Origin of the sequence: Flavobacterium sp. TR2 (assembly GCF_025252405.1) — a bacterium.
In the GTDB taxonomy this organism is placed as follows: domain Bacteria; phylum Bacteroidota; class Bacteroidia; order Flavobacteriales; family Flavobacteriaceae; genus Flavobacterium.
This window is the reverse complement of sequence record NZ_CP104307.1, coordinates 921815-1037157: the sequence shown is the minus strand read 5'-3', so window position 1 is coordinate 1037157 and position 115343 is coordinate 921815. Positions and strand designations below refer to the sequence as shown.

88 protein-coding genes and 1 tRNA gene (2 of these 89 running past the window's edge) are annotated in these 115343 nt (G+C 34.9%); 49 read left to right on the top strand and 40 right to left on the bottom strand.

Annotated elements, in window-relative coordinates:
• Positions 1-75, bottom strand: the beginning of a protein-coding gene (locus N4T20_RS04845) for a peptidase (protein WP_260671969.1). The gene continues 432 nt to the left of window position 1, outside the view; the window shows 75 of its 507 coding nt (coding positions 1-75); the start codon lies at positions 73-75; the stop codon falls past the left edge of the window.
• Between the two features lie 213 nt (positions 76-288).
• On the opposite strand from N4T20_RS04845, the gene N4T20_RS04840 reads away from it, so the two are divergent.
• The gene (locus tag N4T20_RS04840; RefSeq protein WP_008465789.1) at positions 289-468 is read left to right on the top strand and encodes a twin-arginine translocase TatA/TatE family subunit; all 180 of its coding nucleotides are present in this window, start codon (positions 289-291) and stop codon (positions 466-468) included.
• Positions 469-535: 67 nt separating this feature from the next.
• Here N4T20_RS04840 and N4T20_RS04835 read toward each other — a convergent pair whose 3' ends face one another.
• From N4T20_RS04835 to N4T20_RS04825, 3 genes are read right to left on the bottom strand one after another with little or no spacing between them, the layout of a single operon-like run.
• The gene (locus N4T20_RS04835; RefSeq protein ID WP_260671968.1) at positions 536-1369 is read right to left on the bottom strand and encodes a hypothetical protein; all 834 of its coding nucleotides are present in this window, start codon (positions 1367-1369) and stop codon (positions 536-538) included.
• A gap of 6 nt (positions 1370-1375) precedes the next feature.
• Positions 1376-2686: an AAA family ATPase gene (locus N4T20_RS04830; protein WP_260671967.1), complete on the bottom strand. Its 1311-nt coding sequence runs from the start codon at positions 2684-2686 to the stop codon at positions 1376-1378.
• A gap of 40 nt (positions 2687-2726) precedes the next feature.
• A complete protein-coding gene (locus N4T20_RS04825; protein ID WP_260671966.1) occupies positions 2727-4850 on the bottom strand; it encodes a Tex family protein in 2124 nt (707 codons plus the stop codon).
• 116 nt (positions 4851-4966) lie between these two features.
• Here N4T20_RS04825 and N4T20_RS04820 point away from each other — a divergent pair, with 116 nt between their 5' ends.
• Positions 4967-5236: a DUF1294 domain-containing protein gene (locus tag N4T20_RS04820; RefSeq protein ID WP_260671965.1), complete on the top strand. Its 270-nt coding sequence runs from the start codon at positions 4967-4969 to the stop codon at positions 5234-5236.
• A 139-nt stretch (positions 5237-5375) separates the two neighbouring features.
• On the opposite strand, the gene rpiB is transcribed toward N4T20_RS04820, so the two are convergent.
• Together rpiB and N4T20_RS04810 are read right to left on the bottom strand one after the other, a co-directional pair.
• Positions 5376-5807 (bottom strand): ribose 5-phosphate isomerase B, encoded by a 432-nt coding sequence (gene rpiB, locus N4T20_RS04815; protein ID WP_073415144.1) that lies wholly within the window; start codon positions 5805-5807, stop codon positions 5376-5378.
• 804 nt (positions 5808-6611) lie between these two features.
• A complete protein-coding gene (locus tag N4T20_RS04810) occupies positions 6612-6845 on the bottom strand; it encodes a DUF2007 domain-containing protein (RefSeq protein WP_260671964.1) in 234 nt (77 codons plus the stop codon).
• A gap of 110 nt (positions 6846-6955) precedes the next feature.
• Between N4T20_RS04810 and rnr the strand changes: the two genes are divergently transcribed.
• The 3 genes from rnr to N4T20_RS04795 are packed head-to-tail and all read left to right on the top strand — an operon-like array spanning position 6956 to position 10522.
• Entirely contained in the window at positions 6956-9136 is a 2181-nt protein-coding gene (gene rnr / locus N4T20_RS04805) for a ribonuclease R (RefSeq protein ID WP_260671963.1), read from the top strand.
• Between the two features lie 22 nt (positions 9137-9158).
• Complete coding sequence (locus N4T20_RS04800) at positions 9159-9827, top strand: head GIN domain-containing protein (RefSeq protein ID WP_260671962.1); 669 nt, start codon at positions 9159-9161, stop codon at positions 9825-9827.
• Between the two features lie 14 nt (positions 9828-9841).
• Complete coding sequence (locus N4T20_RS04795) at positions 9842-10522, top strand: LysE family translocator (protein ID WP_260671961.1); 681 nt, start codon at positions 9842-9844, stop codon at positions 10520-10522.
• A gap of 555 nt (positions 10523-11077) precedes the next feature.
• Here the strand turns inward: N4T20_RS04795 and N4T20_RS04790 are convergent.
• Together N4T20_RS04790 and folB are read right to left on the bottom strand one after the other, a co-directional pair.
• Positions 11078-11148: transfer RNA gene (locus N4T20_RS04790), tRNA-Cys, on the bottom strand.
• A gap of 94 nt (positions 11149-11242) precedes the next feature.
• Positions 11243-11602 (bottom strand): dihydroneopterin aldolase, encoded by a 360-nt coding sequence (gene folB, locus N4T20_RS04785; protein ID WP_260671960.1) that lies wholly within the window; start codon positions 11600-11602, stop codon positions 11243-11245.
• Between the two features lie 107 nt (positions 11603-11709).
• Here folB and N4T20_RS04780 point away from each other — a divergent pair, with 107 nt between their 5' ends.
• From N4T20_RS04780 to N4T20_RS04760, 5 genes are all read left to right on the top strand, one after another.
• Positions 11710-13827 (top strand): glutamine--tRNA ligase/YqeY domain fusion protein, encoded by a 2118-nt coding sequence (locus tag N4T20_RS04780; protein ID WP_260671959.1) that lies wholly within the window; start codon positions 11710-11712, stop codon positions 13825-13827.
• A 1092-nt stretch (positions 13828-14919) separates the two neighbouring features.
• Complete coding sequence (locus N4T20_RS04775; RefSeq protein WP_260671958.1) at positions 14920-15399, top strand: hypothetical protein; 480 nt, start codon at positions 14920-14922, stop codon at positions 15397-15399.
• Positions 15400-15492: 93 nt separating this feature from the next.
• Positions 15493-15819, top strand: a complete 327-nt coding sequence (locus N4T20_RS04770; protein WP_260671957.1) for a YtxH domain-containing protein — start codon at positions 15493-15495, stop codon at positions 15817-15819.
• Positions 15820-15894: 75 nt separating this feature from the next.
• The gene (locus tag N4T20_RS04765) at positions 15895-16245 is read left to right on the top strand and encodes a competence protein (RefSeq protein WP_260671956.1); all 351 of its coding nucleotides are present in this window, start codon (positions 15895-15897) and stop codon (positions 16243-16245) included.
• Between the two features lie 2 nt (positions 16246-16247).
• Positions 16248-16502 (top strand): DUF6327 family protein, encoded by a 255-nt coding sequence (locus tag N4T20_RS04760; RefSeq protein WP_260671955.1) that lies wholly within the window; start codon positions 16248-16250, stop codon positions 16500-16502.
• A gap of 20 nt (positions 16503-16522) precedes the next feature.
• On the opposite strand, the gene N4T20_RS04755 is transcribed toward N4T20_RS04760, so the two are convergent.
• Positions 16523-17506 (bottom strand): SPFH domain-containing protein, encoded by a 984-nt coding sequence (locus tag N4T20_RS04755; protein ID WP_260671954.1) that lies wholly within the window; start codon positions 17504-17506, stop codon positions 16523-16525.
• A gap of 133 nt (positions 17507-17639) precedes the next feature.
• Positions 17640-19145 carry a glutamate--tRNA ligase gene (gene gltX, locus N4T20_RS04750; protein WP_260671953.1) on the bottom strand — a complete coding sequence of 502 codons (1506 nt, stop codon included), beginning with the start codon at positions 19143-19145 and terminating at the stop codon, positions 17640-17642.
• Positions 19146-19309: 164 nt separating this feature from the next.
• Between gltX and N4T20_RS04745 the strand changes: the two genes are divergently transcribed.
• From N4T20_RS04745 to N4T20_RS04715, 7 genes are all read left to right on the top strand, one after another.
• Entirely contained in the window at positions 19310-22711 is a 3402-nt protein-coding gene (locus N4T20_RS04745; RefSeq protein ID WP_260671952.1) for a DUF4175 family protein, read from the top strand.
• On the top strand, positions 22708-23127 hold the full coding sequence (gene ybeY, locus N4T20_RS04740; RefSeq protein ID WP_260671951.1) for an rRNA maturation RNase YbeY: 420 nt from the start codon (positions 22708-22710) through the stop codon (positions 23125-23127). The genes N4T20_RS04745 and ybeY overlap by 4 nt, the downstream gene beginning before the upstream one ends.
• A 562-nt stretch (positions 23128-23689) precedes the next feature.
• Positions 23690-25561, top strand: coding sequence for a tRNA uridine-5-carboxymethylaminomethyl(34) synthesis enzyme MnmG (gene mnmG / locus N4T20_RS04735; protein WP_260671950.1), 1872 nt, complete (start codon positions 23690-23692; stop codon positions 25559-25561).
• A 366-nt stretch (positions 25562-25927) separates the two neighbouring features.
• A complete protein-coding gene (locus N4T20_RS04730; RefSeq protein WP_260671949.1) occupies positions 25928-26776 on the top strand; it encodes a class I SAM-dependent methyltransferase in 849 nt (282 codons plus the stop codon).
• Positions 26777-27011: 235 nt separating this feature from the next.
• Positions 27012-27596: an OmpH family outer membrane protein gene (locus N4T20_RS04725; protein ID WP_066033199.1), complete on the top strand. Its 585-nt coding sequence runs from the start codon at positions 27012-27014 to the stop codon at positions 27594-27596.
• A gap of 101 nt (positions 27597-27697) precedes the next feature.
• Entirely contained in the window at positions 27698-29977 is a 2280-nt protein-coding gene (locus N4T20_RS04720) for a helix-turn-helix domain-containing protein (RefSeq protein ID WP_260671948.1), read from the top strand.
• A gap of 73 nt (positions 29978-30050) precedes the next feature.
• Positions 30051-30812 (top strand): hypothetical protein, encoded by a 762-nt coding sequence (locus tag N4T20_RS04715; RefSeq protein ID WP_260671947.1) that lies wholly within the window; start codon positions 30051-30053, stop codon positions 30810-30812.
• Positions 30813-30867: 55 nt separating this feature from the next.
• Here the strand turns inward: N4T20_RS04715 and N4T20_RS04710 are convergent, their stop codons facing one another.
• Positions 30868-31839, bottom strand: coding sequence for an SPOR domain-containing protein (locus tag N4T20_RS04710; RefSeq protein WP_260671946.1), 972 nt, complete (start codon positions 31837-31839; stop codon positions 30868-30870).
• Between the two features lie 238 nt (positions 31840-32077).
• Between N4T20_RS04710 and dprA the strand changes: the two genes are divergently transcribed.
• On the top strand, positions 32078-33178 hold the full coding sequence (gene dprA / locus N4T20_RS04705; RefSeq protein WP_260671945.1) for a DNA-processing protein DprA: 1101 nt from the start codon (positions 32078-32080) through the stop codon (positions 33176-33178).
• Positions 33179-33196: 18 nt separating this feature from the next.
• Here the strand turns inward: dprA and N4T20_RS04700 are convergent, their stop codons facing one another.
• Together N4T20_RS04700 and trpS are read right to left on the bottom strand one after the other, a co-directional pair.
• A complete protein-coding gene (locus N4T20_RS04700; protein WP_260671944.1) occupies positions 33197-33319 on the bottom strand; it encodes an MFS transporter in 123 nt (40 codons plus the stop codon).
• Between the two features lie 121 nt (positions 33320-33440).
• Positions 33441-34415, bottom strand: coding sequence for a tryptophan--tRNA ligase (trpS, locus tag N4T20_RS04695; RefSeq protein WP_260671943.1), 975 nt, complete (start codon positions 34413-34415; stop codon positions 33441-33443).
• A gap of 232 nt (positions 34416-34647) precedes the next feature.
• Here trpS and N4T20_RS04690 point away from each other — a divergent pair, with 232 nt between their 5' ends.
• Together N4T20_RS04690 and N4T20_RS04685 are read left to right on the top strand one after the other, a co-directional pair.
• Positions 34648-35025 (top strand): GxxExxY protein, encoded by a 378-nt coding sequence (locus N4T20_RS04690; RefSeq protein ID WP_260671942.1) that lies wholly within the window; start codon positions 34648-34650, stop codon positions 35023-35025.
• A gap of 155 nt (positions 35026-35180) precedes the next feature.
• A complete protein-coding gene (locus N4T20_RS04685) occupies positions 35181-35918 on the top strand; it encodes a lysophospholipid acyltransferase family protein (protein WP_260671941.1) in 738 nt (245 codons plus the stop codon).
• 558 nt (positions 35919-36476) lie between these two features.
• Here N4T20_RS04685 and recA read toward each other — a convergent pair.
• The 4 genes from recA to N4T20_RS04665 form a co-directional block, all read right to left on the bottom strand.
• The gene (recA, locus tag N4T20_RS04680; RefSeq protein ID WP_111368298.1) at positions 36477-37484 is read right to left on the bottom strand and encodes a recombinase RecA; all 1008 of its coding nucleotides are present in this window, start codon (positions 37482-37484) and stop codon (positions 36477-36479) included.
• 167 nt (positions 37485-37651) lie between these two features.
• Complete coding sequence (locus N4T20_RS04675) at positions 37652-38161, bottom strand: acyl-CoA thioesterase (RefSeq protein ID WP_260671940.1); 510 nt, start codon at positions 38159-38161, stop codon at positions 37652-37654.
• Between the two features lie 32 nt (positions 38162-38193).
• Positions 38194-38577 carry a DoxX family protein gene (locus tag N4T20_RS04670; protein ID WP_260671939.1) on the bottom strand — a complete coding sequence of 128 codons (384 nt, stop codon included), beginning with the start codon at positions 38575-38577 and terminating at the stop codon, positions 38194-38196.
• Positions 38578-38583: 6 nt separating this feature from the next.
• Positions 38584-39732 carry an ATP-binding protein gene (locus tag N4T20_RS04665; protein ID WP_260671938.1) on the bottom strand — a complete coding sequence of 383 codons (1149 nt, stop codon included), beginning with the start codon at positions 39730-39732 and terminating at the stop codon, positions 38584-38586.
• A gap of 446 nt (positions 39733-40178) precedes the next feature.
• On the opposite strand from N4T20_RS04665, the gene N4T20_RS04660 reads away from it, so the two are divergent.
• The 12 genes from N4T20_RS04660 (at position 40179) to N4T20_RS04605 (ending at position 74091) form a co-directional block, all read left to right on the top strand.
• The gene (locus tag N4T20_RS04660; protein ID WP_008465732.1) at positions 40179-40631 is read left to right on the top strand and encodes a hypothetical protein; all 453 of its coding nucleotides are present in this window, start codon (positions 40179-40181) and stop codon (positions 40629-40631) included.
• Between the two features lie 176 nt (positions 40632-40807).
• The gene (locus N4T20_RS04655) at positions 40808-42100 is read left to right on the top strand and encodes a hypothetical protein (protein ID WP_260671937.1); all 1293 of its coding nucleotides are present in this window, start codon (positions 40808-40810) and stop codon (positions 42098-42100) included.
• Positions 42101-42200: 100 nt separating this feature from the next.
• Entirely contained in the window at positions 42201-42611 is a 411-nt protein-coding gene (locus tag N4T20_RS04650; RefSeq protein ID WP_260671936.1) for a hypothetical protein, read from the top strand.
• On the top strand, positions 42608-44059 hold the full coding sequence (sprC, locus tag N4T20_RS04645) for a gliding motility protein SprC (protein WP_260671935.1): 1452 nt from the start codon (positions 42608-42610) through the stop codon (positions 44057-44059). The genes N4T20_RS04650 and sprC overlap by 4 nt, the downstream gene beginning before the upstream one ends.
• Position 44060: 1 nt before the next feature.
• Entirely contained in the window at positions 44061-48641 is a 4581-nt protein-coding gene (locus tag N4T20_RS04640) for a type IX secretion system membrane protein PorP/SprF (protein ID WP_260671934.1), read from the top strand.
• A gap of 133 nt (positions 48642-48774) precedes the next feature.
• Positions 48775-66816, top strand: a complete 18042-nt coding sequence (locus N4T20_RS04635) for a T9SS type B sorting domain-containing protein (RefSeq protein ID WP_260671933.1) — start codon at positions 48775-48777, stop codon at positions 66814-66816.
• Positions 66817-66859: 43 nt separating this feature from the next.
• Complete coding sequence (locus tag N4T20_RS04630; RefSeq protein ID WP_260671932.1) at positions 66860-67840, top strand: type IX secretion system membrane protein PorP/SprF; 981 nt, start codon at positions 66860-66862, stop codon at positions 67838-67840.
• 159 nt (positions 67841-67999) lie between these two features.
• On the top strand, positions 68000-69187 hold the full coding sequence (locus N4T20_RS04625; RefSeq protein ID WP_260671931.1) for a phosphoglycerate kinase: 1188 nt from the start codon (positions 68000-68002) through the stop codon (positions 69185-69187).
• A gap of 111 nt (positions 69188-69298) precedes the next feature.
• Positions 69299-71104 carry a LysM peptidoglycan-binding domain-containing protein gene (locus N4T20_RS04620; protein WP_260671930.1) on the top strand — a complete coding sequence of 602 codons (1806 nt, stop codon included), beginning with the start codon at positions 69299-69301 and terminating at the stop codon, positions 71102-71104.
• 46 nt (positions 71105-71150) lie between these two features.
• Positions 71151-72119 carry a DUF4837 family protein gene (locus N4T20_RS04615; protein WP_260671929.1) on the top strand — a complete coding sequence of 323 codons (969 nt, stop codon included), beginning with the start codon at positions 71151-71153 and terminating at the stop codon, positions 72117-72119.
• 733 nt (positions 72120-72852) lie between these two features.
• Entirely contained in the window at positions 72853-73494 is a 642-nt protein-coding gene (locus N4T20_RS04610) for a DUF1579 domain-containing protein (protein WP_260671928.1), read from the top strand.
• 150 nt (positions 73495-73644) lie between these two features.
• Positions 73645-74091: a GNAT family N-acetyltransferase gene (locus tag N4T20_RS04605; protein WP_260671927.1), complete on the top strand. Its 447-nt coding sequence runs from the start codon at positions 73645-73647 to the stop codon at positions 74089-74091.
• A gap of 69 nt (positions 74092-74160) precedes the next feature.
• Here the strand turns inward: N4T20_RS04605 and N4T20_RS04600 are convergent, their stop codons facing one another.
• The 4 genes from N4T20_RS04600 to rnpA form a co-directional block, all read right to left on the bottom strand.
• Positions 74161-74964: an OmpA family protein gene (locus tag N4T20_RS04600; protein ID WP_260671926.1), complete on the bottom strand. Its 804-nt coding sequence runs from the start codon at positions 74962-74964 to the stop codon at positions 74161-74163.
• A 3-nt stretch (positions 74965-74967) separates the two neighbouring features.
• The gene (locus N4T20_RS04595) at positions 74968-76605 is read right to left on the bottom strand and encodes a S41 family peptidase (protein WP_260671925.1); all 1638 of its coding nucleotides are present in this window, start codon (positions 76603-76605) and stop codon (positions 74968-74970) included.
• A gap of 2 nt (positions 76606-76607) precedes the next feature.
• Positions 76608-77441: a DUF4349 domain-containing protein gene (locus tag N4T20_RS04590; RefSeq protein ID WP_260671924.1), complete on the bottom strand. Its 834-nt coding sequence runs from the start codon at positions 77439-77441 to the stop codon at positions 76608-76610.
• A gap of 70 nt (positions 77442-77511) precedes the next feature.
• Complete coding sequence (gene rnpA / locus N4T20_RS04585; RefSeq protein WP_260671923.1) at positions 77512-77916, bottom strand: ribonuclease P protein component; 405 nt, start codon at positions 77914-77916, stop codon at positions 77512-77514.
• Positions 77917-78041: 125 nt separating this feature from the next.
• On the opposite strand from rnpA, the gene N4T20_RS04580 reads away from it, so the two are divergent.
• From N4T20_RS04580 to N4T20_RS04570, 3 genes are all read left to right on the top strand, one after another.
• Positions 78042-78788 carry a lysophospholipid acyltransferase family protein gene (locus tag N4T20_RS04580; RefSeq protein WP_260671922.1) on the top strand — a complete coding sequence of 249 codons (747 nt, stop codon included), beginning with the start codon at positions 78042-78044 and terminating at the stop codon, positions 78786-78788.
• 45 nt (positions 78789-78833) lie between these two features.
• The gene (locus N4T20_RS04575; RefSeq protein ID WP_260671921.1) at positions 78834-79829 is read left to right on the top strand and encodes an acyl-ACP desaturase; all 996 of its coding nucleotides are present in this window, start codon (positions 78834-78836) and stop codon (positions 79827-79829) included.
• A 137-nt stretch (positions 79830-79966) separates the two neighbouring features.
• Positions 79967-80620: an HD domain-containing protein gene (locus N4T20_RS04570; protein ID WP_260671920.1), complete on the top strand. Its 654-nt coding sequence runs from the start codon at positions 79967-79969 to the stop codon at positions 80618-80620.
• A gap of 511 nt (positions 80621-81131) precedes the next feature.
• Here N4T20_RS04570 and N4T20_RS04565 read toward each other — a convergent pair.
• The 5 genes from N4T20_RS04565 to N4T20_RS04545 form a co-directional block, all read right to left on the bottom strand.
• Positions 81132-82073, bottom strand: a complete 942-nt coding sequence (locus N4T20_RS04565) for an alpha/beta fold hydrolase (protein ID WP_260671919.1) — start codon at positions 82071-82073, stop codon at positions 81132-81134.
• A 343-nt stretch (positions 82074-82416) separates the two neighbouring features.
• The gene (locus N4T20_RS04560; protein WP_085949274.1) at positions 82417-82542 is read right to left on the bottom strand and encodes a FeoB-associated Cys-rich membrane protein; all 126 of its coding nucleotides are present in this window, start codon (positions 82540-82542) and stop codon (positions 82417-82419) included.
• 6 nt (positions 82543-82548) lie between these two features.
• Positions 82549-84648, bottom strand: coding sequence for a ferrous iron transport protein B (feoB, locus tag N4T20_RS04555; RefSeq protein ID WP_260671918.1), 2100 nt, complete (start codon positions 84646-84648; stop codon positions 82549-82551).
• Complete coding sequence (locus N4T20_RS04550) at positions 84648-84887, bottom strand: ferrous iron transport protein A (protein ID WP_008465698.1); 240 nt, start codon at positions 84885-84887, stop codon at positions 84648-84650. The genes feoB and N4T20_RS04550 overlap by 1 nt, the downstream gene beginning before the upstream one ends.
• 103 nt (positions 84888-84990) lie before the next feature.
• Positions 84991-85656, bottom strand: a complete 666-nt coding sequence (locus N4T20_RS04545) for an SCO family protein (protein ID WP_260671917.1) — start codon at positions 85654-85656, stop codon at positions 84991-84993.
• A 227-nt stretch (positions 85657-85883) separates the two neighbouring features.
• Here N4T20_RS04545 and N4T20_RS04540 point away from each other — a divergent pair, with 227 nt between their 5' ends.
• Positions 85884-87938, top strand: a complete 2055-nt coding sequence (locus tag N4T20_RS04540) for a M13 family metallopeptidase (RefSeq protein WP_260671916.1) — start codon at positions 85884-85886, stop codon at positions 87936-87938.
• Between the two features lie 265 nt (positions 87939-88203).
• On the opposite strand, the gene N4T20_RS04535 is transcribed toward N4T20_RS04540, so the two are convergent.
• Positions 88204-88602 carry a c-type cytochrome gene (locus N4T20_RS04535; protein ID WP_260671915.1) on the bottom strand — a complete coding sequence of 133 codons (399 nt, stop codon included), beginning with the start codon at positions 88600-88602 and terminating at the stop codon, positions 88204-88206.
• A 1-nt stretch (position 88603) separates the two neighbouring features.
• Positions 88604-89599: a porphobilinogen synthase gene (gene hemB, locus N4T20_RS04530; RefSeq protein WP_260671914.1), complete on the bottom strand. Its 996-nt coding sequence runs from the start codon at positions 89597-89599 to the stop codon at positions 88604-88606.
• Between the two features lie 267 nt (positions 89600-89866).
• Between hemB and N4T20_RS04525 the strand changes: the two genes are divergently transcribed.
• Together N4T20_RS04525 and N4T20_RS04520 are read left to right on the top strand one after the other, a co-directional pair.
• Positions 89867-90499, top strand: coding sequence for a hypothetical protein (locus N4T20_RS04525; RefSeq protein ID WP_260671913.1), 633 nt, complete (start codon positions 89867-89869; stop codon positions 90497-90499).
• A gap of 4 nt (positions 90500-90503) precedes the next feature.
• A complete protein-coding gene (locus N4T20_RS04520) occupies positions 90504-92372 on the top strand; it encodes a hypothetical protein (protein ID WP_260671912.1) in 1869 nt (622 codons plus the stop codon).
• A gap of 96 nt (positions 92373-92468) precedes the next feature.
• Here the strand turns inward: N4T20_RS04520 and N4T20_RS04515 are convergent, their stop codons facing one another.
• From N4T20_RS04515 to hemA, 9 genes are all read right to left on the bottom strand, one after another.
• Positions 92469-93356: a fructose bisphosphate aldolase gene (locus N4T20_RS04515; RefSeq protein WP_409559634.1), complete on the bottom strand. Its 888-nt coding sequence runs from the start codon at positions 93354-93356 to the stop codon at positions 92469-92471.
• 91 nt (positions 93357-93447) lie between these two features.
• Positions 93448-94383 (bottom strand): DUF4421 domain-containing protein, encoded by a 936-nt coding sequence (locus tag N4T20_RS04510; protein ID WP_260671910.1) that lies wholly within the window; start codon positions 94381-94383, stop codon positions 93448-93450.
• 58 nt (positions 94384-94441) lie between these two features.
• Positions 94442-94855, bottom strand: coding sequence for an IS200/IS605 family transposase (gene tnpA, locus N4T20_RS04505; protein ID WP_260671909.1), 414 nt, complete (start codon positions 94853-94855; stop codon positions 94442-94444).
• 526 nt (positions 94856-95381) lie between these two features.
• Positions 95382-96308 carry an oxygen-dependent coproporphyrinogen oxidase gene (gene hemF, locus N4T20_RS04500; RefSeq protein WP_260671908.1) on the bottom strand — a complete coding sequence of 309 codons (927 nt, stop codon included), beginning with the start codon at positions 96306-96308 and terminating at the stop codon, positions 95382-95384.
• Positions 96309-96313: 5 nt separating this feature from the next.
• Complete coding sequence (locus N4T20_RS04495) at positions 96314-96694, bottom strand: hypothetical protein (protein WP_260671907.1); 381 nt, start codon at positions 96692-96694, stop codon at positions 96314-96316.
• Between the two features lie 61 nt (positions 96695-96755).
• Complete coding sequence (hemE, locus tag N4T20_RS04490; RefSeq protein ID WP_260671906.1) at positions 96756-97781, bottom strand: uroporphyrinogen decarboxylase; 1026 nt, start codon at positions 97779-97781, stop codon at positions 96756-96758.
• Between the two features lie 106 nt (positions 97782-97887).
• A complete protein-coding gene (locus tag N4T20_RS04485; protein ID WP_260671905.1) occupies positions 97888-98553 on the bottom strand; it encodes a uroporphyrinogen-III synthase in 666 nt (221 codons plus the stop codon).
• Positions 98553-99476, bottom strand: coding sequence for a hydroxymethylbilane synthase (hemC, locus tag N4T20_RS04480; RefSeq protein ID WP_260671904.1), 924 nt, complete (start codon positions 99474-99476; stop codon positions 98553-98555). The genes N4T20_RS04485 and hemC overlap by 1 nt, the downstream gene beginning before the upstream one ends.
• 495 nt (positions 99477-99971) lie before the next feature.
• Positions 99972-101222 (bottom strand): glutamyl-tRNA reductase, encoded by a 1251-nt coding sequence (hemA, locus tag N4T20_RS04475; RefSeq protein ID WP_260671903.1) that lies wholly within the window; start codon positions 101220-101222, stop codon positions 99972-99974.
• A gap of 227 nt (positions 101223-101449) precedes the next feature.
• Between hemA and N4T20_RS04470 the strand changes: the two genes are divergently transcribed.
• From N4T20_RS04470 to N4T20_RS04440, 7 genes are all read left to right on the top strand, one after another.
• Positions 101450-102325 (top strand): AraC family transcriptional regulator, encoded by an 876-nt coding sequence (locus N4T20_RS04470; protein WP_260671902.1) that lies wholly within the window; start codon positions 101450-101452, stop codon positions 102323-102325.
• Positions 102326-102537: 212 nt separating this feature from the next.
• Positions 102538-103551 (top strand): ferrochelatase, encoded by a 1014-nt coding sequence (gene hemH / locus N4T20_RS04465; RefSeq protein ID WP_260671901.1) that lies wholly within the window; start codon positions 102538-102540, stop codon positions 103549-103551.
• A gap of 16 nt (positions 103552-103567) precedes the next feature.
• A complete protein-coding gene (locus N4T20_RS04460) occupies positions 103568-104140 on the top strand; it encodes a hypothetical protein (protein ID WP_260671900.1) in 573 nt (190 codons plus the stop codon).
• Positions 104140-104688 (top strand): CopD family protein, encoded by a 549-nt coding sequence (locus tag N4T20_RS04455; protein WP_260671899.1) that lies wholly within the window; start codon positions 104140-104142, stop codon positions 104686-104688. The genes N4T20_RS04460 and N4T20_RS04455 overlap by 1 nt, the downstream gene beginning before the upstream one ends.
• A gap of 322 nt (positions 104689-105010) precedes the next feature.
• On the top strand, positions 105011-106426 hold the full coding sequence (locus N4T20_RS04450) for an ATP-binding protein (protein ID WP_260673094.1): 1416 nt from the start codon (positions 105011-105013) through the stop codon (positions 106424-106426).
• Positions 106427-106437: 11 nt separating this feature from the next.
• A complete protein-coding gene (locus N4T20_RS04445; RefSeq protein WP_260671898.1) occupies positions 106438-107220 on the top strand; it encodes an enoyl-CoA hydratase/isomerase family protein in 783 nt (260 codons plus the stop codon).
• A gap of 135 nt (positions 107221-107355) precedes the next feature.
• Positions 107356-107754 (top strand): hypothetical protein, encoded by a 399-nt coding sequence (locus N4T20_RS04440; RefSeq protein ID WP_260671897.1) that lies wholly within the window; start codon positions 107356-107358, stop codon positions 107752-107754.
• A gap of 187 nt (positions 107755-107941) precedes the next feature.
• Here the strand turns inward: N4T20_RS04440 and N4T20_RS04435 are convergent, their stop codons facing one another.
• The 3 genes from N4T20_RS04435 to N4T20_RS04425 all read right to left on the bottom strand — a co-directional run bounded on the left by N4T20_RS04435 (position 107942) and on the right by N4T20_RS04425 (position 111027).
• Complete coding sequence (locus tag N4T20_RS04435; protein WP_260671896.1) at positions 107942-108595, bottom strand: metal-dependent transcriptional regulator; 654 nt, start codon at positions 108593-108595, stop codon at positions 107942-107944.
• Between the two features lie 96 nt (positions 108596-108691).
• The gene (locus tag N4T20_RS04430; protein ID WP_260671895.1) at positions 108692-110560 is read right to left on the bottom strand and encodes an Nramp family divalent metal transporter; all 1869 of its coding nucleotides are present in this window, start codon (positions 110558-110560) and stop codon (positions 108692-108694) included.
• Positions 110561-110634: 74 nt separating this feature from the next.
• Complete coding sequence (locus tag N4T20_RS04425; RefSeq protein WP_260671894.1) at positions 110635-111027, bottom strand: Fur family transcriptional regulator; 393 nt, start codon at positions 111025-111027, stop codon at positions 110635-110637.
• A 93-nt stretch (positions 111028-111120) separates the two neighbouring features.
• Between N4T20_RS04425 and N4T20_RS04420 the strand changes: the two genes are divergently transcribed.
• From N4T20_RS04420 to N4T20_RS04405, 4 genes are all read left to right on the top strand, one after another.
• Positions 111121-111474, top strand: coding sequence for a MerC domain-containing protein (locus N4T20_RS04420; RefSeq protein WP_260671893.1), 354 nt, complete (start codon positions 111121-111123; stop codon positions 111472-111474).
• Between the two features lie 119 nt (positions 111475-111593).
• Positions 111594-112508, top strand: a complete 915-nt coding sequence (locus N4T20_RS04415) for an NAD(P)/FAD-dependent oxidoreductase (RefSeq protein ID WP_260671892.1) — start codon at positions 111594-111596, stop codon at positions 112506-112508.
• 182 nt (positions 112509-112690) lie between these two features.
• Entirely contained in the window at positions 112691-114943 is a 2253-nt protein-coding gene (locus tag N4T20_RS04410; protein ID WP_260671891.1) for a TonB-dependent receptor, read from the top strand.
• A gap of 167 nt (positions 114944-115110) precedes the next feature.
• Positions 115111-115343: the 5' portion of a thioredoxin family protein gene (locus N4T20_RS04405; RefSeq protein WP_260671890.1), read on the top strand. 232 nt of this gene lie beyond the right edge of the window; the window shows 233 of its 465 coding nt (coding positions 1-233); its start codon is at positions 115111-115113; its stop codon lies off the right edge, out of view.

Here is a 115343-nt window from a genome sequence, read left to right as displayed (position 1 = left end):
GTCTTCATTTAAAATTACTAATCGGTTTTTAATGAACAGTTTTTTTCTAAAATTCTTTTTCTTTTTTTGAGTCATTATCCTTCTTTATGCTAGCAAATATAATAATTAATCATCATGATATTTAGTCGAAAAATTTCATGAAGAGCTATAATTTACGATTTTATAAAATATTTAACGCGGTCTAATACGAATATTTTAAACTAAAAATACTTCTATTTCGTATATTTCTATATACCTTTGCGGAATAATTAAGAAAAACAATTTGCTTCGGCATTAAATATATTAGTCATGGGAAGATTAGGTCTTACAGAAATCCTTGTTATCGTAGGTATTGTGATATTACTTTTTGGAGGTAAAAAAATTCCAGAATTAATGAAAGGTTTAGGAAGTGGAATTAAGGAATTTAAAAACGCTGCTAAAGACGATCAACCTGCTGCTTCTAAAAAACAAGAGGAAGAAACAAAATAAGAAATTCGAAAAATTAAAATCCCAAACTGCAATGTAGTTTGGGATTTTTTTTGCCTTTTACTAAAAACTAATATTCCTTGAATTCATTCTTAACGGCACATTTTATCATGGATGACCATTCTGAATGTTCTTGTTGAGCATTATTAATTATATTTTTAAGTCCATTTAAAACTTCAATCCCTTCAAAATCTAACTCTCCTTTTTTTTCTAATAATTTTATTGTTTGATAAATTTTTGCTTTCTCCTGATAGTAAATTTCTCTTTCTTCAAAAAGTCTATTAATTCTAATTTTATGTTTTTTAGAATAATCTATTCCAAATTCTTTTCCATGTTCAAGTGAACCGAAACCTAAATAAGCAATTGTTTTTTTTCCTTTTTCAGTTTTTCCAAATGGTATACTTTCTCTATATTCTATTTCATTTTCGGGATCATCATTTGAAGGATGAATAAATAAAGAACTTTCATTCCTAATATTAAAATCATTCACTTGAGCCCTTGTATTCTCGTCTACTATTGGAAAAAAATCATTCTTAAAAATCTGATTACAAACCTGGCAAGCCAAAAATAAATTATCCCAATCATACGCTAGCCAAAAATAGCCAGGATACATACTTTTACCTTTAAAAACGGATGAATAAGCAGCTTTTGGCCTAAAATGTTCTACGTCACTATTACTTCTGGTACTCTTAGTTTCACAGTAGCAACATTTATTTTTTTGAATACAATCTAAGGTTTCTCTAACAATGTCTGAATTATAAATCGTACTTAAAGCTTCAAATTTTAATTCCCCTGAATCATATTTTAATTTATTTTTCAAATATTCATCTCTATCTATTTTAGTTTGAACTGAGCCATTTTTCATTAATTTTTCAGGAGCCTCAGACTTAATAATTTTTATCATATAAAACTATTTTTTTAATAAGTCCGCTGCTTTTTTAATTAATTCTTCAGCATTGATTGCTTCTTTAGATGAAAAAACCGGACTATTACTAAGTTTTTGATTTATAAAATCTAATCTTTGCTTATCAGAATCAGTCAATTCACCTTTTAAAAGAATACTCGTTTTTTCATTTCTTATTTCTTCAAATAAAATGGATTGAGAACTGCTTAATTCAAATAAATCAGAAGTTAAAATTTGATCTATTCTCCATCCTTTTACTTCATCTGGATTATTATCAATAATTACTTTATCACCCTCTTTTCTACAAACTACAATATTTGCTTTTTTATCTAATGCCGCTTGTACAATCAATGGGCTATGAGATGTTGCAATAAATTGTGCTTTAGGAAAATGTTGAGATAGTTTATCAATTACTGTTCGTTGCCATTTCGGATGCAAATGCAAATCTATCTCATCAATTAAAATAATTACAGGTTCTTCTAATGGATTATTACTTTTTGGATATTGTTCCATCATTTTGGAGGCTATATCAACAATTAAGGCAGTAAGAGTTTGATAACCAAAACTTAGGTTTCTTAAACTTACCCAACCATAAGAAGTTTGTACTTCTAAAATAGGCTTGGAATTATTTTCATCAATAGGCTTGGATTGAATATCCGAAACATCTGGTAAAATATCAATCAAAATTGATTTTACCTTATTAAAATCAGTTTCGAATTTTTCTTTTGCTAATCCTTCAGATTTGATTGATGCCCATTCTTTTTGCAAAAACCATTCTTCAGCATTTATTAATTCTATAGAATCATTAAAAAGAGAAGTGATTTTATTTTCATTTATCTCTTTAGAAGATATGTTTTGGTTTTTACTCATTCTTCTAGATGCACCATATGACAGAAGAAAAACATTTGATATTAATAAACTATATGCCTTAATTGCATCATCAGTTATAGATACTGTATTTGGAATTATTCCTTCAGCATTATTAAAAATTGAAAGTTTTACTTTAGCTGTTTCTGGTAAAAGTCCTTTTTTAACATAATTGTCGTATGTAGCAATAGGTATCTTTAATAGTTTTTGATTATCACTGCCTTTAATTAAAAAATCATGATATGGCTGTATTCTGTCTAAAACTCTTAATAAAGTAGTTTTTCCTGTACCATTGTCTCCTAAAATAATTGTCCACTGAGAATAAGTGCCCTTTCCATCTGATAAATCTAAAGTTTGCTTGTCCTTAAAGCAGTTAAACATTTCTAATTCTAAAGAATAGAAATAAGAATGCTCATTATTTTCCTGTTCTACTACTTTTTTCTTTTTCATTTGATTTTTCAATTATTCACAAAAATACGAAGATTTTCAATTACAAAATCATCGTCAGCTGAATTCTCTTTCTATCCTCATCAACCTCAGTCACTTTCACATCAACGTGCTGGTGCAGTTTTACCACTTCGTTTACATCGCTCACATAACCCGATTTTAGCTGCGAAATGTGAACTAAACCGCTTTCTTTAATTCCGATATCAACAAAACAGCCAAAATTGGTGATGTTATTCACAATTCCTGGTAAAATCATTCCGGTTTTCAAATCTTTGATTGATTTTACGTTGGCATCAAATTCAAAAACCTTGGCCGACTTTCTTGGATCCAATCCTGGCTTTTCAAGCTCTTTTATGATATCTTTTAGCGTAAGTAAACCAATTTCAGGCGTAACATACTTTTCGGGCTTAATAAGCGCTGTTTTTTCTTTATTGGCAATTAATTCGTTTAGAGAAATATTCAAATCTTTAGCCATCTTCTCAACAACAGGATAAGCTTCTGGGTGCACCGCCGAATTATCCAGCGGGTTTTTAGCATTTGTAATTCTAATAAACGCTGCTCCTTGCTGATAGGCTTTGTCTCCTAAACGAGGCACTTTTTTCAGCTGTTTCCTATCTTCAAAAGGCCCGTTTTCAGAACGATATTGTACGATGTTTTCAGCCAGCTTCTCCCCGATTCCACTCACATAACTTAGCAAATGTTTACTTGCCGTGTTAATATTGATTCCAACCGAGTTTACGCAACGAATAACCGTGCTGTCCAATTCTTCTTTTAATTTTGTTTGGTCAACATCATGCTGATACTGCCCTACTCCAATTGCTTTCGGGTCGATTTTTACCAATTCTGCCAAAGGATCTGAAAGTCGTCGCCCGATAGAAACCGAACCGCGAACCGTTACATCATAATTAGGAAATTCTTCTCTTGCAATTTTTGAAGCCGAATACACTGAAGCTCCTGCCTCAGAAACCACAAAAACCTGAACTGGTTTATCGAACGCGATTTTTTTGATAAAAAATTCAGTTTCTCTTGAAGCAGTTCCGTTCCCGATAGAAATGGCATCAATTTGATACGCATTTACCATCGAACGGATTTTTTTTATTGCCATTGTTTCCTCGTTTTGAGGCGCGTGCGGATAAATAGTTTCGTTGTATAATAAATCTCCTTTTTCGTCCAGACAAACTACTTTGCAACCGCTTCTAAATCCCGGATCGATTGCCAAAATACGTTTTTCTCCCAATGGAGGAGCCAGTAATAACTGACCTAAATTGTTAGCAAAAACCTGAATAGAGTTCGCATCTGCTTTTGCTTTTGCTTCCTGCAAGGTTTCGTTTCCAATTGCAGGGTTCAATAAACGTTTGTAGCTATCTTCAATTGCTAATTGCAAATGTGCCGTTGTATTATTTTGTTTTTTAATGATGATTTCGTCAATAACATCGTAAGCATCGTCGATATCAACATCTATCTTCATTTTAATAAAACCTTCATTTTCTGCACGGAGCATTGCTAACAAACGGTGAGCAGGTGCTTTTGTTAACGGCTCTTCCCAATCAAAATATTGGTTGAATTTTTGTGCTCCTTCTTCTTCAGCCTTCTTTTTAACCACTTTTGTAGCAATGGTTGCCTTACGCTGAAACAATCTTCTTAATTGTTTACGAACATAAATATTTTCGTTAATCCATTCGGCTACAATATCTCTCGCACCTTGAATAGCAGCTTCTTCGTTTACAACATTTTCATTGATGTATTGTGTCGAAATAAAGTCAATATCAGCATCACTTTCAGAGATAATCAATTTAGCCAAGGGCTCAAGACCAAATTCTCGTGCCACATCGGCTTTTGTTTTTTTCTTCTTTTTGTATGGAAGGTAAAAATCTTCTATTTCCTGTAAATCAAAACTGTCTTCAATTTTTTTCTTCAAATCTGGCGTAAGCGCTTTTTGCTCTTCAATAGATTTTAAAACGGCTTCTTTACGTTTTATAAGTGTATCATAATCTTTTTGAAGCTTTGCAATCTGCTCAATTACAGTTTCATCAAGATTTCCTGTGGCGTCTTTTCTATATCGCGAAATAAACGGAATGGTACAGTCTTCCTCTAATAATTTTACTGTGTTTTGAATACTTACTGCAGGCGCCTGAACAGACTTGGCAATGAATTGAATATTAGTCATACTTTTTAATGAAATGATTTTCTTACTTAAAAATGATATAATTTACTTGTTAAAGCATTTCTGCAAAACGTAAATCATTCGGCTAAAATAATATCTTTGTTTTTAATTTTAAGCCTATGGAAATTTTATTGCTATATTTTTTATTGATAAATGTTCTCGTTTTTATTTTTGCAGGATATGACAAATCTCAAGCCCGAAAAAATAACCGACGTGTTCCTGAAAAAACCTTGTTTCTCATGGCTTTAACTGGAGGATCTCCAGGGTTATTAACAGCAATGCTCTTATTTAAACATAAAACGAGTAAAACTTCTTTTATTGTAAAGTTTGCTCTGATTTTAGCTATTCAAACTGCACTTATAATAGCTTACTTAAACTATAAAAAGTAGATATTAACATTGTTAATAACTCAAAAAGTACATTTTAAAACACTGAATAATAAATATTTACAATAAAAAAAACCGGACAAATTAAAAATCGGCCCGGTGTGTTTATAACAGGTGCGAAGCACCGAATTTTTTTGACTTTTTACGAACAAGCTATTTTATTCACTCTGTTTTGATGTCTACCTCCTTCAAAAGCTGTATTCAAGAACGTTTCAACAATTTCTACCGCCTGTGGAATAGAAGTAAACCTTGCCGGAATACTCACAATATTAGCATCATTGTGCAAACGGGTTAAATATGCTATTTCTTTGGTCCAGCATAAGCCTGCTCTCACTTTAGGATGTTTATTAACAGTCATTGCAATTCCGTTCCCGCTTCCGCAGATTACGATTCCAAAATCAGCTTTTCCCTCAGATACATCATTGGCAACCGGGTGTCCAAAATCAGGATAATCTACAGAAGCATCCGTATCTGTTCCGTAATTGGTTACTTCATAGCCTTTTGCCTCAAGCATAGCAACAATTGCTTTTTTATATTCTGGTCCTGCGTGATCGTTTCCTATCGAAATTTTCATTTTTTTATACTATTAAGTTGTGTACTGCAAATTTACTTAATAAATAGATGTTTGCCACGAATTACACTAATTTTCACAAATTTTTTTCCTTTTAAATACTATATAAACATTCCTATATAAATTAGTGTACATTCGTGCAATTCGTGGCAAAACACTTTATTTTACAACTATCTTACTGTCAAAACCTTATCAGTTATTAACAATTTTAATAAGTGTATAACTAGCTCACAATCAATGAAGAATAAGCAGAATATTTGTTAAAATTTTAAGGTGTTAATAGGAGTTTGTAATTGCTTGATATTCAATTAACTTTAAGTTAACAGAAAATGTTAATAAGTTCGAAAAGAAAATTAGAAGTTTTTTTTGGTTATTTCCGAAAAATACTTAATCCAAAACTGGAATTAAATATCCAAGAAAAGTTTCGTGAATTTTTGGAAAAGTTATCAATATCAAAAATACCATTTTCAACAACTATGAACATATCAACTTATCTACAAAATGAATTCAATTTTGGTTGTCAACCGTTGTTAATTAAAATACAAAAAGTCTTATAAATAAGCAATTTAACTAAAAATAACTATGTTGATAACTCAGAATAAATAAGTAAAACGAGATTTCAATGACTTCAAAAAAAAAATTATTCGACATATTAACAAGCTATAATAACAACCAAATTTTTTTAAATTTTTAAAAATCTTTTTTGTTGTATTTAATATATGTTGAAAACTAAAAAAGTTGAAATTGAAAAAATTTTATTTGAATTTGAGTTTTACTCTTTTTTGAGTTTGTTTTTGAAGTTTCGTTTCAGACGATTTTAAGCGGATTGTTGAGATTGTCCAAGATTTCCTGAACTTGCTCGAAGTCGTTTGGATGGACTTTGAGTTTGATTCCGCCCAGCGCATTGGAGTAAAAAGGCATAACGGAAAGCGTCATTTCGTTTTCGAAAAAATAAGGAATTCCTTCTTGTTCCAGTAAGTGTTTGAGAACCACTGTTTCGTGTTGATAATTGAATATGGCGATGGTTTGAAAGCTTTCCATAAAGGGTGTTTTTGTAAATGTACGAAAAGTTATAATTTTAATAATTCTATTTGTTAAAATCTGTAATCTGATTTCTTATTCGTAATTTTAAACCTTATAAGAGAAGATATATGAGTAAGAAAATTAGAAAGCCGATAAAAAAAGAGAAAGATTTCTCTGGGAAAATCCTGAAGATTTTATCGCAAAATGCTAATAAGCCATTCAATTACAAACAGATAGGAGCAAAGCTAGAACTTGACGATACAAAAAGCAGAAATCAGATTATAAAAGATCTGAAGATTCTGGCAGCTCAAAAAAAAATTATAGAAACAGAACCTGGAAAATATTTAGTAAAAGCAATTAGCCAGGATTACTACGAGGGAACAATAGATATGACGAGCAGAAAGACGGCATATTTTATTTGTGACGAATTTGAAGAAGATGTTTTTATTCCGACCAATAATTTGAATCGTGCATTAGACAAAGACAAAGTAAAAGTTTACGTTTATAACAGAAGAAAAGGAAAAAGACCTGAAGGTGAAGTAATTGAAGTTATAGAAAGAGATAAAACAGAGTTTGTAGGTGTAATTGATATGCAGCCAAATTTTGCTTTTGTTTCTACTGCAAACCCTAAAATGTATACCGATATTTTTATTCCAAAGGATAAAATTGGTGAAGCTGAAAACGGTGATGTAGTTTTAGTGAAGATTGAAGATTGGCCAAAAAGAGCTGATAGTCCTTTCGGAACCGTAATTCGAGTGCTTGGAAAACCTGGAGAACATAACACTGAGATTCATGCTATTTTGGCTGAATATGGTTTGCCAGCCGATTTTCCGGTAGAAGTGGAGGTCTTTGCACAAAAACTGGATACTTCAATTCAGGAATCTGAGATTGCAAAACGTCGTGATATGCGTGATACGCTTACGTTTACCATCGATCCAAAAGATGCAAAAGATTTTGATGATGCCTTGTCTTTCAAAAAGTTAGAAAATGGAAACTTCGAAATTGGAATTCATATTGCCGATGTTTCGTATTACTTGGAAGAAGGAACAATCCTAGATGATGAAGCATATCAAAGAGCCACTTCGGTTTATTTGGTAGATAGAGTAGTGCCAATGCTTCCAGAAGTGTTGTCTAACTTTGCCTGTTCGCTTCGTCCGAATGAAGAGAAATATACTTTCTCTGCCATATTTGAAGTTTCTCCAACAGCTCAGGTTATCAACCAATGGTTTGGTAGAACAGTAATTTATTCAGACCAGCGTTTTGCTTACGAAGAAGCGCAATATATCATTGAAACAAAAGATAATACAATTCCAGTTGATGTTTCTATTACTGGAGAATCTTATGTTGTTTCTGATGAAATTAGAGAAGCTACTTTGAAACTTGATGAATTGGCGAAGATTTTAAGAAAGAAAAGAATGCAGCAAGGTGCCATTTCTTTTGATAAAGTTGAAGTGAAATTTAATCTTAATGAAGAAGGAGAACCTGAAGGTGTATATTTTAAAATTTCAAAAGATGCCAATCATTTGATTGAAGAATTTATGCTTTTGGCTAACAGAAAAGTTGCAGAATATATTGGAAAACAGAAGAAAACCTTTGTTTACCGTATTCACGACGAACCAAACGAAGACAAGTTAATTGCAATGCAAACCGTAATTGCTAAGTTTGGTTATAAAATTGATTTTAGATCAAAAGGCGATATAGCCAAATCGATAAACGCTTTGATGGAGGAGGTAAGCGGTAAGAAAGAACAAAATCTTATTGATACTCTTGCCATTAGAAGTATGAGTAAAGCCAAATATTCGACAGATAATATTGGGCATTACGGTTTAGCTTTTGATTATTACAGCCATTTTACATCGCCAATTCGTCGTTATCCTGACGTAATGGTACACCGTTTGTTGCAATATTATCTGGATGGAGGAGCTTCAGTAGACGAAGAAACTTACGAAACCAAATGTCTGCACTGTTCAAACATGGAGAACTTAGCAACAAATGCTGAGCGCGACAGCATCAAATATATGCAGGTTAAATATATGCAGGATCATCAGGACGAAGAATTCCTTGGCGTTATTTCTGGTGTTACCGAATGGGGAATTTATGTTGAAATCGTTTCTAACAAATGCGAAGGAATGGTAAGAATCAGAGAAATAAAAGAGGATTACTATACCTTTGACGAAAGACAGTACGCTTTGGTTGGAGCTACTTCAAACCGCTTACTGCAATTAGGAGACGAAATTTATGTGAAAGTAAAAAATGCCGACTTAGTGAAAAAACAACTTGATTTTCATTTTTTAAGACGAGCACAATAAATATTAATTTAAAAATAAAAGTATGAAAAAGCTAATTATAGGAGCAGCAATTTTATTTGTACAAATGTCTTTTGGTCAGGTTACCAAAGAATTAGGTGATTTTGATACCGTAAAAGTGTTTGATAAATTAAGTGTAAAATTAGTTCAGTCATCTGAAAATAAAATTGTTATAAAAGGTACCAGAGAAGCAGAATTGGAAGCTGTGAATAAAAACGGTATTCTGAAACTAAGAATGCCTTTTCCAAAATTGCTGTCAGGAAATGATCTTGAAGTAACTTTGTATTACAAACATATTGAATTGATTGATGTTAATGAAGGAGCAGAAGTAAAAAGCAGCGAAGCCATCAAAGCAACTTCTTTTAAAGTGAGTGCTCAAGAAGGAGGTCTAATTAATGTTGATTTGGATGTTGATAAACTAAAAGTAAGTTCAGTTTCTGGAGGAAAAATTACATTGACAGGAAAAGCAGCAAATCAAGATGCAAGTTTAGGAGCTGGAGGATATTTACTAGCAAGCAAATTAGAAACGTCTCAGACTACTGTAAGCGTTTCTGCGGGCGGAAAAGCAGATGTTAATGCTTCAACCCTTGTCGATGCAAAAGTGAGCGCAGGAGGCTCTATTTATATTTATGGAAAACCAAAGCAAATAAACCAAAAAACAGTTTTTGGTGGTAAAATAGAAGAAGTAAAATAACAAGCCGTATTTTGATGATAAATGATATTCTGGCTGGACTTCCGTGGGGACTTGTTCTTAGCTTTATGGTAGGTCCAGTATTTTTTGTTTTATTAGAAACCAGCATTACAAAAGGATTTAGAGCTGCAATCGCTTTTGATTTTGGAGTAGTATTAGGTGACGTTTTTTTTATTGCTATTGCCTATCTAGGAAGTTATAGGCTGATTTCCAGTTTGAAAGACGATCCAGCACTTTTTATTTTTGGTGGAATAGTTATGCTTTCTTACGGTATTATTTCGTTTGTAAAGCTGAAGAAAGAAGAAAAAATAAACGATGAAGAAATTGATCGGGATATTCTGAAAAGAAACTATGGCAGTCTGTTTGTAAAAGGCTTTTTGCTGAACGTTATCAATATTGGCGTACTTGGCTTTTGGCTTGCTGTCATTATCTCTGTCGGACCAAAATTAGAAATGCAGACGCCTAGAATGATGACATTTTTTACTTCAGTAATTATCACTTACTTGTTAATTGATTGCGCTAAAATTTTATTAGCAAAACAATTGAAATCAAAAATGACGCCTACCAATATCCTTAAAATTAAAAAAGGAATTAGCGTAGTTTTAATGGTTTTCGGGTTTGCTTTAGTAATTCAAGGCTGGTTTCCAAAAGAGAAGGAAATGGTTAAAAATGCCTTTGAAAGAATAGAAACAAAGTAATTGTTAATAACACAAAAAGATAAAATTAAACCTCTGAATTTCAGAGGTTTTTTTGTGTTTATAAGTCATTTCGAGGAACGAAGCTGTCTTATTAGAACTTTGTCAAAGTTTCAAACTTTGACAAAGTTGGTTATTAACAAACCCGATAGGTTTTCTAAACCTGTTGGGTTTAGTTAAAGGTTTTGAAACATCATCCGGATTCGAACCAATATCTTTATTTAATTTTCGTAAAAATTAGACATAAAAAAAACCTTCAAATTGCTTTGAAGGTTTTTGAGGCATCATTCGGATTCGAAGCAATACATTTAATTAATTTTTCCTAAAAATTAAACATAAAAAAAAAAAGAGACACATTTCTGTATCTCTTTTTGAGGCATCGTCCGGATTCGAACCAATATCTTTAATTAATTTTTCCTAAAAATTAAACATAAAAAAAAGAGACACATTTCTGTATCTCTTTTTGAGGCATCGTCCGGATTCGAACCAATATCTTTAATTAATTTTTCCTAAAAATTAGACATAAAAAAAAGAGACACATTTCTGTATCTCTTTTTGAGGCATCGTCCGGATTCGAACCGGAGTAGGAGCTTTTGCAGAGCCCAGCCTAGCCGCTCGGCCACGACGCCATTACTTGAACGGTTGGCAAAAGTAACTAAAATCTTTAAATTTCAAAAGTTTCCAATAAACTATTTTAAAAAAATACAGATTTAATTGTGATCACTACTTTCTAATTTCCGTCATTTTTATAGTAACTGACTCAACATCACCACCAATAGGCGGATTTATTTTAGAAACCCAAACTGTCGTTTTTTCTACCGTTTCTATCTCTGCCAGTACTCTAAGATTGATTCTTTTGGCTACGTGTTCCAATAAATGTGAACGAATTGCCATTTCTTCCGCCACAATTTTGTTCAAATGAACATAGTCAACCGTGTCTAATAGATGATCTGTTTCTGCTGATTTCTGTAAATTGGTTTTGATTTTTAAATCCACAGTGTAATCCGATCCAATTTTTCCTTCTTCAATTAAACATCCGTGGTAAGAAAAAGTACGGATATTTTTCAGTTTTATAACTCCCATTTTTGTATTGTTTCTTGTTTCAAATTTCAGGTTTTACGCCAGTTAGATAACTTTAAATCTGAAAGCTGAAACCTTTTTTTTATCTTTGCTAAAATTACTATAAAATAATGGCATCAGAAGAGAAATCACTCAATTTTATTGAACAAATCATAGAGGAAGACGTAAAATCAGGTCTTTCAAATACTAAACTTCGCTTTCGTTTTCCACCAGAACCTAATGGCTATTTACACATTGGGCACGCGAGTTCTATTGCGTTAAATTTTGGTTTGGGAATTGATTATCAATCTCCTGTGAATTTACGTTTTGATGATACAAATCCTGAAAAAGAAGAGCAGGAATTTGTTGATGCTATTAAAAAAGATGTAGAATGGCTGGGTTACAAATGGGCTGAAGAATGTTATGCATCAGATTATTTCCAGCAATTATACGATTGGGCAGTTTTATTGATTAAAAAAGATAAAGCTTATGTTGACAGTCAGACTTCTGAGGAAATGGCAATCCAGAAAGGAACTCCAACAACTCCTGGAACCGATAGTCCATACAGAAATCGTTCTGTTGAAGAAAACTTAGATTTATTCGAAAGAATGAAAAACGGTGAATTTGAGGCTGGCACACATATTCTTCGTGCAAAAATTGACATGAAATCGACAAATATGTTGATGCGTGACCCTATCATGTACAGAATTTTACACAAACATCACCACAGAACAGGAGATGCTTGGAAAATCTATCCAATGTACGATTGGGCACACGGGCAAAGTGATTATTTGGAACAGATTTCTCACTCATTCTGTACACTGGAATTCTTGCCTCACCGTGAATTATACGACTGGTTTTTAGATCAGATTTTTGATGAAAATAAGCTGCGTCCAAAACAAAGAGAATTTGCCAGACGTAACTTATCACATACTGTTGTTAGTAAAAGAAAATTACAGCAACTAGTTAAAGAAAAGCACGTTAACGGTTGGGATGATCCAAGAATGTCAACTATTTCTGGGTTAAGAAGACGCGGTTATACAGCTGCTTCTTTGCGTAATTTTGCGAATACAATTGGTATTGCAAAGCGTGATAATTTGATCAATGTATCGGTTTTAGAATTCTGTATTCGTGAAGATTTGAACAAAATTGCACCACGTGTAATGGCTGTTTTAGATCCTGTAAAACTGGTAATTACAAACTATCCAGAAGGAAAAGAGGAGTGGTTGGAAGCTGAAAACAATCAGGAAGATGAAAGCGCTGGATTTAGAAAAGTGCCTTTTTCTCGTGAATTATATATTGAAAGAGAAGACTTTTTGGAAGAAGCTCCAGCTAAATTTTTCCGTTTGACTTTAGGAAAAGAGGTTCGTCTTAAAAATGCTTATATCATTAAAGGTGAATCAGTTGTAAAAGATGCTGACGGCAATATTACAGAAATTCATGTAACGTACGATACAGATTCTTTAAGCGGAAGCGGAACTGAAGCAAGTCAAAGAAAAGTATCTGGAACTCTGCATTGGGTTTCTATCAAACACGCTTTGGAAGCAGAAGTTCGTCTATACGATCGTTTGTTTACAGATGAAGCTCCAGACAGTTATAAAGAGAAAAATTTCTTAGATTTTGTCAATCCAAACTCGTTAGAAATTGTGACTGGATATGTTGAACCAAGTTTATCAACAGCTCAAAATGAAGATAAATTTCAGTTTCAGCGTTTAGGATATTTTACTGTTGATAAAGACTCAACTCCTTCAAAATTAGTATTTAACAAAACAGTAGGACTGAAAGATGCTTGGGAAGAAAAGGGTAAAAAGGAAGAAAATAGCATCAATAATTCTTTAAAAGAAATCAACAAATATTTTAAAGTTGAAACGAAAGCTGAAAGAATTGCAATTGAAAGTGCAATAGGGGAGAACATCAAAAACATCTCTAGTTTTTCACTTTTACAAAATTCTTTAAAGAAGAATATCAACAATAATAAGGCTTCGCTATTGTTTTCTCAGTTTATTTTGAAGTATTCAAACTGGAAATCAACCGATTTTGAAGAAGAAGATATTAAAAAATTATATTCAATGTCTCTAAAAAGTGAATCAACTTATGTGAGGTCAAAAGCACTTTTGAATTTAAGAGATATTGAAAGTGAAGATTTGAAAAATCAGTTTTCAGATGAAATTTTGAAATTATATTCAAATCCACCAAAAAATGCTTCTGAAAGAGAAATTGAAATTCTTTCTGAAATGGTAAAGAAGTAATATCAACTTAATTTATGAAAAGCGCTTTTATAAGCGCTTTTTTTTATTATATAGATTTACTATTAATACTTTAAAATTTATAAATTTTATAGATTAAAAGTGACTTTCATAAATTGATTTTAAGGTAAAATAAAAATTAGTTGGATAACCAATTCATTTTTTCTTTTTAGATTTATTTAAAGGCTTTATTTTAATTTTTTTCTTTTTCGAGCTGTAATTTTATTCTAAAATCTGTAATAATAAATTTAAACTATTATTTTTTATTTATTTAATTTAGTATAACTATTATTTATAAAATCTATTATTATTATGTTTTTAATTTATTTTATAGATAAAAAATGACTTTCATAAATTGCTTTAAATAGAAAATAAAAATTACTTGAATAGAGAAGGTCTTTTTTTTATTTTCATTCGACAGAACTCCTTATTTCGATTTTTTGCTTTTTTTACTTCAACTTTCTTTTCTAAATTTAAAAATTAAAGTTTTTTCTTAGTTTTTTGAATTTTAAGTACAATTTTATATTTATAAATTTAAATTATTGTTATTTTAAATTTTTAGTTTTTATTTATTATTTATTTAATTGATAGTAATTTTTAAAATAATAGTTTTTGTATATTAATTTTAACCTTCATAAATTGATTTTAAGACGTTTTTTAAAATGAACCGACAGATAACTCATTTTTTAAATTATTGTTTATTTAAGCGCTTTATTTGAGTTTTTACTGTCATTTTGGTCAGTTTAACGGCTTGTTAACACACAATTGTTTATAAAGTTGCTATTTTTAACTCAATACCAAAAGTCAGAGATGATTTTTGTAAAAAAATTAAAATTTGCCGTAAAGAATCTAAGTTGAAAATTTATTGTTTTTAAAAACTCGTAATTTTTATTACAATCTATTTTCAAAACTGATTTCTCAAAAAAGACAATTTTATGTTCTCATTTTTATTGTGATGTGATTTTGATAATAGCTCTCGTAAAAGATATTTTTCAAATTGGATCACAATGACAAAATTCCATAATGTTGAATTTGAGTGAAAGTTTAGTTTTTAAATTTCAATTCTGACAATTTTTAATTTAAATCTAATTTATCATGAAAATTTTATATTTCGCAGTAGCATTATTATTTGCAAACGTAGCAATTTCGCAAACACATCAAATTACAAAACACAATGGTGAACAGCTTGATGTAAATTTTATTAAAAACGAAAATGGTTTTGTTTATTATGTTTTGAACGGAAGTTCTGAAGAAATCAAAATCAGTAAATATGCAGTTTCATCTATTACAAATAAAGAAACAAAACAAACTCAAAAAGTTTCTGATAAAATAATAGTCGATTCAAAAGACGATTACAAAATGGTAACTGTTCTTCCGCAAGAAAAAACAATAGGGCTGAAACAAGCAGCTAGTTTTACAGGAGTCTCAACAAGGACAAAAGGTGAACCGCCAATTGCAAATCAGAACCAGACTGCTATGAGAATCAAATCTAAATCGGCTTCAAATGGTTATCCTTTTGTAAGCATTGTTGAAAAAGCAGATGGTAAATACGAAGCTGTGGCTTATGTGTATTAATAAGATTGTTAATTTTTTGTAAATTACAATTAGTCAAAGTTTTATCATTTTAAAAATGAGTATCTTTATTAATAATTTTAAATTGTAACTATCATGTCTAAGAATTTAAATACAGCTGCAGCAATTTTGGCAGCAGCAGCAGCAGGAGCTGCAATCGGAATTTTATTTGCACCTGATAAAGGATCTAAAACTCGAGCAAAACTTAAAGAAGGTTTAGATGATGCAAGACATAATTTGAAAGATTCATTTGATGCAAGTTCAGAAGTTTTGCGTGAAAAGTTTGCTCATGCAAAGAAAAATCTGGATGGAACATATGAAGATTTACTTTCGAATATGAGTTACAAAACTGAAGAAGTGATCACCTTTTTAGAAAGTAAACTTGCTGAACTTAAAGCGCACAACGCTAAACTTCAGAAATAATATTTTTATAAAGCACATTACTTGCTTATTTTTATAAGACAGTTTTGTGCTTTTTTATTTTAAAATAAATAATTTATGGCTTTTGAAGAATTAAAAGAAAACACTGAAAAAGTTCAAGATCAGGCTAAAGAATATATTGAGAGTCATTTAGCTTATTATAAACTTTGGGGTTTTAAGGTTGCAATGAAATCTACAACTTTGATCTTTAAGTTTACTTTGATTTTATTATGTTTCAGTATGGTTATGATTTTTGGATCTTTTGCCGCAGCTTATGCTTTTGGTTCTTTGTTTGAAAGTAATGCTCTCGGATTTTTGACAGTAGGAGGAATCTATTTGGTAATAACTATTTTACTTTTCTTCGTAAAAGATAAATTTGTGGAAGGACCAATCTTGGAGAAATTTTCAGAAATCTTTTTTAATGATTAATTATGGAAAGAAAAAAATACTCGTCGTATGCTGAGATTGAAAGAGATCTAGAAATTTTGAAACTGGAAAAAGAAATCAATTATCAAAAATTGGTTTTGAGTTTTCAGAAAACAAAAGAAAGTATTACTCCGCAGAACATTGTAAATGGTGTGATTTCATCTTACACCGATTACTTTTCAAATTCATATGTAAAAATTATTCAATCAATTTTACCTTATGTAATTGGTTGGTTTATAAATAGAAAAAGAGGCGATTAAGCCTCTTTTTTATTTTTAAATTATTGTTGAACATCTGATTGAATGTCATCTTCATAACCAGATTGTCTATGAGTCGGTTTTGGTTTTTCAATTTTTTTGTTTCCTTTTTTCATCATTTCGCCAACTTGATTAGAAGCCGTAAATGAAGCAACCATGTTGTTTAGCATATCGCTTCCGGCTTGTGGAGAGTTTGGAAGAAGAATTAAATTAGAATTGGTATCAGATCCGATAGATTGTAAAGTATCATAATGCTGGGTAACTACAATTAAGGCAGAAGCTTCTTGAGAATTGATTCCAACATTGTTCAAAACTTCAACACTTTCTACAAGACCTCTTGCAATTTCACGACGCTGGTCTGCAATACCTTGTCCTTGTAAACGTTTACTTTCTGCTTCAGCTTTGGCCTTTGCAACAATTCTAATTCTTGAACTTTCAGCTTCAAATTCTGCAGCAGTTTTTTCTCTATCAGCAGCGTTGATTCTATTCATTGCATTTTTTACCTGAATATCCGGATCAATATCAGTAACCAAAGTATTGATGATATCATATCCGTAAGTAGACATCGCTTCGTTCAATTCGCGTTTTACTGCAACTGCAATATCATCTTTTCTTTCAAAAACATCATCCAATTTTAGTTTCGGAACTTCTGCACGAACAACGTCAAAAACATATGAAGTGATTTGATCATGTGGATATTCTAGTTTATAAAATGCTTCGTAAACTTTGTCTTGAATTACTTTGAACTGAACCGAAACTTTCATTTTGATAAAAACGTTGTCTCTTGTTTTGGTTTCAATGATGACATCCAACTGCTGGATTTTAAGATTTACACGTCCGGCCAATCTATCTACCAACGGAATTTTAAGTTGTAATCCTGAATTTCTAACACTCTGAAATTTTCCAAATCGTTCGATAATAACAGACGATTGCTGTTTTACTGTAAAGAAAGACGACATGAAAATGAAGAATGCCAATACTAAAAAGATAATTAATGCTATACTCATGGTTATGTAATTTATGTTTATGATTTCGGTAAATTACGAAAATTCTTCTAAATTAAATTTTTTAAGCATTAAAAAAACGCTAAGAACATTTGTTGGATGTTTCTTAGCGTTTCTATTTTTAAATGAAATTTAATTACAAAGTTTCAATAGCTTTCTGAATTCTTGAGATAGTTTCTTCTTTCCCAATGATTTCAACAATGTCAAATAGGTGAGGACCCTTCAATGCTCCGACCAAACTTAAACGGAAAGGCTGCATTACTTTACCCATTCCGATTTCGTTTTTAGTTAACCAATCTTTTACAATTGCTTCAATATTTGCAGAAGTAAAATCTTCGATATTTTCTAGAACTGAAATTAGTTCTTGCATTAAAGCTGGAGTTTCTTCCTTCCAGTTTTTGCTTGCTTTTTCATCATACGATGTTGGCGCTTGGAAAAAGAAATCAGTCAGTTCCCAAAAATCTGAAACGAAATTTGCTCTTTCTTTAATAAGCGAAACAATACGAATTGTCACTTCGAGTGGAGTTGAGAAGCCTTTTTCCTCTAAAATAGGAGAGAAGCTCTTCGCTAAATCAGCATCATTTTGTTTTACTAAATATTGGTGGTTGAACCATTTGTTTTTCTCTGGATCAAATTTTGCTCCAGCTTTATGAACTCTGTTCAAGTCAAAAGCTTCTGCTAATTCTTCTAAAGAAAATAACTCTTTATCAGTTCCATCATTCCATCCAAGTAGAGCAAGGAAGTTAACAACCGCTTCTGGAAAAAATCCTTTTTCTCTATAACCAGATGAAACACCTTCTTCAGTTTTCCATTCTAAAGGAAATACCGGGAATCCCATTTTGTCTCCATCTCTTTTTGATAATTTACCATTTCCAACTGGTTTCAAAATCAAAGGCAAGTGTGCAAATTCTGGAGCTTCCCAACCAAATGCTTTGTATAGTAAAACGTGAAGTGGCATAGATGGCAACCATTCTTCACCACGAATTACGTGTGAAGTTTCCATTAAATGATCATCAACAATATTGGCTAAATGGTACGTCGGCATTCCATCACTTTTGAATAAAACTTTATCATCCAAAAGATTAGTTTCAAACTTCACATCTCCGCGAATAATATCTTTCAAATGTAAAGTTTCGTCAACCGGAGTTTTAAAACGGATCACATAATGTTCTCCATTTGCAATTCTCTTAGCAGTTTCTTCTGCAGAAATAACTAGAGAAGTATCCAATTTTTCACGATTGTGATGATTGTAAATAAATGTTTTTCCTTCAGCTTCGTGTTGTTTTCTATGTGCATCCAAAGCTTCTGGAGTATCAAAAGCATAATATGCCCAGCCAGAATTTATCAGCTGATCTGCATATTGCTGATATAAATCCTTACGTTCGCTTTGTCTGTATGGACCAAATTTTTCATTTTTTCCAACTGTTTCTTCAGGAGCAATTCCTAACCATTCAAGAGCTTCCATAATGTAAGCCTCTGCACCTGGAACAAAACGAGTCTGATCTGTATCTTCAATTCTCAGATAAAAAACACCGTTATGTTTTTTTGCAAATAAATAATTAAATAAGGCAGTACGAACTCCGCCAATATGTAACGGTCCAGTCGGACTTGGTGCAAAACGCACACGAACTTGCTTTGACATTTGTTTAAAATTTTGTTGCAAAGATACGATATTAGTCAAAAGCCTAAAGTCGAAAGTCTGAAAGGTTTTTGGCTGTGTGCTAAACTTTTGACTTTCGACTTTAGGCTTTCATACTTATTGTTATAATTACTACTTTTATAGGTTATAATTAAAACAGATTTATTTTGAAAACATCATCTGCAATATATCAAAAGTTAGAGGCTTTCATTAAGAAATATTATACCAATGAATTGATAAAAGGGATCTTGCTTTTTACTGGTTTTGGTTTATTATATTTTTTGTTTACGCTTTTTGTAGAGTACTTTCTATGGTTAAAACCATTGGGAAGAACATTTCTATTTTGGTTATTTGTAGGAGTTGAAGTTTTCCTTTTGGTTCGTTTGATTCTTTTTCCATTGTTTAAATTATTCAAACTTCAGAAAGGAATTGACTATACTCAAGCTTCTAAAATTATAGGAAATCATTTTACAGAAGTGAGTGATAAGCTGACAAACTTTTTGCAATTGTCTTCAGAAAATAATGCTGAAAGTTCTGAATTGGTTTTGGCTTCGATAGAACAGAAGGCAAATTCTTTACAGCCAATTCCGTTTGGAAATGCAATTAATTTTAAAGCAAATAAAAAGTATTTGCCATTAGCTTTAGTGCCAATTTTACTTTTTGCAGTGTTTTATATTTCTGGAAATAGCAATGTAATTTCTCAAAGTTTGAATAGGGTAGTGCATTTCAATTCTGCATTTTTGCCGCCAGCTCCTTTCAAATTTGTTGTTCTGAATTCTAAGTTGCAAGCAGAACAAAACAAAGACTTTGTCATTAAAATGGAATCTGTTGGAAACGTAGTTCCCGAAAATGTAATGATTCATATTGGTGATGAAAGCTATTTTATGGAATCTTCTCAACCTGGAAAGTTTGAATTTAAAGTAGAAAAACCAGTAGAGAATATTCAATTTTCTTTTGAAGGAAATACAGTTATTTCTGAAGAGTATGAGTTGAAAGTGATCACAGTTCCATCTATTGCAAACTTCGAAATGGTTTTAAATTTCCCTTCTTATTTAAAGAAAAAATCTGAGACAATTCAAGGAACAGGAAACGCAATTGTACCAGAAGGAACCACTGTAACTTGGAGAATGAACACCAAATCTACGCAAGAAGTGGTATGGAAAAGAGATAATGAAGTATTTAAGTTCAATAAGGCAGATAATGAGTTTAAATTGGCTAAAAATATTAGTCAAAACACAGAATATCAAATTCTTACGTCTAATGATAAAGTTAAAAACTACGAGAAATTGGACTATCAGCTGTCTGTAATCAAAGATCAGCATCCAAGCATTACCGTAGGCCCTGCACCAGATAGTTTGAAGCTAGATAAGAACTATATTCTAGGAAGATTGGGTGATGATTACGGACTTTCAAAATTACAAATTGTATACTACGAACGTAACAAACCTCAGTCTGCTAAACGTGGAAACATTCCTGTGAAAGCTGGAGTATTTGATCAGTTTGTTTTTAATTTTCCAAGTAACCTTCCAGTAGAAGAAGGGGTTTCATACGAGTACTATTTTGAGGTTTTTGATAATGATGCACCACATGGTTTTAAGAGTACAAAGTCTTCTACATTTTCAGATCGAGTTGCTACAACAGATGAGATTCAAGATCAAGAATTGCAACAGCAAAATCAAAACATCAATAGTTTATCTAAATCATTAAAGAATCAAACTAAGCAGATTTCAGAAATGGATAAGCTTCAAAATACAGGAAAAGAAAAAGATAATTTAGAGTTTAAAGATCAGCAGAAGATCAATGATTTTATCAAACGTCAGAAACAGCAAGACGAGATGATGAAACAGTTTTCCGAAAAAATGAATCAGAATTTGGATAAGTTTAAAGATGATAAGAAAGATAAAACTGCCGAAGATTTACAAAAGCGTTTAGATAATGCTCAGAAAGATTTAGAAAAGAATCAGAAATTATTAGACGAATTAAAGAACTTGAATGATAAATTGAACAGTGAAGAATTGTTCGATAAGATGGAAAAGTTCAAACAAATCAGTAAAAACCAATCTCGTAATTTAGAACAATTGGTTGAATTAACCAAGCGTTTTTATGTTTCAAAGAAGGCAGAGCAGGTCGCTGAGAAACTAAACAAACTGTCAGAACAACAGGAACAGTTATCAAATAAAGAGAAAGAAAATACAAAAGAGAAGCAGGATGAAATCAATAAATCTTTTGATAAGATTCAGGAAGATTTAAAAGATTTGAAAGAAGAGAACAAAACTTTAAAGAAACCTTTGGACATTCCATCAGATGCTTCTAAAGAAAAAGATGTAGACAATGATCTTAATAAAGCTTCTGAAGAATTGAGTAAAAAAAATACTTCTGGAGCTAAGCCAAAACAGAAAAGTGCTGCAAAGAAAATGAAGTCTATGGCTCAGGAAATGCAGAGCGAAATGGAAGGGGGAGAGCAGGAGCAATTAGAAGAAGATGTAGCAATGCTTCGTCAGATTCTAGATAACCTTTTGGCTTATTCTTTATCGCAGGAAGATGTAATGAAACAGTTTAAAGCTATGAAATTAGGTTCTTCTACATTCACAAAAAACATTAAGATTCAACAGAATTTGAAACAGCAATTCAGACACGTCGATGATAGTTTGTTTGCACTTTCGTTACGTAATCCAAAGGTAGCTGAAGATGTAACTAAAGAAATTGGAAACGTGCAATACAATATGGACAAGGCGATAGAAACCTTAACAGATGTTCAAATTCCAAGAGGAGTCTCACACCAGCAATACGCAGTTTCATCTGCCAATAAGTTAGCCGATTTCTTAAGTGATTTATTGAATAATATGCAGATGTCTATGCCTAAGCCAGGCGCAGGAAAACCAAAACCTGGAGATGGACAGGGAATGCAATTGCCAGATATTATTCAGAAACAAAAAGGCCTTGCTGATAAGATGAAAGATGGAATGAAATCAGGACAGCAACAAGGTGATAAACCTGGTGAAGTAAAAGATGGGAAGTCTGGTCAAGGACAAAACGGTCAGGGTAAAGATGGACAAAGTAAGGAAGGCCAAGGAAACAAAAGTGGAGATAAAGGCACTTCTAGTAAAGATGGAAAGAATGGAAAAGGAGAAAAAAATGGAAATGAAGGAGAGGATGGTGAAGGTGATGCAGAAGCTATAATGGAGATTTACAAAGAGCAAGTTAAACTTAGAGAAGCACTGCAAAAAGAATTAGCAAAGAAAGGTTTAGATGCGCAAGGCAGATCTGTAATAGACCAGATGAAGCAATCTGAAAAGCAGATTTTGAATAAAGGATTTAAGAATGAAAACCTGCAACGTATTTTAAATATCCAGCAAGAATTATGGAAACTAAACAATGCAGTTCAGCAGCAAGGGCAAGATACACAAAGGCAATCTGAAACCAATAAGGCTGAATTTACTAATCGTTCGAATGCTTTACCAAGTTCATTGCTGGAATATTTAAACAGTGTGGAGATATTAAACAGACAATCACTACCTTTGCGCTCGAATTTTAATCAAAAAGTTCAAGAATACTTTAAAACAAAATGATAAATTTTAATTACGAAACAGATTTTACTTTAGGAGACGAGAAAGCATTTAGCGATTGGCTTAGTGCTGTCATTGTTTCTGAAAACAAGAATGAAGGCGAAATCAATTATATATTCTGTGATGATGATTATCTGCATAAAATTAATGTAGAATATTTAGATCATGATACATTAACAGATATCATTAGTTTTGATTATACAGTTGGTAACGAGTTAAATGGAGATATTTTTGTTTCTGTAGAACGTGTTGCAGACAATGCTAAAGACTTTAATGTTTCATTTGCTGAAGAACTAAAAAGAGTTCTATCTCATGGTATACTTCACTACTGTGGTTACAAAGATAAATCTGATAAGGATGCTCAATTGATGAGAGCAAAGGAAGAAGAGAAGATGAAGATGTTTCACGTGGAACAGTAGTTAAATTTCTTTTTAAGATTATATAGTGTTCCACGTGAAACGTTTCATAGTACTTATTTTTATATATGTTTCACGTGAAACATATTTGGTGTAAAGAAAAGTTTTTATAATAGTGTTTCACGTGGAACGATTTTATTAGAATGTGTTTTTTATAAGTTTTGTGTTCCACGTGAAACACAAAGATTGAAAGTTCTAGTTTGAAAGTTCTAGTTTGAAAGTTCTAGTTTGAAAGTTCTAGTTTGAAAGTTCTAATTTGAAAGTTCTAATTTGAAAGTTCTAATTTGAAAGTTCTAATTTGAAAGTTCTAATTTGAAAGTTCTAATTTGAAAGTTCTAATTTGAAAGTTCTAATTTGAAAGTTTTGATTTGAAAGATTAGAGAGTTCCACGTGGAACTTTTGTTTTGAAATTTGAAGATTCCGATTTGAACTGAAATTTTGAAGCCTGAAACTTGAAACGTGAAACTTGAAACAAAAAAAGAATACACGTTCCACGTGGAACAAGAAAAATATAAATGTAATTCTAGAAACCGCGTTAGCGGTTTTTAGAGAATAATAAAACAAAATGTTTTTAGAAGAATACGATGTTATTGTGGTTGGTGCAGGCCATGCTGGTTCTGAAGCTGCGGGAGCGGCTGCAAATTTGGGATCAAAAACTTTATTGGTTACAATGAGTTTGCAAAACATAGCACAGATGTCCTGCAATCCTGCAATGGGTGGAATTGCAAAAGGACAGATCGTTCGCGAAATTGATGCACTTGGTGGATACTCAGGAATCGTTTCAGATCGAACTGCAATTCAATTCAAAATGTTGAATAAATCAAAAGGGCCTGCAATGTGGTCTCCAAGAGTTCAAAGTGATAGAATGCGTTTTGCAGAAGAATGGAGAATGATGTTGGAGAAAACTCCAAATCTTGATTTTTATCAAGAAATGGTAAAAGGGTTAATTATTGAAGGCGGAAAGATAAAAGGAATTAGAACTTCACTTGGTGTGGAGATTCGTTCCAAATCTGTTGTTTTGACAAATGGTACTTTTTTGAATGGTTTAATTCATATCGGAGAAAAACAGTTCGGTGGAGGTAGAGCTGGAGAAAGTGCTGCAACCGGAATTACCGAAGATCTGATTAAAGCAGGTTTTGAAGCTGGAAGAATGAAAACAGGAACTCCACCTCGTGTAGATGGACGTTCTTTGGATTATTCTAAAATGAACGAAGAAAAAGGAGATGCAAAGCCAGATAAGTTTTCTTATTCAGATGTGACTTCTCCGTTAAAGCATCAGCGTTCCTGCTATATGACGTATACGTCTTTGAACGTTCATGATATTTTGAGAGAAGGTTTTGATCGTTCTCCAATGTTCAACGGAAGAATCAAAAGTTTAGGACCAAGATATTGTCCATCTATTGAAGATAAAATTAATCGTTTTGCAGATAAAGAACGTCATCAATTATTTGTGGAGCCAGAAGGATGGAATACTTGCGAAGTTTACGTAAACGGATTTTCAACTTCTCTTCCAGAAGATATTCAATTTAAAGCGCTTCGTTCTGTCGCAGGTTTTGAGAATGTAAAATTTTTTAGACCTGGTTATGCTATAGAATATGATTTCTTTCCACCGACACAATTGAAACATACTTTGGAAACAAAATTAGTTGAAGGTTTGTATTTTGCTGGACAGATTAACGGAACAACTGGATATGAAGAAGCAGCTTCTCAAGGTTTGATGGCAGGAATTAATGCGCACTTGAAAGTACACGAAAAAGATCCATTGATTTTAAAACGTGATGAAGCTTATATTGGAGTTTTAATTGATGACTTGATTACGAAGGGAACGGAAGAACCATATCGTATGTTTACATCGAGAGCAGAATATAGAACATTGTTGCGACAAGATAATGCCGATTTCAGATTGACCCCAATGTCATACGAAATTGGTTTAGCTTCTGAAGATCGTTTGCGAAGAATGGAAAAGAAAATGAATGAGTCTGAAAAGATGGTTCAGTTCTTCAAAGAAACAAGCGTTACAATTGCAGAAACAAATCCGATTTTGGAAGCGAAAGAATCTGCACCAATATCGCAAGGTGATAAAATGTTCAAGATTTTTTCTCGTCCGCAAATTGAATTAGAGGATATGTTGAAATTTGATAAAGTTTCGACTTACATCGAAGAAAACAATCTAGACGAAGAAATTGTTGAGCAAGCCGTGATTCAGGTGAAATATTCTGGATATATTGAGAAAGAAAGAAATAATGCTGATAAATTAAATCGTTTGGAAGAAGTAAAAATTCCAGACAATTTCGATTATAGCAAAATTAAATCGATGTCAATTGAAGCCAAACAAAAATTAAGCAAGATTCGTCCTGTAACCATTTCTCAAGCTTCAAGAATAAGCGGAGTATCGCCAAGCGATATTTCTGTGCTTTTGATTTATATGGGAAGGTAAGTAATCGTAGAATTTAGATTGTAGATTTCAGATTATTGTAATATTTTGAAAATTGACTTGTTCCACGTGAAACTATTTTTTGATTTTTATTTTCGAAATACAATATAAATCTAAAATCTAAAGTCAGAAAACTAAAATTGTTGCTGTTCCACGTGAAACCTTTTGCTAGAATTGAAATGATTTTACTCATTTAATTATTAAAATTTGATAGACAAAGAGTTTTGCAATCAAGTTGAATTTATCAAATTTCTGCAAATACTAAATAGAAATAAATAGAAGAATAAAAAAAGAATAAAAATCCTAAAAGCGATAGAATTTCGTTTTTAGGATTTGCTATAAATTAAACCCAATATCTATAATTTTAAAATGGACGTTTTAAATAAAAAACATTTTCTTACGGTAAAAGACCATTCTGTTTCAAAAGAAATTTTTGATTTGTATTACGATGAAGAATTAGATATGCTAATTACTTCACCACAGCCTGAACTTCAAAATTTGGGTAAATACTACGAAAGTGAAGATTATATTTCGCATACAGATAACAAACGTTCGTTATTTGAAAAAGCATATCACTTCGTAAAAAATATTGCACTTAAGAATAAATTGAATTTAATTAACAGCCAGCAACCACAAAAAGGAAAACTCTTAGATATTGGTGCTGGAACTGGAGATTTTCTTTTAACAGCAAAAAATGACGGCTGGGAAACAATTGGGGTAGAACCAAGCGATAGAGCAAAAAATATTGCAAAAGAAAAAGGAATTTCATTTGTAGAAGAAATTAGTGCTCTTGAAAGTAATTCTTTGGATGTAATTACAATGTGGCACGTTTTAGAACACGTTCCAAATCTAGAACATCAGATTCGAGAATTGAAGCGTTTATTAAAACCAACTGGAACATTAATTGTTGCGGTTCCAAACTACAAATCGTTTGACGCAGGTCATTATGAAACTTTTTGGGCAGCTTATGATGTGCCAATTCATTTTTGGCATTTTTCGAAAAAATCAATTCAATTGCTTTTTGAAAGAGTGGACATGAAATTAGAAAAGATACTTCCAATGAAGTTTGATTCATTTTATGTGAGTCTTCTTTCTGAAAAATATAAAACGGGAAAAATGAATTATATCAAAGCTTTCTTTGTTGGTCTGCGATCAAATTGGAAAGCAAAAAGCACAAAAGAATATTCATCGCATATTTATGTTTTAAAGAACAAATAAAGCTTAAATTATACACCAAAAAGCCATTTCATCATAAGTTGAAGAAATGGCTTTTTTGATTTGAAAAAGTGGCAAAAATAGCCTGCTTTTTTGCTATAGTGTTGAATTATTGGTATTATTTTTTCTATAAATAAAAACAATATCATAAATTTTGCGCATTTTTTAAACTTTATGCTGATGCTATTGATTTTTTTATATTTTTGTCTTCAATACTTAAAAATAGAATTTAAAAAAAATGAAAAAAGCATTAGTTATTATCGCACTTTCAGTTTTCGCAGTTTCTTGTAACAAAACAGCAGAGGTAAAGGAAGTAAAAACAGCTTACGTGGATACTTCGGTTTTGATGAAAGAATACACTGAGGCAAAAGATTTAGAGGCAAAGTACAAAGCTCAAGCGGAAGAAAAAGGTAGACAATTACAAGCTGAGATTTCACGTTTTAAACAAGACGCTGCTAATTTTCAAAGTCAGGCACAAGCAAACGGTCAAGCTTGGGCGCAGCAAAGAGGTGCTGAGTTGCAAAAAAGAGAGCAGCAATTAGGTTATGCACAACAAGCATTAGCACAGCAATTGCAACAAGAAAGCGGTGTAGAAATGGATTCTCTTGTTAGTGGAGTTAAAAAATTCATTAAAGATTACGGAAAGAAAAACGGTTACTCTTACATCTACGGAACTGGAGATGCTGCAACAATTTTGTATGCTGAAGAGAAATACGATATCACAAAAGAAATTATCAAAGCTTTAAATGATAAATATAAAGCAGAGCCAAAAGCAGATGCAAAACCAGCAGCTGAAACAAAAGAAGGCGAAGCAAAAAAATAAAACTACCAAACTAACTAAATTACTGAAAACCTAAATCCACAAAGATTTAGGTTTTTTCTTTTTATAAAAATGCGGTAATTTTATTATTTAATACAAGCCCAATGCAGAACGTTTCAGAAGCGGCAGCTTACACATTGCAATTCATCAATCAGACTCAGAAATCTATTTTTCTAACAGGAAAAGCAGGTACTGGAAAAACTACGCTTTTGCGAGAGATCATAGCGACAACGCATAAAAATACTGTGGTCGTGGCGCCAACGGGAATTGCGGCTTTGAACGCTGGGGGTGTAACTATTCATTCCATGTTTCAGCTTCCGTTTTCAGCATTTATTCCGTCATATGATGTGAGCGCGCAGTTTACCGAAACAGTAAAGTTTGAAAACAAAGAATCGCTTCGACGCCATTTCAAAATGAATAACGTCAAGCGAAATGTAATTAAAAACATGGAGCTTCTTGTGATTGATGAAGTCAGCATGATGCGTGCCGATTTGTTGGATGCGGTTGATTTCATGATGCAGACCGTCCGCAGAAACACGCAGCCATTTGGAGGAGTTCAGGTTTTGTTTATTGGAGACTTGCTTCAATTGCCACCGGTGATTCGTGATGAAGAATGGCGAACACTAAAAAATTATTACCGCGGAAAATTCTTTTTCCATTCTCATGTGCTGCAGCAGTATCCGCCGATTTATATCGAATTGTCGAAAATCTATCGTCAAACTGATGATGCTTTTATCTCGGTTTTGAACAATCTTAGAAATAATCAGATCACTCCAGAAGACATATCCATTCTAAATCAGTATGTTAAGCCAGATTTTGACTTTAAAGAGAATAAAGGCTATATCACACTGACAACCCATAATGCTAAAGCAGATTCTATTAACTCTCAGTCAATCAATGATTTAAATGGTAAAGAATACATTTACACGCCATTTGTAGTTGGAGATTTCCCAGAAAAGATATTTCCAGTAGAGGAAGAACTGAAATTGAAAGTTGGCGCCCAGATAATGTTTGTTAAAAATGATCTTTCTTTTGAGAAAAGATATTTCAACGGAAAAATGGGTGTAATCAAATCACTTTCAGATGAAGAAATCTTTGTTCACTTCCCAGAAGAAAACATGACGCTGGAAGTCGAAAAGTACGAGTGGAAAAATATCCGCTACAAAGTCAATGAACAGACCAAAGAGATCGAGGAAGAGGTTTTGGGAACTTTTGCACATTATCCGATTAAACTTGCATGGGCCATTACGGTGCATAAAAGCCAAGGTTTGACTTTTGACAAAGCAGCGCTCGATGTGTCGCAAGTTTTTCTGCCTGGGCAGGCCTATGTAGCACTTTCGCGTTTGCGTTCCTTAAATGGGCTTATTTTGCTCTCTCCGATGAAGATGAATGGTATTTCAAACGACCAAGATGTGATGGATTATGCTTTGAATCGAGCAACAGAACAAGATTTACAGAATTCGCTGCATTTCGAAACCAAAAATTTTATCCATAACTATTTGGCAAACAGTTTTAATTGGAGCGAATTGGCACAAGAATGGCGAAATCACCGTTTCAGCTATAACGAAAATGCGGCAGGTTCTGAAAAAACGAAACACGCAGTTTGGGCGCACAAGCGTTTGGATACTATCGAACAATTGGCCGAGCCTTCACAGAAATTCATCATTCAGCTTAATAAAATCTTCAGCAGAGAAACTGTTGATTTGCTTTTTGTGAAAGAAAGGGTAGAAGCAGCCTACGATTATTTTTTCAAGCCCATGGACAAATTGGTCGATGATCTGATTTATAAAATGGCTGAAATTCAAAAATTTAAAAAAGTAAAAGAATTTTACGAAGAGCTTAACTTTTTGGAAGATCTGCAAACAAAAGCTGTTTTGAGATTGATGAAAGCCAAATTGCTTATTGAAGTTGTGGTTGCCGGTGAAGCAATCAGCAAAGAAAAGCTGTCATCGCCAATTATCAAAAATTATAAAAGCAACAAAGCGGAAAGAATTAGAGAGGAGCTCAAAACAACAAATACAGACATTTTTAGGACAGAAGAACCTGTTGTTCGATACAAATCAGCTAAGACGGAGAAAAATGAGCTTAAAACGGCTAAAAAAACGACAGTCGAAGAAACGTATGATTTGTGGGTAGAGAAAAATTCTGTTGAAGATATTGCAAGAATGCGTAAATTGAATGTGCAAACAATCGAAGGACATTTGATAAGGCTCATTCAATCGAAGAAAATTGAAATCACGGATGTTTTGCCTTATGATAAAATTTTGGCTTTGCGAGAAGCTTTTCAGTTTTATCAGGAAGAATCTTTGAGCGGCTTGAAAGAAAAACATGGAGACGAATTTACTTGGGATGAACTGAAAATGTTCAAAGCGAGCATAAATTGATTTTAACGTACTACGTGAAACACTTTTTTTGTTTTCAAAAATCTAATTTCTAACAAGTTAAATTCATTTTGATATGAAACCATTTAAAATAGTCTTAGTATTTTTAATCGTTAACTCTTCATTTCTGAGGGCGCAAGATTTGGAACCAGAATATCAAAAATTCATATCAAAATTCATTCTCGAAGTAAAAGGCGGTGATAAGGAGGGAATTGCTAAACGGATAAAATTTCCGTTCAAACGGGAATATCCAATTCCATCAGTGAAAGACAAAGCAGATTTTGTAAAAAGATATAATCAGATTTTTGATAAAGTTTTTATTGAAAAAATTATTAAATCAGATCCGGCAAAAGATTGGTCAGAAGTGGGGTGGCGTGGAATTATGCTCAACCAAGGAGATTTGTGGATGGATACCGATGGAAAAATTATCAGCATCAATTATCAATCTAATGAAGAATTGAAAATGAAAAGTTCAAAGATTTCAGAACAGAAAAAAAATGTAAATTCTTCACTTTCAAATTTTAAGAAACCTGTTGCCATTCTCGAAACTTCAAAATTCAGGATCAGAATTGACGATTTAGGAAATGACAATTATCGCTACGCTTCGTGGTCAATCCAAAAGAAAATGACCGAGACTCCCGATCTTGTAATTGAAAATGGCGTTTTTTTTGCTGACGGAACAGGAGGAAATCATCATTACGAATTTAAAAAAGGAAATTTCAGATACGAATGCCATTTTATCGTTTTGGGCGAAAAAAATTCGGCGCCTGCGGCGTTACTAGTTTATCAGTCAGGAAAAGAAATTTTGTCTCAAGATGCAAAAATTGTTTCACGATAAACAGTGCCGAAGAGATACAAAAAATCCCGTTTCAAGAGAAACGGGATTTTTTGATTTATAGATTTTCGACTAGAATCCATGCTTGAGGATTTTCGCCTTTTTGTATTTCTTTTTGAGCTTGTTCTGCTTCTTTCATTGTAGCATAACTTCCGTACAAAACAGGAAATAAACCGTGTTTATTCTCTTTCAGCATTCTAGCTTTGAAACCATCTTTAATAAGTTGATTGTAAGCTTTTCTAGCATTGGCTTCACTTCTGAAAGCGCCAGCCATAATGTGGTACGGCATTGTTGTTTCAACAGTTTCAACCTTAGCAGAATCTACAGAAAGTGTTACAGCAGGAAGCGGGCTTTTGATAAAGAAAGTTGCTTCTTGAATTTTGTTCTGTACTTTTTTCTGAACGGCTTGCTCTACAACAAGTGTTTGGTTATCAATTTGATTTTGATATAATGGGTAACCAATGCTTCCTGTAATTCCAAGTCCAAGAACTAGAATTGCTGCATAACGCAAGAACGGATTTGAAGATTTGGTTTCTTCTTCATTTTCGTATAATAAAACAGCATCTTTTTCTTTTGCCGCAATCTTTTCGATTTTTTTCTCAAAAGCCTCTTTTTTCACCATCGGAGAAACAAAAGGGCTTAGTCCAAAAGAAGTTGCCAGATAATTGGTTTGGTCATTTGGTTTGAAAATGATATTGCTTTCAGAATTTAAACGCAGTTCTCCAATGTTTTTCAAAAGAATCACGCCTTCTTCTTCCAATGTTTTTTTCCAGTTCAAAACCTCAAAAGCAATTGCGCTCACTGCAAAACCGTAAGATGTTTTTTCAGCTTGTGCAATATGATTTGCCAACAATCCGTCATTATTTTTAATTCGGCTGTTGAAAGCAATGGTTTTTTTGGGAGGAAAAAACGAATTAGTGCTTTCATTCAGCTGTGCCGAATGCGTTTCGGTTAAAAATGCACCAAATCCTGGAACCGTTACACACTGATAACGATACAATAACTGTGAGATATATACTTCGATTTTCATATTAACAAAGTTAGGCAACGAGTATAGTTATCAAAATTTTATTCACAATTTTTATTAACAATTAAGAATTATTTTTAGACAATTAGTTTTCAATTCATTAGCTGACTGATTTAGCTCTTCTAAAAATGGCTGTATAATTTAATGTATTATTTTATTAAGAAATTACTTTGTTTTATAGATATTTGCGATTCAAAAAAAGCATATTTATTTTTTCTATTTTACATAATGTTAAAAGACAATGACCGATCAGGAATTATTTAGTTTACTTGCCTTACTGAAGGTTGATGGAGTAGGAGATATAACGGGTAAAAAATTACTTAATTCGTTTGAAAACGCAGGTGCTATTTTTAAAGCAAAAAGTTCCCAGTTGGCTGCAATTGACGGAATTGGATCAGTCGTAATGAAAAATCTTAAGGATAAAAGTGTTTTCGAAAAAGCTGAAAGAGAATTATCATTTATTAAAAATAATAATATTCAGGTTTCTTTTTTTCTGGATGAAAATTATCCAGAAAAGCTTAAGCATTGCATTGACGCTCCAATTCTAATTTTTACAGCTGGCAATATGGATTTAAAAAAAAGAAAAATCATCAGCATTGTTGGTACGAGGCAGATTACTTCGTATGGTACAGAATTCTGTAAAAATCTAATTGAAGATTTGGCTCCCCTAGATCCTGTCATCGTGAGCGGTTTTGCTTATGGGGTCGATATTGTGGCTCATCAGGCTGCTATGGACCATGATTTGCAGACTGTCGGAGTTTTGGCTCATGGACTAAATCAGATTTATCCGCGCACGCACAAAAAGTATATGGCGAAAATGGAAGAAAAGGGCGGATTTATTACTGAATTTTGGAGCGATTCTAATCCTGATAAAGAGAAGTTTGTGCGACGAAACCGTATTGTCGCAGGAATGGCTGAGGCTACAATTGTTATCGAATCTGCTGATAAAGGTGGTTCTTTAATAACAGCCAATATGGCCAACGAATACAATCGCGATGTTTTTGCCGTGCCTGGACGAGTAACCGATAAATACAGTCAGGGTTGCAATAATTTGATTAAAACGCAAAAAGCAAACGTGTTAACAAGCGCTGCAGATTTAATTTATATGTTGAATTGGGATATTAAAGAAAAAAGCAAAAGCATTCAGAAACAGCTTTTTGTAGAATTAAACTCTGATGAACAAAAAATTTACGATTTTCTTCAGACGAATGGAAAAGAGCTATTAGACACTATCGCAATCGAATGTGAAATTCCAATTTTCAAATTATCGGGAGTTCTAATCGGAATGGAATTGAAAGGTGTTATCAGACCTCTTCCTGGAAAGCTTTTTGAATCAATTTAACGCTGAAAATCCTATATATTATTTTCTTGTGAAATGTTTGTACAATCGATACAAAATATAAATTGCCAGTAAACCGAAAACTATGTTTAGGACTTGAAATACATACGGCGGAACATTATAATCTTCAATATACTTATCCATCTTTTTGATTTTTAAGAGATTAATATAATTGAAGTTACAAAAAAATAACCACAATGAGTGCAAAAGAAAAACGCTGGCCAGTTTAAAATGGCCAGCGTTTCTTTAAATTATAGTTTTTGAATTATTTCTCAAATCCTAAAACTTCTCTAACTTTTGCTAATACACCATCAGCAATTACAGAAGCTTTTGCTGCGCCTTTTTTCAATAAAGCGTCTACTTCTTCAAGGTTGTTGATGTAGTAATTGTATTTTTCTCTTTCGGTTTTAAATTTCTCGGTAATCAACTCAAACAAAGCTTGCTTGGCGTGGCCGTAACCATAATTTCCACCTAAATAGTTTGCTCTCATTTGGGCAATTTGTTCTTCGTTTGCCAACAAAGAATAAATAGCAAAAGCATTGCAAGTATCTGGATTTTTTGGATCTTCAAGCGGTGTTGAGTCAGTTTCTATGCTCATGACCTGCTTGCGCAACGTTTTGTCATCTAAGAAAATGTTGATGATATTGTTTGCCGATTTACTCATTTTTCCGCCGTTTGTTCCTGGAATCAGCATAATGTTTTCTTGAATTTTTGCTTCAGGAAGAACAAAAGTTTCGCCCATTTGATGGTTAAAACGAGAAGCGACATCGCGTGTAATTTCTAAATGCTGCAATTGATCTTTTCCAACAGGAACAAATTCAGCATCATACAATAAAATATCGGCCGCCATTAGCATCGGATAAGTAAAAAGTCCAGCGTTAACATCATCTAAACGATCTGCTTTGTCCTTGAAAGAATGCGCTAATGTCAATCTTTGAAACGGAAAAAAACAGCTCAAATACCAAGTCAATTCAGTAGTTTGCACCACATCTGATTGTCTGTAAAAAGTAACTTTTTCAGGATTTAAACCACAAGCAAGCCAAGCTGCAGCAGTGCTATAGGTATTTTCTCTTAAAGTCTTTCCGTCTTTAATCTGAGTGATTGAATGCAAATCGGCAATAAACAAATAAGATTCATTTGCTGGATCATTTGATAATTCGATTGCCGGAATAATTGCTCCTAATAAATTTCCTAAATGCGGTGTTCCTGTACTTTGAACACCAGTAAGTATTTTTGCCATTCTCGTTTTTTTCTGATTTGCAAATGTCGGAATGTTTTTTTTAACCGCAAAGTACGTAATGGTTTATCGTCAAGATTTGAAATTCTTGTTGGTTATTTTAACGCAAACTGCGCAAAGGATTTTCGCAAAGAAAAGAAGTTATTTTTTCTTTAAGCGATTGCCTTGCTATAAGTTCACAAAGCTATACCTGTAAAATATAAGAAAATATGTATAAATTTGATGTTTTTTAATTATGACAGAAAACAAAATATCAAATATTGTAATTGGGTTAGCAATTGAAATTCATAAAAAACTTGGACCGGGATTATTAGAAAATGTTTATAAAGAATGTTTGTTTTATAAAATTAAGCAGCGTGGACTTGTTGTTGAGAAAGAAAAATCTTTAGCATTAATTTTTGAAGAAGTTAAGTTGGATTGTGGGTACCGCATTGATATACTTGTGGAAAACAAATTGCTAATTGAGATAAAGAGTGTTGAATCACTTACTGTTAACCATTTAGCGCAAACATTAACTTATTTAAGACTAGGAAATTTTAAACTTGGTTTACTCATAAATTTCAGTGAAATACTCTTAAAAAATGGCATTAGGAGAGTTGCAAATAGTTTATAAATAAAGCTTTGTGAACTTATAGCAAAGCAAATTTTAACATAAAGCATCTTTAAAATCTTTGCGAAAATCCTTTGTGCGCTTTGTGTTAGAAAAAGTGTTGCGCATAAGAAAAAATCTTGCTAAATATTCATTTCTGTTTTCTTACTTTTGAAGCTATGAAAATATTTAAAATTGCTTTTTGGATTCTTTGGAGAGTTTGGTTTTACGTTTTAATGGCGATTCCAATACTCATTATGTTCCCTTTTCTGGTAGTTTCTATCCTTTCTGAGAAAGGATATCCATATTTCTTTAAAATGGCCCGCATTTGGGCTAAATTTATCCTTTTCGGAATGGGTTTTTACTATATCGTAAAACGCGAACAGAAGCTCATTAAAGGAAAAAGTTACATGATAGTGGCCAATCATACCTCGATGACCGATATTATGCTAATGCTGGCACTTATAAAAAATCCTTTTGTATTTGTTGGAAAGAAAGAATTGGTGAAGATTCCGCTTTTTGGTTTTTTCTATAAGCGAACTTGCATTTTGGTTGACAGAAGTTCTTCTAAGAGTAAAAATGAAGTTTTTAAAAGGGCGCAAAATCGTCTTAACCAAGGTTTGAGCATTTGTATTTTCCCTGAAGGAGGAGTTCCAGATAATGAGAGCATTTTGCTGGACGAGTTTAAAGATGGCGCATTCAGATTGGCAATAGATCATCAGATTCCAATTGTGCCTATTGTTTTCCCTGACAATAAAGAACGTTTTTCCTATACGTTTATGAGCGGAAGCCCAGGAAGAATGCGAGCGAGAATTTTACCGTTTGTAGAAACAAAAGGGTTGACTAGCGACCATAGAAAAGAATTGAAAGATCAAGTTAGAACCTTAATTTACAATGGTTTGATTGATTTTGGGTAGTCATAAACCCGCTAACATTATGTAAAATAGAAGAAGCCGGCAGATCGATTAATCTGCCGGCTTTTCTTTGAATTAAAAATCCCCTATTTTTATTCAAAAGTTATTATCTGTGAATTATCTTTTCTGAAATAAAACGCAATACTTTTTTAAATTTCAATCTGGTTTTTCTTCGGTTTTTACTGTACAACAATTCTATTTTTTCTTTCATGGTTAAAAATATTAATGGTTGATAATAAAGAGTTTATCTAATAACTCAAGTTAGTGCCACATTATTATAGATGTATAGAAATTTAAATGGTTGCGCCTGAATTGAAAAAAATTTGGTTAAAATCCGTCAGTTTGAAAACCGACGGATTTTTACTCAAATAACCAATCAACGTAAATTCTAAAAAAACTCCCAAATTGATATATGGCAGTACCAATTACAAACTGTTTTTTTTTAAGATGGCGGTTTAGCAAAAAGGTTGCGTAGAAAATTCAGTTTTTTTTCAAAATAAAAAAGCCGAGTGATTTTTTTAATCACTCGGCTTATAAAGGCATCTTTTTCAGATTTATTTTTTAGGCATTTGCCAATTCTTTCATGTGTTCTTTAATTTTAATTTCCAGTTCTTCAGCAAGTTCTGGATTATCTTTAATTAAAGCTTTAACAGCATCACGACCTTGTCCTAATTTTGTATCGCCATAGCTAAACCAAGATCCTGCTTTTTTAACGATGTCAAATTCAACTGCTAGATCCAATATTTCACCAGTTTTAGAAACACCTTCTCCGTACATGATATCGAATTCGGCAGTTTTAAAAGGCGGTGCTACTTTGTTTTTGACAATTTTTACTTTAGTTCTATTTCCGATTACGTTTTCACCGTCTTTAATTTGAGCAGAACGACGAATATCTAAACGCACAGAAGCGTAAAATTTAAGTGCGTTACCTCCCGTTGTCGTTTCTGGATTTCCGAACATAACACCAATTTTTTCACGAAGCTGGTTGATAAAGAAAACTGTACAGTTTGTCTTGCTGATAGTTCCAGTAAGTTTTCTTAAAGCTTGAGACATCAAACGCGCATGAAGACCCATTTTTGAATCTCCCATTTCGCCTTCGATCTCGCTTTTTGGAGTCAAAGCAGCAACAGAGTCAATTACAACGATGTCTATAGCTCCAGAACGAATAAGGTTTTCGGCAATTTCTAACGCTTGTTCCCCGTTGTCTGGCTGAGAAATAATTAAGTTCTCAATATCAACATTCAATTTCTCTGCGTAGTTTCTATCAAAAGCGTGCTCCGCATCGATAAAAGCAGCGATACCACCTGCTTTTTGAGCTTCTGCAATGGCGTGAAGCGTCAAAGTTGTTTTTCCAGAAGATTCTGGACCATATATTTCGATAATTCTTCCTTTTGGATATCCGTTTACTCCAAGTGCTAAATCTACACCAAGAGATCCTGAAGAAATTGTTTCTACCTCTACGATGGCTCTGTCGCCCATTTTCATTACGGTTCCTTTTCCGTAAGTTTTGTCAAGCTTATCAAGTGTAAGCTGTAGTGCTTTCAATTTGGCTTCTTTCTCTGAACTCATTTTTTCTTTCTTCTAAATTGTTATAATTTTTCCTAATCAAATAAAAAGTAGAAAGTAAGTAATTTACTTGCAGTTTTTTATTTATATGGGCTTATAATTTTTTGTAAAAATACTTCTTTTTTTGAAGTTTCATTGTTTCAAATTGTTCCAAATTGTCACAAAATGTACTACAAAAATAAAGCCTTCAATTCTGTAGCATCAGTAGGCTTGATCTTGCCTGCAAGCAGTAAACTCAGCTGTTTGCGACGAAGCGCCGCATCAAAACGTTGGATTTCGAGTTCGGTTTCTGGAATAATTGCCGGAACTTCAACAGGTCTTCCGGTGTCGTCTACAGCTACGAAAGTGTAAATTGCCTCATTGGCTTTGGTTCTATTTCCTGATTCGCGGTCTTCTACCCAAACATCGATAAAAACTTCCATCGAACTTTTGAATGATCTTGACACTTTTGCTTCTACGGTTACTACGCTTCCAAGAGAAATGGCTCTGTTAAAAGCAACGTGATTTACAGAAGCCGTCACAACAATTCGGCGCGAATGTCTGCGGGCTGCAATACTTGCTGCACGATCCATTCTGGCTAATAACTCACCGCCAAAAAGATTGTTTAAAGGATTTGTTTCGCTCGGTAAAACTAAATCAGTTAAAATAGTTAAGGATTCTGAAGGATGTTTTGGATTCATTTTTTTAATCTAAAATTTAAAATTTGTACGGGTTAATTCAACCAGTAGACAGCCATTACAGCTGGTATAAAATATATGACAATGGTTCTCGCACCATCGTAATCTTTTGCAAGTCGTTGTCCGAAAAGCATCATTAACAAACAAATGCAAGAAAAGATAGCTCCGTAAAAACCAAATTCTCTGCCATTATTTGTAAACAATTGGATTGCGCCCACCACACATAAAATTCCTGAAATCAATTCTAAAACCAATAAATGTAAAAGGGCAAGCGGAACTTGATTTCCTAATGGCGTTTTGGCAAAGTGTTCTTTAAGCCAAGCCACATTATCTTTCCAGTAGAAAATTTTTTCGTAACCCGATTGTAAAAAAGTTAAAGCTAGAAAAGCCAAAAGCAAAATTGAGGCAACATTGTTCATTATGAATTATTTTTTATGAATTAAACGAGTCAATTTGATCGATAAATCGGTAAGGATTATTTTTGCATTTCCATTCCTTTCAATATGATACATAGCATCTGAAAGTTCTTTAAATATTTCGTGGATATTATTTCCGTTTACGAAAGGAGCAAAATTCTCCAATTTAAATTTATCCACTTTTGGTTCTATATAAACCAAGCTTTGAGCCTGATAATTTAGCATAAGAGCTTGTCGAAACATTTCGATGCAATATTGAATAAATTTTTTCTGGCTTTCACGACCCAACGCGGCAATCTGTTCGCTCCATGAAATTAAATCTTGAATGGCAGCGGCATTTCCTTTTGCTCTAAAAGCAGCACGAACCCAATTGACAAACCATTGCTCGAACGGAAGATCATCATCGTCTTCTTTTAGCAGGTGCAAGGCTTTATTAAAATTTCCCTGTGCTTGATGCGCAATTTTTTTTGCCAGATTAGGATCTATATTTTCCTGGGCAACCAATGCTTCTTCGATTACTTTTTCCGGAAGTCCGTTAAAGTGGATTACTTGGCATCGCGAACGTATGGTTTGGATAATATCTTCTTCGTTTTCAGAAATCAGGATAAACATGGTTTTTTCTGAAGGTTCTTCCAGAAGTTTCAGCAGTTTATTGGATGCTGCGATATTCATTTTATCGGCCATCCAGATAATCATGATTTTATAGCCGCCTTCATAAGATTTTAGCGAAAGTGATTTTAAAACTTCCTGCGCATCTTCCACTCGAATTTCACCTTGCTTGTTTTGAACGCCTAAAATTTTATACCAGTCAAACAAACCTCCATAGGGCATTTCTTGTATAAAGCTTCGCCAGTCTTGAATAAAATCTAAACTTTTTGGTTTTGTCTTGACGTCTTCGGTTGTGACGGTTGGGTAAATAAAATGCAGATCGGGATGAGAGATGTTATCAAACTTTAGATTGCAAGAATCATTTCCGTTTGAATTTTCATCGCCAGTATTGCCGCACAAAATATATTGGGCATAAGCAATGGCAGTTATTAATGTGCCGCTTCCTTCTGGGCCTACGAATAATTGAGCATGAGGAATTCTACCAGAAGCAGCACTTTTTATCAAGTGGCTTTTGATGTAATCTTGACCTAAAATTTGAGAAAATTGCATGACGCAAAGATAGAAGAAAATGTGTAGGCAAAAATTTTCGGCGTTAAGATTATTTATTCCTAAATGATTTTCAAATTTAGTTTCGAATTTAGCGGATGATTTTTGAAATTTTTAGTCGGCTTTCGACAGAATTTTGTTAATAAATATCTTCAAGTGAGTAAATATCAAGATGTTTTTGTTAATATTTTTTTTCAAAATTCGTTAATCGACGTAGTTTTTTGATTATTTAATGAGTCAAAATTTTATTTTTTATAGTCAATATCTTACGGAATTTAAATTAACATTTTTAACAAAAAGCCCGTTAAAACGCACATTTTCTCGACATAAGGCTGATTTTTAAGGTTTTTTTAAGGAAATTTTTTGAAAAAAAAATCCATTACAGTTGTAATTTAAGTTAATTTCTATATTTTTGTTTTTATCAACAACCAATTATAAAATAAGAATCTATGAAAGGGAAAATTATTCTATTTAGTGCTTTTTTTATCTTAACTACTGCGGCTGTTTCAGCACAAGCTAAAAACGCACCGAGAAGTATCATCAGTACAACTGCTCTTATCCGAAAATACCATGACCAAAAAGAATTAAGTGGTATGCAAAAGGGTGAACTTTTGGAATTATACATCGAGCGTATCAAAGTATTAGTTAAAACTCTCCCTTACATTGCTTTGGTTACTAAACCTGGAGTTACTATGGCCGATCTTGGTATTCCAGACGATAACGAACACAAAAAAGTTTTAGATGCTCAGGCAGTAGGTACATCTACATTTTTGGATACAACTGTAGAATTCCAAAGAAAAATGATGCCTTACTCTGATAAAGGAAACTTAATCGCGGCAATCTTATTCTACGAAAGTACATTGAAATCATTACACGAGTTCAACGATTTGAACGAAATGTAATAAAGCATTTTTTTTAAAAACTTTTTGAGGGATGCAAAGGTAAATTTTACCTCGGCATTGCTTAAAATTAAAATAAAAAAAACTCACTCTCGAGTATTCTGAAATTTCAGAAAACCCGAGAGGAGTTTTTACATTTACGCATACCCAAATTTATTAACCGTAATACCCCCCTTATCATGAAAAAAATTACTCAATTGATCTGCGTTCTTTTGACAGTTGCGAGCATGAATGCTCAACAAGAGAAAGGAATTATGGGCTACACCAATTGGTTAAACAACTGGACTGAGTTTAAGCCTAACAAAGTTGATTATGGAGAAGCAAACCAAATTTTGGCAGGAAACATTTCTGTTAATACTAAATTGCTGAAAAGGAATATCTACGTTCTTCAAGGAAACGTTTACGTTACAAACAATGCTGTTTTGACTATCGAACCGGGAACTGTAATTATTGGTGATTTCGAAACAAAAGGAACATTGGTAATCACAAAAGGTGCACAATTAGTGGCTGATGGTTTAGAGACAGATCCAATCGTATTTACTTCAAACCGCAGCATGAAAAAAGCTGGAGATTGGGGTGGAATTGTAATCCTTGGAGATGCACCAATTAACAAATTCGGAAATGTAGGTTCTTATAACCTAGACCTTGATCCTACTATGACTACTTATGGTGGAGATAACGTAGCGTCAAACTCTGGAATTTTAAGATTCGTTAGAATCGAGTTTGCTGGTAAAAAAGTAAAAGGAGTAGATACTTTCAACGCTTTGACTCTTGCAGCTGTTGGAAACAAAACGGTTCTTGAAAACATTATGGTAAGTTACGCTGGAGGAGATTCTTTCGGAATCTTAGGTGGTGACTTAAATGCTACAAAATTCGTTTCTTATAAATCAGTTAACGATGACTTTAAATTCTCTCAAGGAGTTCAATGTCGTTTCTTCAACTCTTTAGCAGTTAGATCTTCTTACTTCTCAAGCACTAAAGACGGATCTCGTTGTATGGAGGTTAGATCTTATGAGAAGAAAAGTGAAACAGATTTCACTAAAAAACAAACTTTAGTTGTTGCAAGCAATATTACAATGGTTAATGACAGTGAAAACATTAACGCTGACATTCAAGCAGGATTAGTAAAAGAGGCTGTTTATGTGGCTGAAAATGCTTCTCTTGAAATGAAAAGAAGTGTAATCTCTGGATTCAATCCTGCAGTATTATTAGACAGCAAAACTGAAATCAATGATGCCAACCTTAAAAAAATCAAATTTGAGGAAATGTATTTCAACTTATGTAAAGGAAACATCTTTACTGAATACAATTCTAACAACGAAGATTTAGAAAGCTGGTATGGAAACAGTGTTTTCTTTAACGTTTATTCACAAAGCGACAATAAAGAAACATTCATTGACATCTTCAATCCTAAAAAACCAGATTTCAGATTACAATTAGGAAAAATCACAGCTTCTAGCGGTAATAGATAAATAGTTTCGATTTTTATTTCCCACGCGTAAATTTTATTAATTAAGTCCCCAGACACAATTTATGTATCGTCTTACGGGCCTAAATAAAGATCAAGACATAATGGTATCTACGAAAAAATATTTTTTATATATAATATTTTTGGTTTCGCCTATATCGTTAACTCTATATGCACAGAATACAGCAGAAAATCCTACTAAGGCTGCTGTTTCTGAGTGTGGGTTGACTTTGGATTGCACTGACCAAAACAACAATAATAATGCTGTTATAGAAAGCGGCAAATCAAGTAATTTAAATCAGTCTATAGTAGGGATGTCCACCCCCAAGGATAGCCTTACTATAGCGGCTGAGTCAAATACTATATCAAATGATTGTGAAGAGAATTCATCATTTGCAGCAACTTCAATTCTTGCAAAAGAAGTGATTGAAAACTACAAATATGATTTCTCAGAAACATTCATAGATATCTTGTTTTTTGAGCGTATAGATCTAGCAAGAACACGCACTATATGATTCAAAAAATTACTTTATCTTTTTTTAAAGTTTTACTATTATTCAGCATAATCTTTTTTACTGGATCGAGTTCTTATGCGCAGACTAAAACGATAAACCCTCAGGTTTTGGATTTTGATAGAATATGTGCTGGACCTGACGGTAACGAATATAATGCTACATTTACCTATAGCGGATTTCCTGCGGGTACAGTCTTTGAAGTTGAACTTTCAACGAACAATTTCGTAAATATTGTAAAGACAACAACTATTTCGGTATCAGATCCTGCCGCTAATCAAAAGAAAATAGCATTTGCTGTTCCAACAGATTTGGTAGGATCAGATACTTATAGTCTTAGAGTTTCTACTGCTGGATTTTCTAGCAGTAAATTTGTTTCATTTGGACTAAAAAATTCTTTCCCAGTTTATTACAGAGCTCACGATAGACAGTATACTATTAATAATTTTAATGGTAGTGCTGCATTTTGTGCTGGAGGCAGTTTTGTTTTATCAATAGATAACGTAGCGGCCAATCCAGATTCACCTTTAAAATATCCTTCTTTATCGTACAATTGGTACAGAGATAATGGCGAAACAGCTTTGCCAACACTTGTTCAAGGAAATGGCGGAAAAGATTACACTGTAACAACACCTGGAGTTTATTACGCAGAAACAAATTATGGAACGTGTACCTCTGGATCGTACTCAAATCGTGTAACTGTTACATCTGCAGCTTCTGGTTCTTCAGTAACTGTAGAATCGAGTTTAGGAAACCCATTTTGCGCTAGTGGCTCAGGAACAGTTTTAACTGCAACTGCGGGGAATACCTATCAATGGAAAAAAGATGGTAATTTAATTACTGGAGCTACAAATCGTACTTATTCTACAAACGAGTCTGGAGTTTATTCTGTGGATGTTGATTTTGGAGGCTGTAAAGCTACAGGATCTATTAATCTTAAAAGCAATGGTTTTGAAGCAAGCATAGACGCGCAGGACGGATACAAATTGAGCGAAGGCGAGACTATGACGGTAACCATTACAACAGATGCTGCTAATCCGACTTATGAATGGTATTTAAATGGCAATTTAATTTCTGGCGAGTCATCAAGCTCTTATCTAGTAGCCGTTAAAGGTAACTATATTGGAAAAGTTTCTCAAGGATCCGGATGTATCGCTTCAAAAGAGTTTCCATTCAAAATTAACGGAGATTCTGGACCAGCAAGTGTTATTCCTAACATTATAAAATTAAGCGGAATGAATCCTTATTGGAACATTCCAGACGAATATAAAAACGCAAATACAAAGGTGATTATCATCAGTTCAAACGGAGATAAAGTTCTGGATGTAGTGAATTACCAAGGCGATTGGCCTCAAAGCAATATAGATTTTAAAAATGTAAATCCCGTTTATTACTATGTCATTCAAGGCGATGCAGGTGAAAAAAAAGGATCGATAACTGTTATAAAATAATATGAAGAAACTTTTACTATTCATCACGTTATTTTACGGTTTATCAAATGTACTCTATTCTCAAGAAGCTTCTGAGGATGGAGTTGTTTCGTTTTCGTTACCCATTAGAAATTCTTTAAAGTTTAATAGATATTTAATTAACCCAACATTTAGTTTTGTTAGAGAATCAAACCCATATGCAAGTTTTTATAATAAAAGACAATGGGTGCAGTTTGATAATGCTCCACAGACTTTTTTAGCCAATTACTCTGGGCGATTTAGAGAGAACGAAGCATTTGCGGTAGGTCTATTTCAACAGAATTACGGATTGATGACTGTTTTTGGCGGAGTTGCCAATTTCGCTCATAATATTGTCTTAGAAGAGGCTAGCAATTTGACTTTTGGTTTAAATGTCGGAATCTATCAAAGCGGTATAAATACAGGAAAAATTATAACAGATGATACCACTATTTTAAGTGGAGATTTTCCAAAAAGCACGTTGCTTACTGTAAATCCGGGAATTAATTACGGAACAGAATTTTTAGATTTTGGGGTAGCAGTTAACAATCTGATACTATACAATTTTGGATCTGGAATGGTAAAAGAAGATCCAGAAAGAGCCATTCAGCTTCATGCTATGTATACTGGATATATTGACAGTTATGGTTTTTTTGACAGAAGTAAGTTTTCTGGAATTGTTAGAACAGAAATAAAAAAGGATAAAACAGTTATTTCTGGACTTGCAATGCTGGCACTTCAGCAAGGAGTGTGGGCGCAGGCGGGATATAACACATTATATGGAGTTTCGGCAGGTCTTGGAGTTAATATTTCTCCAAGCATTTCTCTTGAATACAATTATGAAAGAGGAATGGGTAATTTCTCTAACCTAGGAGGTTCGCATGAATTTGCCATTGCTTATAAATTTAAAAATAGAAATTACTATTACGGAGATGAAGATGAAGGTTCGCTGATTGATCCAGCAAAACCAAAACCAGTTCCAGCGAAACCACAGTCTGAAGCTACTCAGGTTAATAGAGCAGAGATTGCTGAAAAGAACAGATTAGCAGCAGAAGCAAAAGCTAAAGCAGATGCTGAAGCAAAACAAGCAAGACTGGCAGCAGCAGAAAAAGTTAAAGCAGACGCTGAAGCTGCAGCAAAAGCAAAACTAGAAGCAGATGCTAAAGCCAAAGCAGATGCAGAGGCTGTTAAGATAAGATTAGCTGCCGAGGCAAAAGCCAAAGCAGATGCCGCAGCCGCAGCAAGAGCACAAACAGCCGCAGCTAATAAGGCGGTAGCTGAAACACAAAAAACACAAGCCCAGCTTGCTGCTGATAAAGCCAGAGCCGATGCAGAAGAGCGCAGAATAAAACTAGCTGCTGATAATAAAGCAAAAGTTGATGCTGCTGCTGCTGCAAGAGCACAAGCTGCAGCAAATAAATCTGGAGCGGTTGCACAAAAAACACCAGAACAGTTAGCCGCAGATAAAGCACAGGCAGATGCAGAAGCATTAAAAATAAAATTAGCCGCAGATGCTAAAGCCAAAGCAGATGCAGAGGCTTTACAGACAAAAATAGCTTCGGCAGATAAAGCCAAAGCAGATGCAGAAGCAGCAAAAGCTAAAGCAGCTGCAGCAAATGCAGCCGCACCGACACAGCAAAAAACAGCTGCACAGCTTGCAATAGAAAGAGCAAGAGCAAATTCAGAAGCAGCAGCAAAAATGAGATTGGCAGCAGCTGAAAAAGTAAAAGCAGATGCAGAAGCAGCAAGACAAGCAAGATTGGCCGCTGCAGAAAAAGCAAAAGCAGATGCAGAAGCAGCAAGAATAAAATTAATTGCTGATAATAAAGCCAAAGCAGATGCAGCCGAGGCAAAACGTAAAGCAGATGCAAAAGCAAAAGCAGAGGCAGCAGATATGCAGTCGATATTAGCAGCAGATGCAAAAGCAAAAGCAGATTCAGATGCATTGCAGGCAAGATTAGCTGCAGAAGCTAAAGCTAAGACCGCAGCAGAAGCCAAAACAAAAGCTTCTATTGATGCTGCTAACAAAGCTAAAGCAGCTGCAGACTTAAAAGCAAAAGCAGCAGAAGAAGCGGCACTTAAAGAAAAATTAGCTGCAGAGGCAAAAACAAAAGCAGACGAAGAAGCAAGACAAGCAATTATTGCTGCTGAATTGAAAGCTAAAGCCGATGCCGAAGCATTAAAGATAAAACAAGCAGAAGAAGCAAGACAGGCACAATTAGCAGCCGAAGCTAAAGCAAAAGCAGATGCAGAAGCACTTCAGGCCAAACTTGTAGCAGATGCAAAAGCCAAAGCGGATGCAGAAGCAGCTGCAAAAGCAAAATTAGAAGCAGATGCAAAAGCCAAAGCCGATGCTGAAGCTGAAAAAGCAAGATTAGCAGCAGAAACAAAAGCCAAAGCTGATGCTGAAGCAGAAAAAGCAAGATTAGCAGCAGATGCAAAAGCAAAAGCAGACATGGAGGCTTTACAAGCTAAATTAATTGCTGATGCCAGAGTAAAAGCCGATGCAGAAGCTACTGCTAAAGCAAAAGCAGAAGCGGAAGCCAAAAAATTACAAGAAGAGGAAAATGCTCGTCAGGCGAAATTAGCTGCTGATGCCAAAGCGAAAGCAGATGCAGAAGCGTTGAAAGCGAAACAAGCAGCAGATGCAAAAGCGAAAGCCGATGCTGAAGCAGAAAAAGCAAGATTAGCTGCTGAAGCAAAAGCCAAAGCAGATGCAGAAGCACTGCAAGCTAAGCAAGCTGCTGAAGAAAAAGCTAGAGTAGAAGAAGAAGCGCGCCAAGCAAAATTAGCAGCTGATGCCAAAGCAAAAGCAGACGCTGAAGCAGAAAAAGCAAGATTGGCTGCAGAGGCAAAAGCGAAAGCGGATGCAGAAGCATTAAAAGTTAAACAGGCTGCCGAAGAAAAAGCTAGAGTGGAAGAAGAAGCTCGCCAAGCAAAATTAGCAGCAGATGCTAAGGCCAAAGCAGATGCTGAGGCACTTGAAGCGAAACTTGCAGCAGACGCAAAAGCGAAAGCTGATATGGTAGCCTTACAAGCAAAATTATTAGCTGACGCAAAAGTAAAAGCAGATGCAGAAGCTACAGCCAAAGCGAAAGCAGAAGCAGAAGCCAAAAAGTTACAAGAAGAGGAAGATGCACGTCAGGCGAAGTTAGCAGCTGATGCCAAAGCAAAAGCAGATGCAGAGGCATTAAAAGCAAAACAAGCAGCTGAAGAAAAAGCAAGATTGGATGAAGAGGCTCGCCAAGCGAAATTAGCAGCAGACGCCAAAGCAAAAGCAGATGCAGAAGCGCTTCAAGCAAAACTTGCTGCTGATGCCAAAGCAAAAGCAGACGCAGAGGCATTAAAAGCGAAACAAGCGGCGGAAGAAAAAGCAAGATTGGATGAAGAGGCTCGCCAAGCGAAATTAGCAGCAGATGCCAAAGCAAAAGCAGACGCTCAAGCACTTCAAGCAAAACTTGCTGCTGATGCCAAAGCTAAAGCAGATGCTGAAGCACTTCAAGCGAAATTGGCAGCAGATGCTAAAGCAAAAGCGGACATGGAGGCTGAACAAGCAAGACTTTTAGCAGACGCCAAAGCAAAAGCAGATGCGGAAGCTACAGAAAAGCTGAAAGCTGAAGAAGAAACAAGACGATTGAGAGAAGAAGAGGAGCGCCAGGCGAGGTTAGCGGCAGAAAAAGCGAAGGCAGATGCAGAAGCAGCAGCACTAGCAAAAGCGAAAGATGATACTGGAAAAGCAATCGAAAACCTGACTCAATCTGTTGAAAGCACGAGTAAAGTTCAGACAGATTTATTAGATCAGTTTAAAGCAACTGTTGCGAATAAGCAAAAAGACTTGAATGATTTAAAAGAGGAGAATGATTTAAGTGAAAAAGGAATTTATAGAGAGCCTAAACCATTCAAGAGTGTAGCGGCAGAAAATAGCCAGATTGAGGCATTGAAAGTTCAGATTGCAGACGCAAATACCAGCATGAAGAACGAGATTGCAAAACTGACAAATCTTTACAACGAACGACTTAAAAAGTTCCCTAAAGATGATCCTTTGAATAAAGCTTATCTAGAAAAGATAAACGAATTGAAAGCGGCTCAGTTGAAAATGGAAAGAGAAGGCGCTGCTTTGATTGCCGATTTGGAGCGTATTAAAACAGAGACTGAAATTGAGCGTAAACGTAGAATTAAACGTGCGGCTTATGAAAATGATGAAGGAAGATATGCACAGGATGTTGCGGCTCTTAAGAGAATAAAAGAGACAACCAAATTGAGCAATACACCATTAAAAGCAAGTGATTTTGATTTTGGTGAAGAGCAGTCAAATATGCAGATTATTAAGAATATTAAAAATTCTGATAGCGGATATTATATGATTGTTGCAGTTCATAACAGTGTAGAGAAACGCGATGAGTTCTTAACAAAAGCAGTTGCTGCAGGACGCTCAGATATTAATTTCTTTTACAATGTGACAACAAGTAAGTATTACATCTATTACGAGAAGTTTGATGGTTTACAAGAGGCAACTAAAGCTTTAGAAGCAAAAGGAAATAAACCATACAACGGAAGAATGGCCATTGTAAAAGTGGAGAATTAATAGAATATAATTTAGCATGATCGTCCTTCTTAAAAACTAAGAAGGACATTTATAATAAAGTTTTAGAATGCCATAGTTTGTTTTTTAATGCCCCTTAAGAAATAAACGAAAAGCCCAAAACAAAATGAAGACTATGAAAAAACCTACTATTTTTAAAGCATTAATTGCAGTCGTATTTTTATTGTTAAGTTTTTCTTCTTATTCTCAGGTAAGAGAAGGTTTCAAAACAGAATATAGCGCCAGTTTAAATGGAGATATTTTGGTGATTGGAAACAACATCTTAAATAGAGATGAAAATAAAAAGAATCAGCGTGCAAATGATGCCTTCGATGATGTAACTAAGGTGAACGACAATTTCGATATGAAATATATCGATATTGACGGCGATAGCAATACCTTTAATTCAAGTTCTGCGAAACTAGTAATTCCCCAGGCTAGTCAGACATGTTACGAGATTGTATACGCTGCTTTGTATTGGGCAGGAACTTATCAGGGTACCGATCGAAGCAAAATCGCTAACGTGAAATTAAAAACACCTACAGCGGCATACAAGCAGTTAACAGGTACAATCATCTATGATGAAGGAAAACCAGGTGTTACCAATGTATATGCTTCAAAACCTTATGCTTGTTTTAAAGAAATTACAGATGAAGTTAAGAGTGCTAAGGATGGTGTTTATACTGTAGGTGACATCATGACTTCTGAAGGAAAAGTGACTCCTGGAGGTAACTCTGGTGGATGGTCTATTTTTGTAGTTTATAAAGATCCATTATTACCAAATAAGTTCATCACAAGTTTTAATGGTTTTGGTATTATTAGAGCGAGTGACCCACCGTTGGTGATTCCTGTTTCAGGTTTTAGAACGAATCCATTTGGAGATGTAAATGCAAAACTTGCTTTTGCTGCATTAGAAGGTGATGCTTCCTTAAAAGGAGACGGATTAAAAATACAAGGTGTTAAATCTGCTACAGCAGGAAATATTTCTTCACTTGTAAGACCAATTGCACCGGGTAACCCTGGTACACCAAACTTTTTTAACAGTACAATAACCGATGGTGATATTATTTTGCCAGGTCGTACTCCTGCCAGTTTAAATACTTTAGGGTATGATACTGGTGTCGTAAAAATTGACAATCCAAATAATACAATTATACAGAATAATGAAACAGATGCTAATCTTACGATTAACACTTCTCAGGATTCTTATTATATGTTTTTTACTGCTTTATCAGTAGAAATTATCGCACCAAAAATTGTATTAAAAAAGAATGCTCTAGATAAAAATAATAATAATATTAATGGAAAGCCGGTAACCTTAAATCAGGATATACAGTATGAAATTAATTTTAGAAACGAAGGAAACGATAATGCGAAGAACTTTACTATAACTGATGAACTTCCTAAAAATGTAATTTTTGGTGGTCTTAGCGGTATTACAATGGACTCTAGAATTACAGCCACATATGATGCTGCTACTAGAAAATTGGTGTTTACAATACCTGATGCAATGGTTGTTGCTAATGGTCCGCTTACACCATATACCATTAAATTTAAAGTAAAAGTTGTAGATGACTGTAATGAGTTAATAGATGCCTGTTCCAACAAAGTTGAAAATATAGCTTATTCTAAATATTTTGGTGAAAAAAATACTTCGCCAGAGGGTTTTGGAGAAGGAAGTTACTCTACGATTTCACAATGTAATGTTGGAGAACCTACAGCTACAAACTTTTTAGTTGGTATTAAAGATTGTTTATTTAACAGAGATGTTTCAATATGTGGTACTGCTACATTAACGGCTGCTTTAGGATATAAAACTTACGTATGGAGAGATCCAAATGGAGTTATTTTTGGCGGAAACAACAGAACAGTTACTATTAACAAACCAGGAAAATACACGGTTAATAATAGTGGAGCTGATAATTGTGAACCAATCATGCAAACGTTTAACGTTAAAGATTATCTTGCGGGGACAATTGCAAATCCAATTAAAGGAGATAATATTGATCCAGCAACAGGACTTGCTTATGCCTGTGTAAGAGATAATAAACCGTTTCCTAAAATTTTCTTGTGCGGTCTTAATGATAAAAGAGAAATTGACACAAAAATTACAGGCGCAACAAAAGTAACTTGGCAGGAAACCAAAGATGTTCCTCCAGCAAATCAGCCTAATCCAGAAAGCTGTCCTTATGAAGGAGCAACAAACTGGACTACTATCGTTGATAATGATACAAAGTTTATTGCGGATAGACCAGGTGTTTTCAGACTTGTTGTAAATTATGGCAACACTTGTGTGGTGACACATTACTTTAATGTTTATCAAAATAAACTTGATCCACAAGCAGAAAAACAAGATATCGTTTGTAATACAAAAGGTTGGATTAAAGTTACAAATCCGCCTGAAAATACAGGATATAGCTATAGTCTTGATGGAACAAATTATCAAACATCAAGTACTTTCAATAATGTTCCAAAAGGAAGTTATAAAGTTCAAATTAGACAGACTGTTTTAATAGACGGTCAAATGTCTGCCTGTCCTTTCTTTGTAGATGTAAATGTTGAAGAACTTATATTATCAGCAGACATCCAAGCAACTCACCCTATTTGTACAGGTGAATTAGGAACTATAACTGCGAATTTAAATAACGTTCCGGGTCAGTATAAATTTGTTCTTAGAAAGAAAGGCAGTACAGTAGAAATTCAAAACACAGGTTTGATTGATGATAACTTTACAAAATTTAAAGGAGTTGAACCGGGAGTGTATGAAGTTGATATGTCTACAGCTAAGAACGGCTGTTTCATAACGAAAGAAATTGAAGTATACGATTATCGTTTGGCTGCTGAGGCAAAAGTAACTAAAAATCTTACAGCTTGCGAAAATGGTGAAATTACGGTAACGGTTAAAGGAGGTACTCCAAGACCAGGCCCACCGCCATATTATATGTATTATGTAAATGGCAATGCTGATTATTATACTAATCCAATAATAACTATTGCACCAGCTGATTTACCAGCTGACGGTATTTTCAATATTGTGGTTGTTGATGATAAAGGATGTTCTGTAACAATTCCTCCTATCAAAATGATTCAAATTGTAAAACCAACAGTTACATTTGATACCAAAAACCTTAATTGTTATAATTCTAACGAAGGTGAAATTTCGATGACTGTTACACCAGCAAATTCTGGATATGCAGTTTCTTACAATGTAGATGGCGGCGCTTTTACAACTATGCCAACTACAAACCTAAACCCAGGTTCATATAAGGTAATTGTAAAATACACTTATGATGGTGTAGATTGTTTTGATCCAGAGCAAACTATAACAATCACTGGACCAGGTTCACAGTTAACAGCTTCAGGAGGTGTTGCTGAGTTATCAGGTTGTGGACCAACAGGACATGAAGATCAAGGTTTAGTTAGAATTACTAACCCGCAAGGAGGTGTTCCGTTTCCAGCACCAAATCCTTACAGATATAGTTTTGATGGCGGAAAAACATGGGTACTAACTAATCAAGCGTATGTTGATCCTAGCTCTACGCCATATACCTTATTAATTAAAGATGCGGCAGGCTGTATTTTTGAGGTTAAAGGAATTGTTTTAGATCCAAAACCATCAAAACCGACTTTTGATGTTTCAGATGCTGTTTATAGCTGTGACGGAAAAGGAACTGTAACGGTAACTGCTAATGTTTCTACAAGCGCAAGTTATACCTATTCATACTATATAGGTAAGCCAGACCCTGCAAACCCTGGCAGTTACATTTATACACTAAATACAAATACTCCTGCTAATGTTTTTAAAGATGTACCTGTAGGAGATTATAAAATTAAAGTAGAATATACTTTAGTACAGGCTCCAACATATAGCAATTTATTAATTGAAGATTTTGGTAATGGTCCGCCAACTACTACAACCGGTATTGCGGATGAATTTACCAATCCTCCATATAAAGGATATTGCTTTAACGATCAAAGAACAGTTGCGCCATTTAAATGTGGAACTCAATCTGTAGAGGATAATCAGTATTCTGTAGCAAGTTTCTTTTGGAGAAATGATACTTCATGGTTTCCATTTAAAGACCATACGACAAACCCAAATAATTTACCAAATACGGGTAGAGCAGATGGAAGATATTTATTGGTAAATATTGGAAAAGAAGCAGGCCCTTATGGACGATTATACAGAAAACCAATTATTGATGTAATACCAAATCAACCTGTTATTGTAGATCTTTATGTTGGTAATTTATTAAACTATGGTAAAAAAGGATTTGCTCCAGAATTACGATTCGAATTAGTAAATGGAGCTGGTCAGGTTGTGGCTACTCAAAATACGGGTAAGATTGCCGAAGGAGAGTTTGACCCTAACAGAACAAAATGGGTTCACATTTCTTTATCATTAAACCCTGGCAATTATACAAATTTAGATTTCGTAGTTCGTTCAGGAAGTCAAGAATACGATGGTAATGACTTAGTTATTGATGATATTTGGGTACGCCAATTGCCAAAATCATGTTTATCTGCTGAAACATTAGATTTAAAAGTAGAAAACGGAAAAGGATTTAAGGCTGAAGTTAAAGGTATTAATGGAGTTACTTGTAGTGATAGTGCCGATGGCGGTTTTAGCATTTACGCAGAAAACTTTAATACAACTGACGGATTCTACTATACATTAAATGGTGGTGATCCATCTCCAACATGGGTTAATTCTAAAGTTTCACCTGTTGAAATTTCAGGACAAAATTCAGGTCTTTATGATGTTCGTGTTCGTTATGCAAACGATGCGGCGTCTTGTAACTTTACAATCCCAACAACAATTCCGGCTAAGGATCCATTTGTTGTAAATGCAACGGCATCAGCTGCTACTTGTAAAGGGGCAACTGTTACCGCTACTGCTGTTGGCGGTACACCGACTTATACTTTAACATTAAAAGATAAAAACTCAGCATACACTAAAATTTTCCCAGTTGATGGAATTTTATATGAAGTTCCAGCGGGTACTTATATTATTTCAGGAGTAGACTCTAAGTCTTGTTCTGATGCAATGGATACAGAACTAGTAATTGATCCAGCAACAAAACCAAATGCAGAGGTAGTACAAAACCAAGGGCTGTGTTTTGATATAAATAATGGCGCAAAAATTACGGTTAATATTATTGGAGGAATTGCTCCTTTCACTTATAAAGTAAGCACAGATGGAGGAATTACTTATGGATCTTCAAGTGCAACATTTAATACAACATCATTTGATTATAAAGTAACTGCTCCAGGCACATATACTTTCTTAATTACAGATGGCAATAGCTGTGATGCTTTTGCAGTAAGCCAAACAATTAATAAGCAAATTTCAGCTCGTTCATCTATCAGCGGTGCATTAACTTGTATAACCGGAAAGGCGACTATTGAAGTTACAATTAGTGAAGGAACTGCGCCATATAAATATGAAGTAAAAAATAAAGCAACTAATGCTGTTTTATTTACTAGCGGAGATATTACTGGCCCAACATTTACTTACACAGATGTTCCTGGAACATATGTTTTCACAATTACAGATAAAAATGGATGTACAGCTGTTGAAGAGCAAGAAATAAAAGCATTAGTGCCTGTAACTGCAGAACATAAAGTTGAAAATGTTACATGTTACAATGCTGCAAATGGATATGTAGATATTACGCCATTAACAGGTGCTGCTCCATTTACATATCAGTTTAATGGAACAGGTGCTTTTGGAACAGCTACGCACTATGGTCCATTAGCAGGTTCGGTTGCGGGAATTACTTATAGCTATATTGTAAAAGACAATTTAGGTTGTGAGCAATCTTACACATTTAAAGTTTTCCAACCAGAAGATTTAGTGCCTTCGGCTTCTATTTCAACACCATATACTTGCGAAACATCTGCAACTATTACTGCATCTGCAATAGGTGGTAACGGAGGTTATACTTTCGAATTAAAAAATACAACAACAAATACGATCGTTGGAAGTAATGGCACTGGGCTTTTTGAGAACTTAACAACTCCAGGAAGTTATTCAGTTACGGTTACAGATCGTAAAAACTGTACGAAAACGGTTGTCGTAGGCACAATTGTGGCTCCGAATCCTCCAAAAGGGATGACAATCAATAACTCAGCTGTAACTTGTCCTACAAATCAAGCGACAGTAAAAATTACTAATGTTGTCGATGGTGCTGGAGTAGCACTTCCAACAGCAGGATTAGAGTATAGAATAAAAGCGCCAGCTGCTTATGCTACAGCAACATTCCAACCTAGCAATACTTTTGCTGGATTAGATGCAGGTGTAATCTATACATTTGAAGTTAGAGATGCTAATAAATGTGTTTTCGAAAAACTACATGAAATTAAAGCATTGCCAGTTTTTGAGATTTCAGTTAAATCTCATAATAATATAACTTGTAGCGGAGCTTCGGATGGTACTGCAATCTTTACAGTTTCTGGATTGGGTAACATTGTTAGATACAGCTACCAAGTAGATGCTTTAGCGCCAGTTACAGCATTAATATCTCCTGCAGCAGGAACTTCATTTGATATTTCTGTAGCAGGATTAAGCGCAGGAACTCACAAAATTGTTGTGACCAATACAGATACAACTTGTTCTAAAGACCAAACGGTTGTAATTGATGGGCCAACAACTAAACTAGATTTAAATCCAGAAGTTGTTACAGACGTTACTTGCGATAATAAAGGTACAGCGACAATCAATGCAGTTGGTGGATGGGGAACTTTTGTATACACAATTACTCCTACATCACCAGCAGGACCAGCAATTACACAATCAACAAATGTGTTTTCTAATTTAAATGCTGGAACTTATGATGTTTTAGTAAAAGATTTGAATGGTTGTGAAGTAAAAGGAGACTTCGTTATTGGTACTGTAGCACCTCCTACAGCATCAATTGATGCAACTGCGACAGATTTGTGTGCTGGCGGAGCTGGAGCTACAATTGTTGTTACTCCAAATGCAGCACCAAATTATACATACAGTCTTAATGGAGGTATACCTCAAAACAATGGTACTTTCACAGGATTAATTCCTGACGATTATGTTGTTACTGTAAGAGATGTTACTACAGGATGTTCAATAGATTTGACAAAACAAGTAGTGGCTATTCCAGTAGTTGTTACAGATCATAAAGTGACTAAAAAACTTGATTGTAACACAAGTGCAGATGCTATTATTGAGGTTACAATTGGAAATGGTTACCCTGATTATAAATATAGAGTAAATGTTAATGGAGCTGGTTTCCCTGCTACGTATACAAATGTTGGAGCGGGTGTAACTACATTTACATATACTGCACCAGTTGCGGGTACTTATGAGTTCGAAATTGTAGACAGTAAAGGATGTAAAACTGGCTTTACAGAAAACGTAGCAAGTAAAGTAACGCCTGATTTTACAGTAGATATTGTTCATGTTAAGTGTTTTGGTGACGCTACAGGAAAAATAACTGTAACTGCAACTCCTGCTTCGGGAACTTACGAGTACAGTAAAGATAATGGTGCTACTTGGCAGACGTCTAACGAGTTTACAGCATTAACAGCCTCTACTTACGACATTGTAGTTAGAGATATTAATACAAAATGTTCTGTTCCTAAACCAGTAACGGTTAATGGTCCAGCAGCTATATTTGAAGCTGATGCAAAAGTTACAACTGAATTAAAATGCGGAACTAACAATGCATCTCAAGCAGCTGTAATAACAGTTACTGCTTCAGGCGGAACTCCTTATACAGGTGCAAACAAGTATAAATATACGTATGATACTGGAAACCCAGCTACGACAATAACTTTATCAAATTCAAATACATTTACAATTAATGCTTCTGGTACTGTAAATATTACGGTTACAGATGCAAATAACTGTACGGTAACTACTTCAGCTACGGTTGTTCCTTTAACTCCTCCAACGGCTATAGCTTTTTCAGCTCCAGCTATTACTTGTGAGGCTACTAAACTAACGACAGATTTATTGGTTACAGTTACTGGAGGTAAATTGCCATTGAAATATGAAATTACTAGTTATGTTGCCGCAGTTGCGCCAGCAGTATCAGTAACAACACAAAATTCTAGCACTTATACCTTTGCAGGTTTAGTGCCTGGAACTTATAATTTCACTATTACAGATGATAACGGTTGTACAAAAACAGGAACAGCAGTAATCGACCCTGTAACTCCAATTTTGGAATCTGGTAAAATTGATGCTAATGTATCTTGTAAAGATTTGTCTGATGGTAGACTTGTTTTCACCATTTCAGGAAATACTAACGGAACTACAGGTTATACTTATAGCTTAGTAGGAGCTGCTACTGGTACAATTACAACTGGTATTTCTAAAACAGGAGATGTAATTACATATTCTGGATTAAAAGCAGATTCGTATACATTTAGTGTTACAAACAACCTTACAAAATGTGAGGCTCATGAAACTATCGTATTAGCAAACCCAACTGCAGTTACAATTGTAAGTGCTACTGGACCAAAAGTGTTCTGCGATAGAAAAACAACAACAATTACTGTAACGGCTAATGGCGGTACAGGAATACTATATTATGCGGTGGTTAAAGCGGGTTCAACAGCGCCTGTTTACCCTGCAGATTACACAACTTCAACAACGTTCTCTAAAGATACTGATCTTGATGGATTAGATTATGACGTTTATGTAAGAGATGAGAAAGGCTGTCCTGCTCAAACAACAGCTCATATCACTAGAGACGTAGTACCAACAATTGATGATCCTGCGGTAACTTGTTTTAAAACAGGTGGCGCACCAATTACAGTTACGATATCTGGCACAACATATAATGGTGTTGTTCAATACGGAATTGACGGTGTTTACGACAACAATCCAGTTAAAACCATTTCGGCTCCTGGAGATTATATCTTGAGCGTAAAAGATGATAATGGTTGTGAAGCTAAAAAGCCTTTACACGTAAACAGCCAATTGACACTTACAGTTACACCGGAAAAAGATGTAACTTGTACAGCTACATTGCCAGCAACGCCAGATGCAAAAATTACTTTGACTGCAGCAGGTGGTAATAGTACATATACTTATGAATACAAAAAAGGTTCAAGCGGAACTTATACAGCTATATTGCCGGCAGGTACAAATGTATTCTACACTTCAGATCCTGGAGATTATTACTTTAAAGTAAAATCAGATGGCTGTGAGGCAGAATCTACTGTTCCAGTTGATGTTACAACTCCAATAAAACCTGTAGCAAGTGCTGTAGCAACCCCTACTTTATGTTCTGGTTCTAATGAAGGAACAATTAAAATTACTGTTACTTCAGGAGGAACTCCACCATTTTATTACACAATTGATAATTGGGTTACAGAAAACCAAACAGGTTATTTCACAGATTTAGCTGGAGCAACAGGTACTGGTTTAGAATATACTTACCAAGTTCGTGACAGTAAAGGATGTCTTAGTGCTGCATCAGCTAAAGTTGCTGTAGTATCTCCAAACCCTATTTCTTTTGATACTGAGCAACAGAATATTGAATGTGATAAAACAGCAGGTGGTTCTGGATCAAGTCTAGGCTCAATTACTGTTAAGAATGTTTCAGGAGGTTCAGGATCATATGTATACTATCTTACAAGTAATTTTGGTTATAAAGATTCTTTTACTGCGACAACAGGACAGCTGCATAAATTTGATATCATTGATTTCGGAATTTATACAGTAGTTGTTAAAGATACTAATGACTGTACTTTATCTAAAGAAGTTGTGATGGCTTCTCCTCCAGAGGATTTAGATATTGATGTTACGACAACGGCTTCAGACTGTGTAAACGCGGGTACGGCTATTGTTACGGTTAAAGTTATAGTTCCTAGTGCAGATTACGAATTTGGATTATTAGAGTATAATACTGCTCCGTATACAAATAATTATAGTGGTCCAGATGTTGCTGGAGGTACAGTTAAAACATTTAAGAACTTAATTCCGGGAGTGACATATACTTTCGTAGTTCACGATAAGGCAACAAATTGTTATTTCTTAAAATCAGCAAATGGGCCAATCCCACCAGCTTCTACTTTGGTAGGGCCAGCGACACCGACAAATGTTACTTGTAAGAACGCTAACGATGGAAGCGTATCATTTACAGTTTCAGGATGGGCTTCAACGACTACTGATGTGAGATATCAAATTTTTAAAGAGCAAAGCAATGTACCGGTGAGTGGAGAAATAAATGTTTCAGTTTCTGGAACTTCATTTACGAGAACTTACCCAGACCCTCTACCAGGAACTTTGGCTCCAGGAAGATATTATATTGCTTATACTGAATATAATGGTGCTGCTAAAGGCTGCCAATCTTCGTCTGGTACTTTTGAAATAAAAGAATCTACGACAGATTTAGAGGTAAAAGCATCAGTAATTAAAAATGACAACTGTAAAGATCTTGCGGGTATTGTAAAAGCTCAAGCATCTGGCGGAACGGGACCATATCTTTATCAAATAGTTCCAGATGTTCTTCCGCTTGGTTTTGGTGCTGAAGACGCAAAACCAACAGCTGCTTCGTTTACAGCTGCTCATACTGCAAGTACATTCTATGTTAATTCAGGAGATTATCTAGTTTGGGCTAAAGATTCTTATGGCTGTATTCAACCAACAGTTGTTTCGGTTAATGTTCCTTTAGATCCTGCTCCGGCAATTGCTAATTTAGCTATTGTAAACAAATGTGCTGCTGAAGGTGCGTTTGAGGTTACTGTTTCTATGACAACTCAAGGTGTTGCTCCTTATTACATTAAAGTAAATAATGCTGATTTCATTGAAATTAAAGATGCAGTGCCATTCCCTTATACAATTAAAGGATTAAGTTCTGGTCCAGTAAATGTGACCATTAAAGATTTTAACGATTGTTCGGATTCGAAAAATATTACTATAACAGAAACGCCTATTGCAAGTGCAAAAGTTACTAAACCATTAGACTGTTCTGTTTCTGGAAATGCTGTGGCAAATGCTATAATAACGGTTACAGTTGAAAAAGGTACTCCAGCATACACTTATGAAGTTAAAAAGGGTACAGCGGGTGCATATACTCCTATTACCCCAGCAACTACTGTAACAGCTGGCGTTACAACATTTACATATGCTGTTACTGATGTTAATGCAGATGTATACCAATTTAGAATTACAGATGCAAATAGCTGTCCAATTGAGACTGCTCCAGTTACTGTTGATGCCATTGTGCCAACTGTTCCAGATTATAAAGCAATTCAGCCTTTATGTAATGGAGGTAACGGTACTATAGAAGTATCTGCAAAAGGAGGAAAAGCTCCTTATACTTATAACTTTAATGGTTTAGGATTCTCTAATACAACACTTTATACAGTTGGTGCAGGAACTTATTCATTTATTGTAAAAGATGCTTTAGGATGTGAGACTACTGCTTCAGCAACTTTAGGCCAACCTACAGCATTAACTTTATCAGCTCCAGATATTACAGGACTTACTTGTGGAGCTGGAAATGTAGCGCAATCTGCAAAAGTTGTACTAAAAGCTACTGGTGGTACTGGTGCTTACACATACAGTTTTAACGGAGGTGATTTTATAGCTAATGATACATACATTGTTACTGAAAATAGTACAAAAACAGATCAGCATATTCTCTATGCAATAAAAGATGCAAATGGATGTATTGTAAATGGTTCTGTAGATATTTTAAAATTAGTTCCTCCAACAGGATTTGATTTTAAAGCAGGACCGGTAATAACTTGTACAACTTTAGATACAAATGTTGAAATTATAAACGTTGTTGGAGGTGTTACGCCTTTAACATACCAAAAAATTTCTCCAACATTTGAAGATAATGGAACAAACATATTTGCTGGTTTATTACCAGATGTTGAATACGTATTCCAAGTAACGGATGCAAATAAATGTACGTTCCAGAAAAATCTTAAGATTGCTAACGTTGTTAAAATTGATATCGTAGAGCAGTCTAAAGACGGAATTACTTGTTCGACTGCTACTGATGGAAAAGCAACTTTCTATGTATCAGGATTTAATACAACTTATCAATATAAACTTGATGGAGTTTTAGTTCCAGGTAGCATTTCTAATCCTATAATCAGCTTGACTGGATTAGCTGCAGGAAATCATAAGATCGAGGTTATTGATGATGCAACTAACTGTCCTAAGGATATTACGTTTAATATTGCGGCTCCGCCTGCGGCTTTAGTTTTAGCAGCTCCAGTAGTAACGCCATTAGGATGTACAACTTCTGGTGCAGTTACTGTAACAGCAAACGGAGGATGGGGAGATTACACATATACCCTAACACAGCCAGATAACACGACTATCACGAATAATGATGGTATATTTAAAAACCTTACTCAAGTAGGATTCTATGACATTAAGGTAAAAGACGCAAATACTTGTTCAGTAGAAGTACTAAATTCATTTGAATTGGTAACTCCTCCTAAACCAACGTTAACAATTGCGGCAACATCTGATTATTGTTATTACAATACAGATTCAACAACTTTAGTAATAACTGCGGCAAGTACATCTACTTTCCCAATTACATTTGAGTATTCTATCGATAATGGCGAAACATGGCATTCAACAAATACATTTGATAAATTAACTCCGAAAACGTATGTAATCAAAGTTAGAGACAATTATGGTTGTGAATCTGCTGCTACAACAACAGAAATTAAACCGCAGCTTTTCGCTTCAATCGGAATAGAGAAACCTATTTATTGCGCTGGTACAGATCCTGCTGACGGAACAATAAGAGTTAAAGCGGTTGGTGGATATGCTCCTTACAGATATACTTATACTTACAAAGGAGTTACATCTGCGTTAACTAACTTTACCAATGCATTGTACACAGATTTTAATGTAGTAGATACAGATAATGGAGTTTATGTGTTTGATGTATATGATGCCCATGATTGTCATGTGACAACAAATACGGTAGATATGGTACGTCCTACACCGGTAACATTCAAAGCAACGCCGACATCGCCAAATTGCTCTGATCCGCAAGGAAATATTTCTAATGGTTCTATATTAGTAACATTAGATCCAGGCAATGATGATCGCAATTATACGTATACTATTCAGCGTACGATTCCAGCAGGTGGTGCCTTGATTTCTCAAAATACGCCGTTATTTACTGGGTTAATTGCTGGTACTTATACAGTTGGTGTAATTTCAGGAAAACAATGTACAGCTAGTCAATCTATAATCATTGATGTACCAGCACCAGTGGTAGCTACTGCTACACCATCAGCATTTACGTGTTCAGGAACTAATACTCAAAATGCTACAATAGTAGAAGTGACTGCTATAGGCGGTGCAGGTGGAGGTGTTGTTGCTAATTATACTTATAGTGATAATGGAACAAATTGGAGAACAGATAACAAGTTCACTGTAAGTAACGCTACAGCTCAGACATTAACATTCTATGCTAAAGATGCAAATGGATGTATTGATGATGTTACGATTGCGCTTGCAGCATTCCCTAAATTAACAGCTGCAACAGCAAGTTTAGGAAATAGAGCTTCTTGCGCGAACAATGGACATGAAACAATTCATGTAGAAATTTCAGGTGGTGCATCTCCGGCTAATTTTGAATATCAAGTATATCAAGATGGCCAGATTTTAGGAACTGTGGTTCAGGTTAACCCAGGCGATAGCAGTTTCGACTATGTAGCTCCAACAGTAGGTCATTTCTATCAATTTAAAATAACAGATAAAACCACATTTTGTTCTATTATAACAGATGCTTATAATGTGCCAGTGTATGAGACAGCAAAAGTTATCGCTACAGCGACTGGTTCGGTATCTTGTAACGGTGGAACAAATGGTGAAATCACTATCGATGTGATAGATTATAAAGGAAATTACAATTACCAAGTTTTCAATGCTGGTGTAGCTGTAACAGGAGTTTTAGGGCCTATTGATAGTGCAATTACTAACCCATTAACAATTAGTAATATGGGTGCGAGCAGTGCATATACAGTAGTAATTACGGAGAAGGATTATCCATACTGTTCAGTAACTTCTAATACATTTGAAATCACGCAACCGCCAGTATTGGATTTAAGCGGATTGAAAGTTAAGGTTAAAAATCAATATTGTGATTCTGCAGGTGCAGTTCTTACTATTGATGAAACACAAATCGTAGGAGGTAGCGGTGGTTACAAATATGTAGCCGTTCTGCCAACAGCTGGAACTCCAGCCGATGGTTCATTCAAAGATGAAAAAATAATTACAATTCCAACTAATGCAATTGCTCCAGCAGTTGATACTTGGAATGTGTATGTAATGGATGCAAAAGGATGTAAAGCATTTGTGCCAGTAGACATTTCAAAAGACCCAATGCCAGCTATTACTAATGTAAGTGTGGTTAGTCCTTGTTATGATGCTGTTAATGGTTACACAATTAACGTTTCGGCTACAGGTGTGGCTCCACTAGAATACAGTTTAGATGGATCGCAATATGGAAAAGATGCTTTCTTTAATGTGAAAAATTCTGGAGATTATACCGTATGGGTTAGAGATGCTAATCAATGTGTTGTAAAAGCTGCAACCGCATTTAACATTCCTGCACCGCTTACTTTAAAAGCAGAAATTACGACAGATCCAATCTGTATGACTGCTACTGGTGTGGTTACATTAACTGCAGGCGGAGGTAAAATGCCAGCACAATATGTATACACAAAAGATAATTGGACTACGACAACTGTAGATAATGTATTTAAAGATTTAGCGCCAGGAACTTACACATTTATTGTAAAAGATATTAGTACAAGTCCAACTTGTGAGAAATCTGTAAATGTAACAATCGAAACGCCAACTCTAGTGACTGGAATCACTGCAAAAGGATTTGATGTAACTTGTAATACTTACAAAGATGGTCGTATAGAGGTTAAACTAGATGCTGCAAATAACAACCCAAATTATAAGTACAGCCTTACTTCTGGACCAGAAATTAGAGGGCCTCAAGATTCTCCATACTTCTATGATTTACCTGCGGGTGATTATGAGGTAACGGTAATCTCAGGTAAAGGATGTGTTGGATATGCTTATCCAAAAGTAGGCGAGCCAGATGCTATATTGGTAAATAGACCAGTAGTTACACAATATTTATGTAATGTTGGTAATACAGCTATAGACGCTACAATTACAGTACCTGTTGCTTCAGTGACTGGTGGTTCTAATACTTACATCAGATACCAATTTATAAGAGATGGTAAAGTAGTTCAAAACGATGATAGAAACACTTATACTGAATCTGATTACTTAGGAGGAACTTATGATGTTATTGTATTTGACAGCAAAGGATGTCAAGGCGGATACTCTTCAGTTAAAATTGATCAGTATGTAGATATTGCTCGTTTAGACCTTGCTACAACAAAAATTAACTGTAGAGACGCAGAGTCAGTTAAGGTAACAGCTATTCCAACAAGAGGAACATTACCAACATTGACATACACAATTGAAGGTACAAATAATACAGTTTACCCTGTTACAAATGGCTTAAATGGCTTATTTACAGGATTAAGACAAGGTACTTACTTAATTAAAGTTACGAATCCGGTAACAGGTTGTGGAGTTGAAAAACCATACATTGTTAACGAGCCGAATACGTTCCGTTTAATAGCGACAAACATTAAAGATGTAACGTGTTTCACAGATTCAAATGGAAGCATAACATTAACTTTAGTTGATGATATTCCAGCACCATCAGATGAAGCAGGTCCATTTACATATGTATTAACGCACGAATCTGGAGCAAGCGTAAGCGGAAACTCAAATGGTGCAACAAAAGTTGACCTTTCTGGTCTTGCTGCTGGTAAGTATACATTTGTAGCTGAATTGACAGGACTTCCATATTGTTCTGTTACTACAAACTTTACGATTCAACGTCCATCGGCTGCTTTAGAAATTAAGGTGAATTCTAAACCTATTTCTTGCTTAAGCAATACAGATGGAGAAATTGTAGCAACTGCAACAGGAGGATGGACTGGAGATTATCAGTACAGACTTGACGGACCAGTTACGAAACCGTACTCTGCTGAGAATAAATTTACAGATTTACCAGCTGGATTGTATACAGTTTACGTAATGGATGCAAATGGATGTGAGGACTCTGATACAGTTAGATTATCTATTCCTACTCCAATAGCAATAAACATTAGTGCTACACCAATGTTAACTTGTTTTGATAATGAAGATGGAATTGTGACAATTAATACAGTTACAGGAGGTTCTGGAAATTATACTTATACCCTACACGGAGTATTAGTTGATGGAACAGTTATTACAGCGAAAGCGCAAGGATCAAATCAGTTTACAGATCTAAAAGCAGGAACATATTACGTGACTGCAAATGATACTTGGGGCTGTACAAGTGATTCTAACAAAGTAACGATTGACCAGCCAAAAATTGTAAAAGCAACATTGTCAATTGTAAAAGCAGAAACTTGTCAGCAAGTGCCAGTTATTAAATTAACGGCAGTTGGAGGAGTTGGACCGTACTATTACAGTGCAGATGGAACTAATTACACAGGACCATTTAGTTCTTTCATAGACATTACATTGCCAGTGACAACAGCTGCGACACAGTATAAGTATTTTGTAAAAGATTCTAAGGATTGTAGAAGTTATGTATCTAACACTACAGAGTTCCTACCAATTCCAAAATTAGAATTCGAGAAATCTAGCAAAATTGATATCAAATGTAAAGGAGGAGCTACAGGTTCTATTACAGTAGTAGCAAAAGGAGGTTTAGGCAACTACAAGTATACTTTACAAGATGCTGCAGGAATCGATATTACTCCAGCTCCAGCACAAGCTATTCCTGGTACATTTACACAATTGCCAATAGGAACTTATAAAGTGAAAGTAACGAGCTCAGATTGCCAAACGTTGTCAACAACATTTGTATTAACAGAGCCAGATGCATCATTAACTGCTACTGCGATTGGTACGCCTTTAACTTGTAACGGTTACAACAACGGTAAGATCACTGTAAACGCTCAAGGAGGAGTAGGCGCATACAAATATGCAATTGAGCCTGAATTCAAACAGTTCTTTGATAAAAATGTATTCGAAAACTTGAAACCAGGTTTCTACGATGTATTAGTTCAAGATGAAAATGAATGCTATGTTTACATTAAAGATGTTGAGGTTAAAGAACCAGATCCAATCGGAATTACAGAAGATCTGACTCTAAGACAAGAAGAGCACTGCGCAGGCGATAAGGATGCTCAGTTTGTAATTGATGTTGTAGGAGGAACAAAACCTTACAGCTATAGTTTAGACAATCAAAATGGACCGTTTACATTAGGAGATCCAACGCAAACTAGATTTACTTTCTCTAATCTTGAAGGTAAAGCACATACAGTTTACATAATGGATGCAAATCAATGTACACAAGAGATTACGATTAATATGGCACCGCCTGTTACACTTAATCCTACTATTGAAGTAACTTATGACTGTGTGAACAATGCTCAGGCAAATATGGTTGTGGTAACAATAGATCCGTCAAATACAGATCCAACACAAGTAACATATTCTCTAGACAATGGAAATTTCCAGCCTAGTAATATATTTACAAATGTTGCTGCAGGACCGCATTACATTACAGTAAAACATTCAAACGGATGTGAAGTGACACCAGATTTGTTTGAAGTTAATGCAGTTCCTGAATTAGATCTAATAGATGTAACAAACCAAAGCAAAGACATCAATACAATTGTTGTAAAAGCTTCTGGAGGTGTTGCTCCTTACGAATATAGCTTCAATGGCGAATCATTCACATCATCTAATAGTTATAGAATCTATAAAACAGGTGATTATGTGGTTATCGTAAGAGATAAAAACGGTTGTGAGAAAACAATAACAGTTCATGGTACATTCTATGACTTCTGTATGCCAAACTACTTTACACCAAACGGTGACGGACAAAACGATACAGTTGGTCCAGATTGTGGCGCATTGGCTTACAAAGAATTAACGTTCGATATTTATGACAGATACGGTAGAGTAGTTGCGAAATACCGTGTAGGTGGAAAATGGGACGGAAGATATCATGGAGATGAATTGCCAACAGGAGATTACTGGTATGTTCTTAAACTAAACGATCCGAAAGATCCAAGAGAGTTTGTTGGACATTTCACATTATACAGATAACAAAATTATAGCCCCAATGATGTTGTCTAAAAAAATTATTACAATGAAAAAGCTTATTTTATCCTTAGTACTCATGGCTGTAACAACAAGTTACAGCCAAGAGTTAAACCTACCAGTGTTTACCCAGTATTTAGCTGATAATCCTTTTATTATTTCTCCTGCGTATGCCGGTATTGGAGATAACCTCCGTATTAGAGCCAACGGTTTAACACAGTGGGTCGGAATCAAAGATGCGCCAGACAATCAATCTCTCTATGCCGATTTTCGTGTTCTGGATCGTTCGGGAGTAGGTCTTTCATTGTATAATGACAGCAACGGTAATACAAGACAAACAGGAGCCAAAGTTTCTTTTGCGCACCATTTGATTTTAGATTATCGTTCAGAACAGTATTTGTCTTTTGGTTTATCCTATAACTTCAACAGCTTTCGCTTAGAAACAGGTAATTTTGTTGGAGACGTAAATGGTCCTGTAGGAGGAATAGATCCTTCGATAACAGATAATCGTCAAACATCAAACAATAACTTTGATATTAGTGCCCTGTATCGTAATAGAGGCTTCTATTTGAGTTTTAATGCCAATAACGTTTTAAAGAAAAACTTGACCAAAGAAAGAACAAACGAACCAGATTTGCTTTCTAACTTTCAGTTGTATTCTGGATTCACTTTTAGAGATGGAGAAAACAGACGTATCGAATACGAACCATCGGTCTTCTTGCAGTACTTTGCAAGTGACCAGCGTTCTACAACCGATTTTAACTTCAAGTACAGACGTTACAATCGCTACGAAGACTATTACTGGATTGGGGTTTCATACCGTTTCTTAAACGACCAGTTCCCAAAACCTTTGGCTATGGGGCCAATGGCTGGTTTTATGAAATCTAAATTCTATTTTGCATACTCTTATCAATTAATGTTTAATGGTCTTGGAAGCTACAATACAGGAACACATTCAATCACAATCGGATTCGACTTCTTGCAATCAATCAGTAACTGTCCTTGTACGCAAAGCCCAGTTCACGATTAAACAAGTAATTTTTATCATCTTTAAGAATTATTTTGTTGGTTTTCATAATTTACAACGTTTTCGTTTTTATTAATGGATTATTTTTGCTTTTTTGAAATTTAGACTACTGTAAAAGTTCTATATTTGTTATTCTTTCAAAAAATTAAAAAAATTTAGCAGATGAAAACTTTAAACGATTTCGATTTTAAAAATAAAAAAGCAATTATCCGTGTCGACTTCAACGTGCCGTTGGATGAAAATTTTAATGTAACTGATACAACACGTATTGAAGCGGCTAAGCCAACAATCGATGCTATTTTAGCACAAGGCGGAAGTGTGATTTTAATGTCACATCTTGGAAGACCAAAAGGAGCAGAAGAGAAATATTCTCTAAAACATATCTTGAAAACAGCTTCTGAAATTTTAGGAGTTCAAGTAAAATTTGCTGAAAATTGCGTTGGAGAACCAGCTCAAACAGCAGCAAAAGATTTAAAGCCAGGCGAAGTTCTTTTATTAGAAAATTTACGTTTTCATGCTGAAGAAGAAGCAGGAGATGTAGCTTTCGCTAAAGAATTGGCTTCTCTTGGAGACATTTATGTAAACGATGCATTTGGTACAGCTCATAGAGCGCACGCATCTACTACAATTATCGCACAATTTTTTCCAAACGATAAATGTTTCGGAACATTATTGGCAAAAGAAATTGACAGTTTAAATAAAGTTCTTAAAAACAGTGAAAAACCTGTAACTGCTGTTCTTGGCGGTTCAAAAGTTTCGTCTAAAATTACCGTTATCGAAAATATCTTAGATAAAGTAGATCACATGATTATTGGAGGCGGAATGACGTTTACTTTTATTAAAGCGCAAGGAGGAAAAATCGGTGAGTCTATCTGCGAAGATGACAAACTAGATCTAGCTCTTGAAATTTTAAGATTGGCAAAAGAAAAAGGCGTTCAGGTTCATATTCCTGTTGATGTTATTGCTGCAGACGATTTCTCAAACAATGCAAATACTCAGGTTGTAGATGTAACTGCAATTCCTGACGGATGGCAAGGTTTAGATGCAGGTCCAAAGTCTCTAGAGAACTTCAAAAAAGTAATTTTAGAGTCTAAAACAATTCTTTGGAACGGTCCATTGGGAGTTTTCGAAATGGAAACTTTCTCTAAAGGAACAATTGCATTAGGAGATTATATCGCAGAAGCTACAGCAAATGGAGCATTTTCATTAGTTGGAGGCGGAGATTCTGTTGCAGCAGTAAAACAGTTCGGATTTGAAGATAAAATGAGCTACGTTTCTACTGGTGGCGGGGCTATGCTTGAAATGTTAGAAGGAAGAATTTTACCTGGAATCGCAGCGATTTTAGACTAAAAAATCACAATTAACATTTTTTTAAACACTTTTCTTCAATAAAGGGCTTAGATTTGCAAAAATACAACTCTCGTAATTATTTGAATTACAGAATTTTAAAAAAAATGTTATATGATTGTAAAGAAATTATCGTTAGTGGTTTCGGCTTTCTTCTCGCTTGCAGTTTGTGCGCAAGAAGCAAAAGCAGATTTAGAACTGAAGCCAGAGGTTAAACTTTCATATTTAGATTCTATTAAAAGCACATTCAAAAAAAACGATCTTGCGACAAAAGTAGATAGTTTATGGATGAACGAATTAGTAAGTCTGGATATTTATGATGATCTGACCAAAGACATTCAAACCATTAACAAAGATGTAACTGTTGATGAAGAACTCCCAACCGAATTGCTAAAACAGCGTTTGGCGGCGATGAATCAGAAGTCACCTTTTGAAATCGAATACAATCAAGGTTTAGAAAATATAATAAAGTCATTTCTTAAGAACCGTAAAAAATCGTTTTCTCGATTAATGGCTTTATCAGAATATTATTTCCCAATTTTTGAGGACGCTTTTGCCAAACAAAACGTTCCGTTGGAAATAAAATATTTAGCCGTTGTAGAATCTGCTTTAAACCCTAAAGCAGTTTCTAAAATGGGCGCTACGGGACTTTGGCAGTTTATGTACGGAACCGGAAAGCAATACGCTTTAAAAATCGATTCTTATATCGACGAAAGAAGTGACCCTCTTAAAGCTACAGCCGCAGCATCTGAGTACATGACCAAAATGTTCAATATCTTTGGCGATTGGGAACTGGTTTTGGCTTCTTACAACTCAGGTCCAGGAAATGTTACTAAAGCAATTCGTCGTTCTGGCGGAAAAACAAAATACTGGGACATCCGTAATTATCTTCCAAAAGAAACTCAAGGTTACGTTCCTGCTTTCTTAGCAACAATGTATCTTTTTGAATATCATAAAGAACACGGAATTAACCCAGAAAGAGCTGTGGTTAAAAACTTTGAAACCGATACAGTAGCAGTCAAAAATCAAATGTCTTTCAAGCAGATTGCCGATTTATTAGATATGCCGCAATCGCAGATCCAGCTTTTAAATCCGTCATACAAAATGGGGGTTGTTCCGTTTTATCAGGGAGAACAGCATTTTATCAGACTTCCAAAAGATAAAGTGGCGACCTTTGTTTCAAACGAAGAACAAATTTATGCTTACGTAAAATACGATACGCAGTTTAGAGCCACTTCATCAAGACTGGCTGTAAAATATGCTCCAAAAGCAAAACCCGCGGCAGCAAAACCCGCAGCGGTTGATAATGGAGATTTCGAATTTTATAAAGTTAGAAAAGGAGATAACTTAGGCGCAATCGCTTCAAAATACAATGTCAGCATCAGCGAAATTAAAAAGTGGAATAACTTAAAAACAAATGCTGTAGCTATAGGAAGAAGCCTAAAAATTAAAGCAGACGAAGAAGCTCCTGCTAAAACTATTCCTGCTGTAGATAAAGAACAAGCAATTGCATCTGCAGAAAATAAAGAGAAAACAGCCGTAGATATGGACTATGTTGTGGCGGCTGGAGACAATTTAGGCAGCATTGCAAAGAAGTTCGGTACGACTATTGCGGAGTTAAAAGAACTTAACAATTTAACTTCAAATAACATTGGTTTAGGAAAAACGATTATCATTTCTAAAGCAGCAGTAGTTATAGAAGAGCCTGTTTCAACAGCAATTGCATCAAACTCGGTTGATACATTCAAGAAAAAAGCACCTTCTAAAAACGTTAGTGAAGATTATTACGTTAAAAAAGGAGATTCTTTATACAGCATTTCTAAAAAATATCCTGGAGTGACAATTTCAGATATTAAAAAATGGAATGGCATTAAAGATGAAGATATTAAACCGGGAATGAAACTTAAAATAAACGGATAATAGAATAATCTTATTAAATTTGGGTTTTATTTCATAAATTAAAAAAATGAATAAAACCCATTTTTTATTACTATTAGTTCCATTTTTCCTGACTTCTTGTTTCAAAACTGAAAAGCAAAACGAGACAGTCTCAGGAAAAACCAATACCATTTCGGTCATTATAGACGACCAATTGTGGTATGGAGAAGTGGGCGATAGCATCAGAAATAAATTTGCCTCTCCAGTTCTTGGACTTACCCAAGAAGAACCGCTTTTTACCATTAATCAATATCCTGCCAGATTGCTTGAAGGTTTTGTCACAGACAGCCGAAGCATAATTGTGGTTAAAAAAGCCCCTGCAGATAAATTCGAAATCATTCGAAGCAAAACATTACCTCACAATACTTTTCGCATTTACGGAAAATCGGTAGACGATATTATTTGTAGTCTCGAATTGAACGCTCCGCAGATCATAAAAATCATTCACGATGCTGAAATTCAGAAAATTCAGGAAGATAACAGTGCTTCGCTATTAAATAAAGCCATTATTAAAAACAAATTTCATATCAATATTCAGATTCCGACAGGTTATGAATATATGCTGCACAAAAAGAAATTCATTTGGCTCAAAAAGGAAATTATAAGTGGCAATACCAGTTTATTGATTTACCAGATTCCGCTTAACAATTTTAAAAAGAAAAAAGATGTTGTAAATGCAATTGTCAAAATGCGCGATTCTATTGGCAAATACATTCAAGGGCGCGAACCCAATACGCAAATGATCACCAGTGAAGCGTATGCACCCTATTTTTCAAAAATAACCTTAGACGACAAAAATGCTTTTGAAACAAAAGGAACTTGGGAACTGAAAAATGATTTCATGACAGGGCCATTTATCAATTACGCCATATTAGACGAAACGTTTAATCGTGTTTTGGTTATCGAAGGATTTTCGTATTCGCCTTCACACCAAGAACGCGATTTAATGCTAGAATTAGAAGCGATCATAAAAACAGTGAGAATAGACAAACGATGAGGTTTTTTGTTTTACGTTTCATGTTTCACGTTTCATGTTTGAAGTTTCACGTTTCACGTTTGAAGTTTCACGTTTGAAGTTTCACGTTTCTTTGTGAGCTCAACAACACTTCAAAATTCAATAGCGTCCTTTGCGCAAAACCTCTGCGCTCTTTGCGTTTAAATAAGTCCAGCATATAAACTTGAAATTTGAAGCGACAAGTTTCTTTGTTTCATGTTCCAAGTTTCATGTTCCAAGTTTCACGTTTCAAGTTTCAAGTTTCTTTGCGAACTCAACATACTTCAAAATTCAATAGCGTACTTTGCGCAAAACCTTTGCGCTCTTTGCGTTTAAATAAGCCCAGCATATAAACTTGAAATTTGAAGCGACAAGTTTCTTTGTTTCAAGTTTCAAGTTCCAATTTCTTTGTGAACTCAACATACTTCAAAAAACATTAGCGTCCTTTGCGCAAAACCTTTGCGCTCTTTGCGTTTAAATAAGCCCAGCATATAAACTTGAAATTTGAAGTGACAAGTTTATTTGTTTCATGTTCCAAGTTTCAAGTTTCAATTTCTTTGCGAACTCAACATACTTCAAAATTCAATAGCGTCCTTTGCGCAAAAACCTTTGCGCTCTTTGCGTTTAAATAAGCCCAGCATATAAACTTGAAACCTGAAACCTGAAACCAGAAACAAAATAAAACAAACAAAAAATTTCGTACTTTTATTCATAACAAACATAAAAACAAATAGTTATGAAAAAATTAACCGCAACCTTAGCAATAATAGCGCTGTGTTTTATTTCTTGTAAAAAAGAAATGAAAGAAGAAACGACAACTCCAGCAGCAACAGATTCTGTAAAAACCGAAGAACCTGTAGCCGAAGCGCCGCTAGATTCTGCCGCGCAAATGAAAGCTTGGCAGGAATATTCAACACCGGGTAATCCGCATAAAATACTGGCTGATGAAGTCGGAACGTGGAACTGTGATATGACATTTTGGTCTGATGCCAATGCAAAACCTGAAAAAGAAACTTCTGTAGCAGAAATCAAAATGGTCTTAGGCGGACGTTTTCAAGAAGCGATTTATAAAGGAACTATGATGGGGCAGCCGTTTGAAGGCAAAGGAACTGTAGGTTACAATAATGCCAGTAAAGAATACATCTCCACATTCATTGATAATATGGGAACAGGAATGATGGTTGGCAGAGGGAAATATAACGAAAGCACCAAGAGCATAGAATTTGATGGAGAAATGGCTGATCCAGTAACGGCAAAAAACATCAAGTACAGAGAAGTTTATACTATTGTAGATGCCAAAACCCGAAAAATGGAAATGTATGATACAAAAAACGGAACAGAATATAAAAGCATGGAAATTATCATGACGAAAAAGTAATTTTCTATTTTAGATTCAAAGAAACGAAATCGCAAAGGCACAAAGTGATAAACTTTGTGCCTTTGCGATTTCTATAAGAAACTTTAGCGAAGCTAAAAAAATACTATAACTTAGCGTCTTCGTGCCTTCGTGGCAAAAACAAAAGCAGAAATGGAATTAGAATGGAAAATAAAGCCTTTTGAGGCATTAACTGTTCATGAGCTATATGATTTGCTCAGATTGCGTAGTGAGATCTTTGTAGTCGAACAAAATTGCGTTTATTTGGACCTTGACGGTAAAGACAAGAAAGCGTTACACCTAATTGGAGAATTTGAAGGCAAGATCGTAGCCTATTCCCGATTATTTGATGCAGGGATTAGTTTTGACAACGCTTCTATCGGAAGAGTAGTCGTAGATCAGAATTACAGAGACAAAAAGTGGGGGCATGAATTAATGCGTGAAGCCATAGCTGGAATTAAATCCAATTTTGGAAAAGATAAAATTACCATTGGAGCACAATTGTATTTGAAGAAATTTTACGAAAGCCACGGTTTTGTGCAAACCAGTGAAATGTATCTAGAAGACGATATCCCGCATATTGAAATGATGAGGGAATAATTAAACGCAACAGATTTGCAATAGTTAAAGCCTTAGAAGCTTAGCAACTCAACACCTTAGAAGCTTAAACTAAATTTTAGTAATTAAAAATTCCACCCGTCGATCATAATTATCGCCTTTTCCTAACGGATATCTATTGCCGCAGCCAATATAGGTCATGCGGCTTTTGGATATTTTTTTGGACATTAAATAATAAAAAACAGTTTTGGCGCGGTTCCAAGAAAGTCTTCTTTCTTTAGTGTCTTTATCAATTCCGTCGCTGTAAATTTCGGGTGTGCAGCAAACGTGCCCGCGTATTTCAAAACTTAGATTTCTGTGATTTTGCAGCGTTATCGCAATTTTATCCAGCTCTTTTTTAGAATTGCTGGTGAGTTTTGCGCTGCCAATTTCAAATAAAATAGATTCTAAGTACACTTTATCGCCAACCTTTAAATTGTCTTTGAAAGAAGTACGTACTCCCTTTCCGAAACTATTTTTTTTAACAACGATTAAGTCAACCCGCCGATTTCGCAGACGTGTTTCGTACAGATTTTCAACAGTATCTGCTTTTACGACAACACGTCCTTTTCCTTCTAGAATAACAATTTTGCTTTCGCGAAACCCTTTGTTGATCAGTAGATTCTGAATCGTATTGGCCCGATTATTTGATAGTTTGAAGTTATATTCATCGTTTCCTCGATCATCACAATAGCCATAAATCTGTATAGACTCAACTTTTGCTGTGTCTATATTTTTTATAAAGTTTGAAACAACAGTAATCTGCTTATCTGTTAGATCATACCTGTCAAATTCAAAATAAATAGTTTCAACAGGTTTTTGCTGTGCCGTTACTGTATAAAATGAAAAAAGAGTCAGGGCTAGAGTTATCTTCATTCACTACATTTTTAAAATCGTTTTATATTCTGTCTGGTTATTTAATACACTAACTGCTCTTTTAATTTCTGAATTGTTTTGTAGATAATACTGGTACAAACCTTCCTGATACTGGTATCTTTTAATTAATTCTTCCAGAATCATGTTTTTAATTTCTTTTTGGTTTTTGTCCAGTAATGTAGTTTCGCTTTTCTCCAAAGCATTTAACAATTGCTGATATTCGGCAGTAATGGTCTCATCTATTTTTTCTTTTTTAGCTGCAGCCAAAGTGTTTTTCAAAGCCACTTCGGTCTCAGTATCAAAAGTAATTTTATTGGTTTTCAGATATTGTTTGAAGGCAGTATAATCTGCGTCAGTCAAAGTCGGAATCTTATTTCCCAAATTTGGATTTTTGTAATAATACGTTGTTGCATAATCAAAAACACCATCGTTTTTGATTAAAGCCGTTGCAATGGCACTCGTTTTGGCTTCTTCCAATTCGATATCTGGCAAAACTCCTCCGCCATCATAAACCGTTCTTCCTTTTCTGGTTTTAAAGGCATTATAATTTTTGGCATCTGTTTTTTGAGCAACACCATTTTTATCTTTATGCGCATAGTCCAAAGCCTGAATGCATCTTCCAGAAGGCGTGTAATATCTCGAAATAGTCACTTTCAGCTGTGTTCCATAAGTCAAATCTACAGAACGCTGCACCAAACCTTTACCAAAACTTCTGCTTCCTAAAATTACCGCACGGTCCAAATCCTGCAAAGCGCCCGAAACAATTTCAGAAGCCGAAGCACTTCTTCCGTTCACTAAAATTGCCAGCGGAATTTCAGTATCAACCGGTTCTTTCTGTGTTTTATAAGTGTTATTGTGCTTTTCAATTCTAGATTTAGTCGTAACAATTACTTCATTCTTTGGAACAAACAAATTGCAGATGTCAATCGCTTCATTCAATAAACCTCCTGGATTTCCTCTCAAATCCAAAACCATCTGTTTGGCTCCATCAGCTTTTAATTTTTCAAGAGCGTCTTTAACTTCTGCCGAAGCTTTTCTGCTAAAATGCGCTAAAACGATATAACCCGTCTTATCATCAATTTTTCCGTAAAAAGGAACCGATTTAATATCCACTTCGTCCAAAACCAAAACCGTAGAGCTTGGTTTTCCCTGACGAAGATATTTGATATTGATTTTAGTATTTTTTGTTCCCTTCAATAATTGCGAAGCATCATCTTTAAAATCAGCAATCAGAACATCGCCAATCTGAATAATTTCGTCGCCCGCTTTTAGTCCCGCTTTGTCTGCTGGATAGTCTTTATAAGGTTCACGAACAATCAAGCGGTCTTTTTTTCTAGAAATCAAAGCGCCGATTCCGGTATATTCTCCAGTATTATTGATTTTAAAATTGACAACATCCTGCTCGTTAAAATAAACCGTGTATGGGTCTAAGCTTCCAAGCATATTTTTGATGGCCTTATCCATCAGATCGCCAGGATTGGTTTCATCAACATAATTAGTGTTTACGGCCTTAAATAGGGTCGTAAAAATTTCAATCTGTTTGGCAATTTCAAAAAAATCTTCTCTAAAACTGGTTCCAACAAATAACATTCCCGCCGCAGCGACTGGTATAATAAATTTCCTTTTGAAATACGGATACATGATTATTCTTTTTTTCTTCTTTTTAATCTTCTTCTAATAAAATAGGCTAATACAACAAATATAATTACAAACGGCCAAACGCTGATTAACGAAATCAAAAAATCGGATAAACTAAAAAATCCTGATTGAACTGCGTTCCAAAGTTTGGAACCGTAAGATATTTTAACGCCTTCTTTTTCAGCCACCGTTTTATAAAATTCTATCGTCACAGTGCTTTCAGAAACACGGCTTTCGAGATATTTCAGCTGGCCTTCTTTGGCTTCGATTTCTTCGCGGATTGCTGAAATCTGTTTTTCAATTTCTAAAATCTCACTGACTTTAGTCGCTTTCTGTAAGATTTGCAGGTAACGTTCTTCTAGTTTTTTCTTCGTATTTAATCTAGAAGTTAAATCGATAAATTGTTCTGTTACATCTTCGGCAGATATATTTTTTACCTCAAAATAAGAAACGCCTTTAGAAACGTCATTTATAAAACGATCAAAATTTTGACTTGGCACTCTTACAGTAAGGTTTCTGTAGACACTGCTATAATCTTTTCCTTCAGAATCGTTTATGATTCTTGCCTTGTTGTCTGAAACCGCTTTTTGAATTTGATTGAAAGTCTTTTCTAAATTATCGGTTTCAAATCGAAGTGTGCCTTGTTTGATTATTTTCTGCGGAATTTCTGGTGCAGATTCGCTTATATCTTGATCTTTTCTAATAGGCTCGCTCGCTCCAGCAGGAGGGGGTGGCGGAACCATGACAGCACTTACTGCAAGATCACTACTTTCAGATTCTGATTTACTGCAGCCACAAAGGGTTAAAAATAAGAAAGATAGGAGGAAAAGTTGACGCATAAAATTTCAATTTAGAGCTAAAACTACGATTTTTTTGTCTAACTTGAATAATAATCTTACGTTTTGAAATTTACGCTTCGGTTTTTGTTTCAGAATCTTGAGGTTTGTTTATCTGCGCTGAAAATTTCTCAAACAATTGAATCATTTTGGTGTTGATTTCTTCGTATGATAAACGGTCTTTGGTTTGGTAAAAAAGCATTATCGAATACGGCTGATCCAAGTTATCCAAAAGCAGATGTTTGTTCAAACGATACGTTTCTCGCAAAACTCTTTTGAAATAATTTCGGTCAACGGCTTTCTTGAAATATTTCTTAGAAACCGAAACGCCAATTTTGGTCTGTTCTTCTGAATTTGCTTCCGCTTGACGGTAAACCAAACGAAGCGGATATTTAGACACCGATTTTCCTTCGGAAAACAGCAATCCAATTGTCGTTTTGCTTTTTAAACGCTCATTTTTAGGGTAAGTAAAGTTCATTTAATTCAGAAAAGATTTGCAAATACTAGTGCAAAGGTACAATTAAACCATAAAAACAGTTATTGTTTTCAATTTTAATAAGTCTAAAAATATATTTACTACTTTTGCGCATTAATTTTTGAAGCATGGAAAAAATTATTTCTTATCCAATATCGGTAATTTACTATTTATTATTTGGTTTATGTTTGGCTGTTTTTCACCCAATTCAATGGATTTGTTTAAATGTTTTTGGCTACCAGGCTCACAAAAAAAGTGTTGATTATTTAAATTTCTGCCTTTTAAAATGTACCAATCTTGTCGGAACAAGATATACAATTGAAGGCGTAGACATGGTTCCGAAAGGTGCGCCAATTATTTTTGTGGCAAATCACCAAAGTATGTACGATATCGTGGCAATGATTTGGTACTTTAGACGTTTTCATTGTAAATTTGTAAGTAAGAAGGAGTTAGGAAGCGGAATTCCGAGTGTTTCTTATAATTTGAAACATGGAGGATCTGTGCTAATTGACCGAAAAGACCCTAAACAAGCGATACCAGTTATCAAAGGCTTGTCTGAATATATCGAGAAAAACACAAGATCTGCCGTTATTTTTCCAGAAGGAACAAGAAGTAAAACAGGTAAACCAAAAGAATTTGCGCAAAGCGGTTTGAAAATTTTATGCAAATATGCGCCATCTGCATACGTTGTACCCGTGAGCATCAATAATTCTTGGAAAATGGTAAAGTTTGGTTTTTTTCCTGTTGGTTTAGGAAATCATCTGAAGTTTACAGCTCATAAAGCTTTGGCTGTCAAAGATTACAAATTTGAAGAGCTGATGGAGATTACTGAAAAAGCAGTTAAAGAAGGAATAAATGAGTATAAACAGGTTTAAGTTTTAGTCCGAGCTAAAACGTACAACCCAAATCTATAATAAGTAATGTCTATAAAAAACATTAGATTAGAAGTAATGCAGTTTTTGGAAAAAAACGTGGATAGCTTCGTTGAACAGTATTTAATTCCAGTGGAAAAAATTTGGCAGCCGTCGGATTTCTTACCAGATTCTCAAGGAGAAAATTTCTTTGAAGAGGTAAAAGAACTACGCGAAATTGCCAAAGAGCTTCCATACGATTTCTGGGTTACGCTTGTGGGTGATACCATCACAGAAGAAGCCTTGCCTACATATGAGTCATGGTTAATGGATGTAGAAGGAATAGATCAGCAGGAAGAAGGCCAAGGAAATGGTTGGGCAAAGTGGGTAAGACAATGGACTGGAGAAGAAAACCGCCACGGAGATCTTTTAAATAAATACCTGTATTTGTCTGGTCGTGTAAATATGCGTGAAATCGAAATGACTACACAGCATTTGATCAACGACGGTTTTGATATTGGAACTGGAACTGACCCGTACAAAAATTTTGTATACACTAGTTTTCAAGAATTGGCAACTTATGTTTCGCACAATAGAGTAGCACAGATGGCTAAGAAATTTGGCGATAACAAGTTGTCTAAAATGTGTAAAATGATTGCGGGCGACGAAATGCGACACCACCACGCCTATAGCGAGTTTGTTACGAGAATTTTCCAAGTGGATCCAAGCGAAATGATGTTGGCTTTTCAATACATGATGAAGCAGAAAATCGTTATGCCGGCTCACTTTTTGAGAGAATCTGGCCAAAAAATCAGCACAGCTTTCGAACAGTTCTCTGATTCGGCACAGCGTATTGGAGTTTATACCGCAAACGATTATGTTGAAATCATGCAGAAATTAATCAACAAATGGGAGATTGATAAAATTACCAATTTGTCAGATGAAGCCGAAAAAGCGCGTGATTACTTAATGAAACTGCCAGCTCGTATGGCAAAAATCTCTGAGAGAATCGTTATCCCAAAAGAATCGCACATCTTTAAATGGGTAGAACCAGCGAGACTTTAAATTTTAGATTTCTGATTTTAGATTTTAGATTGGAATTTGAAAAAAGCAACATTGTTGCCTTAAAAGATATTTGTTGATTGTTGGAGATTTAAAATCTTTGGCAATCAACATTTTTTATAAACCGTAAAAACTTCTGTATGAGCGACTCAGCATTAATCATTAAAACCATTGCTTTTGTAAAAGAAAAACTAAATGATGCCGAAGGAGGCCATGACTGGTTTCATATTGAACGCGTTTATAAAAATGCGCTGCTGATTGCAAAAGAAACAGATTGTGATCTCACAATAGTGCAGTTAGGAGCTCTATTGCATGATATAGCCGATAGTAAATTTCATAACGGAGATGAAACTATAGGCCCAAAAACAGCGAGGGCGTTTTTAGAAGCCGAAAATGTTTCTGAGGATATAATTGCCCATGTTGTCAAGATCATTGAAAATATCTCTTATAAAGGCGGAAATTTCGAAAGAAAGTTCTCTTCTGTCGAGTTGGATGTTGTTCAAGATGCAGATCGTCTAGATGCCATTGGCGCTATTGGTGTTGCAAGGGCGTTTAATTACGGCGGATTTAAGAACAGAGCGCTATATAATCCTGAAATTGAACCTGTGACCAATATGACAAAAGAGGAGTACAAAAAGAATAGTGCTCCAACGATTAATCATTTCTACGAAAAACTTTTGCTTTTAAAAGATAAGATGAACACAGAAAAAGGAAAAGAAATCGCTGCTGAAAGACATCGTTTTATGGAAACTTTCCTTGCTCAGTTTTATGCGGAGTGGGAAGGGGTGAAGTAGATTTTTTTTGTAAGCTTTGTAGAAGCGAAACGTTTAGAAAAAGGATAAGTGTCTACACAATAAAAGCTCCAGAAGCGCGACATATTTTTTGCATTCATAATTTATGTCGCGCTTCTGGAGTTTTTTTATTTGTCTATTGCAATTGCTGCTGAGGTTTTACAGATAAAATAAATTTATAAATAATCCGTCCAGAGAGAAGCTGTTTTTTATGATATAGCATCGTTATTTATTTGAAATACTATTAGTTTACAGTCTAGATTTTAAGAGACACATAATGGTAAAAGCACATAAAAATCCAATTGAAAACCACAATAACTTTGTAATAGTATTACTTCTAGCCATTTCCTTTTTTTCAAACCGTGTCATTTTGAAAGTGTTTTAATGCATCTCAAAAATAATTTTTTAGAGTGACAGATGGTTAGCATAAAAGTCTTTAAATCACAATGATAAGACTTTTTTACTCCGTTTTCAGTTAGTGTAATTCGTTAGCCCCCTTCTCAAATCTTTCCTCTCAAATCTTTCTTCTCACATCTTGCTTCTGAACAAATTTCTGAATAGTATTTTTAAACTCTTTATTCTGCTCGTAATACAAAATATGTCCGCCATTAATGATCTTTACTTCTTGATTTGGGAATTTAAACAAGCGGTAATGTTCTGGGCCAATATTATTGTCTTTTGTTCCAGAAATTATGAGTGTCGGTACTTTAATGGATGCCGTTTCTTTTGTAAAATCGCTAAAATAGATCGGGCCGCTTAATGCATTTTGCGCAAACGAAGAATTTCTTTTTTCACTGTTGTCAATGCTGTCCAGCTTTTCGACTGTTGCTCTATTGTCAGATAGCATTTTATAATCCAGATCGGCTTTTTTGATTTTTGTTTTAGCGGCAAAAAAAGTATTTAGTATTGAATCTTTGCTTTTTACTGGAAAATCTTCTCCAAGAGTTTTGCCCATAAAAGCAATTTGGTTGAGGAGAGAATCGTTGATGTCAAGAGTAGAATTCAATAAAATTAAGCCTTTTACGTGATCTGGATATTTTTCGGCATATTTAGTGGCTAAAATTCCTCCGAAAGAATGCCCCATTACAAATACTTTTGAGGTTTTAAGAGAAGCGCGAATTTCTTCAATATCCTCGATCATTCTGTCTATGCTGTAATTATTGTCCGAAGGAGATCCAGATCGGCCGCAGCCTCTTTGGTCGTAGTAACACATAGTAAGTTTATCTTCGAGAACATTTCCGCCAAACTCTTCAAAAGATTTGCTCCATGCTCCCGGGCCGCCATGCACAAAAATACATACTTCGCCTTTCCCAGAAACTTTCAAAAATAAAGGAACTCCGTCTGAAGTGATAAAATTACTGTTTGGCTTTTGCTGTAAAGCTGTTTTTGTTTGACTAATTGCGCTTGGAGACAAGCAAAGAAACAGAAAGAAAAGTAAAGGGGTTTTTAAATTCATTTTGAAAGTCTTTTTTTGATGTTTTAATAGGATAAAAATAGAATTAAAACAGCAGAGAAAAAACTTAAAGATTATTTTTCATTAGCAAATAAGTAATAATTGTCGCGCAGAAAAAACCTATCGCGAACCACAATAATCGAGCAACTCTATTGTCTCGTATTATTTCCATTCTGTCTTCTGGTGTCATTTTGTGATGAATTTAAAAACCCAAAATAACATTAGAAAATATACAAATAAGTTATTTTTAGGATTTAAAAACAACACAATAAGACATTTTTCTATAAAAAAAGCCGTTCAAAATGAACAGCTTTTATACTTAGCGCCTTAGCATCTTTGTAACTTTTTAAGAACAACCGCAATCAGTTCCGCCGCCGCAGTCTTTTTTCTTCTTCGATTTAAAAAAGAATTTTTTAATCAAAAAGGCTACAGCAAATCCTAATATGGCAAAGGCAATTATTTCCTGAAACATAACTTTTTATTTTAAAAGTTGATATGCAATTAATGCGGTAAAATAAGCGAGACCGCTCATAAAGACAAGCTGCATTGCAGGCCATTTCCATGAATTGGTTTCTTTTTTGGTAATGGCCAATGTGCTGGCACATTGCATGGCAAAAGCATAAAATAGCAGTAGAGAAATTCCAGTAGCAAAGTCAAATACCTTTTGTCCTGTGTCTGGGCGCACTTCTGCCTGCATTTTGCTTTTTATGGTCGATTCGTTGTCCGTGTCTCCAACGCTATAAATGGTGGCCAATGTTCCTACGAAAACTTCACGCGCGGCAAACGAACTGATTAAGGCAATTCCGATTTTCCAATCATAACCCAAAGGCTGAATTACGGGTTCTATTGCTCTTCCCATCAAACCGATATACGAATTTTCTAGTTTTTGAGAATTAACTTCGTTTTCAAACTGAGTTTCGTTTAAAGTAGTATTCGCAAATCTTTCTTTAACAATAGTTTCCGCTTCGTTAAATTCTTTTCCAGGACCGTAAGAAGCCAAGAACCATAATATTACTGATATTGCCAAGATAATTTTACCTGCGCCAACAACAAATGCTTTTGTTTTTTCTACAACATTGATCGCGACGTTTTTGAAAAGAGGCATTTTATAACTTGGCATTTCAACAACAAAATATGTTTTTGATTCCAGTTTTAAAACCTTATTCAAAATGTAAGCCGATAAAATGGCCATAAAAAATCCTAAAACATATAACGACATTAGGGTTAATCCTTGAAGATTCAGAACTCCAAAAACTCTTTTGCTCGGAATAACCAATGAGATAATAATGGCGTAAACTGGAAGCCTTGCCGAACAAGTTGTAAAAGGCGTTACCAAAATAGTGATTAAACGTTCTTTCCAGTTTTCGATATTTCTTGTAGCCATAATTGCCGGAATTGCGCAAGCCGTTCCCGAAATTAGCGGCACAACACTTTTTCCTGAAAGCCCAAATCGGCGCATGATTTTATCCATCAAGAATACAACACGGCTCATATAGCCGCTTTCTTCCAATATGGAAATGAATAAGAATAAAAAGGCAATTTGCGGAATGAAAATTATAACTCCTCCAATACCTGGAATAATTCCCTGAGAAAGCAGATCGGTTAAAATACCGCTTGGCAGTTCTGCTGCAACCCAGCTGCTCAAAGAAGCAAAAGTGCTGTCAATGAAATCCATCGGAATCGTGGACCAGCTGAAAATGGACTGGAAAATCAAAAATAAAATGGCAAAGAAAATCAGATATCCGAAAACTTTATGAGTAAGAACTCGATCAATTTTGGCACGGATATCTTTTGCCATTGAGGCATCGATTTTTAAACCTTCTTTTAAAACATCGTTGATAAACTGATATCTTTTGATGGTTTCTTTTTGCTGAAGACGTTTTAATTCGGAATGTGATTTGGTAAAAGTGCTTCGAATTTCATTTCGATCCAAATTCAAAAAATTGACATCCTGCGTAATTACCAGCCACAATTTGTACATCAATTGGTTTGGAAATGCTTTTTGCAGTTTTTCAAAATATTCAGGATCAATTACAGAAGCATTTAAACAAGGTTCGTGCGGAATGGTTTTATAAGAAACAATCAGTTCTTTCAATTCTTCGATTCCTAAACCTTTGCGCGAACTGACTAAAGCAATTTTTGTCTTTAATTTTTCTTCTAAATACGGAATATCCAAAGAAATGCCCTTGCGCGCCATGCGATCAGACATATTGATAACTAAAATTGTCGGAATTTCAAGATCTTTTATCTGTGTGTAAATCAGTAAATTTCGTTTCAGATTTTCGACATCTGTAACAACAACTGCTACGTCTGGGTAAAGCTTATCGTTTTTGTTCAGCAAAAGTTCAATGACCACACTTTCGTCCATCGAACTGGCGTTCAAACTGTAGGTTCCCGGTAAATCTAGAATATTAGCTTTTACATTATTGGGCAATTTGCAGAAGCCCATTTTTTTCTCCACCGTAATTCCGGGATAATTCCCTACTTGCTGGTTAAGGCCTGTCAATTGGTTAAAAACAGATGTTTTTCCGGTATTTGGATTTCCGATAAGGGCAACATTGATATTCTGAACGCTCATTACAAATTGGTTTTGATAAGTTCAACTTCAATTTCGCGAGCGGTTTCAATTCGGATTGCTACATGAGAACCATTTATGTCTAAATATAAAGGATCTCCAAAAGGCGCAACCTGCAATAATTCAACTAAGGAGCCAGGAAGACAACCCATTTCTAATAATTTAAGTGGAATAAGATCGATATCAAAATCTTTGATAATGGCTTTTTCGCCTTTTTTCAGAGTGTGTATTGTATTTTGCAAGCTTATTTAGATTGAATTTAGATTGCAAAAGTAGGCAATTATTCTTTATTTCAAGGCATTTAACACCTTCACAAATGCTAAATGTTTCTAAAAAGAAGGGATTTTACTCTTGCGAGAGGAATTCGATGTCTTCTAAAAGACGTTTTATGTCTTCTTTATTTGTTCCGTCGTAAAAACCTCTAACGCGACGTTTTTGATCGACCAAAACAAAATTCTCCGTATGTACCATATCATACAGCTGATCTGGTCTTCCCATTTTTACAGCCAAGTACGATTTTCTAGCCATTTTGTAAATCTGTTTTTTATCGCCAGTAACCAGATTCCATTTGCTGTCTACAACGCCATATTTAATAGCATAAGCTTTTAAAACCGAAACGCTGTCTACTTCTGGAAAAACGGTATGCGAAAGCAGCATCACTTTAGGATTGTTTAAAACCGCTTTTTGAACCTCAACAAGATTAGTCGACATTTTTGGACAAATCGATCCGCAGGTTGTAAAGAAGAAATCGGCAACGTAAATCTTTCCTTCGTAATTTTTCTGGGTAATGGTATCGCCATTCTGATTGATGAAAGAAAAATCGGCAATCGTGTGGTATTTGCTTTTATATTGAATCGTACTGTCTACCAACTCAGGATTTACATCGGATGGATTGTAAATCGGAAGCGTCTTTTTAGGTTTTAAAGCCGAGTAAAACAAAGATATCGTAACAACCGAAAATACTATTAAAACGATAAAGAATTTGCGGTATTTGTATAAAAGCGATTTCATAAAAATAATTTGGCGCAAAAATACAAAAAGCAGATGCTAAAAACTTTACAGAGATATTTTTTTAACAGGCTTTTGTAACTTTTATCTAGAGTTTGCAGACTAATACGCCAGTTTAAAATATCAACTTGTGAAATTTTTTCTCTTTTATCATTTCGCTGTTAGAATTTTAACACAATTTTAGAAATAATAACAATATGTTTGTATTTTCCATTAAACTATAACTTTTTATGAAAAAACAATTTGCAAAACCTGTGTTTGGTGTTATATCCGCAATGTTTTCTGTAACAGCGATGGCCCAAAATGCTCCAAAAGAACCAGGTATTAATGTATCTTACATGAATACTAAAATTAGTCCTAGCCAGGATTTTTTTAAATATGTAAACGGAACTTGGTTGGATCAGACAGAAATTCCAAGCGACCGAACAACTTGGGGAAGTTTTAACGAACTGATTAAAAGAACCGACAAAGATGTGATGGCGGTTTTAAAAGAGGCTTCCAAAAACCCAAAGTACAAATCGAATACAGATCAAGGAAAAGCGGTTAATTTATTTAACACTTATCTGGATTCTATAGGAAGAAATAAAAGAGGAATTGAACCATTAAAACCATATCTGAAAAAAATTGATGCAATTAAAAACATTGCCGATGTTCAGAAATATTTGGTTGACATGGAAAAAGAAGGAAACGCTGGCTTTTTCGGAATTTACATTGGCGCTGATGATAAAGACAGTTCTAAAAACTCGGTAAATTTAAGCCCAAGCCAATTAGGACTTCCTGACAAAGATTATTACACTTCTGACGAAAAAGATTCTAAAGATAAACGTGCAAAATACGAATTGCACGTGGCAAGAATGCTTCAGTTTATTGGAGAATCTCCAGAAAAAGCAAAACAAAGCGCTGCTGAAGTTTTAGCTCTTGAAACAGAATTGTCACAGCCAAGATTAAACAGAGTTGAAAGAAGAGACAGCCGTCTGCAATACAATCCGATGACAATTGCTGAACTTCAAAAATTGACTCCAGCTATTAAATGGAACGAATATTTTGCTGGTTTAGGAATTGCTAAACTAGATGTTGTAATTGTTTCTGAGCCAAAATATATGACTGCTTTAGAAACTGTTTTCAAGGAAAATAAAGTTGCGCAATGGAAAGAATACCTGAAATGGGATTTGATTAACAGCGCTGCAGGCAAGCTGACAGCAGAAATTGATAATGCTAATTTTGATTTCTACAGCAAAACATTAAGAGGTGCAATAAAACAGCTTCCTTCTGAAGAGAGAGCGCTTAATGTTGTGAATGGAAATGTTGGTGAAGCTCTTGGAAAACTTTATGTAGAAAAAGTTTTTCCTGCTGAGGCCAAAACCAAAGCGATTGATATGATTCACAATGTTATTACAGCGTATCAAAATCGTATTAACAATTTAACTTGGATGTCTAAAGACACTAAGGCAAAAGCAATCGAAAAGCTGAACAAAATAACGATTAAAGTCGGATATCCTGATAAATGGAAAGATTACTCCGCTTTAGAAATTAAAAGTATTGCAGAAGGAGGAACTTATTTTGAGAATGCTAGAAATTTAGCAGAATGGAGATTTAAGAAAAGCGTAGACAAATTGTCTAAACCAGTTGATAAAACAGAATGGCATATGTCTCCGCAAACAGTAAATGCTTACTACAACCCATCTTACAATGAGATTGTATTTCCAGCAGCAATCTTACAGCCGCCGTTCTACAATTATCAAGCTGACGAAGCAGTTAATTATGGTGGAATTGGAGCGGTGATCGGTCACGAAATTTCGCATGGATTTGATGATTCGGGTGCTCGCTATAATGCGGAAGGGAATTTAGTGGATTGGTGGACAGAAGATGATCTGAAACAATTTACAGCTTTAGGAACTGATTTGGCAAATCAATACAGTGCTCTTGAACCGCTTCCAGGAATTTTTGTTGATGGTAAATTTACGTTAGGTGAAAATATTGGAGACTTAGGCGGAATCAATGCGGCTTATGACGGTTTGCAATTGTATTTGAAACAGCATGGTAACCCAGGTTTAATTGACGGATTTACTCCAGAACAGCGTTTCTTTATTGCTTGGGCTACAGTTTGGAGAACAAAATCTAGAGATGAAGCAATCAAAAACCAAGTAAAAACAGATCCGCACTCTCCAGGAATGTATAGAGCTTACGTGCCAATTCAGAATGTTGATGCTTTCTACAAAGCGTTTGACATTAAGAAAGGCGATAAAATGTATGTTGAACCAGAAAAACGAGTTAAAATCTGGTAATCAATATTTAATGGTAAAAAAGGCGGTTCCGATTTTTCGGAACCGCCTTTTTTGCGTTATTATTTTGAGAAAATCACAGATGTTCCGTAGGAACATTTCATCGGTAGAAAAAAAATATTGACGACCGATTTATTTACGTTCCGTAGGAACGTTTGATATGCTAGACGGTTAAAATTTATATCAAATCAACGTTCCATAGGAACGTTATTGGTTAATAACATAATTTTCTAGCGACGAAATGCTCCTAAGAAACATCATCGTTTGATTATTTCAATTGGCTATAGATGTAAGCTTCAATTGCTTTTAATTCTTCTTCAGACATAGCCTGTGTTATGGCAAAATTGGTTTTCATAACCTCAAACTGGCTTGGGTCAACAATTGGTTCTGCATTTCCTTTAAGAAAAGTAATTATATCGCCATTTTTGTCTTTATAGATTTTGGCAATTTCCTTAATGCTTGGTCCAACTACTTTTTGATCTGGCTGATGGCAGGCAAAACAATTTCCAGCTCCTTCAAAAAGCTGTTTCCCTAGTTCTTCTGGGCTTTTGGCTTTTGCCGATTCTCCTTCAGAAACAGATTCGGTTGCGGTGTTTGTAGGCTCTGAAGTTTCTTTTTTGCAAGAAGCAAATGTTAAAACTGCAGCTAAAAATAAAATCTTTTTCATTTTACTTGTTTAATAAAATTGCTGCTTCTTTAGCAAAATAAGTAGAAATAAGATTAGCGCCAGAACGTTTGATGCACATTAGCTGTTCCATCATAATCTTATCATGATCCAGCCAACCTCTTTCAGAAGCCGCTTTAATCATGGCATATTCTCCAGAAACCTGGTAAACGGTTACAGGAACATGGACAGTGTTTTTGATTTCGCGAACAATATCCAAATAAGCAATTCCAGGTTTTACCATAACCATATCGGCACCTTCTTCTACATCTGACAAAGCTTCTTTGATTGCTTCGATGCGGTTGGCATAATCCATTTGGTATGTTTTTTTGTCTTTTGGAACAACAACATCAGCTTCTTTTGGAGCCGAATCTAAAGCATCTCTAAATGGCCCGTAAAAAGCCGAAGCATATTTTGCTGAATAGCTCATGATTCCAACATTCTGAAATCCGGCAGCATCCAAACCTTCGCGCAAGCGTAATACGCGTCCGTCCATCATATCGCTTGGCGCAACAAAATCGGCACCAGCTTCTGCGTGAGAAACGGCCATTTTTACTAAAGCGTCAACAGTGCTGTCGTTTTCTACATCTCCATTTGTTATAATACCGTCATGACCGTAGATAGAATAGGGGTCCAAAGCAACATCTGGCATAACAACCATCTCTGGGCAAGCCGCTTTTATGGCACGAATGGCCTGCTGCATCAATCCGTTAGGATTCCAAGCTTCTTTGCCAGTATTGTCTTTTAGATTTTCGCTAACTTTTACATAAATGTTTACAGCGCGAATCCCTAAATCAAAAAGTTCTTTTACTTCTTCAACCGTTAAATCTATAGATCTTCTGAAAATTCCCGGCATTGACGGAATTTCGACTTTTACATTTTCGCCTTCAGCAATAAACATTGGAAACATAAAATCTGATGGACTTAAACTGGTTTCGCGTACTAAAGAACGAATGGATTCATTTACTCTTAATCTTCTGCCTCTTTGTAATGGGAACATATAATTTTAGATTTATAAATTTTAGATTTTAGATTTTAACCTGAATTTGAAATCAGATTGACAAATCCTTATTCTAAAACTGCAGTTGTTTTTTATTTTTTTTGAAGTTTATCTCACTTTTTAATGAGTGGCGCAAAGTTAAAGAAAAATCAACAGAATAAGGCGTTTAGCTTGCTGCAGAATCCGTTAATATTATCTAAAAATTTAGATTTTTTATTGTTGGAACCAAAGCATGGTTTTTCAGAATATTCCATCTAAATTTGTATAATGAAGAAAATTCTCGCTTTATTATGCTGTCTGCTCTTAACAAGCTGTTTTGAGATTACAGAAAGAATCAAACATCACGATGATCAGAGTGGCGAATACACACTGATGATCGACTTTTCGAAATCTTGGTTTAAGACCAAATCTGCCATTTGGCTGGAAGAAGTCGATGGAGTTAAAATTCCGAATGAACAGGAAATTGCACAGAAACTGGAAGATTTTAAGTCGAAGGCTTTAAAAATTGACGGAATCTCAAATGTAACAACCAAAACAGATTTTCAGAATTACGTTTTCATTATCAAACTCAATTATGCCAATCTTAAAGCGCTAAATGCTGTCGTAAACACAATAAACAATCAGCGCGATCAGATTCACTTTAGCGGAAGCGCTAAAACTTTTGAAAGAATTGCTTCTTATCCAGTTCCCGAAAAAGTGGTAAACGACCCCAAGAAAAAGAAAGATCTGGAAGAAGCCAGCATTATTTCTATTTACACTTTCGATAAAGATATTCTGGCTGTAGACAACGTAAACAGCAAAATTTCAAAAAATAAAAAAACAGTTTTTTTAAAGCAAAGTATGTACAGCGTATTTAAAAAATCGACCTTAATGAACAACACAATCCAATTAACGCCTTGATTTTATGAAGCATTTTTACACTTTAATTTTTCTATTTGCCGCGTATTTCGGTTTCGGACAAACCAGTCCGGATAAATACGATTATTTTGTACAGTTTAACGGAAATCAGCTTTCTAAAAAAGTCAATATAAACGATTTGCTGAATCATCCTATATTGACCAAATACACCAGCAAAAAACCTGATTTTGATCTTCGCCAATATACTTCAATCATTCAATTAGATCAAAAAATTACGGTTCATGGGAATTTCTTAGACAGTGTTCCATTTTATCAAGTTACCATTCCGATAAAAAGCAAAGAAGCCGTAAGCCAATATCTGATTGAAAAACAAGGTGCAAACGGAAAAAACAGCACAATTGAAGAATTTGGAAAGTATGCTGTTTTTACGCCAAGCGGCTTAAAGAGATCTTTTGTTTGGAATGATAACTATCTTGTCATCTTTGAATTGACCAAGAGACTTCCTACCAAATTTTATGCTTCTCCAGATGGGCCTCCTGTTTTAAACGATTCGATTGCGGTAACAGAGGCGTACGAAGAAACAGCAATTGTAGAAACTCCAGCAGTATATGGAGCAGAAGAAGCACAAAATCCGCCAAAAATAGCCGAACCTGCTGTAATGCGTGACGAACCAGTTGCAGTTGATGCTCAAGCGGGTACTGAAAATCAGGATTATTTGTACGATGGAAATCCGTACGAAGAATACACGGCTGAACAGGCAGAATTTGATAAAAAACTTGCCGAGCAGCAAAGAGAAATTTTAAAAGCTTTATTTGAGAATGGTTTTACGGCGCCGAGCTTTTCAAAAATAAATGTTTCGGCAGATATTTCGTCTTGGGTAAATTATAGCGGTTTAATGTCGAGTTTCTATTCGCTATACAATTATCCCCTCGCGCTGTTTGGGGGTTATGATAAATACCTGCCTATGCAGAAGAACTTTGGGAATTTTATAAAAGGCATCAATTTGGATTTTTATTTTGATAATGATAATGCCCGAATTGAAGAAGTGGTTGAATATGCTACAGACATTGCGGCTGTTGTAAGCAAAATCAGCGATAGAAAAATCAACAAAAACATCTTTAATTATTTCCCTTCAGAAAAACCATTAGGCTACATTTCGTATCACGCCAATACAAAAGCGGCACTTGAGAACTTTCCGTCATTAACGGCAGAATTATTTCAAAATCCAAAATTTGTCAAGGAAGATATTACACTCATTACCGATTTAATTTCTACGATCGTTGACGAAGAAGCAACTGCAAAGCTTTTTGACGGCGATTTAAGCGCTTTTTTATACGATACTAAAGAAGTTGAGGTTATGACCAAAAAATATGATTACGATGAGAATTATGAAGAAAAAATAACGGAAGAAAAAGTAAAAAAAGATATCCCGCTGTTTTCTGTCATTTTTACTTCGACTCATCCGACTTTTGGAGACAAATTGCTGCAATTGGGCGTTCGTAAAAAAGTGCTGGTTCCAAATGGAAATTCATTTATTGTGGTTGGAACGCAGGAGTACGGCGATATTTTTATTGCCAAAGAGAAAGATGTTGTAATTGTTGCCAATACAAAAGATTATTTTGGCGCAGGAAAAGGTTCTTTTGCCAAAGAAGCAAAGAAGAATTTGAGTAAAAACTACATTTCTGGAAAGCTGGATATTGCACAAACCGTGAAAACATTTGGAAAAAATGCAAAAGATTCGGAATTGGATCGAATGGCCAAAATTTCATCTCAGTTTTCAGATGTATCGATAGAATCTCCTAAAAAGCTAATTGACAATAAATTGAAATTTGTTTTTAAACTAAACTCTTTCAAGTCTGATAAAAACATTATCCTACAGACTTTGGATTTAGCAGAAGAAATGACTTCTAAATAATCAAAAAAGAAAATCCCTGAAACAGTATTGCATCAGGGATTTTTTTATTCAAAAAAAACAATTCATTCCGTAGGAACGTTAGGTTATTTCAGTTTGCTAAGTAATTGAAGCCTGATAAATGCCTTTAATGGTTTCCTGTAATTCATTATTAAAATCTTCATCAGATTGATCTGCGCTGAGACCTTCAGACAATGCTCTTGAAAAACTGGCAATCAACCCGTGGTTTTGAGAGAGTTTTAGATTTGCTTCTTCACGAGAGTATCCGCCCGAAAGCGCTACAACGCGAACCACGTGCGGGTCTGAAATAAGGTCTTGGTAAAAATTGCTCACAGTCGGAATCGAAAGTTTCAGCATCACTTTAACGTCTTTGTCCAATAAATGAAGCTGTTTTTGAATTTCTTCTTTCAGAATCTGTTCCGATTTCTCTTTATCGGCACTGTAAATATCAACCTCAGGTTCTATAATTGGAATCAATCCTTTATTGAAGATTTGTTTTCCTATTTCAAATTGCTGTTTTACAACTTCCACAATTCCTTTAGGATTGGCTTCTTTAATAACAGAGCGCATTTTAGTGCCAAAAATGCTTCGTTCGACAGCACGATCCAATAATTCGTCTAAACCTGAAATTGGTTTCATGAGCTGTACGCCGTCTGCTAATTCCGCAAGCCCCTTATCTACTTTCAGAAAAGGAATAATATGTTTTTTCTCCCATAAAAAATCTGCTGTCCATTGCCCGTCGATTTTACGGTCCATTGTATTTTCAAACAAAATAGCACCGAGAATGTATTGGCGGTCAAAAGCTGGACTTTTAATAATTCTGGTTCTCATTTCATGTACAAGCGTGTACATTTCTTCGTCATTTGAATATTGATTTTCCTGTATGCCATATTGCAATAAAGCTTTTGGCGTGCTTCCGCCACTTTGGTCTAATGCCGCAATGAAACCTTTTCCTGAGTGCATGAGATTTAACTGTTCGCTGTTTATATTTTTCATAACAATGAATTTTAGTTTTTTATAAATCTCTGTAATTTAAGCATTTTAGTTGGGCTTACAGCTTATTTAGAGTTAAGATTTCTTATAGGCCAATTTTTGCATTGACCTTATCATAAATTTCTTTAACCTTTTTTGGAGGATCAAATCGGTAGCCAATAGAGAGCTTTACAGTAGCAATATTATCATTTAATCTTGGGTCAACTTTCTCGTCTTGTGCAAAACTGACTGTATTGAGACTCGCAAAACCAAAGAAACGGTCATTATTATAGGCCAGTTTTAAGTTGAAATCGGCTTGATACAATGCTGAGCTGTCACCATCAATATCATTGATTCCGGCTCCCAAAGCAAGTCCAGCACCAATTAAAACCCGATTGCTGATTACAAAATTGTAAAAATAGGCGGGAGCCAAAGTAAAAACATAAATATCGGCAGGAGACGAATCGGGAGTGTTTAAATCGATATTGGTATAATAAAAAGAGAACGATGGAATAAAACTGCCAGAACTCTTAGTCTGCCATTCGTTTTGGCTTACCAATGTTTTAAAGGAAAATTTATCATTAAAGACGTAAGAAGTAGATCCGCCAATTTTTGTGGTACGCATATTGGGCAGCTGGGCCGTAATGTTGTCATCGCTAATATAAAACCCTTTTTGATTGATAAAAGTAAACGACTGCATCCATTTTTTTAAGTAAAAACGGGTATTGAAATTAAAATGCTTAGAATGCGAATCGCCTTTATTCTGACTAAGGAATTTGGGCGCAAAACCAAAACCAACATCAATAATTTTATAGTTAAGATTAAAACCAATCTGTTCTCTACGATTCGGAATCAGATTTACATACATTTTTGAATCCTGACCTGTGGCAATCTGAAAGCTATTGGAAGTGTCTAAATAATAAATACTAGCAGTAATTTTATCATTGTATGATTTAAAATACGGATTCTGCACAGTGTCTTTTTGGGCAAAACACCCCAAAATGCCAGCAAAGAAAGTAGTGTAAATCAGTTTTAAGGTCATGTAAATAATAATTAATTATGGCATTGTAAAAAAAGTACCAGAGGAGCGGCATAAAAAATTAAACATCATCAAAAATATATTCTTCTTCGAATGTTTTAGTTCTATGGTGTTCTTCTTGATTTTCAATGTACTTTATAACATTTGTCAATTGCGAATGGCTATGTGAAAAAGCACCAAAACCAGCCTGCCATTCAAAATTCCCGTTTATCCATCTTTGTTCATTAATGAATTTGGAAGAACTCGATTTAATGTCTCGTACCAAATCTGATAATGCAATATTTGGTTTTATTCCAACTAAGATATGAATATGATCCGGCATTCCGTTTATTGCAATCAGTTTTTGTTTCTGATTGGTAATAATTCCTGTAATGTATTTATAAATTTCATTTTTCCATTTTTTGGAAATCAAGTTTTGTCTTCCTTTTACAGCAAAAACAATTTGAACATACAATTGCGAATAGGTGTTTGCCATTTCTTATTAAAATTATTAGGGAGCAAAGCTAATTAATAATTTTAAATTTGTAAGATAAGTATTGTTTTTTTTTGTGCTGAATAATATGTCGCCCCTCTGGGGCTTTATGTAGATGGGGATAATTGTTCTATAAACATTTCGCTCCGCTGGAGCTTTTGCTTAGGGTTGTAATTTGGATTCTATAAATATGCCGCCCTTTTAGGGCTTTATGTAGATGAACATTCATTTGTCCTATAAACATTTCGCTCCGCTGGAGCTTTGCTTAGGGTTGTAATTTGGATTCTATAAATATGTTGCCCTTTTAGGGCTTTATGTAAATGAACATTCATTGTCCTATAAATATTTCGCTCCGGTGGAGCTTTTACCTTGTGCTGTCATTTGGATTGTTATAAATATTTCGCCTCTCTGGGACTATTGAAATAAAAAAATGCTCCATCGGAGCAAAATATTTATAGCAATTGAAATGACAACCAAAAAAAGAAGCCCCAGCGGGGCGACATATTATTAAATAAAATAAAATTTTAATCTATGAAACCCACTCACGCGGATTTGCCAAAACGTTGATTAATTTCTCTTCTTCGCTTCCTGCTTCTGGATGATGATCGTACACCCATTGCACGTGCGGAGGAAGACTCATTAAAATACTTTCGATTCTTCCATTGGTTTTTAAACCGAACAAAGTTCCTTTATCATGAACCAGATTGAACTCGACATAACGTCCACGGCGAATTTCTTGCCAAGTTCTTTGCTCAGGTGTATATGGAAGATTTTTTCTTCTTTCCACAATCGGAACATACGCTTCAAGGAAACTATTTCCAACTTCAGTTACAAAATCATACCAGTTTTCCATTGACATTTGTTCATTTGCTTTGCAATAATCAAAGAACAAACCGCCAAGTCCGCGAGCTTCATTTCTGTGGGCATTCCAAAAATAAGTATCACATTGCTTTTTATATTTTGGATAAAACTCAGGATTATGTTTATCGCAAGCGGTTTTACAAGTCTGATGAAAGTGTTTTCCATCTTCTTCAAACAAATAATAAGGCGTTAAATCTTGTCCGCCGCCAAACCATTGCTCGATAACTTTTCTTGGCTCTGTACTGAGCGAAGACGAAGTGTCATACATTTCAAAATAACGCCAATTCGCGTGAACCGTTGGTACCATTGGATTTTTCGGATGTAAAACCAAACTCAAACCGCACGCAAAAAAGTCAGCTTCGCCAACGCCAAACATTTTTTGCATTGTTTCTGGCAATTTTCCGTGAACGGCTGAAATGTTTACACCGCCTTTTTCGAAAACCGAACCGTTTTCAATAACGCGCGTTCTTCCGCCTCCGCCTTCCGCACGTTTCCACAAGTCTTCACGAAATTTTGCAGTTCCGTCAACAGCTTCTAATCCAGCGCAGATCTGGTCTTGTAAATTTTGTATGTAGGCGTAAAATTTATCTTTCATTGTAATTATTTTTTGGCTTTCGCCGAAGCAATTTTAGCATTTATTCCAAAAGAAAAAACTTTGCTTTCTTGCTGAATATATTGATAAATAGCTAAAGCTTTATCAGTAAAATTATAATTTTCGTCTTTTGAAAGTTCCAATAAAATATCAGCAAATTGTTCCAGATGCTCCCAATCAAAATGAAGACGCATTAATAATGTGATTAAATCTTCATTGGAATAATTAATCAAACTTTCAAAGTTCAATCCAAATTCTTTGAGCAGATCTTCAAGATCTGACTTTTGCAGATGATTTAAAGGATAAGGCACAAAAACAAGCGTTCGTAACGTTTTGAGAACGTTATCGATTCTTATTTTTTCTTCGTCTCTTAAGCCTTTGTTTAACATATTTCTACGTCTCCTGCAAGGTTTTCAAAACCTTGTAGAAAGTCAATTTAATATTGAAATATTATTGTCCGTATTCCTTAACCGCGTCAATAAACGCTTTTGCGTGATCTACAGGGATATTTGGTAAAATTCCGTGACCTAAATTTACAACATATTTATCTTTTCCGAATTCGTCGATCATTTCGTGAACCATTTTCTTGATAGTCGGAATTGGAGATAGTAATCTCGACGGATCGAAATTTCCTTGTAAAGTAATATTTCCACCAGATAAGTAACGAGCGTTTCTTGCAGAACAAGTCCAGTCAACTCCTAATGCAGAAGCTTTACTTTTACCCATTTCGCCAAGAGCAAACCAGCATCCTTTTCCAAAAACAATAACTGGAGTAACTTCCGCCAAAGCGTCAACAATCTGGTTGATGTACTTCCATGAAAATTCCTGATAATCAACAGGAGAAAGCATTCCTCCCCAAGAGTCAAAAATCTGAACCGCATTTACTCCCGATTTTACTTTTTCCTTCAAATATAAAATAGTAGTGTCTGTGATTTTTTGCAATAAAGTATGTGCTGCAACTGGATTTGAAAAACAGAATCCTTTTGCAGTATCAAAGCTTTTAGATCCTTTTCCTTCAACAGCATAACAGAAAATTGTCCACGGCGAACCTGCAAAACCAATTAAAGGCACTTCATCGTTCAGCATTTCCTTAGTCAATTTCACAGCATTGAAAACGTAACCTAAAGTTTCATTTACATCTGGAACATAAACCTGATTTACTTGCTCCATTGTACGAATTGGATTCGGAATTATCGGGCCCAAATTGTCTTTCAATTCTACGTGAATTCCCATAGCTCGGGGCACTACCAAGATGTCTGAAAATAAAATCGCGGCATCTGGAGCAATTCTTCGAATTGGCTGAACAGTAATTTCCGCCGCTAATTCTGGAGTTTCACAACGCGTGAAGAAATCATATTTATCACGAAGTTCTCTAAATTCTGGTAAATATCTTCCCGCTTGACGCATCATCCATACTGGCGGACGCTGAACAGTTTCTCCTTTTAATGCTTTTAAAAATAGGTCGTTTTTTAACATCTCTTATTTGTTTTTCCTGCAAGGTTTTCAAAACCTTGTAGGTATTGTTTGTTGATTTATATTTAAACCTACAAGGTTTTGAAAACCTTGCAGGATGTTGTAAACATTACTTGTATTCGTGAATTACATCTTCAATCACATCCTCAATTGTAGGCTGATCTGCGACGATGATGTTTTTTGTGATTTTTGATAAAGCTTCTGCAGTGGTGTCGCCAATACAAAAGCAGATTTGTTTATTTATTTCGTTGTCTTTCAGGTAACTTTTAACGCCAGACGGACTAAAAAACAAAATCGCTTCTGGATTTGCTTTTATTTTCTGAGGCTGTAAAGAAGTTTCGTAAACCTGAATTTCGTTGAATTTAATTCCGGCTTCTTTTAAAGCTTCTGGCAAAGTGTCTCTCCTCAAGTTTCCGCTGAAAAAAGTATAGCTTTCATTTCTATAAATCAAAGTGATGATTTCAGCCAAATCCGAAGCGTAACCTGTGTAAGCTACAACGTTGAACCCGTGGTCTGTCAATAAAGTTTTGGTTTTCAGACCAACGCAGTATACGTTTTTCTTCTTCAACTGCTCTGAATACGGATTCGATAAAACGCTGTGAACAGCATTTTGGCTCGTAAAAATCAGACTTTCGTTGAGGTCTTTTAATTCGAAAGGTTTATTTGCGGTTTTGATGAAATCGGCTTCGATTACTTCGACTCCATATTTCATTAGTTCTTGCTTATGAAGAGGAGATAATATTTTAGTAGATAGTATTTGAACAGGGTTTGCCATTATTTTTTCAGGGATTCTTTGATTTGCTGCATTAATTCCGTTCCTCCATTATTCAAAATCTCCTGAGCCGAATTGAAGCCTAACTTTTTCCACTCTGAAATATCAACTATTTTGTCGATTTCCAATTTTTGTTTTCCATCGATAGAAAGTAAAACACCTTGAAAATGGAGCGTGTCTTCGTCTTCATTATAAGTAACCAAAGCTCCGATAGGGGCAGTGCATCCGCCTTCAAGCGTTCTTAAAAACTGACGTTCGATATGCGTGCAGATTTCAGTTTCTATGTCATTTAATTGAGAAAGCGCATCCAGAGTATAATTGTCATTTTCCATTGCCACCACAAGCATTGCTCCTTGTGCAGGCGCGGGAATCATCCAATCTAAATTGATGTAATTTTCAGGTTTTAAGTTAATGCGTTCTAAACCTGCAGCTGCAAAAACAGCTCCGTCCCAATTATTATCTTGCAGTTTTTGCATACGTGTGTTTACGTTTCCGCGCAAATCGACCACCGTATGGTTAGGATATTTATTGAACCATTGTGCCTGGCGTCTAAGACTTCCCGTTGCAATGGTGCTTGGGTTTGTGAAATCGGGATTTCCTTTATGGACTAAAATGTCCAGAACATTGGCTCTTGGCAAAACAGCTCCCTGGACAATTCCTTTTGGCAAGGCCGTTGGAACATCTTTCATAGAATGCACCGCAATATCAATATCGCCATTGATCATTGCTATATCTAAGGTTTTAGTAAAGATTCCTGTGATTCCTAATTCGTAAAGTGGCTTATCAAGAATAATGTCACCCTGAGATTTAACCGCAACAATTGAGGTTTTGTAGCCTAAGTCGTTTAGTTTTTTCTCTACAGTGTGTGCTTGCCAAAGTGCTAATTCGCTGTCGCGCGTTCCTATTCTGATTGTTTTTTCAGCCATGTTTTGTTTTTTTGAACCATATAAGTTATATAAGTAATTTAAGCTGTTTGGGTAAAATGGCAGCTTTTAAATGAACTTATATAACTTTTTTTTGAACCATATAAGTTATGTAAGTAATTTAAGTCGTTGCGGTAAAACACAGTTTTAAATGAACTTATATAACTTTTTTTTGAACTATATAAGTTATGTAAGTAATTTAAGTCGTTGCGGTAAAACACAGTTTTAAATGAACTTGTATAACTTTTTTTTGAACCATATAAGTTATGTAAGTAATTTAAGTCGTTGCGGTAAAACACAGTTTTAAATGAACTTGTATAACTTTTTTTGAACTATATAAGTTATGTAAGTAATTTAAGTCGTTGTGGTAACACACAGTTTTAAATGAACTTGTATAACTTTTTTTGAACTATATAAGTTATGTGAGTAATTTAAGTCGTTGTGGTAACACGCAGTTTTTAAATGAACTTATATAACTTATATGGTTTAAAATTTTATTTAAGATGCTTTTATTTTGAAGACTTTTTCGATCCATTCGATGCTTTCATCGACCATAGTGTCGTCGTCTTTTAAATGATTTGCAAAATGAGTAGTGATTTTCTGAATGATTCTGTTGCTGATGATTTCAGCTTGCTCTTCGTTGAAATCAGCGATTTTTTTGCTTTGAAAATCCAATTCTGAAGCTTTAATTGCGTTTAATTTCTCTTTTAAAGCATTAATTGTCGGAGCAAATTTTCGTCCTTTCATCCAAGTCACAAATTCTTCTTTGATTTCTTCGATGATGGCTTCGGCCGCTGGAATATGTAATTTTCTGTTTTCCAAAGTTTCATCCGTCAGCTGAGACAAATAATCCATGTGGATTAACGTTACGCCTTCTAATTCCTCAACATTTTCGTGTACGTTTTTCGGAATCGATAAATCCAGAATCAATAAAGGTTTTTTAAGATTCAGAATCGCTTTGTCAACTGTTGGGTTTTGCGCGCCTGTGGCAACAACCACGACATCGGCTTTTTGAAGTTCTAAATGCAGTTCAGAGTAATCTTTAACAATAAGATTTAATTTTCCTGCTAATTTCTCTGCCTTATCTTTAGTTCGATTTATTAATGTGATGTGCTCATTTTTAGTATGTTTTACCAAATTCTCGCACGTATTTCTTCCGATTTTACCAGTTCCAAAAAGCAAAATGTTTTTGTTGCTGATATCCTCAACGTTTTTAAGGATGTATTGTACCGACGCAAAAGAAACTGATGTAGCGCCAGAACTAATCTCTGTTTCAGTTTTAATTCTCTTGCTCGCCTGAATTACTGCATTCACCAATCTTTCCATAAAAGCATTTGCTAAACCTAAAGATTTTGAATGAGTAAAACTGGTTTTAATTTGAGATATAATTTCGAAATCGCCTAGAATCTGACTATCTAATCCAGTTCCTACGCGAAATAAATGATTGATTGCTTCTTGATTTTTGTAAACGAAACCAACTTTTTGAAAAGCGTCAACAGAACCATTGCTGTTATCGCAAATCAATTTTATTAATTGAAATGGATGTTCTGCAAAACCGTAAATTTCGGTTCTGTTGCAGGTTGAAGTTACAATTAAACTTTCTATTCCTTCGTTTTTAGCTTGTTCCAGCAGACGAGTCTTCGCAACAGCATCCAAACTAAATTGACCTCTGACCTCAGCATCAGCTTTTTTATAACTCAGACCAACTGAGTAAAAATAAAGGTGTTTCGGTACGTTATTGTTTTCCATAAATTCACTTTCATAAAAGTGCAACAAAATTATTACTATACCATCGATAAAAATAACGCTAAAAGTACTTTTTATGTCGCTGTATGTTTTTTTAAACCTAAATGGGTGTTTTTGACTAAAAAGGACTACTTTTGTAGCAAAATCAACTCGTTTGAAGCGATTAGTTTAGAGTCGTTCTAAATAACATTTGAACTTTGTTTTGATTTTAGTTTCAAAAAAATATCGCTATGGGTTCTCAAGAAATTATTAAAATTGAAGACGACTTTACGCTGATCCGTTTTCAAAATGACAGTCTGGAGCCATTTTATGCACAGCATGAAATAATAGGTACTGGTCTGATACAGTTTCACTTCGGGATAAAAGGAAATGCAAAATTCTTGTTCAATCAAGGCAGTTATGCTTTAGAATTGAAAGAAGAAAAATCACTGCTTTTGTATAATCCGCAGAAAGAATTACCGCTGAATTTAGAATTGGCTCCAAATTCTTGGGCAATTTCGGTAATTGTATCGATTAAGAAATTTCACGCGTTATTTTCTGCCGAAGCTGATTATATTACTTTTTTAAGTCCTGATAATAAGGATAAAAAATATTATAACGAAGGAAATATCAGTCCCTCAATGGCCATTGTTTTAAGTCAGCTGTTTCATTATAACCTACATCCATCCATAAAAAACCTTTATTATAAAGGAAAAGGATACGAATTGTTGAGTTTGTATTTTAACAGAACGGAAGATCCAAATGCAGAACAATGTCCGTTTTTGATTGATGAAGATAATGTTTTGAAGATCAGAAAAGCCAAAGAAATTGTAATTGCCAATATGGCCGAACCGCCAGGATTGCAAGAATTGGCAGACGAAATTGGCTTGAATTTGAAAAAACTGAAAATGGGTTTCAAACAAATTTACGGCGATACGGTTTATGGTTTTCTGTTTGATTACAAAATGGATTTCGCTAGAAAATTATTAGACAGCGGTTCTTATAATGTGAACGAAGTAGGCTTGAAAATTGGTTACAGCACAGGAAGTCACTTCATCGCAGCATTCAAAAAGAAATTCGGAACAACGCCAAAAAAATATTTAATGTCGATTAATGCGAATGTTTAATTTTTCTTTTGCCGCTAATTAGCACGAATTAAAAAATCTGCGAAATCTGCGTGGAAAATTTTGACAATATTGATTTTAGATATTCAACAATAATTAAAAAGTAATAAATATCATATTTCGATAAAGTATCATGAAATACTTTTGCCGAGATTTTTAAAAATAAATAAAAAGCTTAAAGCCCAATGCTTAAAGCCTAAAGCAAAAAATACATAATGAAAGGCGTATTATTAGTAAACTTAGGATCTCCAGAAAGTCCAACTCCAAAAGATGTAAAACCTTATTTAGATGAATTTTTAATGGATAAATACGTGATCGACGTTCCGTATTTATTGAGAGCATTATTAGTTCGCGGTATTATTTTAAGAAAAAGACCAGAAGAATCGGCGCACGCTTACGCGAAAATCTGGTGGGAAGAGGGTTCGCCGTTAGTGGTTCTTTCAGAAAGAATGCAGAAAAAGGTTCAGCCACTTGTAAATGTTCCAGTTTCTTTAGCAATGCGTTACGGAAGTATGACGATCGAAAAAGGACTTCAGGAATTAAGTGATAAAGGAGTTACAGATGTAATGCTTTTTCCTTTATATCCACAATATGCAATGGCTTCAACTTTAACTATTTTAGTAAAAGCAGAAGAAATTCGCAAGAAAAAATTCCCTCACATGAAATTTACTGATGTTCCAGCATTTTACAACAAACCGGACTACATCAAGAATTTAGCAGATTCTATTCAAAAACATCTAGTTGGATTTGAGTATGATCATTTGTTGTTTTCATATCACGGAATACCAGAACGTCATATCCGCAAAACTGATGTGACCAAATCGCATTGTAAAATTGACGGGTCTTGTTGTAATACGCCATCTCCGGCGCATGAATTCTGCTACCGCCATCAATGTTATGAAACAACAAGACAAGTTGTTAAATTACTAGGACTTTCTGAAGACAAATATAGTTTAACTTTCCAGTCTCGTTTAGCAGGAGATAAATGGTTAGAGCCATATACCGATGTCGAAATTGACAATATGCCAGCAAAAGGAATCAAAAAATTAGCAGTTGTAACCCCAGCTTTCGTTTCAGATTGTTTAGAAACTTTAGAAGAAATCGCCATGCGCGCCAAAGAAGATTTTGAAGCAAATGGAGGAGAAGAGTTCTTAGCAATTCCTTGTTTGAATGACGATGATGAATGGTGCCAGACAGTTTCTAACTGGATTAATGATTGGGCAAAATAATTTCAATTTCGTATAAATGAATAGATTAAAAAAAATTTCGATTCTACTTTTTGTTTTAGTAGCGATAGCTGGATGCAAAAAGAAAAACACTTTTGAAAACAATCGTTTTTTTGACAAAACATTCAATTGGGAGATTGCAATTCCTGATGATTATGAGAAGGTAATTCAAAAGGAAAAAGGAGAAGTTAAAGGAGATGACGCTTTATTGAAAAAAGAAAACGCTATTGTAGCTTTTAAGAGAGATGAAGCCAATTACTTTACGGCCAATTACGAAAATTACACTGCCGCAGATGCTCAAGGGGTTGATTTAAAGATGCGATTAAAAGATTTTCTTCTTTTAAAAGATGTTGGGAAAATTTATCCGAAAGGCAAAATGGGAGATTACTTGGTAAGCAGTGAGAACGTTTCGGGTTTAGAATTTAGAAAATCTAAAATCGAAATTACCGAAGAGGGCAAAAGAGTTGCTACAATGGTAATTTTTTCGAGAGGATTTGGAGACAAAATCTTTATCGCTTCAATAGTATATGAAAATGAAGATTATGGCAGAGATATGATTGATCTTTTTAAAAAATCGAGTTTTAAAAAATAATGGAATATTATAACTATTTAAAATCACTGCATCTCATTTTTGTAATCACTTGGTTTGCAGGTTTGTTTTATATTGTGCGTCTGTTTGTTTACCAAATTGAAGCCAATGAAAAGCCTTCGCCAGAAAAAGAAATTTTACAAGCGCAATACAAAATAATGGCCTACCGTTTGTGGTACATTATTACATGGCCATCGGCAGTTTTGGCAAGTATTTTTGCTTTTTGGATGCTGTTCTTTACAGATGCAGGCCATATTTGGATTAAAATGCCGTGGATGCACGTAAAATTATGTTTCGTTTTCCTTTTGTATTTATACCACGGAAAATGCCATCAGATTTTTAAGCAATTGCAGCGAGATGAAGTAAAATATTCTAATAATTTTATGCGTTTGTGGAATGAAGGCGCAACGATTATTCTATTTGCCGTTGTATTTTTAGTAGTTTTAAAAAGTGCCATCAATTGGATTTTCGGCGTAATAGGAATCATTTTATTTTCGGTCTTAATTATGCTGGGATTCCGTTTTTACAAACGAATCCGCGAAAAAAAATAAAAAGGCAGCCACGAATTACACAAATTGACGCTAATTTTATTTAACCACCGATTAAACGGATTATTTTTAGATTATGTTAAAAATCATTTTAATCTTGTCAATCTGTGACTAAAATTATCAAAATTTGATTCGTGCGAATTGCTGTAATTAGTGGCGAAAAAAAATAGTTTTTTAGTTTCAGGTTTCAAGTTTCAGGTTTCAAGTTGCCAAACGTAACAAAACCTGAAACTTGAAACTTGAAACTTGAAACAAATAAAACAAAAAGAAAATGCTAAACTTCAAAATGTCAATGCTGTCTCTTCGTACCAGGATTTTCCTGTCGATGATTGTATTGATTGTTGTAGCATCTTTTTTATTGGCTTCTATTTCGATCATTCAGTTTAAGACTGAAGCCAAAGAATACCATCAGGAACGTTTAGAACGTAAAGAAAATGCGGTAAAAGAACACATCAATTATGTTCTCGCAACTACAACGTATCCGCTCAAAACTCAGAATTTAGATTTGATCTTTAAAGATAAAATTCATGAGCTGGCACAGATTCACAAAATCGAAATCAATATTTACAGTTTGGACGGAAAACTGCTCAAATCTTCTAAAGAGTCGTTTGCCGTTGATAAAATTGCACCGCCAATTCCAGAATACATTCTGAAACTCGTTCGTTCTTCTATCGAAAAGCGTTTTGTGGACATTAAAACCATCGATGGCGTTAAGAACAGATCTTCGTACAGTTTAATTAAAGACGAAAAATTCAAACCACTCGGAATCCTTAATCTTCCCTATCTAGAAGATGATGGATATTATGACAATGAGCTGAATACTTTCCTAATCCGTTTGAGCCAGGTATATTCTTTTATGCTGATTGTGGCTTTTGCGCTCGCTTATTTTCTTTCTACTTACATCACAAAATCTTTAAAAACGATTTCTGAAAGATTGGAAGAGACAAATTTGGATCAGAAAAACGAAAAAATTGTTCTGGAAGCCAATAGCAAAGAAGTCAATTTCTTGATTGAGGCCTACAACGGAATGGTGGACAAACTGGAAAAAAGTGCCATTAAACTTGCCCAAAGCGAACGTGAAGAAGCATGGCGAGAAATGGCAAAACAAGTAGCGCACGAAATCAAGAATCCGCTTACACCGATGCGTTTGACGGTTCAGAGTTTTCAGAGAAAATTTGATCCCTCTGCGCCAGATGTAAAACAGAAAATGAATGATTACTCCGAAACCTTAATTCAGCAGATTGATACCATGACCGCTGTGGCTTCGGCATTTTCAAACTTTGCGTCGATGCCTGCCCAGCAGAATGAAACGTTAAATGTGGTTGAAGTTGTCGAACTGGCTCTAGATATTTTTAATGAAGATTATATTTCTTTTGAAAAGGAAGAAGACGAAATCATATCTAAAATGGATCGTACGCAATTAATCCGCGTTATTACCAATTTGGTTAAAAATGCGACTCAGGCCATTCCGGAAAGCCAGTTTCATAAATCGATTGTGGTGACCGTAAAAAGACAGGACAACAATGTTGAAATCGCGGTAAAAGACAACGGAATCGGAATCCAAAAGCAAGATATAGGAAGAATTTTCGAACCAAAATTTACAACCAAGACTAGCGGTATGGGACTTGGACTCGGAATTATCAAAAACATTATCGAAAATTACAAAGGAACAATTACCTTTGAATCAACTTACGGAAAAGGAACTACGTTTACAGTTTCTCTCCCTATCACCAACTCATAAAATTTACCGTCATGAATTACGAAAATATCTTAATTTCAATCGAAGAAAAAGTTGCTACAATTACGATTAACAGACCAACCAAATTGAATGCCTTAAACAAAGCAACAATTAGTGATCTGAGTGATGCCATCCAATCATTGGCTAAAAATGATGATGTTCGCGTTGTTATTTTAACCGGAAGCGGAGAAAAAGCTTTTGTTGCTGGAGCAGATATTTCGGAATTTGCCAATTATACTGTCGTTGAAGGCGCACAATTAGCGGCTGAAGGGCAAGAATCGTTATTTGATTGCATTGAAAATCTTAAAAAGCCCGTAATTGCTGCTGTGAATGGTTTCGCTCTTGGCGGAGGATTAGAATTAGCAATGGCTTGTCATTTTAGAATTGCTTCTGATAATGCTAAAATGGGGCTTCCAGAAGTTACTCTAGGGTTAATTCCAGGTTACGGAGGAACACAGCGTTTGCCGCAATTGATTGGAAAAGGCCGTGCAATGGAATTGATTATGACCGCAGCAATGATTACTGCCGAACAAGCAAAAGATTATGGTTTGGTAAACCACGTTGTGCCGCAAGAAGAACTTTTATCGTTTACAACTGTAATTGCTCAAAAAATAATTAAAAATGCGCCATTTGCTATCGGTAAAGCAATAAAAGCTATCAATGCGAATTTCAAAGACGGCAAAAATGGTTTTGACACTGAAATAAAATCATTCGGAGAATGTTTCGGAACCCAAGATTTCAAAGAAGGAACAACTGCCTTTTTAGAAAAACGTAAAGCAGAATTTACAGGAAAATAATTTTTTTTAACCGCAAAGGTCCCAAGAGATAACGTAAATCTTTGCGAACTTTGCGGTTAAATAATAAACAAAGGTTTTAAAAACTTAGTCCCGAAACTTCGGGATAGTATCTCAGAACCTTAGCAACTTAAAAAAATGTACGAACCAATATTTGCCCTTTTTTGTGAACGAGTTAAAGAAAGCATCCAATCAGGAACTTTCGCAAAACTGACTTTGGCCAAAACGATGGGAGACACAGAGCTTAAAAATGTCTATTTCAGATTGGTTCTGAACGAAGATAATACATTCTCTATTTCGCTGACTTTTCGATATAAAACAGAAGAGATTGAGAGCATTCACACTTTAGACGAAGCTTTACTGATTTTAGGGTCACACATCAAAAAACCTTTCTTAACAGCGCTTTTATTCACAACAGATGATGATGTGACTTTCAAAGTAAATAAAAAGAACGCAGGAAGCATTATTGAGCAAGCGCCAACATTTAAAAATGCTTCGCCAGTTATGCTGGAAATGATTGAAAAAGGGATTGTTTAAATAGATAACTAATTTGTCAGGCTGAGCGGAGTCGAAGCCAACGTTTGCTGAATCACTTTGCGTGGGGGGCTTCGACTCCGCTCAGCCTGACAAAGATTTCGCTCAGCCTGACAAAAAAATAAAACCTTTACAATTACTTAGCGTATCTCTGCGAAATTTTTTCCGCGTGTCTTTGCGGAATAAAGTGCTAAACCAGCTTCACAAACAAATTAGAAGCAATTTTATTAGAAATAGATAATTCTCTTTCATTCACTTTAATTTTAACCGATAAATCGAAAGATTCTTTAGAAAGGAATTCAATCTTAGAACCTAAAGCAATTCCTTGTTTATCGAGATATTTCAAAAACTCCGAAGAAGTGTCTTTTACACCAACACAAACACCGGTTTGACTTTCTTCTAATTCTGATAAAAGCTGTTTTTCGATTTTAATAATTCGTCCATTTGCATCAGGAATTGGGTCACCGTGCGGATCTTCAGTTGGATTTCCTAAAAAATCATCCAAACGGTTTATAAGCTGTTCCGATTTGATATGTTCCAATTGCTCGGCAATATCGTGCACTTCATCCCAGCTGAAATTTAGTTTTTCAACCAGAAAGACTTCCCATAAACGATGTTTTCTAACAATCATTTTGGCGGCCAGTTTTCCGTTTTCAGTCAAAGAAACCCCTTGGTATTTTTTATAATTAACCAAATCTTTCTCTGCCAGCTTTTTGAGCATATCGGTTACAGAGGAAGCTTTCGTTTCCATAATTTCTGCAATTGCATTCGTACTGACTTCTGTTTCTGATGCAGCAGTCAGATGATAGATCGATTTAAGGTAGTTTTCTTCTGAAAAAGTCATTTTTTTTCTTTTTGAGGAACAAAGTTGCAAAGGAACAAAGGTTCAAAGCAGTAAATCTTTGTGCCTTTGCAACTCTGAACCTTTGAATCTGGAAATTTATTTAACAATCAACAAAGGTATTGAAATTTTATGTCTCAATTTATCTACCGTTGTGCCGAAAAGAATATCTTTTAGTCCAGTGTGGCCGTGGGTCCCCATGACAAGAATATCGAACTGGCCTTCGTTTATGATTTTCGGAATTACGGTGTTTGGTTTTCCAAAACCAAGTTCTGTTTTGATCTTGAATCCTTTATCTGAAAGCATATCTTTGTATTTCAGCAATAATTTCTCATCGATTGTGGTTTCATAATCATGAACATTGACGCCATACATTAAGGCTCCGACTGTTTCTACAATGTGAATGAGGGTGTATTCTGTGTCAATGCCGCCCAATTCAAAGGCTTTGTTCAAAGCAGCTTCGTCAGCATTTGAGAAATCTACAGACACTGCAATGTTTTTAATGCTCTTGCTTTCTCTTGGCGAAAACTTCAATTTAAGATTGTGAGGCGAATGATTTATAGCTTTTGATTTGAATTTGGCTATAAATGGTTTGAAAACAATGTATAGCAATAAAGCCAAAAATCCGAAAGCTAAAGGAACAACCGTAAACCAAAGAACCATTGGGTGCTCCGAACTTGCCAGCCAGGAGGTAATTTCGTCATAAACCAATTTGGCATTCAGAGAAACAATGATAGACGCAATAATCCAAGAGACAACTTGGGTGGTTCTAGAAATATGAAAACCTTTCATTTTAGATTTATCACTCACAAAATGAATCAGCGGAATAATGGCAAATCCTAATTGTAAACTTAAAATAACTTGGCTGAGAATAAGCAATTTCCCTGTCACGCTTTCGCCATAAATCAAAATCACAATAACGGCAGGAATTATGGCAATCAAGCGCGTTATAATTCTACGGACCCAAGGCTGAATTCTAAAATGCAGGTAGCCTTCCATTACAATTTGCCCAGCAAGCGTTCCCGTTACCGTCGAACTTTGTCCTGCGGCAATTAAAGCCACAGCAAATAAGATAGGTGCCCATTTGGTTCCCAGCAACGGTTCTAGAAACTGGTGTGCGTCTTGAATTTCCGCTACTTCATACATTCCGTTTTTGTGGAAAGTTGCGGCGGCAAGGATCAAAATGGCCGCATTTACAAAAAAAGCGAGATTTAAAGCAATCGTAGAATCGATCAGATTGTATTTTAAAGCTTGTTTGATTCCTGCGGGCGTTCTGTCAAATTTTCGGGTTTGCACTAAAGACGAATGCAGATACAAATTGTGCGGCATAACGGTTGCCCCGATAATTCCGATCGCAATATACAAAGCTGCAGAATTTGGAATAGAAGGAATAAGCCCCGCTAAAACTTTATGCACTTCTGGTTCTGCAAAAATCATTTCGAAAATAAAGGAGAAGCCAATTATAGCCACCAAAGCAATAATGAAGGCTTCCATCTTGCGGATTCCTTTATTGATCAGGAAAAGCAGTAAAAAGGTGTCTAAAACGGTAATCAGAACGGCTTCCAGCAACGGAATTCCGAAAAGAAGGTTAATTCCGATCGCCATTCCGAGAACTTCTGCCAAATCACAAGCAGCAATGGCGATTTCGGCTAAAAAATATAAAATGTAGTTGATGTATTTGGAATAGGTTTCTCGGGAGGCTTGCGCAAGATCACGCTGCGTTACAATTCCGAGGCGCGCACTTAAGCTCTGCAAAAGCAAAGCCATTAAATTACTCATTAATAAAACCCAGACTAAAGTGTAGCCAAATTGGCTTCCGCCGGCAATATCGGTTGCCCAATTTCCTGGATCCATATAACCAACGCTCACAAGATAGGCGGGACCTAAGAAAGCTAAAATTTTTCTAAACCCTTTTTTTTTGTTTTCGGTCGAAACCGATTCGTGGACTTCTTCTAAAGATTTAGTCATTGTAAAAGTATTGTTTTCACAAATATAGAGAAAAATTATATTCGCGAAACAATATTTTTAGACGAGTCTAAAAGTTAAATGTTAGAATTTAAACAATTCGGACATAATCCTGATAGCGTAAAATTGATTTCGTTCACTTTGTAATTATGCGGCATAATATAACTTGGCTTTACATTTTCTAGGCAGGTAATTTCGTGACAATTTTCGCAGCTGAAATGTGCATGGTTATGAATGTGTACACGCTGGTGCGAATGATTGCATTTGGCATACTTTACCGTTCCGTCGAGATTTGAAATTTTATGGATAACATCTTCATTAATCAAACGGTCCAAAATTCTGTAAATGGTAACACGATCGCACAAATCATTTAATTGTTTGTGAATTTCGGTATGCGAAAGAGCGGTCTTAGATTTCTCAAACACCTCTAAAACAGCTGTTTTTGCTGCGGTATTACGTGTAGCTTTCATTTTTTGTCGAATTAAAAATTAAACGCAACAATGTTGCAATTGATAAAATTGTATATATTTGCAACAAAATTGCATTAAGCAAATGTACACGAAATGAAGAAAATAAGCACATCGTTTTACGATATTTTAGGAATTTCAAGCGCAACCATTTGTCTGGTTCATTGTTTGATTTTTCCTCTTTTAACGATTCTGCCTTTAGGGCTGAGTCACAATCCGATTATAGATTTACTATTTGCTTCGATAGGTTTATTTGCAATTCTCAAAATTATAAAAAAATCATCTCTTTTGGTATCGTCCATTTTAGTTGTTTCAATGGCGCTCATCTGGATTAGTGTTTTGACAGAACTTTTATTAGACATTCATCTGGATTTGATTTATTTCGGAGGAATCGGAATGATTATCGGGCATTTGATCAATTACAAATTACATAGAAATCAAAATCATTAAAATAACCCCTTGGGTGAAAGTAAAACTTAATCTAAACACGTAGAAACATAGATTTTATTGTTTCTTTTTAAGGGTACAGAAAAAGCAAGCTTTAAAACTCAACCGATTAAAATAAAAATATGGAACAGAAGCATTTTGAAGTGATTATCATTGGCGGCAGCTACAGCGGATTATCTGCTGCAATGAGTTTAGGACGCTCTTTGCGTCAGGTTTTAGTTATCGATAGTGGCCTGCCTTGCAATAGGCAAACGCCGCATTCTCATAATTTTATTACGCAAGATGGTGAAAAGCCCGCAGTTATTTCGGCGAAAGCCAAATTGCAAGTCGACATTTACAAAACGGTCCATTTTTATAACGGACTTGCTTTAAAAGCTCTTAAAACAGAAAAAGGTTTCGAAATTGAAACAGAATCAGGAGCTATTTTTACTTCGAGAAAAGTTTTGTTTGCAACAGGAGTCAAAGATTTGCTGCCAGAAATTGAAGGTTTTGCCAATTGCTGGGGAATTTCGGTTTTACATTGTCCGTATTGCCATGGTTACGAAGTTAAAAATGAAAAAACAGCGATTATAGCCAATGGAGAAATGGGATTTGAGTATGCAAAACTAATCTCCAATTGGACTAAGGATTTGAGATTATGCACTAACGGAAAATCGGAATTGACCTCGGAACAAAACCAAACGCTTAAAAATCATGGCGTTTTAATTTTAGAAGAAGAAATAGATTCTTTTGATCATACGGATGGACATATTGAAAACATCATTTTTAAGAACGGAGAAAAAGTTGAAGTAAAAGCGATTTATGCCAAACCGCCTTTTGAGCAGCATTGTCCAATCCCCGAAACTTTGGGATGTGATAGCAGCGAACAAGGATTGCTGAAAGTTGATGCGATGCAGAAAACAAACATTCCAGGCGTTTTTGCAAGTGGAGATTGCACAACTCCAATGAGATCTGTAGCAATTGCGGTTTCTACGGGATCTTTTGCTGGAGCTGTAATTAATAAAGAACTTATTGATGAAGATTTTGTTTTAGAATAATTGATTGAACCATATAAGTGATCTAAGTTCATTTCAGCATAAACTTAAGTTTTCTTATATGACTTATATGGTTTTAAAAAAAATATAACATCTTGATTTAAATCGGTTTCAAAAAAATTTGTTTTAGAATAGATATTTGTCAAATTTAATTTTTAGTTTTGTCTAAATTTAATTTTAAAATAATGAAATATTTATTTTTGACAATATTAATAATTTCAGCTAAAAGCCTATACTCGCAAAATATCTCAGGAAAAATAGAAACATCAATTCCTGTAGGTCAGGAAATTAATGTTGGTTTATTAAATACAAACTTTAAAACAAAGGCAGATTCGTTAGGATTTTACAGATTAGAGAATATTCCGAAAGGGAATTATAAAATCGCGATAACTTCGGCAGGATTTAAAAATATAACCCAAAGAATTTCTGTTTTGGAAAATGAAAATTTGAATCTTGATTTTGAATTAGAAGAAGACCAAAACGAATTGAACGAAGTGGTCGTTTCAGGAACTTTAAAACCTGTAAAAAGACTAGAAAGTGCCGTTCCTGTTGAGGTTTATTCGCCAGTTTTCTTCAAAAAAAATCCGACGCCAAGTATTTACGATGCGCTTCAAAACATAAATGGAGTTCGTCCCCAGCTCAATTGTGGGGTTTGCAATACGGGAGATATTCACATCAATGGATTAGAAGGCCCGTACACTTTGGTCATGATAGACGGAATGCCAATTGTAAGCAGTCTTTCGACGGTTTATGGTTTGTCTGGAATTCCAAATTCTTTGGTAGAGCGAATTGAAATTGTAAAAGGACCCGCTTCGTCTCTTTATGGAAGTGAGGCGGTTGGCGGTCTGATCAATATCATTACCAAAAACCCGACTAACGCACCCGTTTTTTCTGCCGATTATTTTACGACTTCTTATTTTGAAAGCAATCTAGATTTGGGAATGAAGTTTAATGCCGGAAAAAAGGCAATTTCTCTTATCGGAATTAACTATTTCAACTATGATCAGGTTATTGATAAAGACAAAGACAATTTTACCGATGTAACACTTTCTGAGCGAATTTCGGTTTTTAATAAATGGAGCTTTCAGCGAAACCATAACCGTCTTTTTACCATCGCCGCACGCGGTATGTACGAAGACCGCTGGGGAGGTGACATTCGTTGGGAAAAAAAATACCGTGGCGGAGATGAAATTTATGGTGAAAGCATTTATACCAAAAGAGCCGAATTAATTGGAAGCTATCAATTGCCATTTGAAGAAAAGCTGGTGCTTTCTTTTTCGGGAAATGTTCATTATCAAGACAGCCGTTATGGCACGACATCTTACATCGCCAATCAGAAAATCGGGTTTTTACAGCTGACTTGGGATAAAAAAATCGGAAGGAATGATTTGCTGGCAGGTGTTGCCAGCCGATACACATACTACGACGACAATACGACTGCAACAAAAGAGGCCGAAAATACATGGCTTCCTGGAATTTTTGTTCAGGACGAAATTACATTTTCTCCAAAAAGTCAGGTTTTGCTGGGAATGCGATATGATTACAATTCGATTCACGGTTCTATTTTCACGCCTCGATTTGCTTATAGATTTAAAGCAAACGAAAACACCATTTTTAGATTAAATGCAGGAACAGGATTTAGGGTTGTGAATTTGTTTACCGAAGATCATGCTGCTTTAACAGGTTCTAGAGATGTTATAATTAAAAACGATTTGAAACCCGAGCAGTCAGTAAATGTGAATTTGAATTATATCCAGAAAATCAATTTCGGAAACGGAACTTTTATGGGAATCGAAACAACAGCTTTTTATACGAGATTCAGCAATAAAATCATTTCAGATTATGAGACCAATCCAAACGAAATTATCTATGACAATATTGATGGTTATGCCATAAGCCAAGGAATTAGCACAAATATCGATCTTAATTTTCCTTCAGGATTGAAATTTATTGTTGGAGCAACGGTTTTAGACAACAAAAATGTTGAAAACGGCATTTCAGAAAGACCTTTTTTGACAGAGAATTTCACGGCAACTTGGAGTATTTCGTATAAAATTCAGCCGTGGAATTTGTCGATGGATTATACGGGAAATGTTTACAGTCCGATGAAACTGCCTTTGTTGAGCGAGACCGATCCGAGAAATCCAAATTCTCCTTGGTATAGCATTCAGAATATTCAGTTTACTTACACGGGTTGGAAGAATTTTGAAGTTTATGGCGGAATTAAAAATCTGCTGAACTTTACTCCAAAACAGAATAATCCGTTTTTGATTTCAAGAACCAATGACCCTTTCGACAAAAATGTGCAATATGATTCGGCAGGAAAAGTTCTGGTTACACCTGATAATCCGTATGGTTTGACCTTTGACACCACTTATGTTTACGGCCAAAACCAAACTATTCGCGGATTTTTGGGATTGCGATATACTTTTAGGTAATTTTATTAGCGATTATTAGCCACGAATTCACGAATTATTATTGAGATTCAACCAAATAAAATTACACCAATTTGTCAAAATTAATTTGTGTAATTTTTTTCTGTTGTTTTGCATTACAGATAATTTTTGAAATAATTCGTGAATTCGTGGCTAAAAAACAAAAAAAAATGAAAAAGCTAGTTTTACTTATTTTCTTCTTCGGAATAACTTCAATAGGATTCTGCCAATTAAAAAGCAGAACTTTTGAAGAAGTGGACAGCTTACAGCAAATTCAAAAACGAAAAACCATTGTCTTCATTCATACTGATTGGTGTCAGTTTTGCCAGCGAATGAAAGCCACAACTTTTAAAGATCAGGAAATTATAGAAAAACTAAATTCCGATTTCTATTTCATTAATTT

Excerpts from the sequence above, each read along its gene's own strand:
- hemA (WP_260671903.1), bottom strand. The coding sequence starts at position 101,222 with ATGGAAAACAATAACGTACCGAAACACCTTTATTTTTACTCAGTTGGT.
- dprA (WP_260671945.1), top strand. The coding sequence starts at position 32,078 with ATGACCGATCAGGAATTATTTAGTTTACTTGCCTTACTGAAGGTTGAT.
- N4T20_RS04415 (WP_260671892.1), top strand. The coding sequence starts at position 111,594 with ATGGAACAGAAGCATTTTGAAGTGATTATCATTGGCGGCAGCTACAGC.
- N4T20_RS04775 (WP_260671958.1), top strand. The coding sequence starts at position 14,920 with ATGAAAATTTTATATTTCGCAGTAGCATTATTATTTGCAAACGTAGCA.
- N4T20_RS04685 (WP_260671941.1), top strand. The coding sequence starts at position 35,181 with ATGAAAATATTTAAAATTGCTTTTTGGATTCTTTGGAGAGTTTGGTTT.
- N4T20_RS04840 (WP_008465789.1), top strand. The coding sequence starts at position 289 with ATGGGAAGATTAGGTCTTACAGAAATCCTTGTTATCGTAGGTATTGTG.
- N4T20_RS04720 (WP_260671948.1), top strand. The coding sequence starts at position 27,698 with ATGCAGAACGTTTCAGAAGCGGCAGCTTACACATTGCAATTCATCAAT.
- N4T20_RS04690 (WP_260671942.1), top strand. The coding sequence starts at position 34,648 with ATGACAGAAAACAAAATATCAAATATTGTAATTGGGTTAGCAATTGAA.
- sprC (WP_260671935.1), top strand. The coding sequence starts at position 42,608 with ATGATTCAAAAAATTACTTTATCTTTTTTTAAAGTTTTACTATTATTC.
- N4T20_RS04670 (WP_260671939.1), bottom strand. The coding sequence starts at position 38,577 with ATGAACAATGTTGCCTCAATTTTGCTTTTGGCTTTTCTAGCTTTAACT.
- N4T20_RS04565 (WP_260671919.1), bottom strand. The coding sequence starts at position 82,073 with ATGAATTTAAAAACCCCTTTACTTTTCTTTCTGTTTCTTTGCTTGTCT.
- N4T20_RS04765 (WP_260671956.1), top strand. The coding sequence starts at position 15,895 with ATGGCTTTTGAAGAATTAAAAGAAAACACTGAAAAAGTTCAAGATCAG.
- N4T20_RS04660 (WP_008465732.1), top strand. The coding sequence starts at position 40,179 with ATGAAAGGGAAAATTATTCTATTTAGTGCTTTTTTTATCTTAACTACT.
- N4T20_RS04570 (WP_260671920.1), top strand. The coding sequence starts at position 79,967 with ATGAGCGACTCAGCATTAATCATTAAAACCATTGCTTTTGTAAAAGAA.
- N4T20_RS04590 (WP_260671924.1), bottom strand. The coding sequence starts at position 77,441 with ATGCGTCAACTTTTCCTCCTATCTTTCTTATTTTTAACCCTTTGTGGC.
- N4T20_RS04455 (WP_260671899.1), top strand. The coding sequence starts at position 104,140 with ATGGAATATTATAACTATTTAAAATCACTGCATCTCATTTTTGTAATC.
- N4T20_RS04780 (WP_260671959.1), top strand. The coding sequence starts at position 11,710 with ATGGCATCAGAAGAGAAATCACTCAATTTTATTGAACAAATCATAGAG.
- ybeY (WP_260671951.1), top strand. The coding sequence starts at position 22,708 with ATGATAAATTTTAATTACGAAACAGATTTTACTTTAGGAGACGAGAAA.
- gltX (WP_260671953.1), bottom strand. The coding sequence starts at position 19,145 with ATGTCAAAGCAAGTTCGTGTGCGTTTTGCACCAAGTCCGACTGGACCG.
- N4T20_RS04450 (WP_260673094.1), top strand. The coding sequence starts at position 105,011 with ATGATTGTATTGATTGTTGTAGCATCTTTTTTATTGGCTTCTATTTCG.
- mnmG (WP_260671950.1), top strand. The coding sequence starts at position 23,690 with ATGTTTTTAGAAGAATACGATGTTATTGTGGTTGGTGCAGGCCATGCT.
- N4T20_RS04675 (WP_260671940.1), bottom strand. The coding sequence starts at position 38,161 with ATGAATCCAAAACATCCTTCAGAATCCTTAACTATTTTAACTGATTTA.
- tnpA (WP_260671909.1), bottom strand. The coding sequence starts at position 94,855 with ATGGCAAACACCTATTCGCAATTGTATGTTCAAATTGTTTTTGCTGTA.
- N4T20_RS04435 (WP_260671896.1), bottom strand. The coding sequence starts at position 108,595 with ATGACTTTTTCAGAAGAAAACTACCTTAAATCGATCTATCATCTGACT.
- N4T20_RS04810 (WP_260671964.1), bottom strand. The coding sequence starts at position 6,845 with ATGGAAAGCTTTCAAACCATCGCCATATTCAATTATCAACACGAAACA.
- N4T20_RS04760 (WP_260671955.1), top strand. The coding sequence starts at position 16,248 with ATGGAAAGAAAAAAATACTCGTCGTATGCTGAGATTGAAAGAGATCTA.
- hemB (WP_260671914.1), bottom strand. The coding sequence starts at position 89,599 with ATGTTCCCATTACAAAGAGGCAGAAGATTAAGAGTAAATGAATCCATT.
- N4T20_RS04460 (WP_260671900.1), top strand. The coding sequence starts at position 103,568 with ATGAATAGATTAAAAAAAATTTCGATTCTACTTTTTGTTTTAGTAGCG.
- N4T20_RS04610 (WP_260671928.1), top strand. The coding sequence starts at position 72,853 with ATGAAAAAATTAACCGCAACCTTAGCAATAATAGCGCTGTGTTTTATT.
- N4T20_RS04605 (WP_260671927.1), top strand. The coding sequence starts at position 73,645 with ATGGAATTAGAATGGAAAATAAAGCCTTTTGAGGCATTAACTGTTCAT.
- N4T20_RS04830 (WP_260671967.1), bottom strand. The coding sequence starts at position 2,686 with ATGAAAAAGAAAAAAGTAGTAGAACAGGAAAATAATGAGCATTCTTAT.
- N4T20_RS04520 (WP_260671912.1), top strand. The coding sequence starts at position 90,504 with ATGAAGCATTTTTACACTTTAATTTTTCTATTTGCCGCGTATTTCGGT.
- rnr (WP_260671963.1), top strand. The coding sequence starts at position 6,956 with ATGAGTAAGAAAATTAGAAAGCCGATAAAAAAAGAGAAAGATTTCTCT.
- N4T20_RS04800 (WP_260671962.1), top strand. The coding sequence starts at position 9,159 with ATGAAAAAGCTAATTATAGGAGCAGCAATTTTATTTGTACAAATGTCT.
- N4T20_RS04470 (WP_260671902.1), top strand. The coding sequence starts at position 101,450 with ATGGGTTCTCAAGAAATTATTAAAATTGAAGACGACTTTACGCTGATC.
- hemE (WP_260671906.1), bottom strand. The coding sequence starts at position 97,781 with ATGTTAAAAAACGACCTATTTTTAAAAGCATTAAAAGGAGAAACTGTT.
- N4T20_RS04440 (WP_260671897.1), top strand. The coding sequence starts at position 107,356 with ATGTACGAACCAATATTTGCCCTTTTTTGTGAACGAGTTAAAGAAAGC.
- N4T20_RS04730 (WP_260671949.1), top strand. The coding sequence starts at position 25,928 with ATGGACGTTTTAAATAAAAAACATTTTCTTACGGTAAAAGACCATTCT.
- N4T20_RS04650 (WP_260671936.1), top strand. The coding sequence starts at position 42,201 with ATGGTATCTACGAAAAAATATTTTTTATATATAATATTTTTGGTTTCG.
- N4T20_RS04710 (WP_260671946.1), bottom strand. The coding sequence starts at position 31,839 with ATGAAAATCGAAGTATATATCTCACAGTTATTGTATCGTTATCAGTGT.
- N4T20_RS04410 (WP_260671891.1), top strand. The coding sequence starts at position 112,691 with ATGAAATATTTATTTTTGACAATATTAATAATTTCAGCTAAAAGCCTA.
- N4T20_RS04615 (WP_260671929.1), top strand. The coding sequence starts at position 71,151 with ATGAATAAAACCCATTTTTTATTACTATTAGTTCCATTTTTCCTGACT.
- N4T20_RS04445 (WP_260671898.1), top strand. The coding sequence starts at position 106,438 with ATGAATTACGAAAATATCTTAATTTCAATCGAAGAAAAAGTTGCTACA.
- N4T20_RS04770 (WP_260671957.1), top strand. The coding sequence starts at position 15,493 with ATGTCTAAGAATTTAAATACAGCTGCAGCAATTTTGGCAGCAGCAGCA.
- hemF (WP_260671908.1), bottom strand. The coding sequence starts at position 96,308 with ATGAAAGATAAATTTTACGCCTACATACAAAATTTACAAGACCAGATC.
- hemH (WP_260671901.1), top strand. The coding sequence starts at position 102,538 with ATGAAAGGCGTATTATTAGTAAACTTAGGATCTCCAGAAAGTCCAACT.
- N4T20_RS04725 (WP_066033199.1), top strand. The coding sequence starts at position 27,012 with ATGAAAAAAGCATTAGTTATTATCGCACTTTCAGTTTTCGCAGTTTCT.
- rpiB (WP_073415144.1), bottom strand. The coding sequence starts at position 5,807 with ATGAAAATTTCGATAGGAAACGATCACGCAGGACCAGAATATAAAAAA.
- N4T20_RS04430 (WP_260671895.1), bottom strand. The coding sequence starts at position 110,560 with ATGACTAAATCTTTAGAAGAAGTCCACGAATCGGTTTCGACCGAAAAC.
- N4T20_RS04825 (WP_260671966.1), bottom strand. The coding sequence starts at position 4,850 with ATGACTAATATTCAATTCATTGCCAAGTCTGTTCAGGCGCCTGCAGTA.
- N4T20_RS04625 (WP_260671931.1), top strand. The coding sequence starts at position 68,000 with ATGAAAACTTTAAACGATTTCGATTTTAAAAATAAAAAAGCAATTATC.
- N4T20_RS04755 (WP_260671954.1), bottom strand. The coding sequence starts at position 17,506 with ATGAGTATAGCATTAATTATCTTTTTAGTATTGGCATTCTTCATTTTC.
- N4T20_RS04510 (WP_260671910.1), bottom strand. The coding sequence starts at position 94,383 with ATGACCTTAAAACTGATTTACACTACTTTCTTTGCTGGCATTTTGGGG.
- N4T20_RS04425 (WP_260671894.1), bottom strand. The coding sequence starts at position 111,027 with ATGAAAGCTACACGTAATACCGCAGCAAAAACAGCTGTTTTAGAGGTG.
- N4T20_RS04600 (WP_260671926.1), bottom strand. The coding sequence starts at position 74,964 with ATGAAGATAACTCTAGCCCTGACTCTTTTTTCATTTTATACAGTAACG.
- hemC (WP_260671904.1), bottom strand. The coding sequence starts at position 99,476 with ATGGCTGAAAAAACAATCAGAATAGGAACGCGCGACAGCGAATTAGCA.
- N4T20_RS04595 (WP_260671925.1), bottom strand. The coding sequence starts at position 76,605 with ATGTATCCGTATTTCAAAAGGAAATTTATTATACCAGTCGCTGCGGCG.
- N4T20_RS04835 (WP_260671968.1), bottom strand. The coding sequence starts at position 1,369 with ATGATAAAAATTATTAAGTCTGAGGCTCCTGAAAAATTAATGAAAAAT.
- N4T20_RS04620 (WP_260671930.1), top strand. The coding sequence starts at position 69,299 with ATGATTGTAAAGAAATTATCGTTAGTGGTTTCGGCTTTCTTCTCGCTT.
- N4T20_RS04665 (WP_260671938.1), bottom strand. The coding sequence starts at position 39,732 with ATGCAATTTTCTCAAATTTTAGGTCAAGATTACATCAAAAGCCACTTG.
- N4T20_RS04540 (WP_260671916.1), top strand. The coding sequence starts at position 85,884 with ATGAAAAAACAATTTGCAAAACCTGTGTTTGGTGTTATATCCGCAATG.
- N4T20_RS04655 (WP_260671937.1), top strand. The coding sequence starts at position 40,808 with ATGAAAAAAATTACTCAATTGATCTGCGTTCTTTTGACAGTTGCGAGC.
- trpS (WP_260671943.1), bottom strand. The coding sequence starts at position 34,415 with ATGGCAAAAATACTTACTGGTGTTCAAAGTACAGGAACACCGCATTTA.
- N4T20_RS04640 (WP_260671934.1), top strand. The coding sequence starts at position 44,061 with ATGAAGAAACTTTTACTATTCATCACGTTATTTTACGGTTTATCAAAT.
- N4T20_RS04795 (WP_260671961.1), top strand. The coding sequence starts at position 9,842 with ATGATAAATGATATTCTGGCTGGACTTCCGTGGGGACTTGTTCTTAGC.
- N4T20_RS04820 (WP_260671965.1), top strand. The coding sequence starts at position 4,967 with ATGGAAATTTTATTGCTATATTTTTTATTGATAAATGTTCTCGTTTTT.
- N4T20_RS04495 (WP_260671907.1), bottom strand. The coding sequence starts at position 96,694 with ATGTTAAACAAAGGCTTAAGAGACGAAGAAAAAATAAGAATCGATAAC.
- N4T20_RS04635 (WP_260671933.1), top strand. The coding sequence starts at position 48,775 with ATGAAAAAACCTACTATTTTTAAAGCATTAATTGCAGTCGTATTTTTA.
- recA (WP_111368298.1), bottom strand. The coding sequence starts at position 37,484 with ATGAGTTCAGAGAAAGAAGCCAAATTGAAAGCACTACAGCTTACACTT.
- N4T20_RS04420 (WP_260671893.1), top strand. The coding sequence starts at position 111,121 with ATGAAGAAAATAAGCACATCGTTTTACGATATTTTAGGAATTTCAAGC.
- rnpA (WP_260671923.1), bottom strand. The coding sequence starts at position 77,916 with ATGAACTTTACTTACCCTAAAAATGAGCGTTTAAAAAGCAAAACGACA.
- feoB (WP_260671918.1), bottom strand. The coding sequence starts at position 84,648 with ATGAGCGTTCAGAATATCAATGTTGCCCTTATCGGAAATCCAAATACC.
- N4T20_RS04580 (WP_260671922.1), top strand. The coding sequence starts at position 78,042 with ATGGAAAAAATTATTTCTTATCCAATATCGGTAATTTACTATTTATTA.
- N4T20_RS04700 (WP_260671944.1), bottom strand. The coding sequence starts at position 33,319 with ATGGATAAGTATATTGAAGATTATAATGTTCCGCCGTATGTATTTCAA.
- N4T20_RS04535 (WP_260671915.1), bottom strand. The coding sequence starts at position 88,602 with ATGAAAAAGATTTTATTTTTAGCTGCAGTTTTAACATTTGCTTCTTGC.
- N4T20_RS04630 (WP_260671932.1), top strand. The coding sequence starts at position 66,860 with ATGAAAAAGCTTATTTTATCCTTAGTACTCATGGCTGTAACAACAAGT.
- N4T20_RS04575 (WP_260671921.1), top strand. The coding sequence starts at position 78,834 with ATGTCTATAAAAAACATTAGATTAGAAGTAATGCAGTTTTTGGAAAAA.
- folB (WP_260671960.1), bottom strand. The coding sequence starts at position 11,602 with ATGGGAGTTATAAAACTGAAAAATATCCGTACTTTTTCTTACCACGGA.
- N4T20_RS04545 (WP_260671917.1), bottom strand. The coding sequence starts at position 85,656 with ATGAAATCGCTTTTATACAAATACCGCAAATTCTTTATCGTTTTAATA.
- N4T20_RS04715 (WP_260671947.1), top strand. The coding sequence starts at position 30,051 with ATGAAACCATTTAAAATAGTCTTAGTATTTTTAATCGTTAACTCTTCA.
- N4T20_RS04525 (WP_260671913.1), top strand. The coding sequence starts at position 89,867 with ATGAAGAAAATTCTCGCTTTATTATGCTGTCTGCTCTTAACAAGCTGT.
- N4T20_RS04485 (WP_260671905.1), bottom strand. The coding sequence starts at position 98,553 with ATGGCAAACCCTGTTCAAATACTATCTACTAAAATATTATCTCCTCTT.
- N4T20_RS04560 (WP_085949274.1), bottom strand. The coding sequence starts at position 82,542 with ATGTTTCAGGAAATAATTGCCTTTGCCATATTAGGATTTGCTGTAGCC.